The following is a 113,823-nucleotide window of genomic DNA, read 5'->3' as shown; positions in this document are numbered from 1 at the left end:
CGCGCGACACCGACAAGCGGCCCTAGCGCGTTGGTCGATTGTGCCGCTTCATTCTCGAGCTTCACGGTGCCTTGTGCCATCCCATATCCCCTTTGCGATTGCTGAATTCGGCGTTGTTCTGCGAATTGGTGAACAAATGGCCTGTTCGCATTCATCTGACAAGCCGAAGCGCCGAGTGAATTGCCCGGCTTTTCAGTTTGCGGCCCGCAATCAGGCATCGTGGTTAAGCACGGTTATCCAAATGTTCACTACTGAAAGCTATCGCGTCTGGGCTCAATACGAGGAGTCTTACGCGCAAATGGCTGGCCTGCTTTCCCGCTTCAAGAACGGTTCGGGTGAACCCGAATCCGATTCCCCCGTCCTGTCGGAGCAAAAGTTCGGCCGTGCACACCTGTTGCAGAGCCTCGAAAACTCCGATCTCGGATGGTTCTGGGCCAGTGATGCGGAAGGCCGCATTCAGTACATTTCGGAACCGGCCGTCCGCCGGATCGGCAGGCCTGCCTCGGACATCGTGGGCAGACCGATGACGGAAGTGTTCCTGCCTGTAGAGGGCAGCGAAGATTCCGGTGGCGAACGGCCTTTGAAATTCCAGCTTGCAAAGCGCAACTCGATCAAGCCCACGACTGTCAGGCTGGATCGTGGAGAAGGTGCGGGCGAGTCATGGTGGGAAATCGCCGGTGTTCCCCAAACCGACGCGGGCGGCAAATTCTCCGGCTACCACGGAATTGTCCGCGACGTTTCCGAAAGCTTCAAGCACCAGCGCGATGCAGAAAAGATGTCGCGCTATGACTCGCTTACCGGGCTTTCCAACCGGCATCGCATGTCGTCGCAACTCGAAGCGACCCTGACCGCCTTCAAAGCTTCAAAGCGGTCTTGCGCGATCATGCTGATCGACCTCGACCGGTTCAAACAGGTCAATGACACAATGGGTCATCCGGCTGGTGACGAGCTGCTCAAGCAGGTGGCTGGCCGCCTCGCACGGGTTCTTGGAGAGGGTGTCGAAATCGGACGTATCGGGGGCGACGAATTCGAAGTCATCATGCCTGACGTCGATGATCGTGGCACGCTGGGCGATCTGGCGATGCGGGTCATCCAGATGGTCTCGCAACCCTATTCGATCAACGGGATGCGTGCTGTCATCGGTTGTTCGGTTGGTGTCGCCGTCGCGCCTTTCGACGGAATCGAGTCGGATGAGCTGGTCAAGGCAGCAGACCTCGCGCTCTATTCGGCCAAGGGTGGCGGTCGCGGGCAGTTCCGTTTCTATTCCAACGAGTTGCGGGACAAGGCCAGCTATCGCCACCAGATCGAAGCCGATCTGCGCGACGCAATCAGCCGTGACGAACTGGAAATGCATTATCAGCCGATCCTCGACGTCAATCGCCATGAAGTCGTCTGTGTCGAGGCGTTGATGCGCTGGAACCACAGCGAGCGCGGGATGATCTCTCCGGCAGATTTCATCCCTGTGGCTGAAGAGGTTGGAATTATCCGCGAACTCGGCGCATGGGCGCTCTTGCGGGTTTGCGAGACGATCAGGGAATGGCCCGGCGATATCCGTGCCGCAGTCAACGTCTCGGCAGTGCAATTCTCCTCGGAAGATTTTGTTGATGTCGTGCGCCGCGCGTTGAAGACAAGCGGCGTCAACCCGGCGCGGGTCGAGCTCGAAATCACTGAAAGCGTGTTCGTTGGCGACATGGAGCGCGCTTTCCGCGTGTTCAACGAACTCAAGGAGCTTGGCGTAAAGCTGGCGCTGGACGATTTCGGCACCGGCTATTCTTCGCTCGGCTATCTTCGTGATGCGCCGTTCGACAAGATCAAGATCGATCAGAGCTTCGTGCGCGGCTGTGCATCGCCCGATAACCGAAATGATGCGATCATCTCCGCTGTCGTCAGTCTGGCATCGGCATTGGGCATGGAAACGGTTGCCGAAGGCGTTGAGACGAAGGACGAACTCAGAGCAGTAACCGATCGCGGTGTATCGCACGTCGAGGGGATGCTTTTTGCCCGAGCGCTGCCTCAGTTAGAGATCGAGGAACGGCTTGCGACGGGTGAACTGAAATTCGTGCCCAAGGGCCCGGAAAAATACCGCTCTGATCGGCGCACTGAATTCCGCAAGATCGGGCTCATCCACGGCGATGATCGATACAACGTTTTCCTGCGCAATCTCTCAAGGACTGGGGCCAAGATCGAAGGCTTGCTGGATGTTCCAGTTGGCACGGACATCGTACTTGACCTTGGAGGCGGCCAGCTTGCTGTTGCAACCGTGCGTCGTTCGGAAGGGTTCAGTCAGGGCGTTGAATTCGAAACGCCTTTGATCAGCGATGGGGCCGATGGCCTGTGCACCCGCCACCGCGTGTCGCCCTATCAGATCGAAGCGGCGGGACGCCCGCTTCGCTCGCTCAACGACGAAGCAGTTGCCGCGCTTACCGGCGCCATGCGTTCCAGCACCAAGTACTTCGTCGAAGTCGACATCACCAGCACTCGCCGAGACTGATCGAAGGGCGTGGCGCCCGGATCACGCCGCCCCAAAACGATAGTGCTCGATCATGTGCCGTTAACCGCGGTCATTAGCCAAAAAATAACCAACCGGCTTTACGCAACGTGAAGTACGTAAAAACCCTATATTTTGGGGTCTGACGGGAAGGAAGAGGCAAACGTGCCCCTCAAGGGTTTCTTGTCCAGAAGCGGATCGAAGGTTGCCGCAGCAAGCGCGACTTCTGGTTCCGGGAAGTCGGCAAGCGCGCTTTCCGATGGCGAGAAGCTTGCCATGCTCAATGAGCTTGAGCGGTCTGGCCTTGGCTGGTTCTGGGCAAGCGACAAGGACGGCAAGCTGACCTATCTCAGTGCCACGATTGCTGATCGTATCGACATTGCTCTCGATGACCTGCTGGGCAAGCCGTTGCCTTCGGTATTCGTCTCCGCTGATCGTGAAGGGCGCAGCAAATCGCTTTCGTTGATGCTCAACGCGCACCGGGCCTTTTCGGGATTCGCGGTGCGAGCGGAGAAGCGACCGCAGGGAGCGGTGCTCCGTCTTGCGGGTCAGCCGATCATTGAAGACGGCGAGTTTTGCGGCTTCCGCGGTACCGGTGCCGATATCACCGAGGAGTACTATCGGGAGGAAGAGACCGAACGTCTCGCCAAGTTCGATTCACTCACCGGATTGTCCAACAGGCACCGGATGAAACATCAGATCGAAAGCACGATCACCGCATTCAAGGCGGCCAAGCGCAACTGCGCGATCATGATGCTGGATCTCGACAAGTTCAAACACGTCAATGACACTCTAGGCCATGCCGCCGGGGACGAGCTGCTGAAGCAGGTTGCCGAAAGGCTGCGCCGCTCGATCGAGGTCGATTGCGAGATCGGACGGCTTGGCGGTGACGAATTCCAGGTCCTGATCCCGGACAAGGACGATCGCGGCGAACTGGGCGACATCGCGATGAAGGTCATCACGATGCTCAAGCAGCCATATTCGCTCGAAGAAGGTCGCTGTGTGATCGGCTGCTCCGTTGGCATTGCCATCGCCCCACACGACGGGGTGACAGCCGACGAGGTAGTCAAGTCGGCTGACCTTGCCCTTTACGCGGCCAAGAACGGGGGAAGAGGGCAATTCCGCTTCTTTTCGGGGGAACTAGAGAACGAGGCTCTATTCCGCCGCCGCCTGGAAGAGGACCTTGGGGCGGCTGTCAGAGACGAGCAATTGTTCCTCAAGTACGAGCCGATTGTTTCCGCCGACACCGAAGAAGTGCGCGCTCTCGAAGCTCACATTTGCTGGAACCATCCCCAGCGTGGTGAGATAGACGAAGAAGAATTTGCATCAATCATCGACGGTTCGAGCCAAGTGGGGGAAGTCGGCACTTGGGCCATTCGAGAAGCCTGCAAGGACGCGGTGCAATGGCCGGACTCAATCCGGGTAGCCGTCAATGTGCCGGTCGCCCTGTTTGCTGCTGACGGCTTCGTTGAAGCGGTTGGCGAGGCTCTGCAGGAAGCGGACATATCTGCAGCCCGGCTTGAACTGGAAATCAGTGAGGCAGTGTTCTTTGGCGACACGAGCGCGGTTGATCGTACCCTCGATCAACTGTTCAAGCTCGGCGTTCGGTTGACCCTCGATGAATTCGGCAGTGGTTATTCCTCGCTGGCCTACCTGCGGCGCGCGCCCTTTGATGCGATCAAGATTGACGAAAATCTCATAAGCGAAGCCGAAAAGAACGACACCTCCGACCTCGGTTTGATCACGGCAATTGTCGCGCTCGCCAACGCCCTTCGGATGGACACCATTGCCAACGGGATCGAGACGACGACAATTTTCCAGAAGCTCAAGGATTGCGGTGTCAAACGGATGGAAGGGCCGATCTTCTCGGATCCCATCAGTCGGGAGACGGTGCAGACCGAGTTGGTGGGAGGAAACTGGAAGATTGCCCCAAGCAGCGACCGGATAAAGCGTTCAAAGCGCCGCACTGTTTTCCGAAAGATCCAGGTGATCCATGACGATCATTCCTATGAGGTAACGCTCAGAAATCTCTCGCGCACGGGTGCGTTGATTCAGGGGTTGTCTGAGGTGCCTAAGGGAACGCAATTCGTTGTTGATCTGGGTGGCGGCCAATTGGCAGTCGCGACGGTGATCCGGACAAACGGTGACACGCAGGGCCTCGAATTTGAACAATCGCTGGTCGACGACGGAGCAGGGGGGCTTTGCACCCGCAACCGTGTGAGCCCTTACGCGCTGGCAGCGGCTGGTGCCCCACTCGCAGCTTTGGCCCAAGGCGCTTACGAAGCAATGCCTGGCGGCGGGTTGGGGCAAGCTGGCAGTGTCCCTCAATTCAGCTATGCTGCGCCGTCTAAGTTTGAGGGGGTTTGAGGCGGTTTTGTTTGTTGCAATTTTCGAGAATGACATGGGGAACAGTGGGCGCTAAATGCGGCGCAAATGACTGACCTTTCCAAGATCCGCAACTTCAGCATTATCGCTCACATCGACCATGGCAAGTCCACGCTGGCTGACCGGCTGATCCAGTTCACCGGCGGGCTCACCGATCGCGAGATGTCCGAGCAAGTCCTTGATAACATGGACATCGAGAAAGAGCGTGGCATCACCATCAAGGCCCAGACCGTCCGCCTCAACTACACGGCCAAGGACGGCGAGACCTATCAGCTCAACCTGATGGACACCCCCGGCCACGTCGACTTCGCCTATGAAGTCAGCCGCAGCCTCGCCGCATGCGAAGGCGCGCTGCTGGTGGTGGACGCCGCGCAAGGGGTGGAGGCGCAGACCCTCGCCAACGTCTACCAGTCGATCGAGCACGATCACGAAATCGTCTCCGTCATCAACAAGATCGACCTGCCCGCCGCAGAGCCGGACAAGGTCCGCGCCGAGATCGAGGATATCATCGGCCTCGACGCATCCGACGCCGTCCTCACCAGCGCCAAATCGGGCATCGGGATCGAAGACGTGCTCGAAGCCGTCGTCGCCCGCATCCCCCCGCCCAAGGGCGAGCGGGACAAGCCGCTCAAAGCCTCGCTCGTCGACAGCTGGTACGATCCCTATCTCGGCGTCGTCATCCTTGTCCGCGTGATCGAAGGCACCATTACCAAGGGCCTCAACATCCGCTTCATGCAGGGCGGCACGCAGCACCTGATCGACCGGGTCGGCTGCTTCACCCCCAAACGCACCGATCTGCCGGAGCTTGGCCCGGGCGAAATCGGCTTCATCACTGCCCAGATCAAAGAGGTGGAGCAGGCCCGCGTCGGTGACACCATCACCACCGTCAAGAACGGCGCGACAGAGGCGCTGCCCGGATACAAGGAAGTGCAGCCCGTGGTGTTCTGCGGCCTGTTCCCCGTGGACGCCGCCGATTTCGAAAAACTGCGCGAAAGCATCGGCAAACTGCGCCTCAACGACGCCAGCTTCTCCTATGAAATGGAATCCTCCGCGGCCCTGGGCTTCGGCTTCCGCTGCGGCTTCCTTGGCCTGTTGCACCTTGAAATCATTCAGGAACGCCTCAGCCGCGAATATGATCTGGACCTGATCACCACCGCGCCTTCCGTCGTCTACACCGTCCATCTTGGCCATACCAAGACCGAGGACGCGAAGACGATCGAGATCCACAACCCCGCCGACTGGCCCGATGTGAACCGCATCGACGCGATCGAGGAGCCTTGGATCAAGGCGGTGATCTACACTCCCGACGAATATCTCGGCAGCATCCTGAAACTGTGTCAGGACCGGCGCGGCATCCAGACCGACCTTACCTATGTCGGCGGGCGCGCGCAGGTGACATACGAATTGCCGCTGAACGAAGTGGTGTTCGATTTCTATGACCGGCTGAAATCGATCAGCCGCGGCTATGCCAGCTTTGACTACGAACAGATCGGCAGCCGCGAAGGCGACCTCGTGAAGATGAACATCCTCGTCAATAACGAGCCGGTCGACGCGCTATCGCTGATCGTCCACCGCACCGTGGCCGAAGAACGCGGACGCGGCATGTGCGAACGGCTGAAAGACCTGATCCCGCGCCACCTGTTCAAAATCCCGATCCAGGCCGCCATCGGCGGCAAGATCATCGCCCGCGAAACCATCGCCGCCCTGCGCAAGGACGTGACCGCCAAATGCTACGGCGGCGACATCACCCGCAAGAAGAAGCTGCTGGAAAAGCAGAAGAAGGGCAAGGCGCGGATGCGGGAATATGGCAACGTGAGCATCCCGCAGGAAGCGTTTATTGCTGCCCTGAGGATGGGTGAGGAGTGAAGCCCCGCGCCTAGCGCAGGCGGTTGCGCAGCAACCGGCAAGCTGGAAGCGAGAGGCTGTAACTCCGGCCAGCGGGTCCGCGAAGCGCAACCCGTCTGACGCCCCGCGGCGCATGGAGCGATTGCGCCAGCAATCGCGGAACGGCGCGGGGTGGGGGGCTGCTGATTAGGAGGGTGTAATGCGGAAAGACTTTCTTGATGTCTTGGAGAATGTCGGCGTCAAGGTCGTAACCAAGACCGATAAGGACAAAGGTGCTTATGTCCTGAATGGGTCGCAAAGAACTGTCTTGGAAGCTGCAGGTATAAGCCCAGGTGATGGCGGCGAGAACGCCATCCTGTTCGAATTGGATGTTCCGAATGACCCTGACGGGCTGAAGCTAAACGTTTCCTATTACAATTCCGTTCGGCGTGGCGCCGGGAGAACGCCAGAGGCACGAATGGGAAGGGACATTGTCCGATGGATGGAAGTAGGTGACGAAATCGTCTTGGCAAATATCGGCCAAACGGTCTTTGTCTGGAAGGAAAATGCCCCGACATTGCCGCTAGGACAAGTCGCGAGCAGTATTGCAGATCAAGCCGACCCAAATGCTTTGCTGGAGAAGGCTCGACGCGCCAAAGGTCGTCCAAGAAAGCAAGAGCGTTCGATTTCAGATTTTCAACGTAGTTCGGCGGTCGTGGCCGGGGCAATAGCCCGAGCAGGCGGTCGATGCGAAATGCCGAATTGCATCCGGGATACTGTCAATCGGCCCGACGGCACAACTTACTTGGAAGTGCATCATGTCACTCCCCTCGCAGAAGGCGGGGAAGATACAATGCTGAATGCTGCTGCACTTTGTCCTACGTGCCATCGCGAACTGCATTACGGAAATCTTCGCTTGAACCGTCGAGATATCTTGAGACGAGCGATCGCTCACAAAGAAGGAGAGAGCTAGAGACCGTCGAGTTCGATTTCATTTGAGCCTGAGCAAAGCCAAGCGCAAATGCGATCAAGTAATTCTGATGTCACATTCTCTTGGTTATATTGTAGGGCACATTCCCACACGGTTGCGTGACGAATTCCCAACTCCGACAGTCGCGTTCGGGCAATCAAATCCCGCTCCCGGTTGCGTTCAATTTTGTCCTTCCAGAATTGCGTGTTGGTCTTTGGCAAACGGAAGTGCTTGCAGTCGTGTCCGTGCCAAAAGCACCCGTTGATAAAGATTGCCGCGCTGAATTTGGCGAGAAACACATCCGGGCGCCCGGGCAAGTCCTTCCGATGCAATCGGAAGCGAAACCCCCTGCGATGCAGTTCTCGGCGCACCAGCAATTCGGGCTTCGTGTCCTTGCCTCTGATGCCGGCCATCATCTGGCTGCGCTTCTGGGGCGAGACAATGTCGGCCATTCAGGCGGCCCGGGAATCAACCCGTTCTTGAGCCAACGCCGAGAAAAGGTGCGGTTTCATTGCATTGGCTATGAACTCGACAACCGGCACGACAACAGCATTGCCGAATTGCTTGTAAGCTTGGGTGTCGGAAACTTCCGGCGGGATGATCCACTTGCGTTCGCCGTGTTCGAAACCCATCAGTCGCGCGCACTCTTGAGGGGTCAGTCTCCTTGGCCTGCCACCCTTCTGTTCAATCAGGATCTCGGAGCCGTCTTTGTAGTATCTGGCTGAAAGAGTCCGAGCCACATCGTCAGGCCCAACCAAGCCGAATCCGAACCCGTTACCCTTCGCCTCGTGCTTCCTCTTGTATCCTTGGAGATAGGCCCAAAGCTTTGGCGTCAGTGTGTACTTCGGGTCAACCAATTGGTTGGGTTCAAGAATCGCTTTCAGTTTTGGCGCGGTTTCAGGGAGCTTCAGGCTATTCAGGTCAAATGCTGTCTGCTCCTTGAAGCCGACAATGAAGATGCGCTCACGCTTTTGGGGTACCCAAGGCGCACTTGAAATGACGCGCGATTGGACCTTGTATCCAAGCTCGTTCTCCAGCACGTTCATGATTGTCGTGAACGTTTTGCCCTTGTCGTGGCGTTCGAGGTTCTTGACGTTCTCCAAGACGAAAGCGGTGGGCTTGTGATGCTGGATTATTTTCGCCGTGTCGAAGAATAGCGTCCCTTGGGTATCATCGAGGAAGCCGTGAGGCCTGCCGAGAGCGTTCTTCTTGGATACACCGGCAATGGAAAATGGCTGACACGGAAATCCGGCCAATAGAACATCGAATTCGGGGATCCTTTCCGGGGACTCCGAATACGGCTCGACATCTTCGCCCAGTTCGTGGTTGTCCCGGAAGTTGGCTTGGTAGGTTTTGCGCGCATACTTGTCGCGCTCGGAAGTGAAGACGCAATGCCCTCCGATGTTTTCAAACCCGATATGAAGGCCACCGATCCCTGCAAACAGGTCTATGAAACGAAAGTTCGCCAAGTCGCCCTCCATAAGCTTGCGGCCAAGACTGAAACATTAGCGGAACATTCGCAAGGGTGACGCTTCAAGAATGCACCGAAACGGCGCCAGTTTTCCACGCCCACCCCGCTGCGGCTAGGCAGCATGCTGGCAAGCCTCGCTCCCCTCCCGCAGGCGGGAGGGGGTAGGGCGCAACTTCAATCCCAAGTGCTATCCCGCAACCCATGCCACTTCGGGAACACCTCCGGCTCGGGCTCGGGGCGTTTGGCGCGGGGGTAGCGGGCGCGGATGTCTTCTTCGTCTTCGGGGCCTTGATCGTGGAACCGGCGGAACTCGGCATTGGCCTTCAGCCGCTCGAAGTCGGCGTCGCGCAGCTGTTTGAAGCGGTCCCATGCCGCGCGGGTTTCCTCTGACATCTGCTGCCATTCACGCGCGCGCCGGGCCTCCACCGCGCGGCGCACGCCCTCCAGCTTGGCATCTATGCGGCTGCGGACTTCGGCGGGGGAGGTCTGGCGCTGCTCGGCCTCCCATTCTTTCCGCCATTTCTTCTTGAGCCGCGCTTTCTCCATCTTGCCCACGGCGTTGAGGCCCTTGAGATCGCTGCCGTGTTTGCCAAAGCGTTCGGGCGCGCGGTTGCGCAGGAGGAACATCAGCAGCCGGTCGTTATAGCTTTTGCGCGTGCCGATCAGCGCGCCATAGGAATAGACAGGCACGTCGATGCCGTTGAGCGCGCGCTCCATCGCGACATCCTCCAGCCGCTGCACGCCCAGGTCGAGCGCGCTTTGCCATGCGGTGCGGAAGCTTTCGGCACCGGGCTGGCGGCGCAGGTAATAGGCGCCCTCGGCGCTCATGTTGACGGTGCGGCAGGCGGCGGCGACGCTGCCGGTGTCGGCCAGCGCCTCGATAAAGGCCTGCTGGCGTTCGGGCGTCCAGCCGTCATGCCGCACGCAGCGGCGCGGGACGGGGGTGAAGGCGGGAAGCTCCCGCGCGGGGACGGGGAGGCGGGTGGTGCGAGGGTCGGTGCGGCGGGTCATTTTTTCCTTTCCGCACGCCATCCGGCGCGCGATTTCCTCGCGCCTGCGGCGCTGCGGGCGGGCGGTCGCCCTTGCGGTCGCAAGCGACCGATGAGCCTAAACCACAAAAGCCCGGAGTAGGAAAATTGGCCCCGCCTTGCGGGCGGTTGCGGCTCAGAACCAGGCGCGCAGGCCGATCAGCAGCTTGATCCCGTCCGGGTCTTCGCCGGCGGCGCGGGCGATGTCGGCTGTCTCGCCCGTCTTCGCTTCGTATTCGATACCGATGTAAGGGGCGAATTCGCGCTCGATCTCATACCGCAGGCGCAGGCCGGGTTCGACCTTGGTGAACCCCGCGCCAATTCCGCGTTCGGGGATGGACTGGGCGGAGAGTTCGGCTTCGATGCGGGGTTGCAGGATCAGGCGCTGGGTGATGCGCTGGTCGTACTCGGCCTCGATCCGGGCGGTGATGTCGCCGCGGTCGGACAGGAACAGCGCGGCGTCGAGCTCGAACATGTAGGGCGCAAGGCCCTGGACGCCGATGACGGCATGGCTGCGGGTGTCGGGCTCAGGGTCGATGCGGACGCCGGCCTGCAGGTCGAAGAAGGGGCCGATGGCGCGGCTGTAGAGCGCCTGGATCTCGGCATCCTCGATCCCGCCGCCGAATTCGCCTTCACCCTCGGTCTTGATCACCAGCCGGTTGATGTCGCCGCCGTAGAAGGCTTGCGCGTCCCACAGATAGCCTTCGGAGCCGCCTTCGGTGGGGATGCGCGCTTCGAGCCGTTCGAGCATCACCATGCCTGAGCGCATGGCACCGTGACTCTCGGCAAGGGCAGTGCGGGCGGGGGCCATGGCTTCCGCTCCCCAGATCGCGTCGGCGGCATGGCGCGGCCCATCGAAAGCGCGCTGCGGGATAGCGGTTTCGGGCACGGCGCCGGGAGCGGACTTGTCCTGCGGCATGGCGTGGCCTGCGTGCTCATCCCTGGGCGGGCATTGCTCCGGCGGAAGGTGGCCCATTGCGCAGTGATCCATCGGGGCCATCGGCTCGGTCGGGATGGGGCGGCTCCTTGGAGGTTCGACGTAAGCGCGCGTCTCCTGTGCCACGATGACCTCATTCCCGTCTGCGTCCTTGCAGACCTGTCGTTCCTTAGGGCCAACGCAGTTCGTCAATTCGTCTTCTGCGACGTCCTGTGCGGCAACAGGGACCGCCACGAGAGCTGCAGCGAGAACCGGGAGCAGGCGGATCACGCACCCTCTCCTTCGGGGAACGGCCGCACCGTCACCACCTGCATCATCCCGGCGTGCATGTGGTAGAGCATGTGGCAGTGGAACGCCCAGTCCCCCGGCTCGTCCGCGGTCAGATCGAAAGTCGCGGTTCCGCCCGGCTGCACCACCACGGTGTGCTTCAGGGGCTGGTGCATATGGTCCGCGCCGTTGACCAGTTCGAAGAAATGGCCGTGCAAATGGATCGGATGCGCCATCATTGTCTGGTTGACGAGCTTCACCCGCACCCGCTCGTCATAGCCGAAGCGGATCGGATCATCGGTAACTGAAGTGAACTTCCGCCCGTCAAAGCTCCACATGTATCGTTCCATGTTGCCGGTGAGATGGATTTCCATCTCGCGCTCCACCATGCGGTGCGGGTTCATCCGCTTCGCCTTGAGATCGGTGTAGCGCAGCACCCGGTGCGGCACATCGTCGAGGCCGAGCCCGGGAAAATCCATCCGGTCCATCGGGCTGGGCGCAACCATGTCGATGCCGGGGCCAACCTCCACGTCATCGGGCAACAGCGAAGTGTCGCGCATGTTGTGCTGCATGCCGCCCATGTCGTGCGAGCCATGCCCCATCGCGGCATGATCCATCATGCCCATGTCCGTCATCGTCAGCGTCGGAATCTTGCGCAGGGGAGGCGGCGTCGCAATGTGCCCCTTGTGGCTTGTCAGGCTGGCAACGACCATGCCGCTGCGGTCCATCGCCTCCGCCACGATCGCGTGGCTGCCGTCCGAAGGCGCGACGATCACGTCATAGGTCTCGGCAACCCCGATCTGGAATTCGTCCACCTCGACTTCGGCCACATCCTGCCCGTCGGCCTGGATCACCGTCATCGGCACACCGGGGATGCGGACGTTGAAGAAGGTCATGGCTGATCCATTGATCACCCGCAGTCTCACCCGCTCGCCGGGGCGGAATTCCAGTTGCAGATTGTCGGCAGGGCCGTGCCCGTTGATCAGATAGGTGTAGGTCGCGCCGGTCACATCGGCGATGTCGCGCGGGTTCATCCGCATCTGGCCCCACATGCGCCGCTCGCTTCCGGGCATCTCGCCTTCGCGCATGGTCTGCATCTGGCGCTGGAAGTAATGTTCGCCGACCTTCAGCTTGCGCATGATTTCATGCGGGTGGATCGGCGTGAACTCGCTCAGCAGCACGACATAGTCGCGATCATATCGCGGATCTGGATCGGCGCTTTCGATGATGATCGGCCCGTAGTGCCCGGCCTGTTCCTGAAGTCCCGAATGCGAATGCCACCAATAGGTGCCGTTCTGGCGGATCGGGAATTCATAGGTGAAGGTTTCGCCCGGCTTGATTCCGGGGAAGCTGACACCGGGCACACCGTCGAACTGGAACGGCAAAAGCAGCCCGTGCCAGTGGATCGAGCTGTCTTCGTCCAAATTGTTGGTGACGTGCAGCCGGACGTTCTGCCCCTCCTTCAATCGCAGCAGCGGACCGGGCACCGTGCCGTTGACGGCAAAGGCGTGGCCGGTTTGACCGCCGGTTGCAAAATGCGCATTACCGATTGACAGGTTGATGTCCTCGCCCGAAAGTTCGCCAAATCCGTTGCGGGCATGGCCGATCGAGCCTCCGCGCGCCCATGCAGGCATGGGCAGGGTGGCAGCGGCTGCGAGCGCGGCCGTGCTGGTTATGAAACCGCGGCGGGATGGGACAAGGGGCATGGGTAGATCTGATTCGTTCGGGGGACGGGCAGCGTTACTATACCCCCAGCAGGTATGTAAACAGGGCAGTAGGCAATGAAGGCGGCAGACAAGGTAAAGCGGCTCAACCGGATTTCAGGGCAAGTGCGCGGAGTTGCCCAGATGATCGAGGATGATCGTTATTGCATGGATGTGCTGCACCAGATCCAGGCGATCAAGGCTGCGCTGGCCAAGGTAGAAAGCCAGGTGCTGAAAGACCACGCCGCCTGCTGCGTGGCCGAAGCCATCGCCAGCGGCGATGAAAAGGAACAGCGCGAAAAGTTTGAAGAACTGGTCGATCTGCTGGAACGCACACGCAAATAGCGCGCGAGCCTGTTCAGGCTGCGGCTGACGGCACGGGAAGGTCTGCGGCGCGGCGGCGCGGCTGGCCTTCGTCGATTTCCTTGATATGGCAGAAACGGTTGCGGCCGGTGTTCTTCGCTTCGTACAGTGCCCTGTCGGCATCGGTGTAAAGCCGTTGCCAGCCGTCTTCGTGGTTAAGCATGCCTTCGGCAATGCCGACGCTGATCGTCACCTGCTGCCCATGCGGCATGTCCGCTTCGCGAACTGCGGCGAGAAGCTGCAAGGCCGTTGCCGGGGGCAGATCGGCATTGCTGCCCAGCAGGGCGAATTCTTCGCCACCCAGCCGCGCGGCGCTGACATTGTTGCCGCTGAACCCGTCGATGATCTGCGCCACCCTGACCAGCACTTCATCGCCCATGTCGTGCCCGTGGGCATCGTTGATCGCCTTGAACCGATCAATGTCGATCAACAGCAGCCGGGCCGGTTCGCGATCATCGCCCAGCGCATCGGCGAAATCCTGAAGCGCGCGGCGATTGAGCAGGCCGGTGAGCGGATCGGTGAGAGCCAGAGTGCGGTTCTGCTTCTTGAGTTGCAGCAGATCGAGCACGTGGCGCTGGTGCGCGTTGATCATGCGCCACTGGAACAATCCCGCAAACAACAGGCTGCACCCTGCGGCGAAATCCAGCGTCCGCCCGCTGGTAACGAGCAAGAGCGAAATCGGCAGCAGGTCGATCACCAGATTGGCAATTGCTCCGATGCGGACATTGGCAAGGCAATAGGCCGTCGCCAGCGCGCCCATCACCAGAATGATCGGGAATTGCAGCCGGTCATCCGCCGGTGCGTAGAGCCAGCTGAGCACGCACCACGATGAACAGATCACCGCGCCGAAGCAGCTGGAGATTGCGCTGTCGACGACATAATGCGCGGCGACTTTCGGGCGCGCGGAAAAATCGATCCGGCGGCTGAGCATGACGAAGCCGAGCAGGCAGTAAGCGCCCATCGCGATCGGCATGCCCACGCGCACACATCCGGGTTGCCCGCAAACATCGCCAGCGGGGTCGTCAGGAACAGCAGGAAGAACAGCCAGCGGGCGTTCTTTTGTACTTCGCCCGCGGCGTGGATCACGAATTCATCGCGAATATCCGGAGCCACATCCGGGACCGCATGGCGTGCGACGAACTTCTTGAAACCACTCATGAAAGGGGGATTAGCGCGGGTCACCTAACAAATGGTTAGAATTCACGAAACTCGTCTGGACTTGTCCAATAAAAGTAAAATCAGCAACTTAAAGGATTGTTTACCATAAACTGCAAGTTGTCCTGCGTGTAATCACGAGGTCGGAGAATAACATGGCGCAGCAGGCACCGGTAAACCCAACAATTCCGCAAAATGATCCTGCCGGGGCGGCGGCGCGCAAGGCGTATCTGGAAACGATGCAGCAGCAGTATGAATGGACCGATGCGGTCCCATCGCTGCCGGGTGTTCCTGCGGTCAAGAACCTGCCTGAAAGCGAACAGCCGTCGCTCGAATGGTGGCTGATGCTGGTGGGTGTATTGCTGCAGATCCATCGCAACGACACTGCCGCCGAAGAGGCGTTGGCGGCCAAGGGGCTGGCCTCGCTCGATCCGCTGGTGCTTGACGCGGACAAGGCCTTTGTCGGCGCGGTCGAAAAGCTGGTGACTTCGCTCGAACAGAAGATCGCCGGAACCAAGGTGACGAAGAAGAACATCGGCACCGTTGTCGGGGAATTTCTCGAAGAGGAAGCGGCAAAGGCTGGTGTCGCCGCGCTCAAGGATTACGCGGCGAAACTGATTTCCACGATCGAGCATCGGGCCGCTTTGAAAGCGGCGAGCGGTGCGTCCGATCCGCGCTCGATCGATGATTACTGCGAAATCTTCAAGACCATCGACATTCCCGCCATCGCCTACACCTTTCAGGACGATCGCGAATTCGCGCGGCTCCGGGTGGCCGGGCCGAATGCGGTGCTAATCGAACTGGTGGAAGGCAGCGTGCCTGCCTCCTGCCCGATCACTGCCGAAGAATATGCCGCCATCGTGCCGAATGACACGCTGCAGGCGGCGCTGGCGGATGGGCGCATCTTCCAGTGCGATTACAAGGATCTGGCAACCATAGAACCGGGGATCTGGAACGGTCAGGCGAAATATCTGACCTGTCCGGTCGCGCTGTTCGCGGTGCCGCCGCAATCGGGTTCGCTGATGCCGATCGCGATCAATTGCGATCCGTCCAATCCCGCTTGCGAGGTGATCACGCCTTCGACCGATCCGGATCGGCAATGGGGCTGGGAAATGGCGAAGTTCTGTGTGCAGGCCGCCGACGGCAATTATCACGAGCTGTTCGCGCATCTGGCGCGCACCCATCTGGTGATCGAAGCGGTGGCGGTTGCTACCCATCGCCACCTGCCGGAACAGCACCCGCTGTGGGCGCTGCTGGTGCGCCATTTCGAAGGGACGCTGTTCATCAACTGGGCGGCGGCGGTGTCGCTGATCACCAAGGGCGGGCCGATCGACCACATCTTTGCCGGCACAATCGAATCGAGCCAGGCGACGGCGGCCAAGGCGCGGCTGAGCTTCAATTTTGCCGAAGGGGCCTTGCCCGGCAATCTCGCCGCGCGCGGGTTCGGCCCGGATTCGAAGCTGGCGGATTACCCCTATCGCGACGATGCGCTGCTGGTGTGGGGAGCGATAGAGGGCTGGGTGCGGTCTTATGTTTCGGTCTATTATGCGGCTGACAGCGATGTCGCGGGCGATACCGAACTAGCCGCATGGGGCAGCGCGATAGCCGGGGCGGGCAGCATCGAAGGCTTTGTCACCCCCGCCACAATTGCCGATCTGGTGCAGGTGCTGACGATGATCATCTTCACCGGCAGCGCGCAGCACGCCGCGGTCAATTTCCCGCAAAAGGCGATCATGGAATTCGCGCCCGCGGTTACCGGTGCCTTGTGGCAGCAGGCTCCGGATGTGCAGGGCGGGGCGACCAAGGCGCAATGGCTGGCGATGATGCCGCCGCAGGAAATGGCGCTGGAGCAGCTGAAGGTGCTCTATCTCCTCGGCTCGATCTATTATCGCCCGCTGGGCACCTATGTCTCGCCGCAATATCCTTATCCGCAATGGTTCCAGGACCCGGCGATCATCGGTGAAGACGGGCCGCTGGCGCGGTTCAACGCGGCGCTCGCCGGGGTTGAGCAGACCATTGTCGAGCGCAACGCCAACCGGCTGCATCCCTACACCTTCCTGTTGCCCAGCCTGATCCCGAGCAGCACCAATATCTGACGCGCCTGCAGGGCGGACGGGAAAACCCGCGCAACTTCACTTGGCGTTCAGCAGAGCCGTGGCTATACCGCGCTCCATGATCACGAACTTGCGCATTCGCCTGACCCGTGCCGCCCTGCTGGGCGCGGCTGTATCCACCCTTGCCGCATGCGGCGGCGGGGCCGCCAATGAAGACGTCGCCTATGTCGCGCGCGACGTCGAATCGCTCTATTCCGAGGCGCAGCGCCGGCTTGACCGGGGCAATGTCGTGCTGGCTGCCGCATTGTTCGACGAGGTGGAGCGCCAGCACCCCTATTCGCCCTGGGCCCGCCGCGCGCAGTTGATGAGCGCCTTCAGCTATTACACCGCGCGCGATTACAACAAGGCGATCCAGAACGCGCAGCGTTTCCTCTCGATCCACCCGGGCAACAAGGATGCGCCTTACGCCTATTACCTGATCGCGCTGTCGTATTACGAGCAGATCAGCGACGTGAACCGCGACCAGTCGATCACCAAGCAGGCGCAAACCGCGCTGCGCGAGGTGAACCGCCGCTTCCCGCAGACCGAATACGCCGCCGATGCCCGGCTGAAGCTGGACCTCGTGGCCGATCACCTTGCGGGCAAGGAAATGGAGATCGGTCGGCATTACCAGCGTTCGGGCCAATGGCTCGCAGGCGCGCTGCGGTTCCGCAACGTGGTGGAACAGTACGAAACCACCAGCCACGCACCCGAAGCGCTGTATCGCCTGACCGAAAGCAGCCTAGCGCTGGGTCTGCGCGAGGAAGCGGTGAAATACGCCGCCGTTCTCGGCGCGAACTACCCCGGCACCGAATGGTATGAAAAGGCGTTCGAACTGGTGCAGGACAACGCCGCCGGCGTCACACCCAGCTGAAGCCAGAGATCATTCAGCTGATCACTCAGCTCACGTGACCGGTTCACGGGCGGCCGCGAACACCGCATCCCTTAGCTGGCCTACCCGCGCAGCGTTGACCCCCATATCCGAATACCCGACCCGCGAGGCGGAGCGGACGTGCACCGTATCGTCGCCCTTGCGCAGTTCGAGATCGTCGACGAACCCGAAAGTGCCAGAGGTAAAGCTCGCGGCGATGTAGCCGTCCGAGGTCGAAATGATCTCCCCGCCCATGTCCTCAATCATGGCAGGCAGCGTTTCCCAGCTCTCCAGCGGAAACGGCTCGACCCGCTTGCCATCCGGCGTCCCCGCCTCGCTCGACACGCAGTTGGAGGTGTTCGTCGGACAAGGCGCCAGGGTTCCGCCCACAATTCCGGCAGCTGCGCCGCGCTGCGAGGCTTGTCCCAGCACGAACATTCCGCCTGTCACCGCCACAGTCAGGCCGATTGCGCTGAACAGGATCGTCTTAAAAGCTGCCATGGCCGTTGCGCCTCTCGATCAAAGGTAAAGGGCAGGCTGCGGCCTGCATGGCGACCTTGTATCCTTTGGCCTGACAATACGCGATGTCGCCGCAACTCTCAAATGGCGCGGATAATTTGCGTGTGGACGCGTGACGTGGCCAAAGCTTGCGGCTAGACAAAAGCTGGCATGCTGACCCGGCTTTCGATCCGCAACATCGTACTTATCGAAGCGCTCGACCTTGATTTCGGGCGCGGGCTTGGCGTGCTCACCGGTGAAACGGGGGCGGGCAAGTCGATCCTGCTCGACGCGCTCGGCCTAGTCCTGGGTGATCGCGCCGAAACTTCGCTGGTGCGCGCCGGGGAAGACAAGGCGAGCGTCACCGCCAGTTTCGAATTCGCCCAATTGCCCAAACCGATTGCCGAGGCGCTGGACGATGCCGATATCGAGATCGAGCCGGGCGAGCCGCTGATCATGCGGCGGCAGGTGAAAGCCGATGGCGGGTCAAAGGCGTTCATCAACGATTCCCCCGCCAGCGTCGCCCTGCTGCGCGAACTGGCCCCTGCGCTGGTCGAACTGCACGGCCAGCACGATGATCGTGGTCTGGTGAACCCGCGCGGCCACCGCGCGCTGCTGGATCGCTATGCCGGGATTGACCTGCCCGCGCTTGAACGGCGCTGGGCGGCATGGGCCAAGGCCGAGGCGCAGCTTTCCGAAGCGCGCAGCGAAGTCGAACAGGCCAAGGCCGATCAGGATTTGCTGATCGCGCATCTCGCCGAACTGACTGCGCTCGAACCGCAAGCGGGCGAGGAAGCACGCCTCGCCGCGACCCGCGCCGACATGCAAAAGGGCGAAAAGCTGGCCGGTGATCTCGAAGAACTGCGCCACGTCTGGGAAGGATCGGATTCGCCGCTCGCCGCGCTCAGGGTGGCGGCGCGCAAGCTTGATCGCATCGCCGATCAGCACCCGCTGCTGGCCGAAGCGCTCGCCGCGCTGGATCGCGCCGTGATCGAAGCGGGCGAGGCGGAGGAAAAGCTTGAGAAAGCGGCGGAGGCGCTTGTCCATGATCCCGCCGCGCTCGATGCCGCTGAAACGCGCCTGTTCGAACTGCGCGCGCTCGCCCGCAAGCACCGCTGCGAAGTCGATCACCTGCCCGATCTTATGCGCGAAATGCGCGGCAAGCTCGACGCGATCGAAGGCGGGGAAGCGCAGTTGGACGCGCTCGAAGCGGCGGTGAAGGAAACCCGCGCTGCCTATGTCGAAGCCGCCGAAAAGGCGCAGGAGCAGCGCATCGCCGCCGCGAAGAAGCTGGACAAGGCGGTCGCGGCGGAACTCGCCCCGCTGAAACTGGACGCGGCGCGTTTCCTCACGGCCATCGGCAAGCTGCCGGAGGAACGATGGGGCGCGCACGGCATGGACAGCGCCGAATTCCTGATCGCGACCAATCCCGGCGCGGACTTTGCCCCGCTGGGCAAGATCGCATCGGGCGGCGAGCTTTCGCGCTTCATCCTCGCGCTGAAGGTCGCGCTCGCGGAAAAGGGCGGGGCGGCGACGATCATCTTTGACGAAATCGACCGCGGCGTGGGCGGGGCGGTGGCCAGCGCTATCGGCGAACGGCTGGCGCGGCTGGCCGCTGACGAAGGGCAATTGCTGGCTGTCACTCACAGTCCGCAAGTCGCGGCCCGCGGCGGCATGCATTACATGATCGCCAAATCGTCCTCAGGCACGGTAACGAAAACCAGCGTCATGCTGCTGGATGCCGAAGGGCGGCAGGAAGAGATCGCCCGGATGCTGTCCGGTGCGGAGGTGACGCCGGAGGCACGGGCGCAGGCAGATCGGCTGCTGGAGGGGGTGTGACGCAGATCAACCTCTACCTTGCAAAACAGGACGAGGCGGAGCTGCTGCAATTCATCCGGTCGCGCGGGGGCTATCTCGCCCGCGATTACGAGCGTGAGGGCAGGACCCTTGTCGAGGAAGCGGCAACCTTTGACGCCGTGCCCGACACGCGGCTGTTCGTAATCGCCGAGGAAGCTTTCCCCCGCGAACAGCTTGCCGAGGCGAGATGGCGCAGCATCGCGGATTACGGGCCCTTGGGGCAAAGGTCGCAATTTGCCGGGCCGAAGATCCTGTACGAGCCTTTTGAAACCGTGGCGGAAGGTGTTCTGCACGCGCGTTTCTGGGCCGGGTTTTCATCGGTCACATTCTACGGCCCGCCGCCGTTTTCCGGAGGCCCGCCCGCAGGCTATCCTCACGGGTTTGAGGGCAAGGCCAAGCTGCTGACGGGTTTTTACAATGCAATCGGCCGCCATGTTCGGAAGGGCTGGCGAGTGCATGGATCCGGCCCTGGCGCGGTTCGGTGCGGGCCGAATGCGGTTTCCGCGCTAATGGCTGCGGGGTGGCTCGAGGAGGCGTGATGGGTTCTAAATGCCCTACGTCCCCGAAGTCGTCCGTCTCTTGATCAATCCCGGCCGCCGGTCGTCAGACCAGCAGCCGGGACGGATGGCCGGCGGTTATTCCCCGCCGTACCACTGGCCTGTGCCGCGCGATTGCGTGGCGGAATACCATTCCATTGTCAGCGATCCGCGACGCCCTGCGGTGTCTCCCGTCTTGCCCTGAAGGCCGCCGACGCAGCCTAGCGGAGTTTCCGGACCGGGCTGGCCCAGATAGTTGCAGCCATATAGGAGCGACGCGGTGCCGCTGCTATCCTTGGCGGTGCAGCTCATGTGGATGGCGAAAAGGCCGCTGTCGGGTTGTTGCATGCCGACACAGCGCACCGTCCCCTTTTCCACCGAGCCATCTGCGTAAGTGGTGGTGTAGGCGCCATCGACGACTCCGCCCCCGCCGCCGCGTGAGCCGTCCGGCCCTGTCATTCCACCAATTGATTCAACAGGTTGCCACACAACATCGTAAGTGAAGCTTTGAGCAAGCGCACTGCCTGCAAATAAACAGGAAATGGCGCTTGCAGCCAAAATTGTCTTGATTTTCATGATTATGCATCTCCCCCAATATGCAAATATTATAATATTTGCATCGACTCGTAAGTCATGATGCTACCCGTAATTCAATAGAACCACATATTTGGGGTGCCAACAAGGAAGGCTTTGCAAATACTTGAATTTGATATCTTCTATTTGAATAAGACGCCCCGAATTTTGAAATTGGCTTGTCATGGTGGCTTGGGGAAAGCTGGATTGGGGGTGTCGCATGGCACTTTTCCGCTTCGAGACCTTCGGGCATAGCGGGGGCAAAGAAAGTGGAATTCATGCCGCCCATGCCAAGCGCCGAAATCACCGAAGCCGAAGCCGCCAATGAACTGATGCGGCTTGCGAAACAGATTGCGCATCATGACAGGCTGTATCATGCCGAGGACGCGCCCGAGATCAGCGATCCGGAATATGACGCGCTGGTGCGGCGCAATCGCGAATTGGAGGAGGCGTTTCCGCATCTCGTCCGCGAGGATTCCCCGTCGCGCAAGGTCGGGCATGAAGTCGCTGCCTCACCGTTGAGCAAGGTCACCCACGAGGTTCGCATGATGAGCCTCGACAACGCCTTCAACCGCGAGGAGGTGGAGGAATGGGTGCAGCGCATCCGGCGCTATCTCAACCTGCCAGACGGCGATCCGGTGGCGATCACGGCAGAGGACAAGATAGACGGGCTGTCCTGTTCGCTGCGGTATGAGAACGGCGAACTGGTGCGTGCGGCGACCCGCGGGGATGGGCAGGTGGGCGAAGATGTGACCGCCAACGCCCGCCACATCGCCGATATTCCGCAAAGCCTGCCCGCCGGTGTGCCGGAAGTCTTCGAGGTGCGCGGCGAGGTTTACATGTCGAAGGCCGATTTCGCCGCGTTGAACGCCGCGCAGGAGGATGCGGGCGGCAAGCTGTTCGCCAATCCGCGCAACGCCGCCGCCGGTTCGTTCCGGCAGAAGGATGCGAGCGTAACGGCAAAGCGCCCGCTCAAATTCTGGGCCTATGGCTGGGGCGCGGCGAGCGATGTTCCCTGCGCCACGCAGCACGAAATGATGCGCATGATCGAGGGCTGGGGCTTCCCGCTGTCACCGTTCCTGACGGTGACGGGCAGCGTCGATGAAATGATCGCGCATTATCAGGAAATCGGGCGACAGCGGCCCGATCTGCCCTATGAGATCGACGGCGTGGTCTACAAGGTTGACCGGCTCGATTACCAGCAGCGGCTCGGTTTCGTGTCCAAGGCTCCGCGCTGGGCGCTGGCGCACAAATTCCCGGCAGAGCAGGCTCAGACAACACTTGAAGCCATCGACATCCAGGTCGGGCGCACGGGCAAGCTGACCCCGGTAGGCAGGCTTGCCCCGGTGCTGGTTGGCGGGGTGACGGTCACCAATGTGACACTGCACAACCGCGACGAGATCGAACGGCTGGGCGTGCGACCGGGCGACCGTGTGGTGATCCAGCGCGCGGGCGACGTGATCCCGCAGGTGGTGGAAAATCTGACGCGCGAGGAAGATCGGCCCGGTTTCGCCTTCCCCGATCACTGCCCCGAATGCGGTAGCGAAGCCGTGGCGGAAGAAGGCGAAGTCGATGTGCGCTGCACAGGCGGTCTCATCTGTCCGGCGCAACGCACGCAAAGGCTTGAACATTTCGTCAGCCGCCAGGCGCTGGACATCGATGGCTTCGGATCGAAGACCATCGCGCAATTCTTTGCGCTGGGATGGCTCGAAAGCCCGGCGGACATCTTCCGCTTGAAGCAGCGGCGCGGCGATATTCTTGCGCTCGACGGGTGGCAGGAAAAGTCGGTCGACAATCTGCTCGCCTCGGTAGAAGCGCGGCGTGAACCCGATGCGGCGCGGCTATTGTTCGGGCTGGGCATCCGCCACGTCGGCGAGACGACTTCGCGCGATTTGATGAAGCACATCCACGAACTTCCCGCGCTGCGGCAGCTTGCCGAGCGGGCGCGCGCGGGTGACAGCGAAGCGGTTGCCGAACTGACCTCGATCGACGGCATCGGCCCTTCGGTGGTCGAGGCGCTGGGCGATTTCTTCCACGAACCGCACAATGTCGCGGTTTGGGAAGACATGCTGTCCGAAGTGACCCCGCCGCCCTATGTGGTCGAAACGCTCGACAGCCCCGTCGCGGGCAAGACGGTAGTGTTCACCGGCAAGCTCGAAACCATGAGCCGCGACGAAGCCAAGGCACAGGCCGAACGGCTCGGCGCGAAGGCCGCCGGATCGGTTTCGGCCAAGACCGATCTCCTGGTCGCAGGACCCGGCGCGGGATCAAAGCTGAAAAAGGCGCAGGAATTGGGTATCGAGGTGATTGACGAGGCCGGCTGGGCGGAGATTGTCGCAGCCGCCGGATAGGAGGGAGCTATACGCGGACTTGTGTTGCTGAGCGTGGTTCTGGCTCTCGTGGCCTGCGGCGAAGGCGCGCCCGACAGTCCTGAACAGCCGCCGATTCCTCGCTTTGAACAGGTCTCCGCCGACCCGGTAGAGCATGGCGAGCGGCTGTCGCACGTGCTCGGCTGCGTTGGGTGCCACACGCCCGAACTTACCGGCGAGGATTGGACCGAGCCGGAAATGGGCGTGCTGTGGACCGCCAATCTCACCAAGAGCGCGGCGAAATATTCTCACGAGGAGCTGGCAACCATGATCACCATGGGCAAGCGCACTGATCGCGCCTTGTGGGATATGCCCGCCTTCCTCTTCAGCGGACTTCATCCCGAAGACGTTGACGCGCTGATCGCCTATCTTAAGTCGCTTGAACCGGTCGGCGAGGTGCATCCCGATCCGATCATGGGTCCGCAGCTGCAAAAGGAGATCGACAGCGGCGAATGGGTCGATTCGGCGCAAGATGTGCTCGATAAGAGCGATGACGGCCCGCCTGATCTGGGCGATGACTTTGCCTTTGGACGTTTTGTCATCCGCGCGACCTGTGTTGAGTGCCACGGAATGGATCTGCGCGGGGAAGAGGCTCCGATGGCGGGTGCCCCGGCACGCCCCGACCTGCGTATGGTCGGCTCCTATGACCGCGAGGCCTTCGCCCACTTCATGGCAACCGGCGAGGCTGCGGGCGGGCGCGAACTGGTGTTGATGAGCGCGGTTGCGCGGCGGCGTTATGCGCGCTTTACCAATGCAGAGGAGGATGCGGTGTACAACTATCTTGCTGAACTGGCACGGAGCGACCCATGATCAGGCGGATCGCGAAGATAACTGGGTTGTTCCTGTCGTTGCTCGCCGTTGCGGTATTCGCCGCATGGGCCACTTCGCCCGATCCCACGGGTAATCCCGCCAGCTTCGAAGACGCGCCGCTTGACCCCCGGCTCGCCCCTATGGACGAGGCGCTGACGCTGGCACAGTACGAACTTGAATTCGGAGAAGCGGCAACCTTGTTGGTGACGGGCTTTGACGGGGAAAGCGTAACCGGGGTCGATCTGGCTGATCTCGGAGCGGACCGGACAAGCTATCCCTTGCGCGATCTGGCGAGCCTCCCTGCCGATGCGATCACGCCCGAGGCTCTGGCCGCTCTGCCCACGATGAACCTGCCCTATGACGCATTGCTCCCCTCCGCTCCCGGCGGTGCGGCGCATATCGGCACGGGCACCAATTTCCCCGAACACGCCGAAGAAGCGAACAGCGGATCGGTGTTCCAGTTTCCCAAGTTCGGCACGGCCACGCCTGCGCGCACCACGATCAGGGCGCGCGAGGGCATATTGCTCGATTACGAAGTCGAACTGTGCATGCGGTTTGATCGTGACATCGCCAGCCTCGACGATTTCGACGCGGCGGTGAAGGGCGTGTTCCTGTGCGGCGATTTCACCAATCGCAACGTGCTGGTGCAATTGGCCGATACGGACAATCTCGATTCCGGTTTCGGCTTTTCCGATGCAAAGAGCGGCACCGGCCATTACCCGTCCGGCCCGTTCATCGTGGTGCCGCGTGACTGGAAAAGCTTCGTCGCCAATCTCCGCATGACGACCAGCGTCAACGGCGATCCGCGTCAGGGTGCGCGCGGGGGCGAGATGACGCTCGATTTCCGCGCCCTTGCCGAGAAGGCTCTGGGCGACATGGCGGAGCCGCGCTTCTTCTACGCGGGCGGGTTCCAACCGCTCGCACCCGAAGGCCGGATCACGACGGATATGACGCTTATGTCCGGCACATCCGAAGGGGTGATCTTCACCCCGCCATCGCGCGCCGACATGATCGATGGGGTGGTCGCCTATATCCTGCGCGGTGGCCCCCTGGCGCGCGCCGGGCTGGTCAACACGGTGAAGCGCGAATTCATCGCCAATGAACTGGAAAGCGGGCATTTCCTCAAACCCGGCGACACTGTGGTGCACGGATCGAACCATCTTGGCGACATCATTGTCGAAGTGACCGGGTGAATGGCTGAAGCAAACCTGCTGCGCGAACTCCACCCCCAAGCCGTACGGATCGGCGCCTTGCTGCGCGGGCGCGGGGAAAAGCTCGCGGTCGCCGATGGCGCGACCGGCGGGCTTATCGCGGCGAGCCTACTGACAGTGCCGGGCGCGCTCGATTTCTTCGTCGGAGGCGGGGTGGTCTATTCCTTTCGCGCGCGCGATGTGCTGTTCGACCTGCCGCGCGAAGCCTACAAGGGGATGCGCGGCGCGAGCGAGGATTATGCCCTGCTTCAGGCGCGCGCGATCCGCGACAATTTCCATGCCGAATGGGGATTGGCCGAAAGCGGTTCGGTCGGCGGATCGTCGCATCCCTCTGGCGCGCCAGCGGGTCGCAGCGTGGCGGCATTGGCGGGGCAAGGCGCGGAACTGACCCGGATGATCGAGACCGGCAGCGATGACCGGATCGACAACATGCTGGCCTTCACCCGCAACGCGCTCGCGCTGCTGGAAGATACGCTGTCAGAATCCCGGTAACTCGGGCACCCATTTCATCACCCCGCCGGGAAACGGTGTCCACCAACCCGTGATCGCTCCGGCACGGGCGAGCTGGTCGCTGGTCCACTGGTTGCAGGTGTTGCCGATGTGATAGGTGCCGCGCGCGCTGTAGAACACGTCATGCGCGGCGTATCCGGGATACAGCACCCGCTCTCCATTGGGCGGCAGGTGATCGATTATGGCGGCAACAAGCGCGCGATATTCCTCCGGGCGCAGGCGCAGCGGGCGGTAATCCGATGAAGGGGCAGGGCGCACGTAATGCGCGACATGCAGCACTGCATCGCCGCCCAGCATCGCGCTGACCACGGTCAGCGGGTTCACATCGGCCCAGGTCGGTGTTTCGAGGAAGAAGTCACGCTCCCCCCAGCTTACCGCGACATGGGTGTAAGGGCGGTCTGCGGCGATGATGTCGCTGGCGGGGAAGGTGGCGCGCCAGTCCATTTCGGGCGTCACCAGCGGCATGGCGATTTCGGTGTGAATGCCGTTGGAGCCGATCAGCACTTCGACATGGCGGGATTGCATGGGCAATGGCTCCTGCCAGCCGGAATTGCGCGGGATCGACGATCCGATCCATCCCGCGAGAGCAAAGACCAGAGTCGCCGCGAGAAAGCCGATCCCCAGCCAGCGCAGGGTATTCAGCGCTTTACCGAGCACGTCCGAACCGGAAACGCCGCCGCAGCCACAGGATCGCCCAATCGCCACGCTGAATCCGGGCGACCATGCGGAACCCGGCGCGCTTCATCGCCCGGCGCACCTTGGCCTCCTGTTCGCCCGCCAGCAGCCCCGCGAGCAGCAGCGAGCCGCCCGGCGACACCGCTTTGCCGAAATCAGGGGCGAGGCTGACAAGCGGCCCGGCGAGGATATTGGCGATCAGCAGATCATAGGGACCGCGCAGGCGGATCAGCGGATGGTCCATCCCGTCGGCCACCACCATCACCGCTTCGCCCGCGTGCGGGCCCATGGCGATACCGTTGAGCGCGGCATTATCCTCCACAACCGGCGCGCAGACAGCGTCGATATCGGTCAGCGTGATGCTGGCCCGCGGCCACAGCGCGAGCGCGGCAAAGCCGAGCAGGCCCGTTCCCGTGCCGATGTCCGCGACATCACGCGCCACCACGCCGCGCGCTTTCATATGGCCCAGCATTTCGAGGCACCCGGCCGTGGTACGGTGCTGCCCCGTGCCAAATGCCTGGCTGGCGGGGATCACGAAGTCGATCAGATCGGGGTCGGCAGGATAATCGGGCGTGTGGACATGAAACCGTCCGGCGCGGATCGGCGGCGCGTTCTGCTGCGACAGTGTGACCCAATCCTCGTCCGGCAGTTTCTCGACCGTGATCTTGGGCGCCTTGCCCGCGAAAAGTCCGGCCAGCGCTTGCTTTTGCGCCTTGCCGGGTTTTGCCGGATACCAGCCTTCGAGCACCCAGTCGTCGGGCTTGTCCTCGGCAACTTCGCGGCCCGCGATGACGAGGTCGAAATCCCATTCGTCAAGTTCGTCATGCGCGAGCAGGGCCGCCTGCACCACGCGCTTGGGCGCGAAGGCGGAGAGTTTCCAGCTGGTCATTGTGCCGCTTCCTTCGCCAATCGTTCATTCAGCGCCTCGGTCTTCGCATCGGCATAGTCCGCGCAGCTCATCCCGCCTTCGAATGTGCCGGTGGCGGCGCGTTCGATCATCTTGCTGTGCGATGGGTGCGGGGTGAGCAGGATGTCGCAATCGAGCGGGCGCAGGCGTTCGATGCCTGCGCGGTATTCCGCGACATATTCCGGGTGATCGGAGAATCTGTAGTCGTCGCTGCTGACCGGGCTCATGCTGTCGGCATAGACGATGGTCTTGCAAATCCCCGCGCTATCGCAGGATTGCCAGCTCCAGCTCATCGCGCCGGGTGTATGTCCGGGCGTGAGATGCGGAGTGATGCCGAAGCGGGCGAGCAATTCGGGCGCATTGGCATAGTAATAGGGCATGCCGTGGGTGATGCGCTGCATTGGTGGATGCATTCCGAATTGCGGGTCTTCGGGATGGTCGGTGCCGTTCGCCAGCACATGGATGCCGATTTCGGAGAAGATGACTTCGCCCCCGGTTGCCGCCTGCATCTTGGCCATGCCGCCGACATGGTCGAAATGTTCATGGCTGGCGAGCAGGACGCGGATGTCTGCCGGGGCAAAACCAAGCGCGCGGATATTGGCCAGCGCGACATCGGCCCCTTCCGCGGTCCCGGTGTCGATCAGGACATGGCCTTCGTCCGAGGTGATCAGGATTGCCGCGATCCCGCAGGTGCCGACGTAATATGTGCTGGCGTGGATCTGGAACGGCTTGGCGGGCTTGTTCCAGTCGTCCCACGGCTCGCACTCGGAGGCGAAGCGCGCAATATCGCTCGAATGCTGCGCATCCCCGACCCGCTCCGCAAAATCGGAAGAGGACATGCCGGTGCTGCATCCCGCCAGCAAAATGGCGGCGGCGATTGGTCTAACGAACAAAACTCGCTCCATTGGCGTCGATCACTGCCCCGGTCATGCTGGGTGGGGCATCGAGCGCGCAGAAGATGATGATGCTCGCGATTTCATCGGGCGTTGCCACACGGCCCAGCGGAATGTCCGCCAGCAGCCCAGCACCGCCGCGCGATTCCAGATAATCGCCGGCCATCGCGGTGTCGGTGAAGCCGGGGGTGACGGCAAAGCTGAGAATGCCTTCCTTGGCATAGGCGCGGGCAATGCTCTTGTGCATCGCCACCATGCCGCCCTTCGCCGCAGCATAGTGCCAGTGTGCCGGACTGTCCCCGCGATAGGCGGCGCGGCTGGCGACATGGACAAGGCGCCCGCCGGTGCCGCGTTCCTGCCAGTGGCGCACCGCGAACCGGCTGAGTTGGGCCGCGGCGGTCAAGTTGATGCGCAAGGTATCCTCCCACGCATCGAGCCATTCGATGTCCGAACGATCCAGCCGGTTGGCTTCGAACAGGCCGGCGTTGTTGACCACCGCGACGATATCGCCGCCGCTGCGCGCCATCGCCTCTTCCCACAGAATTTGCGCGGCCAGCGGATCGCGGAAATCCGCCGCGATTCGTCCCTCGTCGCCGCCGCGTGTGGCGTGACCGATGACCTTTACCCCGCGCTGTGCCAACGCATCATGCGCCGCAGCGCCAATTCCCCGGCTCGAACCGGTGACAAGAATGTAACTCATGCAAGCCTGTATCGTGATATTTGCAAGCCATGTCGAGCGCGTCGCGCTTGCCTCATGCGTCGCAATCGCTAAGTGTGCGCCGGGGCAATCAAGATAAATGGGATCATCATGACTCAAAGACCGCTTTCTCCGCACCTCCAGATATGGCGGTGGGGGCCGCACATGCTGGTTTCGATCCTGCACCGCGCGACCGGAGACGGTATGGCGCTGGTCGGGCTTGCCGTGCTGGTCTGGTGGCTGGGCGCGCTCGCTAGCGGGCCGGAAGCCTATGAGAACTTCCTGTGGTACGCAAAGCACCCGCTGGGCTACGTCGTGCTGATCGGCCTGACCTGGGCGTTCTTCACGCACATGATGAGCGGTCTGCGGCATTTCGTGCTCGACATCGGGGCAGGGTATGAACTCGACACCAACCGTTTCTGGTCGATCGCCTCTCCGGTGATCGCGATCCTGCTCACGGCCGCCTTCTGGGCGTTCATCCTGCTGCGCTGAAGGGAGAGGCGACATGGGTAACGGAACCACTATCGGAAAAGTGCGCGGCCTCGGTTCGGCGCATCACGGCGCGCATCACTGGCTGGTGCAGCGCACCACCGCGATCGGCAATCTGGTGCTGATGAGCTGGCTGCTCACCAGTTTCCTGATGCTCGGCGATCTCAGCTACGCAACCGTTTCCGGCTGGCTTGCAAAGCCGATTGCCGCAGTGCCGATGATGCTGCTGATCGTCAGCCTGTTCTGGCACGCCCGGCTGGGCCTGCAGGTCGTGATCGAGGATTACGTCCACGAAGCCGGCATGAAATTCGCGCTGCTTTCGGCGCTCAACCTCATCGCATTTGGCGCTGGCGCATTCGCTATCTTCAGCGTCGCCAGCCTCGCACTGACAGGAGCTGCCTGATGGCAACTGCACCCGCTAACGGCGCCGCTTCGCTGAAGGGCGCTTACAAGATCATTGACCACACCTATGACGTGGTGGTTGTCGGCGCCGGGGGCTCGGGCCTGCGCGCGACAACGGGCGCAGCCGAAGCCGGCCTGCGCACCGCGAACATTTCCAAGGTGTTTCCCACCCGCTCGCACACGGTTGCCGCGCAAGGCGGGATCGCCGCGAGCCTCGGCAACAACACGCCCGATCACTGGACCTGGCACATGTACGATACCGTCAAGGGGTCGGACTGGCTGGGCGATCAGGACGCGATCGAATATCTCGTGCGCGAAGCACCGCAGGCGGTTTACGAGCTGGAGCACGCAGGCGTGCCCTTCAGCCGCAACGCCGATGGCACGATCTACCAGCGTCCGTTCGGTGGCCACATGCAGAACATGGGCGACGGCCCGCCGGTGCAGCGCACCTGCGCCGCGGCTGACCGCACCGGCCACGCCATGCTTCATGCCCTGTACCAGCAGAGCCTGAAGTACGACGCCGACTTCTTCATCGAATATTTCGCGCTCGACCTGATCATGCACAATGGTGCCTGCGTCGGCGTGATGGCGATGTGCCTCGATGACGGCACGATCCACCGTTTCCGCGCGCAAAGCGTGGTGCTGGCGACCGGCGGCTATGGCCGATGCTATTACACCGCGACTTCCGCACACACCTGCACCGGCGACGGCGGCGGCATGGTGCTGCGCGCCGGCCTGCCGCTTCAGGATATGGAATTCGTGCAGTTCCACCCCACCGGCATTTACGGCGCGGGCGTGCTCATCACCGAAGGCGCGCGCGGCGAGGGCGGGTACCTCACCAACTCCGAAGGTGAACGCTTCATGGAGCGTTACGCGCCGAGCGCAAAGGACCTCGCCTCGCGCGATGTCGTCAGCCGTTCGATGGCGCTGGAAATGCGCGAAGGGCGCGGCGTGGGGCCGGAAGGCGATCATATCCACCTGCACCTCGACCATATCGATCCGAAAGTGCTGGCAGAGCGTCTGCCGGGCATCACCGAAAGCGGCAAGATTTTCGCAGGCGTCGATCTCACCCGTGAAGCGCTGCCGGTGACGCCGACGGTGCATTACAACATGGGCGGCATCCAGTGTAACTATCACGGGCAGGTCGTCACCATCGGCGCGGACGGCAATCCGGACACAATCGTCCCCGGTCTTTACGCCGTGGGCGAGGCGGCCTGCGTTTCGGTTCACGGGGCAAACCGCCTCGGCTCGAACTCGCTGATCGACCTCGTGGTGTTCGGCCGTGCGACCGGCTTGCACCTCAAGGAAAATCTGAAGCCCGGCGCATCGCAGCCCGAACTGGCCGCCGACAGCGCCGATTTCGCGCTGACCCGTCTGGATCACTTCCGTTACGCGCAGGGCGGTTCGCCCACCGCCGCGATCCGCGCGGACATGCAGAAGGCGATGCAGAAGCACTGCGCCGTGTTCCGAGATCAGGAACTGATGGACGAAGGTGTGAAGATCCTCGCCGAACAGAACAAGCGGATGGAGGACATCCACGTCACCGACAAGTCGCTGATCTGGAACAGCGACCTGATCGAGACGCTGGAGCTCGACAATCTTATGTCTCAGGCGAATGTGACGATGGCATCGGCGGCCAACCGCAAGGAAAGCCGCGGCGCGCACGCGCACGAGGATTATCCCGATCGCAACGATGCCGAATGGATGAAGCACACCGTCGCCTGGTTTGATGGCTGGGGCGGAAAGGGCGGCGATATCAAGATCGATTACCGCCCGGTGCACGAATACACGCTGACCGAGGATGTCGAGTACATCAAGCCGAAGGCCCGCGTGTATTGATGCAAGGTCCGGTCGCTGGCTGAAACCGGATGATGAGCCGCGACCGGATCCGCGAACGCCTGCGCTGGTATGGCCCGGTGGAAATGCTCAACGCCGCACTGGTGCCCGCCATTATGGCGATCTGGTGCGTGTTTGAAGAGCAGGCGATTGGCTGGCTGCTGGTACTAACCTGTATCCCGATGTGCCTGTTGCTGCTGCTTGGCGGGCAATACTGGCGCGTGAAGCTGCAACAGCTTGAAGGCAATTCGCAGCCGATGCAGCGATTTCTGCCGCTGGCTGATCGCAGCAGGCCCGTCTTGCTGGTGCTGTGCGCGGTCGCGGTGGCGGCGGCGGTTCTGGGCTGGCTCGATATCGGGTTCGGGCAAAGTCTGGGCGAACGGATCGCGGCCAGCATCGCTGCCACATTGGCGGCGCTGGAATACGTCAATTATTACCACCGCCAGCTGCAGCACTTCGATCACGCGCCCGATTTCAGGCGATTGTTGACGGGGCAGGGCTTCCGGCCTTCGCAAATGGCGGTTGATCTTGCGCGCTGGAGGGACGCTGGCGCGAAATGAGCGGTGAGGAAACCGATCATCCGGCGCACCCGCGCTTTTGGGCCGGATACGTCCTGCTGGCATTGTTTGGGGCCACAATCGTCATCATGCTAGTGCAATCGGCGAGCGACCGGTTTTACCGCACCTATCTCGAAGGGATCGGAGTTGTCGCAACCGGCGAAGTGATCGACCATCGGCTCTATCGCTGCGCCGGGCTGCGCTGCGCCAGCAAGACCTATTTCGAAGGCGAGCACGCCAGCCCCGAATTCGATCAGTTCATGCAGGACTGCCGGGGGCTGCGATACCGTTGGAAATGCCACACAGACATTCTCACACGCTTCGAATTCCGGGGTGAGGCATTCGAATTCTACGGCAAGGTCGACAGGTATGATTTCCGCCGGATTGCGCTCGGCAGCGATGTGGAAGTGCTGGTGAACCGGAAAGACCCGGCAAAATCGCTGCTGCGCGATCACGATCCGCAAGGATTCGTATTCTGGATGGCGCTCGGGTTCGTGGCCTTCGCGCTGTTCATCGTTGCGATGCTTCGCCCGCAGCGAAACCGCTGGCGCATTTATTGAAGCGGGTTCAGGCCGGTACGGGTTCGGGCGCTTCGCGGTCTTCCGACTGGCGGTGGATCCGCTGGCCGAACAGGCCGCAGGCGAGATCCTTCTTCGCTTCGTCCTGACCCGACGGTTTTTCGCGCGCGGGTGCTTGATCAGTCATGTCATAGCTCCTTCGTTGTGCGACCGTGGTTTTCGACCGGGTGAGTCGTTGGCACTGCCAATACGCCTGTCACTTACAGCGGAATTGTATGTATCGGTCAGTCCGCGCAGTTTGTCGGATTGATACAAATGCCAGCCCCGCGCCCTTGACGGGAAGAGCCAGTTTCGGAACACAGGTGCGATGCACTTGCGCCCGATCATAGGCTTGCTTGCGCTGGGCGCTTCCCTTGCGCTGCCTCATGCGGCGGGCGCGCAGGATAGTTCCGCGGCTCCGCCCGAACACACCGCGCCATTCCCCAATCTCGGCATTGGCGAAACGCGCGAGGAAGTGATCGAAAGCTTTGACCTCGCCCCGCAATTGCGCCGGGGGGAAAGCGCGCGCGATCTGCTGGATCAACGGCGCAGGCTCGATGCGGCGCTTGGCGCGCTGCAACGCCAGCGGCCCGGCACCGTCGATGCCTATGTGATCACCATCGCGCTCGACAGCGATCCGGTGTTCGCGCGGGAGGCGCGCGAGGCAGGCCGGGTGCTGCAAAGCCGCTATGACGGGGCGGGGCGCACTCTGACGCTGGCCGGGCCGGACGGGACAAGCGACGATCTGCCGCGCGGTTCGATCGACGCTTTGTTTGTCGCGCTGGCGCATGTTGCCGAGTTGATGGATCCGGAAGAGGACGTGCTGGTGCTGTACACCACCAGCCACGGGATGAAGCTGGGGCTGGCCTATCACTATGGCGATACCGGCTATGGCATCTTGTCGCCCGCACGGATGAAGGCGGTGCTGGAGGAAGTCGGGATCGAGCGGCGCATCCTGATCCTCAGCGCGTGCTATTCGGGGGTGTTCGTCCCTGCGCTGGCAAGCGATGACACCGCGATCCTGACAGCCGCCGCGTCAGAGCGCACGTCATTCGGGTGCAGGCCGGAGAACGACTGGACTTTCTATGGTGATGCCTTGATCAACCGTGCTTTGCGTCAGCCGGTCGCGCTCGATCAGGCGGCGCGGGTAGCCAGCCTTTCGGTGGCTGAATGGGAGACGAAGGCGCGGGTGCTTGCCTCACTGCCGCAGATCAGCATCGGGGCCAATGCGCGGGGGTGGCTGCCGCAACTCGAAGCGCGAATGCCGCGTGTCGCAAGCGCCCCGGTGGGGCAGCCCGCCTTTGATCCGGCGCAGTTCAACCAGCCGGTGCCCGCCGCGCGGTAACGATCTCCACCGGCTCGGCAAGGATCTGGCCGCGCATCACCCCTTCGCCCTTGTTCGGATCGGCGGGCTGGGCATGGATCGCATAGACCACGTCCATTCCGTCAATCACATAGCCGAACACGGCATAGCCATTGCGCCAGACCGCTTCGGTGGCGTTAGGGTCGGCGTCGAGACCGGTCTGGTCCTGCAGCATGATCGAGAAATCGCCATTGGCCGTGCCCGGATCGCCCATCGCCATCGACAGCGCGCCATGAGTGTGGCTGAGCCCGGTTTGGGTAGTCGGTTCGTGCGGGATGCCGGGCAGGATCAGCTTGGGATCGAATTGCGTTCCGCCCTGGATCAGCCCGTTGGGCTGGGGCTCGCGATTGAGCCGCATCGCGCGGTAGAACACCGTCCCGTCAAATCGCCCTTCGTCGACATAGCGCAGGAAATTGGCGGCGGTGATCGGCGCGCGCTCTGTCTCGATCCGCACCGTGATATCGCCCAGCGTCGTCGCCAGCACCACATCGACCGTTTCGTAATCGACCACCGGTTCCGGCGCGACGGCCTCCACCGGTTGCACGGGAGCGACCGCCGCCTTGATCTCGAACTTCAGCAGCAGCGTGCGCTGGCTGGATGAGAAATTGTTGTCTGAAACGATGTAGAGATAGGTCTTCCCGTACTGCTCGCGCACGGCGAGCCCTTCGAAATTGTCGATTGTCAGGCTCGGGTCGAACGCTGCAATGACCTTGGGCTGTTCGCCGCGCTCGACGGCGACGATTGCGGCGTGATTGCCGACACCGGGGGTGTAATCGCGCAGAAGGACATAGCAGGTGCCGTTGCTGGCGCAGGCGGCATCGGTCGGGACGGGGCTGTATTCGCCAATGGGCGCTGCGATGTTGAGATCGGAAGTCTCGCCCGCGTCGATCCGGCTGCAATTGGGGAATGCACCGCCAGGATACTCGCCGCAAAGGATCAGGCCGTCCGCTGTCGCTGCAAGCGTTTCGATCCCGTTGTTCGGCGATCCGGGTGAAACCAGCGCGGACAGATCGACGGGGTAGGGCGCAGCAGCGGAGGCGAGATCGGCGGAATAGCGCCAGATGCGATGATCCCGCTCGAAAGCGACCAGCCAAGAACCATCGGCCATGCGCGTGATCGCTTCGGCATCGGAATCCTCCTTGCCGCGCAGCCGCCGTCCACGTTCGTCCAGCAGCGGGGCGATGGTGATCGCGGTCAGATCGATCAGCCGCCCGTCGAATTCGTCGGGCGTCATCGTCATCCAGCGCCCGTCGTCGATCACGGCGAAAAGCCGGTCTTCGTGCCATTCGAGCCCGGAAATCCCGCCGATTTCCGCTTCGCCCGGTTCGATTTCGAGCCCGCCGCGAAAGATCAGTTCCCCGACTTCGGAGGCCTCGGGATTGGCCGGATCAAGCTCCACCGGCTGCGTCAGCGGGAATATGTCGTCCTGCGCGGCGGCGGGTGGGCTGAACGCGGCACCAAGGCCGATCAGCACGGCGAAAAGGGCGGTCTTCACAGGCTTCATCCATGTCATTGGTCCGTTGATATCGGCTGCCCGCAGAAGAGCAAGCACCTGAACGGCCCGTTCATCGAGCGGCAATGTTTACACCCGTAATCGTAATGACTACAGACGTAATCAAGCAAAGGGAGGCAGGCTTGAACAAGTCACCCGCCAATGGACCGGCAGAAAAGCCGGAACGCATCAGCGAGGCCGAACACGCGGTGATGGAGGTCCTGTGGGATCGCGGCACCGCCACCGCTGCCGAAGTGTGCGAGCAAGTCTGCAACCAGCGCGACTGGAGCCTCGCCACGGTCAAGACGCTGCTGTCGCGGCTCGTCCAGAAACAGGCGATCGAAACCCGCCCCGATGGCCGCCGCTATATCTATTCGCCCCTGATCGCACGCGCCGATTACGTCGGCGGGGAATCGCGCCGTCTTGTGGATCGCCTGTTCGGCGGCAAGGCCGCTTCGCTGGTCGCCCATCTGGCGGAAACGGAGGCGCTGACCCCGGATGACCTTTCGGAAATCGAGGCGCTGCTGAAGGACCTGAAGCAATGACGGGCTGGCTGCTTGAAACGCTGTTGTGGACGGCGGTGCTGATCACGCTGGTCCTGCTGCTGCGCCGCCCGGTCGCGCGCTGGTTCGGCCCGCAGGTTGCCTATGCCCTGTGGGCGCTTCCGGCGCTGCGGCTTGTCGTTCCCCCGATAGAGCTTCCGGCATGGATGCGGCCCGAACCTGCTGCGGCTCCCGTGGCGCTGCAAACGGATGCTCCACAATATCTGATCCTCGATCCTGCCACTCCAGTTGCGGCAACAGATGGACCTGCGGGATCAGAGGCGGCGGCGTCCGGTGCGCTATCGCTGATTACCCCTGTGACCGAACTTGAGCTTGGAACCCTTCTTCAGGTCGGCATTGCAGTGTGGCTCATCGGCGCCGCCATTTTCTTGGTCCAGCGGTATGCCGCCTACTTCAGCCTTCGCGCCGAATTGCTCGACGGGTCGAGTGAGGTCGGGCAGATGGACAAGGTTCGCCTGATCGAAACATCCGGCACCAATGCGCCGCTGGCCTTTGGCGTGATCGACAAGGTTGTGGCTCTGCCGCGCGGCTTCCTGGCGCAGCATGATCGCACCGCGCGCGATCTCGCGCTGGCGCATGAACTGGCGCACCATCAGGGGCGTGACCTGCTTATCAATGTTCTGGTTCAGCCGCTGTTCGCGCTGCACTGGTTCAACCCGCTTGGCCGCTATGGCTGGCTGGCGCTGCGCCGCGATCAGGAGGCGGCCTGCGATGCCCGCGTGATGGCGAGCAAGCCGGCAGAGGCGCGCGAAGCCTATGCCCAATTGATCGTCAGCTTTGCCGCCACGCCTGATCTTGTCCCTAATCACGCCCTGACCGCGCCGATGGCGTGCCCGGTGCTGGGCGAAAAATCGATAATTCACCGTTTGAGGAGCTTGAAAATGAACAACACTTCGATCCGCCGCCGCATTGCGGGCCGGGCGATGCTGGGCGCGGCAATTGTCGCCCTGCCGTTGACCGCAACCATCAGCTATGCCGCAAGCGAGGCACAGCAAGCCCCCGAAGCGCCCCCGGCACCGCCGAGCGCGCCGACCCCGCCCGAGGCTCCGACCCCGCCAGAGGCACCCGAGGGCGAGCGTGTGGAGCATGTCATCATCGAGATCGATCCGGACAGCGAGACTGACGGCGAAGTCCGGCGCGAGGAACGGGTTTTCGTCTTCCGTTCGGGCGATGCCAGCGAAGACGAGGCAGGTGAAGGCACCGAGCGACGCGTGATGCGCTGGGTCAAGCGCGACGGCGAAACCATGACCGAAGAAGACATGGAAGAAGTCCGCGTCGAAATCCGCCGCAGCCTCGCCGAAGCGGACAAGGTTCTGGAAGACCTGCCGCAGATCATGGAACGCGCGATGAAGGAAGCCGAAGAGGCCCGCGCCGCCGGGGAAGAACGCACCATCGTCAAGATGGAATGCGACCGCAATTCCGATGAAGTCGCCACCACCACCGAAAACAGCGATGGCAGCCGCGTTGTCATGGTGTGCCAGACGCGGGTGATGGCCAAGGCCCGCGAAGGCCTCCAGCAAGCGCGCGACCAAATCGCCCGTGACCGCGAACTGTCGCAGAGCATGCGCAACCGCATCCTGCGCGAGCTCGATCGCCAGATCGAAAGCTGGGACGAAGCTGCGCGCTGAGCCCCATCGAGCCTGAGGGAAGCAAGCGGGCCGGTGTCGTCATGACGCCGGCCCTTTTTCTGTGTGGAGGGGCTATTTGCCCGAAGTCATGGTCCCGCGTTCCTCGCGCGGGCGGGCGGGATAGGAACAGCCGCGCTGCAATCCCATGCCTTTCAGGAAGCCGCGCCGCACCATGCCTGCCGTGATCGCCAGATTGACTTCGCTGCGGCGCGCATTCGCGCCCGACACTTCGCGAACGATCCCGGGAAACGGAATGAAAGACCCGACCACGCTTTGCGCGATGCGCCCGCGGCTGATGCGGCGTTGTTCGTCATCGGCAATGTCGAAATCGGCACCCAATGCCCGGTCGAGCGCGGCGATCTCGGCAACGATTTCATTGCAGGTGGTGAACCCTTCGGAGGCGTAGGGATCGCCGGCGGCCTTCACCAGAATTTCCGGGATATCATCGCTGTCGATGTTGAAATCTTCCAGCGGGGTGCGCGCGACATCCATCGCGTCGGGATCATCCTTGATCACCTGCGCCTGAGCCGGGGCGGCAAGGCAAACTGCCAGCGCGAGGGCAATGCCCGCCTTAGCTGAAGTCGAAATAGACATCGCATGCCGCGTCATCGGCGCTCTCCAATCCCCGCCGCAACGCGTCCATGCGCTGCTGGCTGGTTCCGTGGGTGAAGTTTTCGGGATTGATGCGCTGTCCGGCGTTGCGCATCAGCGTGTCGTCGCCAATCGAACTGGCGGCGCGCAGCCCTTCTTCCATATCGCCGCGTTCGATCCGGCTGCGGTTCTTGCCCGCCCATACTCCGGCATAGCAATCCGCCTGCAATTCCATGCGCACCTGAAGCGCGTTGGATTGCGAAGGGTTGCGTTGCTGAAGGCTGCGCACCTGCGCGGCAAGGCCGGTCATGTTCTGGATGTGGTGGCCATATTCATGCGCGATAACGTAAAGCCGCGCGAAATCGCCGCCGGTTCCGGCCATCTGCGCGAGCTGATCGTAAAAGCCGACATCGATGTAGATGCCAAGGTCCGCCGGGCAATAGAACGGCCCCGCCGCAGACGACGCGCTGCCGCAGCCCTGCGTGTTGACGCGGCCGGTGCGATACAGATCGAGCACCGGTTCTTCGAACCGCACCCCGGCGCGGGCGAATTCGGGGGCCCATGTCTCGTTTAGGCTGGTCAGCGCATCGCAGGCCTCGCGGGCATAGGGGTTGCTGCTGCACACTTGCTGCTCGGTGAGGTCGCCCTGCGATGTCTGGGGCGAGCCTTGTTGTTCGATCCCGCCCAACACGGCAACGGTCTGTGCCGGGTCAACTCCGAATGCGAGCGCGGCGACCAGCGCGATCACCAGAGTGCCGCAACCCACGCCGCCCGCGCTGCGCATCCCGCCACCGCCACCGCCGCTGGATCGGACCTTGATCTTGTCCGTATCGAATGGATTGAGCCGCACTGAATTTTCCTCCCGACCGATCCCGGCAATGTTGCAACCGGTAAATCGCGCTTGCAAACCTCTGGACACAGCAGGCTAGCGAGGCGAAAGCATTGTCGAAGCTACAGTTGCAGGAGTTGATGGAAATGCTCAAGGGCGAAGCGCTCAAAGGCAAACGCGCATTGGTAACGGGATCGACGTCTGGGATCGGGCTGGCAATCGCTCGCGCGCTTCGTGCCGAAGGGGCCGACGTGGTGCTGAACGGCTTCGGCGATCCGGACGAGATCGAGGCGATCCGGGCGGAACTCGGGGCCGAATACAACGGCGCGAACCTGATGGATGCGGATGCCATCGCCGCGATGATGGAGCAAATCGGCACCATCGATATCCTCGTCAACAACGCCGGGATGCAGCATGTTGCCCCGGTTGAGGAATTTCCGCCGGAAAAATGGGACGCGATCATCGCGCTGAACCTGACGGCGGCGTTCCACACCACACGCTTTGCCGTTCCGGGGATGAAGGAGAAGGGCTGGGGCCGGATCATCAACACCGCCTCGGCGCACTCGCTCACCGCATCGCCGTTCAAAAGCGCCTACAATGCCAGCAAGCATGCCATTGCCGGTTTCACCAAGACGATTGCGCTCGAACTGGCGCAAACGGGTGTGACGGCCAATTGCATCAGCCCCGGCTATGTCTGGACCCCGCTGATCGAAGGGCAGATCCCCGATACGATGAAGGCGCGCGGGCTGACCCGTGAACAGGTGATCAACGATGTGCTGCTGGCCAAGCAGCCAACCAAGAAATTCGTCCAGCCCGAAGAAGTCGGCGCGCTCGCGGCCTTCCTCTGCCGTAACGAGGCGGGCAATATCACCGGCTCGAATTACAGCATCGACGGGGGATGGACGGCGGAATGATCAAGGCGGGTCGCAATTTCGTCTTGCTCGCCGTCAGCCTGGCGCTGGCGGCTTGCGCCAAGGTTCCGCTCGCCACCGCGCCGATCGAGGAACGCGCACAGATCGAAACCGCGCTGATGCGCGATATCTCGGTATTGGCGAGTGACAAGTTCGCCGGACGGCAGCCGGGGACCGAGGGCGAGGTTCTGACGGTCGAATATATCATCGGCCAGATGCAACAGGCCGGGCTGGTATCGGGTACCAATGACCCCGGCAGCGCATGGAAGGCGCCGGTAGCATTGGTGAGCAGCACCGCGCGTTCCAGCGCGATCTCGATTGCCTATGAAGGGCGCACCACCTCGCTCGCAGCAGAGGATGCCGCAGCCTTCACTTCGGCCCGGCGCCTGCTGGTCAATGGCGCGAGCATGATCTTCGTCGGGTTCGAAGGCGAAACGGTCGAGCCGGAGATGATCGCGGGCAAAGTCGTGGTGATGCTGGGCGAACCCGGTGTCAGTCCGGCCCGGCGCGCGCGCCTGTTCGAAGCCGATCCGGCGGCAATCATCACAGTGGTCGAGGATGCCGAGGCGATTACCGCTACAAACCGCGCCTTTGGGCGGGAGCGCGTGTTCCTCGCCAGCGAAGAGGAAAAGCGTCTGAGCGCCTTCGTCACGCAGGCTGCGATGCAGAAGGTGCTGGGCGAGGAATACTGGAATTCGCTGATCGAGGCGGCTGCGGGCGAGGATTTCGCACCCGGGCCGCTTGGCGCGCAGGCCACTATCGAAGCGGTTTCGGACCGGCGCGAATTCAACAGCACCAATGTCCTCGGGCTGTTGCCGGGACAGGTGCGCGGATCGGGCGCGGTGCTGCTGCTGGGCCATTGGGACCATCTGGGTGAATGTCGTCCCGAAACCAGCGAGGACCGCATCTGCAACGGCGCAATCGACAATGCCAGCGGCATTGCGGTGATGCTGGAACTGGCACGCCGTTTGTCTGCCAGCGGCCCTCTGGATCGCGACGTCTACTTCCTTGCCACCACCGCCGAGGAATCCGGATTGCTGGGGGCAAAGGCCTTTGTCGAGGAACCTCCGCTGCCGCTCGACAGCATCGTGGCCGCCTTCAATTTCGACACGGTGGCGATAGCGCCAGCAGGCAGCCCGGTGGGCTTTGTCGGGGAAGGGCGCACCGGCCTTGATCCGGTGATCCTCGAAGTGATGCTCGCGGGCAAACGCGAACTTGGCGACAAGCAACTGGCCGAAAGGTTCGTGCGGCGGCAGGATGGCTGGGCCTTGCTGGAGGCAGGGGTTCCGGCGGTGTTCCTGTCCAGCTCCTTCGGTTCGGAGATCATTCTCGATCCCTATTTGTCGAGCAATTACCACCGTCTCGGTGACGAGCTTGAGGCGCTGCAACTGGGCGGGGCGATCGACGATCTGCTGCTGCACGAGGAACTGATCCGCCGCTTTGCCAGCACCACAGCCTATCCCGCCGCCGACAAATAGGCTCACGCCCTAGCTTTCCCGCAAAACCCGCCCTACAGGGACGTGCACGATTCGATCCGCCTGAGACGGCGGCAAACAGACGAAAGCTTGCGTGCACATGGATATCCCCCTCGGTCTCACATTCGACGACGTTCTGCTCCGCCCGGCGGAAAGCAACGTCCTGCCCAGCATGGCCAACACCAAGACGATGCTGACGCGCGAAATCGCGCTCAACATCCCGGTTTTGTCGTCCGCGATGGACACGGTGACCGAAGCCGACATGGCCATTGCAATGGCGCAATTGGGCGGCATCGGCGTGCTTCACCGCAACCTTGATATCGACGAGCAATGCGCCGCCGTGCGTGCGGTGAAGCGGTATGAAAGCGGTATGGTGGTGAACCCGATCACCATCGGCCCGGACGCGGTGCTGGGCGATGCGCAGGCTTTGATGCAGCAACACCGGATCAGCGGCATTCCGGTGACCGATCGCGACGGCAAGCTGGTCGGCATCCTCACCAACCGCGACGTGCGCTTTGCCGAAAACCCGATGCAGCCGGTGCGCGAGCTGATGACGACCGAAAACCTCGCGACTGTGCCGCTCGGCACTTCGCAGGAAGACGCCCGCCGCCTGCTTCACGCCCGCCGGATCGAAAAGCTGCTGGTCGTGGACGATGCCTATCGCTGCATCGGCCTGATCACGGTGAAGGACATCGAAAAGGCCGTGACCTATCCCGATGCGACCAAGGATTCCGCCGGACGCCTGCGGGTGGCTGCGGCAAGCACGGTGGGCGACAAGGGTTTCGAACGCACCGCCGCGCTGGTCGATGCGGAAGTAGACGTGGTGGTGATCGACACCGCGCACGGTCACAACCGTGACGTGTCCAAGGCGGTTGAACGGGTCAAGGCGCTGTCCAATTCGGTTCAGGTTATCGCGGGCAATGTCGCCACGGCAGAGGCGACCCGCGCGCTGATCGATGCGGGAGCGGATGCGATCAAGGTGGGTATCGGCCCCGGCTCGATCTGCACCACCCGTGTGGTCGCAGGCGTCGGCGTGCCGCAGCTTACCGCCGTTATGGAAAGCGCCGCCGAAGCCGCCAAATCGGGCGTTCCGGTGATTGCCGATGGCGGCCTGCGGACCTCGGGTGACGCGGCCAAGGCTCTGGCAGCGGGCGCTTCCACCGTCATGGTCGGATCGATGCTGGCCGGTACCACCGAAAGCCCGGGCGAGGTGTTCCTGTACCAGGGCCGCAGCTACAAGGCCTATCGCGGCATGGGCAGCGTCGGCGCGATGGCGCGCGGCAGTGCAGACCGGTATTTCCAGCAGGATGTTTCGGCCATGAAACTCGTCCCCGAAGGGATCGAGGGACAGGTGCCATTCAAGGGCCCGGCAGCCGATGTGATCCACCAGCTGGTCGGCGGGATCAAGGCGGCAATGGGCTACACCGGATCGGCCACGATCAAGGATCTGCAATCGCGCGCCCAGTTCGTGCGGATAACCAATGCGGGCCTTTCGGAAAGCCATGTCCATGACGTGGCTATCACGCGAGAGGCACCCAACTATCCCACGCGCTGACTTGCGCGCGCCCGTATCCGCGGACGCTTCCTCGCTATACATGCTCCGCCGTGCTACGCACCCGCTGCGGGCGGACCTTCGCCCTTGCGGTCACTGCGCGACCGTTCCACTTTTGCCTTAGGTCTTTCGATGACACCCGCCGCACGCGTTCAGGCCGCGATCGAACTGCTCGACCAGATCATCGAGGCTGCCCGTGCCAAGGGCGCGCCGGCTGACAGGCTGATCGCCGACTATTTCCGCCAACGCCGCTATGCCGGGTCGAAAGACCGGCGGGCCGTCCGCGAGCTTGTCTATGCCGCGATCAGGCTGTGCGGGCCGACGCCGCACAGCGGGCGCGCCGCTATGCTGGCGCTGGCGGCCAAGGACAAGGCGATTGCCCCGCTGTTCGACGGATCGCCACATGGCCCCGCAGCGATTGGCGAGGATGAAAAACCGGCCAAGACCGGAATCGGCCCATCATGGCTTGCTTCAAGGATCACCGCTTCGGGATTGAAAGGCGCGGATGCATGGGCGCTGCTCGAACGCGCCCCGCTGGATATCCGGGTCAACGCGCTGAAGGCGGATCGCGGCTCCATCACGCTTCCCGAAGCGGGCGAGCCACTGGCTGCGCCGCAGGGCTTGCGCTTTCCCTCAGGCACTCAGGTCGAACAATGGGATGCCTTTCGCGAAGGGCTGATCGAGATACAGGACCACGGCAGCCAATGGGTCTGCGCCGCGTTGAACCCGCAGCCGGGCGAAGTGATTGTCGATCTTTGCGCCGGGGCAGGGGGCAAGACGCTGGCGTTGGCAGCGGCAACCGGTAATGCGGCCAGCCTGATCGCTTGCGATACCGACAAACGCCGCCTCGGCAATCTGGCTCCCCGCGCCGCGCGCGCCGGGGCGCAGGTGGATCACACCGTTCTGCTCGATCCCGGCCGTGAGGCAGAAGCGCTTGCCCCGTGGCTGGGCAAGGCAGACCGTGTGCTTGTCGACGCGCCCTGTTCGGGCACCGGCACCTGGCGCCGCAATCCCGAAGGACGCTGGCGGCTTGATCGCGGCGAATTGGAACGTCTCACCAAGCTGCAGGATCACGTGCTCGACATCGGCGCATCGCTGGTGCGGGCGGGCGGCGTGCTCGCTTTCATAACCTGTTCGGTGCTTGACGAAGAAGGCGCGGACAGGATTGCTGCTTTCCTTGCCCGGCATCAGGGCTGGCAGGCGGAGGCCGTGGATATCCCCTTGGGAAGGTCGCAAGGGGCGGGCATGCGCCTCACGCCGCATCACGATGGCACGGACGGGTTTTTTGTCGCCATCCTGCGTTCGGCATGATAGCCTTGACCTCATGGCAAACGCCTATCCATCCCGGCTGTCTGCATCAAAGGAGCTGTTCATGCGTTTCGCGCCCGTAGCCGCTGCACTCTCGCTATTCCTTGCCACCACGGCAAGCGTGACGAGCGCGGGGGAACGAGAGGCCGAACCGCGTGCCGCGATGCTGATTGCGGAAGGGCGCGCCGCTCTTGAAGCAGGCGATGTGCAGACCGCCATCGACTCGTTCGAAGCCGCGCTGGCCGTCGATCCGGGTTACACTCCGATTTTCCTCGATCTGGCTGAGGCTGCGCGCCGCGACGGATTGCAGGGCAAGGCGATCCGTTACTATCGCGAGGCTCTTGCGCGCGATCCCGGCAATTTCGCCGCGATCTCGGGCGAGGGTGAGGCGCTGGTGGAAAAGGGCGCGATCGAAAAGGCGCAGCGCAACCTTTCCCGGCTTGAAAGCCTGTGCGGCGAAAGCTGCCCCGAAACCGTCGCGCTCAAGGCGACGATTGCCGCCGGCCCTCCGGCGCGGCTTGCAGCGGACACGGCAGAGGGCGGGCCTGCCAGCAACTAGGCCAGCAACCGATCATCAGATCAGCGGCGCGAATTCCTTGACCAGCGCGGTGTAGACATCGCGCTTGAACGGAATGATCAGCTCGGGCAGCTGTTCGGGCGCGATCCAGCGGTATTCGTTGAATTCGGGCGGATCATGCGCCTCAAGGTTGATATCGGCATCGCTGCCGAGGAAGCGGCCGAGATACCAGAACTGTTCCTGTCCGCGATATTTGCCCTTCCACACCCGGCCCAGCAGATCGGGCGGCAGATCATACAGCATGGTGCGCGATGCGGGGGCGATCACCTCCACCAGATGCGCGCCGATCCCGGTTTCCTCTTCCAACTCGCGCAGGGCCGCTTCCTGCGGGTCTTCGCCCTTGTCGATCCCGCCCTGCGGCATCTGCCAGAAACCGTGTGCCGAGGCGTCGATGCGCTGGCCGACGAAGACTTTGCGTTCGTGGTTCACCAGCATGAAGCCGGCGCAGGGACGATAGGGAAGCTCGCTCATTGGGCCGGATTCCCGAGCATGAACTTCATCGCCGCGATCATCCGTTCCAGATCGCCCTGAGTGCTGGGAACAGCCTGCCGGATATTGGTGAAGCTGTGGGTGACACCCTGCATTTCGAGGAACACGCAGTCGCGCCCGGCATCGGCCAGCGCCTTGGCATAATCGCGCCCCGAATCCCGGATCGGATCGAGGCTGGCGGTGACGAGCACCGTCGGCGGCGCCTTGCAGTGATCGCCCAGGATCGGAAACGCGCGGTGATCGTCGCGCGGCGCGCCATAGGCCTGATCGAAGAACTCGACCGCGACCTTGCTGAGGATGAAGCCGTCGGCAAATTCCTCAAGGCTGGTTGATCCCATCGCATTGCTGGCAAGCGGGAAGATCGGCACCTGCAACACCACCGGGACATCGGCGGGATTGTCGGCCAGCAATTGCCCCACCGCCAGCGTCGCCGTGCCTCCGGCGCTGTCGCCGATGGTGACGATGCCCGTGACTTCGCGCCCTAAACCTTCAGGCGAGGAAGCGATCCAGCGCGTTGCCGCCTCGCAATCGTCAATCGCGGCGGGGAAGGGGTGCTCCGGCGCCCGCCGGTAATCGACCGCGACCAGCGGCAGGTCCATCAGCGCGGCAATCTCGGTGCAGAGATTGTGGTGCGTCTCCAGATCGCCGATCACGAAACCGCCGCCGTGGTAGAATGTGATGACCGGGCCGGGTTCGCGTGCCTCGCGTGTGTCATAGAGGCGCAGGTGGATGTCGCCATCCGGGCCGGGACAGGTCAGATCGCGCACCAGTGCCAGATCACGCGCCGGACGGTCCGCCATGCCGTGCAGCGTGACATAGGAAGCGCGCGCTTCCTCCAGCGTCATCTCGGCGATCTTAGGTCCGCCGATCGCGGCAAGCGCATCGAGAAAGGCTTTCATGTCGGGGCGGATGTATGGGGTATCAGTCATCGCGGTATTCTCTCTCCCGTGCTCTGCCGCATCGCTAGGCGAGTTGGCGGCGCATTTCCACTCGCTTTGATGCTGGCGCGGGGATAGGCAGCAAAACCATGGACAATCTTACACATAGCCTTGTCGGCGCGGTGCTGGGGCAGGCGGGGCTGAAGAAGAAAACCGGGCTCGCCATGCCTGCCCTGATCATCGGCGCGAACCTGCCCGATGTCGATGCTGCGTGCTTTTTCTGGCTGGAGGGGACCGAGCATCTGGGCTTTCGCCGCGGGATCACTCACGGCCCGCCCGCGATGGTGCTGTTGCCGCTGATACTGGCGGGGCTGCTGTGGGCGTTTGACCGGTGGCAGACGAAGCGCGGCAAGAGGCCCGAAGGACGCCTGCCGGTGCATTTCGGGTGGCTTTATGCCCTCAGCTTCATCGGCTGTCTAAGCCACCCGGCGCTCGACTGGCTCAATGTCTATGGCGTGCGGTTTCTGGAGCCGTTTTCCTCGCAGTGGTTCTATGGCGACACGCTGTTCATCATCGACGTGTGGTTGTGGGCGCTGCTGATCGCCAGCCTGTGGTGGTCGCGGCGGCAGGAAAAGAAGCGCGGGAATTGGGCCAAGCCTGCGCGGATCGGGATTGCGGCAATGCTGGCTTATATCGGGGTAAACTGGCTTTGGTCCGAAGCGATCCGTGACGGCGCGAATGGCACCCATGGCTATGGCCGCCTCGCCGAAGTCATCGTGAGCCCGCTGCCCCTCTATTTCTGGGAGCGGGAGCTGCTTCACAAGATGCCGGACGGAGTGTGGCAGGTCGGGGTCTACACGCCCGGATTTCTGGGGGAGCATCGGCCGCTTTCTGACCGGAATTGCGAATTGCCGGATTTGGACGACGAGCGATTGGAGACCTCCCAACTCGATGCCTTCCTCTTCTGGTCGCGCGCGCCCTTTGCGGTGCGGGCTGATGATGGCTCGGTGATCCTCTACGACGCCCGCTTCTATGATCCTCGTGCGCGGGGACGGTTCTCGGTCGCGCTGCCGGATGTGAAATGTGAGGAACTTGACAGCGACTGACGCGCTTTGGCCCACATGAGTGACATTCAAATCGTCTGGCTGCGGCGCGATCTGCGCATGGCCGACAATCCCGCCCTTTATCACGCGGCAAAGGCCGGCCCGGTCATCACCGTTTACGTGCTGGATGATGATCGCGCCAGCACCCATGCCTATGGCGGCGTGTCGCGCTGGTGGCTGCATCATTCGCTTCAGAGCCTTCAGGCGAGCTTTGCCAAGCGCCACGCCAGAATCGTGCTGCGCCGGGGCGATGCGGTGGAGGAACTGCTTAAGGTTGCTGAAGAAACCGGTGCGACCACCATTCACGCCAATCGCCATTACGAACCTTGGTGGCGCAATGCGGAAAAGGCGCTGGGCGAGAAGATCGAGCTGAAACGCTACGACGATGCCAATTTCCTCACCGTGATGGGTTCGATCCAGACGGGGACGGGTGGGCAGTACAAGATCTACACCCCCTTCAGCCGCGCCGTGCGCGCGCAATTCCCCCCGCGCGACGAATTGCCCGAGCCCGAGACGCTTTCATCGCCCGATAGCTTCCCCGCCAGTGACGCTCTGGAGGATTGGAACCTGCTCCCGAAAAGGCCCGACTGGGCCGGGGGGATGCGGGATTTCTGGCAGGTGGGGGAGGCCGCCGCGCACGAAAGGCTCGATTGGTGGGAGACCCACGTCGACGACTATGACGACAAGCGCAATTTGCCGAGCGTGGACAAGACATCGCGCCTGTCGCCGCATCTCCATTTCGGCGAGATTTCGCCGGTACAGATCTGGCACCGCTTCAAGCACAAGCGTTCGGACGGCTGGCGGACCTTCGAAAGCGAGCTGATCTGGCGCGATTATGCGCAGAACACCGTCGCGCAATTCCCGCTCTATGCCCGCAACAATTACCGCGAGGATTTCGACCAGATCGAATGGCGCGATCCCGCGACGGATGATCGCGCCGCGCGAGACTTGAAGGCTTGGCAGCAGGGGCGCACCGGATACCCCATCGTCGATGCCGGGATGCGCCAGCTGTGGCAGACCGGGTGGATGCACAACCGGGTGCGGATGATCACCGCCAGCTTCCTGATCAAACACCTGCTGATCGACTGGCGCGTGGGCGAACAATGGTTCTGGGATACGCTGGTGGATGCCGATTACGCCAGCAATGCGACCAACTGGCAATGGACCGCCGGAACGGGCGTGGACAGCAACATGTTCGTGCGGATCATGGCCCCGCTGTCGCAGTCGGAGAAGTTCGACGCGGCGCGATATATCCGCGAATACGTGCCGGAACTTCGCGGTCTGGACGAGCCCTATATCCACGATCCCGAGGAATTCGGCCGTCTGCCAAAGGCTTACCCGCCTAAGATCATCGGCCACAAACAGGCGCGCGAGCGTGCATTGGCTGCGTATAAGGCGATCAAGTGCGACTGATCTGGCCATACGTCACCTTGCCGTTGGGCGCATGTCGCGCCTATGGCATGGCGCATGACGTCGCAGGGGATCAGAGGCGGGGAATTGCTGAGCGCGGGTGCGCGGTTTGCGCCCGCTCCGGGCTTGCTTGCCCGTTTGATGGCCCCCGGTTTTGCAAAGATTCTGGCGCAGGTCGATGCGGGGCTGGAGCGTGGTTCGATCACAGCGTATCTGCCCGACGGCACCACGCGGGTGCTGGGCGGGCGCGCTGCGGGCTTTGATGTCGAAATCCGGCTGAAGGATTGGCGCGCGCTGCTGCGGCTCGCCACTGGCGGATCTGTGGGCTGGTTTCAGGCCTATGAGGCAGGCGAGTGGGAGGCCGACAATCACGCGCACATGTTTGCGCTGATGTCCGACAATGTCCGAACTCTGAAGAACACCGCGCGCAGTTCGGGACTGTTCCGGCTGATCGGCCTGTTCGCGCACCAGATGAACCGCAACGATCGCAGCGGATCGGTGCGCAATATCTCTGCGCATTACGATCTTGGCAATGATTTCTATGAGCAATGGCTCGATCCGAGCATGACCTATTCAAGCGCGCTTGAGGTGGGGGATGACGGGATCGAAGCTGCGCAGCAGCGCAAGCTTTCGGGCATTGTCGCACGACTGGGCGATGCGGAGACGGTGCTGGAGATCGGCTGCGGCTGGGGCGCGCTGGCTGACAGGATCGCCCGCACCGGCGCGCAAGTCACCGCGATCAGCCTGTCGGACGAGCAATTGCGCTGGGCGCGCGAACACGCATCGTCCGGTATCGAATTTCGCAAGCAGGATTATCGCGAAACAACGGGGCAATACGACGCCATCGCCAGCGTCGAGATGGTCGAGGCGCTGGGGCGCGAATACTGGCCGACTTTCATGGATTGCCTCGCGCGCAATCTGAAGCCGGGCGGGCGCGCGGCACTGCAATTCATTTCGATGGCCGATGACGTGTTCGAGGATTACGCCCGCGCCGCCGATTTCATTCAGGCCTATGTCTTTCCCGGAGGCTTGCTGATCAAGGCTTCGGAGTTCCGCGCACTGGCGGCAGAACGCGGACTTTCATGGCGGGATCAGGTCGATTTCGGGCAGGATTATGCCGCCACCTTGCGCATGTGGCGCGAACGGTTTGACGCGGCTGTGGCCGAAGGAAGGCTACCCGACGGGTTCGACGATCGCTTCGTGCGGCTGTGGCGCTATTACCTGTCCTATTGCGAAGGCGGCTTTCTGGCCGGGACAATCGATGTCCATCAGGTTACGCTGGTAAAGAATTGAGACAGGAGAGGGTCTGACATGAAATTGAAGTCACTGGCATCGGGTATCGCGCTGGCGCTGGCACTTGGCGGCTGTGCGACGACCTATACCACGGCTGACGGAGCGAGCGGCGCGGATGCGACGCAGCTTGCCGCTGTGACGATGGTGACGCCGCAGGAGCGTGATCCCTCGCAATTGCAGGTGTTGTTCTGGAGCGATGAACAGCGTTCGGCCCGGTTCCGCGAGATGGAAAACTGGTTTGCCGGGCACGAAGTCCCCGCCGCGCGCCAGCCTCGCCCCTTGCCGCAGGGGGAGGCTCTGCCTGCTGCTTTGGCGCAGAAAATCCGCGCAACCATGCTGGAAACCAACGCCGCCGGGGTGATGGTGTACAAGAACGGCACCGTCCGGTTTGAAGATTACGCGCTTGGCTTTTCGTCCGACCAACGCTGGACCAGCTTTTCGGTGGCCAAGAGCTTCACCTCGACGCTGCTTGGCGCGGCTATTCGCGACGGGTTCATCGCCAGCCTCGATGATCCTGTGACGCGCTATATCCCCGGCCTTGCCGGCTCCGCTTACGAAGGTGTGACGGTGCGCCAGCTCGCCACCATGACAAGCGGCGTAGCCTGGAACGAGGATTACACCGATCCCAACAGCGACGTGGCGCAGATGAACCGCTTCGTCGTCGAATACGGCCCCGAAGCCATCGTCGCCCAGATGCGCGAATTGAAGCGCGAGGCGCCTGCGGGTGAGAAATGGGTCTACAAGACGGGTGAGACGAATTTGATCGGCCTGCTGGTCGAAAATGCCGTCGGCCTGTCACTGGCCGAATATGCGCAGGAAAAGATTGTCGAGCCTGCGGGCTTCGAGAACGGGCTGTTCTGGATGGTCGATCCGCGCGGCGGCAATATCGGCGGGTGCTGTCTGTCGCTGTCATTGGCCGATTACACCCGCATGGGCGTGTTCGCGCTTGAAGGGGGCGGCAACGCCGTGCCTGAAGGCTGGTTTGCCGAAGCGGGCGATTCGCTCGTCGATTTCGGCGATTCGGGATACGGCTATGGCTATCAGTGGTGGACCTATCCCGGCTCTTTCGGCGCGCAGGGGATCTTTGGCCAATCGATCACGATCGTGCCGAGCGAAGAACTGGTGCTGACCGTGGTGAGCAACTGGCCGACTGCGACCAGCAGCGAAAACCGAGCGAAATGGGGCGCGATCGCGGCCGGAATCGCGGCTTCCGATTGAATGGAAGGATGGCCGGGCGACCTTGCCCGGCCTTTCTCACGCCATCGGGCGATAGACGCCGGTGTTGCTGTAACGTTGCAGGATGTTGTCGTGCACGATCGGGCTCAGCAATTCCTCGAAGGCACAGCCGACGATGCAATTGTCCCACCACACGACCTGAGCCTGAAGCGATTCGAGCCCCGGCAGTGTCAGCCAGCAAATCTGGCCTTCGTGCATGCGGTTGATCGATGCGGCAGAAAAGCCGGAAATTGAAAGATCATGGACAACGCTCTGGAACGCACGACCGCCCGATGCCCGTAGCGTGGCGGGAATGGTAAGCCGGGTCCGCGGCGAGCAGCGATCTTCCTGCGCAGCGATACGGTAGCTGTTGTTGTCGGTCGGCATTGCCTCGCAACCTTTTCCAATATGCTCTTTTGGTCTCTGTGCCGGTCTGTGGTCGGACCCTTATTCCACCTGACAGGCTTAGAGATTGATTGCACAAAAAGGTTAACAGCAATGTAAGGGGAAATGGCCGAAGCACCGCATTGGTGCGGTGCCGCGCCGATCAGTCCACGCGTTCGCGGTGCCCGGTGGTGAAATCCTGTTTGAGCAGATCGATCAGGCGGGTCGCCACCGCTTCGGGCGGCTTCACCGTATCGGGCTTTTCTCCGGGATAGGCGCGGGCGCGCATTTCCGTGCGGGTCGCGCCCGGATCGACGATGGCGACACGCAGCGGGCTGAGCTTTTCGACTTCCGCAGCGTAGGTCTGAAGCAGATTGTCGAACGCAGCCTTGGTCGAACCATAAGCCCCCCAGAACGAGCGCGGCGAAGCGCCCACGCTGCTGGTCAGGCCGATGATGCGTCCCGCTTCGGCGCGACGCAGCAGCGGGTCGAACGCCGCAAGCAGCGCCTGAGTCGCGACCACATTGGTCATGATCGCCTGGTTGAACTGTTTGGGGTCGATTTGCGAAAGCGGTGTCAACTCCGGCAGGTAAGCTGCGGAAATCACCATGATATCGAGCGCATCCCACCGCCCGGCGATGGCCGATGCAAGACGCGTCACTGCGTCCGGTTCGGTGAGGTCGATCGGAGCAATGGTGGAGGTGCCGCCAGCGGCGTGGATCTGGTCTTCCACCGCTTCGAGCGCCTTGACCTTGCGCGCGACGAGAATGACGTGCGCGCCTTGTTCGGCAAGAGCAATGGCAGTCGCTGCGCCAATGCCACGGCTCGCGCCGGTAACCAGGGCCGTACGCCCTGCAAGCGGTTTGTTCTCGGTCATGGATCAGGCAGCCTTGGGGTCTACGAAAGGAAGTTCGTCGGACTTGCGATCGCTCAGCGAAAGGTCGGTCAGCGAAGTGGGGTAATCCCCGGTGAAGCACGCGTCGCAGAATTGCGGACACGCCTTGTCCCGACCCTTGGAACCGACGGCGCGGTAAAGTCCGTCAATCGAGATGAAGGCGAGGCTGTCGGCCTTGATGAATTCGCGCATCGCCTCAAGCTCCATGCGCGCGGCCAGCAGTTTGGAGCGTTCGGGCGTATCGACGCCATAGAAGCACGAATGCGCTGTCGGCGGGCTGGCAACGCGGAAGTGCACTTCGCTTGCGCCAGCTTCGCGCATCATTTCCACGATCTTGAGGCTGGTCGTGCCGCGCACGATCGAATCGTCGATCAGAACGATGCGCTTGCCTTCGACAAGGCCGCGATTGGCGTTGTGCTTGCGCTTCACGCCCGAATGGCGCGCCGCGTCCGAAGGCTGGATGAAGGTGCGCCCGACATAGTGCGAGCGGATGATGCCAAGTTCGAACGGCACGCCCGAGCGCTGGGCATAGCCGATTGCGGCCGGAACGCCGCTGTCGGGCACGGGCACCACCAGATCGACATCGCAGGGCGATTCGATAGCCAGTTGCGTGCCGATGGCCTTGCGCGCCTCATAGACGCTTTGCCCGGCAAAGATGCTGTCGGGGCGGCTGAAATACACGTGTTCGAAAATGCACGGCCGCGCGGCAGGCTTGCCGAAGGGATGCGAGCTGGTGATGTTGCCCTCGAAATCGACTTGCAGGATTTCGCCCGGCTCGACTTCGCGGATGAATTCCGCGCCTACGACATCGAAGGCCACGGTTTCGCTGGCGAACACCACGGCATCGCCCATCTTGCCCATCACAAGCGGGCGGATGCCCAGGGGATCGCGGCATGCAATCATGCCTTCGGGCGTCATGACGATCAGCGCATAGGCCCCTTCGACGAAGCGCAACGCGTCGATCAGCCGATCGGCAATGGTGGGATAGCGCGAGGTTGCGACGAGGTGGATGATGACTTCGGTGTCGGAAGTCGACTGGAAGATCGAACCGCGCCCGACCAGATCCTTGCGCAGCGCCATGGCGTTGGAAATATTGCCGTTGTGGGCGATGGCAAAGCCGCCGCTGGCCAGTTCGGCATAGAGCGGCTGCACATTGCGTAAGCCGGCCCCGCCGGTGGTGGAATAGCGGACATGGCCCGCCGCCATCGTGCCGGGCAGTTCGGCAATCGCTTCGGCAGAGGAGAAATTCTCGGCCACATGGCCAAGACCGCGCCGCGAAATGAAGTCCTTGCCGTCGAAACTGGTTATACCGACTGCTTCCTGTCCGCGATGCTGGAGCGCATGCAGTCCCAGAGCCGTGGCTGCTGCTGCCCGTTCGGCCTTGATCGCGCCGAAAATGCCGCATTCCTCACGCAGCTTGTCCCCGTCTTCGTCGAGGAAAGGATGCGTGATATTGCCAGCCGGTGAAATAAATCCGTCGTGTGCCATCGCCGTAATGTGCCCGCTGCGCTGCCCCCGCCGTGGGCGCTCCATGGCGGTGTTACGGTTCAATTACAAGCTTTGTTCGCCGTCGGCTCCTCGCCTTTTTTGATGACCGGACCGTGACAGAGGACGGCGCTTGCCGCGCGGATTACTCACAGGCGCCGGGCACTTGTCCATTGTGCGGGACGGAGCAGCACCTTACAGGCTCGGTTCACATTTCCGCAGCCAGACAACCGGGCATCCATGCTTTCTCCTTTCGAACGAATGATCGCCAAGCGGTATCTGTGGCCGGGCAAGGGCGAGGCTTTTATCGCGCTTGTCGCAGGAATATCGGTCGGCGTTGTCATGCTCTCGGTCGCCATGCTGGTGCTGGTGATGAGCGTGATGGGCGGCTTCCGCTCCGAAATGCTGGAGAAGTTCAGCGGATTGAACGGCCATGCGGTGATCCAGGCCTATGGTGGCGAGCTCGACGGGTGGGAAAGCGTGCTGGAGCAAGTGCGCGCGACCGAAGGCGTTGTCAGCGCATCCCCGCTGATCGAACAGCCACTGCTCGCCAGCTACAACGGCCGGGCCAATGCGATCTTCGTGCGCGGACATACGCAGGAAGATATCGACGCGCTCGCTGACAAGGTGCTGATCGGCGACATGCGCACACTGCAGCCTGATGCCGGGAAAGTAGCCATCGGATCGCGGCTCGCAGCCAATATGGGCGCACGGGTCGGCGACACGATCACGATCATCAATCCGCAAGGGCGCACCACGCCGTTCGGCACTACGATCCGGCAGGTCGGCTACGAGGTCGGGGCGATTTTCGAGATCGGGCTGTACGACTTCGACGAAACCTTCGTGATCATGCCGATGTCCGATGCGCAGACGCTGTTGCTGCTGGGCGATACGGTGGGGCTGATCGAAGTGACCGTGACCGATCCCGACAAGGTCGGCCAGATCCTCGGCCCCGTGGAGCAGACGCTGACGGGCAGGGCGGTGATCGCCGATTGGAAAACGATCAATTCCTCGCTGTTCGAAGCGCTTGAGGTGGAGCGCGTCGCGATGTTCTTCGTGCTCAGCTTCATGGTGCTGGTCGCCTGTTTCAACATTCTGTCGAGCCTCGTGATGATGGTGCGCGCCAAGACGCGCGACATCGCGATCATGCGGACGATGGGCGCGACGCGGCGCAGCCTGCTCAAGATATTCGTGACCACGGGTACGACTGTCGGCGCGCTGGGGACGGTGGCCGGGCTGATCCTCGGTTTCGTGCTGCTGTATTTCCGCAACGGCATCGTTGATGGCATTGCGGCGATCACCGGGGTGCCGATCTGGGATCCGCAGGTGCGGTTCCTCACCAGCCTGCCGGTGCTGGTCGATCCGTGGGAAATCATCGGGATCACCGCGCTGGCGATCGGCATGAGCTTCCTTGCGACGCTGTATCCGGCGTTCAAGGCGTCCAACACCGATCCTGTTCAGGTGCTGCGCTATGAGTGAACCCGCAATGAGTGATCCCATTGTCTCCCTGCGCGACCTGCGGCGCACGTTCGAACAGGGCGGGCAGCGGATCGAGGTGCTGCGCGGCGTCAATCTCGACATAATGCCGGGAGAGATCGTCGCGCTGCTCGGCCCGTCGGGCTCGGGCAAATCGACCATGCTGCAGGCGGTCGGCCTGCTCGAAGGCGGGTTCGAAGGCTCGATTGCGATTGCCGGAGAACGCGCCGAAAAGCTCGCTTCGGACGCACGCACCCGCATCCGGCGCGAACATCTTGGTTTCGTGTACCAGTTCCACCACCTGCTGCCCGATTTCAACGCGACCGAGAATGTGGTGATGCCGCAAATGGTCGCCGGGGTGGACAGGGCAGCCGCGACGGTGCGGGCGGAGCAGTTGCTGACCGATCTGGGTCTTGGCCACCGCCTCACCCACCGGCCCAACCAGCTTTCGGGCGGGGAACAACAACGCGTCGCGGTCGCCCGCGCGCTCGCCAATCAACCGACGCTGGTGCTGGCGGACGAACCCACAGGGAACCTTGACGAGACAACTTCGGACACTGTGCTTGGCCAGTTTCTCGAACTGGTGCGCGGCGAAGGCAGCGCGGCACTGATCGCGACGCATAACGAGCGGCTGGCTTCGCGCATGGACCGGATTGTCCGTCTGCACGACGGCGTGCTCGATTGATTTGAGGCTTGCCACGTCAGGCGGTTCTCCTCATTTTCGCAGGCACGCATTCAGGGGATAGAAAATGACAACCATTGCCGATTTCACCGTCACCACCAATCGCGGCGAGACGCTCGACCTCGCGACCAAGCAGGGCAAGGTTCTGCTGATCGTCAACACCGCGTCCAAATGCGGTTTCACCCCGCAATATGACGGGCTGGAAGAGCTGTATCAGCAGTTCAAGGACAAGGATTTCGAGGTGCTGGGCTTCCCCTGCAACCAGTTCGGTGCGCAGGAGCCGGGCAGCGCCGATGAAATCGCCGAATTCTGCAAGGTCAATTTCGGCGTCACTTTCCCGCTGATGGCGAAAATCGACGTCAACGGCCCTGATGCCTCGCCGCTTTACGACTGGATGAAGAAGGAAAAGAAGGGCCTGATGGGTTCTACTTCGATCAAGTGGAACTTCACCAAGTTCCTGATCGACCGCGAAGGCAATGTCGTGAAGCGGTACGGCCCGCAGGACACGCCCAAGTCGATTGCGCGGGACATCGAAAAGCTGCTCTGATCCGCTCGCTGCCTGTGGAGAATTAGCCGCCTCTGGCGCTTCCGAATCTGCGGGAAATTCCTAGACTGGGGGGATGCCGTTCGCACCCTTCGTCCCCTTGCGCGTCTTGTCGTCCTATTCGATGCTCGAAGGTGCTATCGATCCCAAGGCGATTGCCAAGCTGGCGAAGGAACGCGGCTTTCCCGCCATCGCGATTTGCGACCGCAACGGGCTGTATGGCGCGGTCATGTTCGCAGGCGCGTGCAAGGATGAAGGCGTGCAGCCGATCATCGGCACGCTGCTGGGGGTCGCGCGACCAAATTCGGACGGAACATCGGACGGGCGGCAGGTCGATTACCTGCCGCTGTTCGCTCAGGACGAGGCCGGATACGACAATCTGTGCCATCTCGTCTCCAAGGCGCATCTTGACCGTCCGCTTGAACTGGAGCCGCATGTCGAGCTCGATGCGCTGGAAGGCCATACGGATGGCCTGATCGCGCTATCGGGCGCAGGCGAGGGCGCGCTCACCCGATTGCTGGCGGAATCGCAGACCCCGGCAGCAGAGGCGCTCGCGGATCGTTTGCAGGCGCTGTTCCCGGAGCGGTTGTATATCGAGCTGGCACGGCACGGTGATCCCGTCTGCACCGCAGCCGAAGCAGCCCTGATCGACATGGCCTATGCCCGCGATCTGCCGCTGGTCGCGACCAACCCTTCGAATTTTGCCGAACCGCACATGCACAAGGCGCATGACGCCATGCTGTGCATCGCCAATTCGACCTATATCGACAATGATGATCGGCCCCGCACCAATCGCGACGCTTTCGTAAAATCCGCGCCGATGATGCAGGAAATCTTTGCCGACCTGCCCGAAGCGACTGCCAACACGCTGGTTGTGGCACAGCGCTGCGCCTTTGCGCCGCCCTATCGCGCACCGATCCTGCCCAGCCTTGCAGGCGATCTGGAAGGCGAGGCCAAGATGCTCGCCGAACAATCGCGTGCCGGGCTGGAGGCGCGGCTCGAACCCTATGGCGAAATGCCGGAGGAGGAGCGCAAGGCCTATTTCGAACGGCTCGAATACGAAATCGGCATCATCGTGAAGATGGGCTTTCCCGGCTACTTCCTGATCGTTGCCGACTTCATCCAATGGGCGAAGGAACAAGGCATTCCCGTGGGGCCAGGCCGCGGATCAGGTGCTGGCTCCATCGTGGCATGGGCGCTGACGATCACCGATCTCGATCCGATCAGGCTGGGGCTGCTGTTCGAACGTTTTCTCAACCCCGAACGCGTTTCGATGCCTGACTTCGATATCGACTTCTGCGAAACGCGGCGTGGTGAAGTGATCCGCTATGTCCAGCGCAAATACGGGGCCGATCACGTCGCCCAGATCATCACTTTCGGCAAGATGAAGGCGCGCGCGGTGCTGCGTGATTGCGGGCGTATCCTGCAGATGAGCTACGGCCAGGTGGACCGGCTGTGCAAGATGGTGCCCAACCATCCTACCGACCCGTGGACGCTGCCGCGCGCCTTGAACGGGGCGGCTGATTTCAAAAAGGAATATGACAACGACAACGAGGTGAAACGCCTCGTTGATCTCGCCCTCCAGCTTGAAGGGCTGCCGCGCAATTCCTCCACCCATGCGGCGGGCGTGGTGATCGGCGACCGGCCCTTGTCGCAATTGGTGCCGCTGTACCGCGATCCGCGATCAGACATGCCGGTGACGCAATACGACATGAAGAATGTCGAAAGCTCCGGCCTCGTGAAATTCGACTTTCTGGGGCTCAAGACCCTGTCGGTGTTGCGCAAGGCTGTCGACCTGCTGGCGCTGCGCGGGATCGAGATCGACCTTGGTGAACTGCCGCTTGATGACAAGGCCGTCTATGATTTGATGCAGGACGGTAACACCGTCGGCGTGTTCCAGCTGGAATCCGACGGGATGCGGCGCACGCTGAAGGCGGTGAAGCCTTCCAATTTCGGCGACATCATCGCGCTCGTCTCGCTCTATCGCCCCGGCCCGATGGACAACATTCCGCTGTTCGGCCAGCGCAAGGCGGGCGAAGTGCCGATCGAATATCCGCATCCCAAGCTCGAAGGCATTCTGGCCGAAACCTACGGCATCTTCGTTTATCAGGAACAGGTGATGCAGGCCGCGCAGATCCTCGCCGGATACTCGCTCGGCGATGCAGACCTGTTGCGGCGCGCCATGGGCAAGAAGAACCAGGCCGAGATGGACAAGCAGCGCGCGCGCTTCATCGAAGGCTGCGCCGAGGTGTCGGACATCGAGCCGAAGAAAGCGAACGAGCTGTTCGACTTGATCGACAAGTTCGCCGGCTACGGCTTCAACAAATCGCACGCGGCGGCCTATGCGCTGCTCGCCTATCAGACCGGCTGGCTGAAGGCGCACTATCCGGAAGAATTCTACGCCGCTTCCATGTGTTTCGACCTGCACCAGTCGGACAAGCTGGGTGCCTTCGTCGATGATGCACGGCGCTATCCTGGCGGGGGGATCACCGTACTCCCGCCCTGTGTCAACGCGTCCGAAGCGCGCTTCAGCGTCGAGCAGACCGACGATGGCTATGCGGTGCGCTATGCCCTTGCCGGTATCCGCAACGTGGGTGAAAAGGCGATGGAAGCGCTGGTCGCGGAACGCCTCGCCAACGGGCCGTTCGAAAGCCTGAAAGACCTGTGCGAACGTCTGCCGCAAGGCGCGATGAACCGCCGCCAGCTCGAAGGGCTGGCCTGCGCGGGTGCGCTTGACGCCCTTGAGCCGAACCGCGCGGCGGTGTTCGCCAATGCCGACCTGCTGTTGGCGGTGGCCGACGCCGCGATCCGTGAACGATCGAGCGGGCAGGGCGGTTTGTTCGGCGGCGATCATGCCCCGCAGGAGGATTTGCGCCTGCAACCCACCGATCCGTGGCCGCGCCCCGAACAGATGGCCAAGGAACGCGAGAACTTCGGGTTCTATTTCTCCGCCCATCCGGTGCAGCAATATCGCGAGATCGCCTCGGCGCAGGGGGCGCGGACTTATCAGAGCCTGATGGAAGCGGGCGCACCTCCGGGTGGCCGTGGGCAGGCGGTGATAGCGGCAATGGTCGAAGGCGCGAGCAAGGGGCGGACAAAGCGCGGCGCCGAATTCATCCGTGCCGATTTCTCCGACCCCTCGGGCCAGTTCTCATCGGCCTGTTTCGAGGAATCGCTCGTCACCAAATTCCCCGAATGGGCGCAGAGCGGCGAATGCGTGCTGCTCAATGTCGAGCTTGATTCGCCCAATCCGGGCGAGCCGCCGCGCCTGACGATCCGCAACGCGCGCCCGCTCTCTTCGGTGAGCGGATCGGTAGCGATGCTGCTGAAAGCCGATGTGCTGTCGATCGACGCTCTGGCGGAACTGAAGCTCGAGCTTGAGCACGACCCGAAGGTTCAAGGCGAGGTGCTGATCCGGCTTGTGCTGGGCGATGACGAGTATGCGCATATGCGCCTCGGCAGCGACTTCGTGCTCAATGGCGATCTGGCAGAGCGGCTTTCCGGAGTGCCGGGGATAGAGAACGTCGCGCTCGAACCGCAGCGCGGACGAGCAAACCTCAGGCTGGTGGCCTGAACTCCGCAATTCACCCGCACTAGGCAATTGCCAAGGGCGCTCGCTCCCGCCATTGTTTCCGCCGCAATTCGGCCCGAACACGGGCACATATTCGGGAGAAACCATCACAATGCTCACACAGAACCTTGGCGCGATGCAGGATTGGACCATGCGGATCACCCATGTGATCGATCATGCCGCGCGCGAAGCCGGAGCGCGCGAGATCGTGACGCGCTGGGCCGATGGCAGCGAAACCCGCACCGATTGGGCAGGTATCCGCCGCGACGCGCTGAAAATGGCGCAGGCGCTGGTCGCGCTGGGGATCAAGCCGGGGGAGCGCGTGGCAAGCCTAGCGATGAACCACTCGCGTCACCTCGTCAGCTGGTACGGTGTCGCAGGGATGGGCGGGGTGCTTCACACGGTGAACCCGCGCCTGTTCGACGATCAGCTCGAATACATCGTCAACCACGCCGAAGACCGCGTGCTGTTCTACGATGCCGCGTTCCAGCCCATTGTCGACCGGATGCGAGATCGCTGGACCACGGTTGAGCATTACATCTGCTACGACAGCGGCGAACACTCCCCCGCTTTCGAAGACTGGATCGGCGCGCAGGACGGGAATTACGAATGGTATGCAGGCGACGAGCGCGATCCCTGCATGATCTGTTACACCAGCGGCACCACGGGCAACCCCAAGGGTGTGCAATACGAACACCGCTCCACGGTGATGCACGCTATCGCCGGGCTGCAACCGGCCGCGTTCAATTTCTCCAGTTCGTCGGTGATGCTGCCGGTGGTGCCGATGTTCCACGCGGCCAGCTGGGGTCTGCCCTATGCAGGCGCGATGGCGGGGATCAAGTTCGTCTTCTCCGCCGTCAATGATCCTGCTGTGCTGCACGATCTGATGATCCGTGAAGGCGTGACCGATTCCGCCGGCGTGCCGACCGTTTGGCTCGCGCATTTCCAGTATTGCGACAAGGAAGGGCTCGACCTGCCGCCGCTCAAGGCTGCGACCATCGGCGGCAGCGCCGCGCCCAAGTTCATGATCCGCCGCCTGCTTGAAAACGGCACCCGCGTCCAGCACGCCTGGGGCATGACCGAGACTTCCCCCATCGGCACCGTCGGTGGGCCGACCTGGGATTGGGATACGCTCAGCCTTGATGAGAAGGTCGAGAAATGCGCGATGCAGGGCCGCCCGGTGTTCGGCGTGGAACTGCGCACGGTGGACCTCGACGACATGGCGACCGAGCTGCCGCGTGATGGCGTGACTTCGGGGGCGCTGCAAATCCGGGGGCCGTGGATCATCCGCCGCTATTTCAAGGCCGATCAGGATGCGACCAACAACGAAGGCTGGTTCGACACCGGCGATGTCGGCATCCTCCACCCGGACGGGACGCTGCAACTGACCGACCGGACCAAGGACGTCATCAAGTCAGGCGGCGAATGGATCAGCTCGGTCGAGCTGGAAAACGCCGCTGTTGGCCACCCTGCCGTGGCAGAGGCCGCTTGCGTCGGCATGTTCCACCCCAAGTGGGATGAACGTCCGGTGCTGTTCGTGGTGAAGAAGGAAGGCGCGGATTGCTCGGCCGACGACATTATCGAGCATCTCAAGCCGCTGGTCGCCAAGTGGTGGCTGCCCGATGCGGTGGAGTTCGTCGACGACATCCCGCACACTGCAACCGGCAAGATTTCGAAGAAAGACCTGCGTGAACGCTTCGCCGACTACAAGCTGGAGGGTTAGGCGATGGCGCAATTCTACATCGATCCGTCGCCTGAGAACTTCAAGGCGTTCAAGGACCTGCCACGGGACGAGCCGATCCATATGCTCAACCTGCTGCGGTACCGCGATCTTGCCGAATATCCCGAGGGCCATGAGCACCACGGCAATGGCTGGACCGGGCGGCGCGCCTATCAGGAATACGGCGCCACCAGCGGCCCGATCTTCGCCCGCGTCGGTGGCAAGATTGTCTGGCGCGGTGCGTTCCAGACCATGGTGACGGGGCCGGGCGACAAGGACTGGCACGACGGCTTCGTCGCGCAATACCCGAGCTCGGCCGCGTTTTTCGAGATGATCAAGGACCCGGATTACCAACTGGCCGTGATGAACCGTACGGCGGCTCTGGTGGACAGCCGATTGATGCGGTTTGCTCCGGGGGATGTTGGCGGGGGATTTGGGTAATCGAACCTCCGCTCCCAATCGGATTTGAAGGCCGCGTTCTCGATCTTCAGGAAAGAACGCCGCATTTATCGGCTGAGGTCACGTTCTATCTCGCCGCCGAAGGCGGACGTTCGGGGCCGGTCCCGAACGGCTTTGGCTGTCCTTGTGCGCTTGAGCTGGACTCGGATTGCTATAACGATGCGCGGATTCTGTTTGATCGCGATTGGGTTGGATTGGGCCAGACGGTGACCGGGCAATTCTTCTTTGTGTTCGGAGAAGATGTGGCAGCGAAATTTCGTTCGGCGGGCCGATTTTACCTATGGGAGGGCCGGTTGATCGGCGAGGCGATAATCGTCTAGCCCGTCATCCCAGCGAAAGCTGGGATCTCAGGTGGCTGGGTACGTTGGATAGTGGCTGTAGACCCCAGCTTTCGCTGGGGTGACGGTTAGACCTCAAAACAACCGCATCTGCCCGCCCACTTCCGGCGGTGTGAAGCGCGAGCAATCCAGCTCGAACTGCGCCTTGCTCCGATCAATCCCCGCCTTCCTGCACGCCACGCGGAACCGCGTTCGGATGAGGTCTGCCCACACGCCTTGAGGCTTCATCCGGGTGAAGAAGCCGGGGTCATTGTCCCGTCCGCCGCGCATCTCGCGAACGATGTTCATCACCTTGCCTGCCCGCTCGGGGCAATGGACGTCCAGCCATTCGCGGAACAGCGGGGCGACCTCGTGCGGCAGGCGCAGCGGGATCCACCCGACGCTCTGCACGCCCAGCGTCGCGGCGCGTTCTATGATGCTTTCCATGAATTCGTCGGTGATCGCCGGAATGATCGGCGAGATAGAGCAATGCACCGGCACGCCCATTGCCGCCAGCCGCCCCAGCGCCGCAAGCCGTTTCGCCGGCGCGGCGCAGCGCGGCTCGAGCTTGGCCGAAAGCACCGGATCGAGGCTCGTCACAGAAATCGCCACCGCAACCAGCTTTTCCCGCGCCATTTCCGCAAGTAGATCGGCATCGGCCAGCACCCTGTCGGACTTGGTCGTGATCGTCACCGGATGGCGCGCCTCAAGACACACTTCCAGCACATCACGGGTGATGCGGTATCGCCGCTCTATCGGCTGATACGGATCGGTGTTGGTGCCCAGTGCAATAGGTGCAGGCTTGTACCCGCGCTTATTCAGCGTCTGCCGCAGCAATTCCCCGGCATTGGGCTTCGCAAACAACCGCGTTTCGAAATCCAGTCCGGGCGACAAATCGTACCAGGCGTGGGTAGGGCGGGCATAGCAATAGACGCAGCCATGCTCGCACCCGCGATAGGCGTTGATCGATCGATCAAACGGAATATCGGGCGACTGGTTGAAGCTGAGGATGGTTTTGGGGTGTTCTTCGGTGACGGTGGTGCGCAGCTTTACCGGCGGCCCGTCGAGAGCGGCGACATGATCGCGCCAGTCGCCGTCCAACTCGCGCCGCGGCATGCCGAAACGGGTCGAGAGCTGGCCCGAGGCCGCTCCGCGTCCGCGTTCGAAATCGGGATGTTCCGTGGTGCCCATCAGAAGAACATAATAGGAACATGGTGCGGTGAAAAGCGCTATTTCTCTTTGAGGCGCGGCATCAGCTCGACGAAATTGCAGGGGCGGTTGCGGCTGTCGAGTTGCTCGGCAAGGATGCCGTCCCACCCGTCCTTCACCGCGCCGTTCGATCCGGGCAGGGCGAAGATATAGGTGCCGCGTGCGACCACCGCGCAGGCGCGGGATTGAACGGTGCTGGTGCCGATGGTCTGGAAACTGATCCAGCGGAACAATTCGCCAAAGCCGGGAATTTCGCGCGCGCCCTCGATCCGTGAAAGCGCCTCGGGCGTCACATCGCGGCCCGTGAGCCCGGTGCCGCCGGTGGAGACGATCGCGTCAATCTGCGGATCGTCGATCCAGGCATCAAACTGGCTCGCCAGCAGTGCGGCATCATCCTTCGCGATCAGGCGCGCGGCGAGGTTGTGACCAGCGTCGGTCACTCTCTGGGCAAGGATGTCTCCGGAAGTGTCGTTTTCGGCTGTGCGCGTGTCGGAAACGGTCAGCACGGCAATGTTGATCGGGGTGAAGACCTTCGCCTCGTCAATCGCCATGCCGGGTTCCTTTCGCTATTGGCTGATGCTTGCCGTCCGTGTCCTAGCGGCCTGCGGGAATTCTGGCCAGCGGCCTTGTGCCAATGCGCGGCGACTGGGCGAGGCGACACCGGCGGCGCGTTCATACATCCAGTAATTGCGCATCACGATGGAGACGTAGCCGCGTGTCTCCCAATAGGGGATCGATTCCATCCAGAGCAGCGGATCGCCCTGATCGTTGACCTCGTAATTCCAGCGATCGACCGGGGTGAGTCCGGCGTTATAGGCGGCCATGATCTTGGGCAGCAGACCCTGCGTCGCGCCGCTATCGCGCAGCATTTCCAGATGCTGCTGGCCATAGGCGAGGTTGACGGAGGGATCGTTGAGATCGGCGTAGCTCGCGCCAAGGTTCAACCGGCGATTGTGATCGCTGGCCGTGCCGGGCATGATCTGCATCAGGCCGCGCGCATTAGCGGGGCTGACGGCGCTTGTGCGGAAGTTTGATTCCTGCAACGCATGGGCAAAGGCGAGGCTGGGATCGACCCGCCAGCCGGTTGCCGGTTGCCAGTGCGCGACCGGGAAGCGCAAAGCGGGATCGACGCGCATTCCGTAAGGCACATATTGCGCCATGAAGAGCTGGGTCGATGGCAGGCCCAGTTCGCGGGCAAGCCGGGCCATCGCGGGGTAATCCTGAGCCCGGCCGATGCGCGCTTCGTGACGCAGCACTTCGTCGGCGAGCGAGGGACGACCGATCTCGATCAGCGCGGCGGCGACACGGACATTTCGGCGATCCTGAAGCGAGCGCCAGTCTTCGGCGGAAAACCTCTGCGCCGGAGCATCGGCGGGGACTTCTATGCCCAGCTGGTCGATCGCCAGCATGCCGTAAAGCGTTTCGTCATAGCGGGCTGCGGCTGACAGGTGTTGTCCGGCGGCTTCGGGCTCGCGGCAACGCACAAGCGAACGGTGCGCCCAGTAATGCGCCGCTGCGGCTAGTTCGACATTGGTTGCCTGCTGCGCGGCGCGGGCAAATGCTTCGCCAGCGAGCGAGCAATAGCCGAGCCGCCATGCGGCCAGCCCCGCGACCCATTCGCCTTCGGCCAGCCATGCGCCCGAGCCCTGCGACACGGTTTCCGCGAGCGCGAGCGCGTTCTGATCGTCATTCTCGATGTAGAAACTCCAGGCAACGCGCTGACGCCATTCGGCTCGCGCTTCGGAGCTCATCATCGGTTCGGCTTGCTGCAGGATCGCATAGGCGCCCGAGGGATCATCGTTGCGGATCGCTTCGAGGATTGCTGCGCGGGCTTCGGCGGAGATCGTGCCGTCATCCACCGAGCGCGGGCGGATGCGCTTGCTCGGTTCGGGCTGGCGGCTGAAGCTTTGCGTTGCCGGGAATGCAGGCAGTTGCTCCACCCCGCGCCCCGAACCCAATCGGCCCAGTTGCGGCGCATGAGGCAGATCAACCCCGGCGTTGAGCCACTGGGCAATTTGCTCGCCGCTGATCCGCGGGCTGTTGGCATGGGTGAAATATTCGGCTTGCGCTACCTGATGCAGCAATCCGCCTTCGGCCCGCTTGAGCAGTGCCTCGACCACGTCCCATTGCTCGCGATCAATCGCGGCGAAGATGTCGCGGTAAAGCTGTTTTTCATTCTGGGTGAGCACGGCGGGAACAGAGGTGCTCCGGCTCTGCGCGCGATCATATTGCGCGACCATGCTCGATTGCGCGGAAGCGGCAGGGGCAATGGCGATTCCGGATACAAGTGCAATTCCGGCCAGCAGTGAGCGCATGCAGGGGGTACTCTTTACTCGACCGACCATTCGATCCATCTCCGCCAGAACCGGGCTTTGAGCCGGGGCACCGTCAGAACACTGTCCAGCCCCTCGCTTACCATCACTGGCACTGATGCGGATGTCTGGTTGATTTCACGTAAAGATGGAGCGTCTTTCGGCAATTCGTGTCCGATTAGCGGCAGGATGTTGCCGCCGAAGGCAAGAAGCCGTTTTGGAGCCGCCATGGCGATGTGATGCGCGGTGACGGCATCCATGCCGCGCGCCGCCAGCGAAGCGGTATCCGCCATCGGTGTGTGGCGCGGCAGGGCGGAAGCGATGCAGGTCTGTTCCTCGTCCACGCCCATCGCCTTGAGCATGCGCGACAGCAGCCGGCCTTGCGGCCCCGAAAGCAGGCGATCGCGGTCGCCTTCCTCCGGATCGATCACCAGCACCATCAATTCTGCATTGGCAGGGCCGCGCGATGCGATGCGGCCACGCGGGCCGATTGCATCCAGCCCCGGTGCCTCCATCCACCATTCCCGAAATTCGGCGAGCGTCTGCGGCGGCGTTTCACCCAGCAGATCGACACGTTCGACAGGATTTTTTTCCGGCAGCGGTTCGGGTGTCCGGGTGGCCTGCACGCGCGGTTCCGGTGCTTGCGGCGCCGTGGAGGCGAGGGCCAGCGCATCCGCCGGATTCGCGCTATTCAGCCAATCCGTAGCGTCATCGGCGAATTCCAGATCGACACCGGCCATCCGCCACCATTCGAAAGCGGCATGCAATTCAGCGGCAAGAGGCGATGTGGCTGCGGTCATCCTATCCAATGCAGGCCTTGACTGTCCAAATTCCAGTTAGCAAGTGCACCATCAACAAAAGTCTGCGAAGCATATCGCAACGCTAATACTGAGGTGAGAAGAGCGCATGAGCGAACGGGAATCAATGCCATGTGATGTCGTGATTGTGGGCGGCGGGCCGGCGGGCCTTTCGGCGGCAATCCGGCTCAAGCAGATTAACGAGGAACTTGAGGTTGTTGTCCTTGAAAAAGGTTCCGAGATCGGCGCGCACATTCTTTCGGGCGCGGTGGTCGATCCCAAGGCGCTGAGCGAGCTTTTCCCCGACTGGCGTGACATGGGCTGCCCGATGGCGGAAACCCCGGTGACGGATAACTGGCACTGGGTTCTGTCCAAATCCGGCAAGACATCGCTGCCGCACGCCTTCATGCCGCCGCTAATGAGCAACCACGGCTGCTACACCGGATCGCTCGGCAATCTGACCCGCTGGCTGGGCGAACAGGCCGAGGCGCTGGGCGTGATGGTGTTCCCCGGCTTCCCCGCGAACGAGGTGATGTTTGACGAAGACGGCAATGTCCGCGGCGTCATCACGCAGGACATGGGCATCGCCGCTGACGGATCGCAAAAGGGCGATCATCAGCCGGGCATGGAGATCGAGGCGAAATACACCCTCTTTGCCGAAGGTGCGCGCGGTTCGCTGACCAAACAGATGAAGGCGAAATTCGACCTTGAGGCGAATTGCCAGCCGCAGGTCTATGGCCTTGGCATCAAGGAATTGTGGGACATCGACCCCAAGAAGCACGTACCGGGCCGCGTGATCCACACGCAGGGCTGGCCGCTCACTGAAAGCGACAGCTGGGGCGGGGGCTTCCTCTACCATCAGGCGAACGGCCAGGTGGCATTGGGCTTCGTCACCGCGCTCGATTACAAGAACCCTTGGGTTTCGCCCTATCAGGAATTCCAGCGCTGGAAGCAGCACCCCGCGATCCGCGAATATCTCGAAGGCGGCACCCGTGTCGCTTACGGTGCGCGCGCGATCAACGAAGGCGGCTGGCAGTCTGTGCCCAAGCTGGCTTTCCCCGGCGGCGCGCTGATCGGCTGCGCGGCTGGCTTCGTCAACGTGCCACGGATCAAGGGCAGCCACACCGCGATGAAGAGCGGGATGCTGGCCGCTGAAAGCATCGCCGCGGCGATTGCCGCCGGTCATGAGAAGACCGAGCTTTCGGATTACGATGCCGCTGTGCGTTCAAGCTGGATCGCCGACGAGCTGAAGCTGGTGCAGAACGCGCAGCCTGCCGTGGCCAAATACGGCGGTGATATCGGCACCTTGCTTGCGGGTGTGGACATGTGGATGCGGACGCTCAAGATCGGCCTGCCGATCAGCATGAAGCACAAGCCCGACTACACCTACACCGGCCGTGCGGATCTTTATCCCAAGATCGACTATCCCAAGCCCGACGGCGTGATCAGCTTCGACCGGCTGACCAATGTCGCCTACAGCTTCACCAACCATGCCGAAGACCAGCCGGTGCATTTGCAGGTCGCCGACCTCGAATTGCAGAAGGCGAGCGAATACGACGTGTTTGGGGGGCCTTCGAGCCGCTATTGCCCGGCAGGCGTGTACGAGTGGATCGAGGAAGAGGGCAAGGAGCCGCGCTTCCAGATCAACTCGCAAAACTGCGTCCACTGCAAGACCTGCGACATCAAGGACCCGAACCAGAACATCAACTGGGTAACGCCGGAAGGCGGCGGCGGGCCTAACTATCCGAATATGTGATCGGTGCAGAATTTCGATCCATTGATGGCGGCTTTGATTGCCATGTTTGTGGTCGCACTGGATTACAACACGCGACACACGATCGACCGATTGATCGTGGAATTGATCCCTGATCGAGAGCGAACGCAATTGACGAAAGCATGGGAGCGCGTCGAGCCATTGCTTCGATACAGCGGAATGTTCGGGATGACGCTGGGCCTTTTGCTCCTCTCGCTGAAGACGAATCCCATCGTGTCGATGACGGTGTCGGTTGCTGGGGTGCTCGCATACCTCGCTGCACCGATGTGGCATCTCGTCGAGTGGAAGCGATGAAGGAAACCGCCTACGCCAAGATCAACCTCGCGCTGCACCTTCGGGCGCGGCGGGAGGACGGGTATCACGAGCTTGAGACGCTGTTCGCCTTTGTCGATGCGGGCGATGTGTTGAGCGTGACACCGGCGGAAGCGGATAGCCTGTTGACTTTGGGCGAATTCGCGCAAGGGCTGGATGATCCTTTCGACAATCTGGTGGCCAAGGCGCTTGCCGCGCTGCCACGCTCTCAGGGCCTTGCCGTGACGCTGGAAAAGAACTTGCCCGTCGCGGCGGGGCTGGGCGGTGGATCGGCGGATGCAGGGGCGGTGTTCCGCATCGTTGAGGCGCAACATAGCCTGCCTGACGACTGGCAGACCCGCGCCGCGAAGCTGGGTGCTGATGTTCCCTCCTGCGTGCGCAGTGAAATGGCGATCGGCACAGGCACCGGCACCGATCTTCACCCGATCGCAAATGACCTTGCCGGAATGCCCGTCCTGCTCGTCAACCCGCGCGTGCCGCTCTCCACCGGATCGGTGTTCAAGGCGTGGGACCGGATCGACAAGGGGCCGCTGCCACAGGGCAAGGCCAGCGAAGTGACACAGAACGGGCGCAACGATCTGGAAACCCCGGCCTTTGCGCTGTGTCCGGTCATCCGCGATGTTCTGGCCGAACTGGGCGCGGACAAGCCTTGGATTGCGCGCATGTCGGGATCGGGCGCGACCTGCTTTGCCTTGTATGAAAGCGAGGCGGAGCGTGATCGGGCGGCACAACGCATCGGCGAAGTCCGGCCCGACTGGTGGCAACTGCCGGGGAAACTGCGGTGATCGACGGACGGCCCTACGAACAGATCGGCGGGATCACCGCGAGCGGGATCGTCTGCGTTGCTGATCATGCCTCAAACTTCGTGCCGGACGATATTCCGCTGGGCGTGGCGCCGGAATTGATGGAGCAGCACGTCGCGATCGACATCGGGGTTTATGGCGTTGCCACACGCATGGCTCACAGACACGGTATTCCGGCGCATCTGGCGCAGGTGAGCCGCCTCGTGGTCGATCTCCACCGCGAGGAGGATCACCCCAATGTCGTGCCGACCAGCAGCGACGGTTACACCATCCCCGGCAATATCGGCGCGAATCTCGAATCCCGGCTCGAACGCTTTCATCGCCCCTATCACGATGCGCTGGCGCAGTGGCTGGAGGCGCAGAACCCAAAGCTGATATTGTCACTCCACAGCTTCACCCCGGCGATGGCGTCCTGCGACAAACCGCGCCCGTGGGATCTTTCGCTGCTCTACAATAAGGACGATCGCGCCGCGCGCCACGCGATCCGGCTGTTCGGCGAACTGGGCCTGAATGTCGGCGATAACGAGCCGTATAGCGGCGTCGAACTCAACGCGACGATGAACCGCCATGCCGAAGCACACGGGCGCCCCTATTGCTTTATCGAAGTGCGGCAGGATCGCATCGCCACCCGCGCGGACCAGTCGCGCTGGGCGGCAATGATCGCGGATGTTGCCGGAAGGGTTGCGCTCGCGCTCGAGTAAAGGCAGTGCCGTTTCGCGAAATCCAAGCGACGGGAAACAAAATGTCTTTCGACAAGTCCAAATTGCCAAGCCGCCACGTCTCTGTCGGGCCGGAGCGCGCGCCGCACCGCTCCTATTACTACGCCATGGGGATGACCGAGGAAGAAATCGCCCGGCCATTCGTGGGTGTGGCGAGCGCCGGAAACGACAGCGCGCCGTGCAACACCACGCTGAACGCACAGGCCGACATCTGCCGCGAAGGCGTGATTGCGGGCGGGGGGACGCCGCGCCGCTTCAACACGATCACCGTGACTGATGGGATCGCGATGGGGCATCAGGGCATGAAGAGCTCGCTCGTCAGCCGCGAAGTCATTGCCGACAGCGTGGAGTTGTCTGTGCGCGGGCACTGCTATGACGCGTTGGTTGGCTTTGCGGGTTGTGACAAGAGCCTGCCCGGCATGATGATGGCGATGCTGCGGCTGAATGTGCCAAGCATCTTCGTCTATGGCGGGTCGATCCTGCCCGGTACGCACCACGGCAAGGATGTGACCGTTGTCGACGTGTTCGAGGCGGTGGGTCAGCACGCGGCGGGCAATTGCCCTTTGCAGGAGCTGATCGCGCTCGAAAAGGTTGCCTGCCCGGGCCACGGCGCGTGCGGTGGCCAGTTCACCGCGAACACCATGGCCTGTGTGGGTGAGGCAATCGGATTATCGCTGCCAAACGGCAATATGGCGCCTGCTCCTTACACTTCGCGTGAAGAGATTGCGCGGGCGGCGGGCGCTCAGGTGATGGTGCTGCTGGAAAAGAACCTGCGCCCGCGTGACATCTGCACCCGTGCGGCGTTCGAAAATGCGGCGCGCGTCGTGGCGGCCACGGGCGGTTCGACCAACGCCGCCTTGCACCTGCCCGCAATGGCCAGCGAATGCGGCATCGATTTCGACCTTTTCGACGTTGCCGAGATATTCAAATCAACGCCTTACATCGCCGATCTGAAGCCAGGCGGCAAATATGTCGCCAAGGACATGCATGAAGCAGGCGGCGTGTACATGGGGATGAAGACGCTGCTCGAAGGGGGCTTCCTTGATCCCAACCCGATCACGGTGACGGGCAAGACGCTGGGCGAAAATATCGAGGAGATCACCTGGAACCCCGATCAGAAGGTGTTTTACGATGTGAAGACCCCGATCACGCCGACCGGCGGCGTTGTGGGGCTGAAGGGATCGCTTGCCCCCGATGGCGCGATTGTGAAGGTTGCGGGGATGGCGCGCCTGCAATTCTCCGGCCCGGCGCGGGTCTTCGATTGCGAGGAAGACGCCTTTGCTGCCGTCGAAAGCCGCGACATTGCCGAAGGCTGCGTGATCGTGATCCGTTACGAAGGGCCCAAGGGCGGGCCGGGCATGCGCGAAATGCTCTCCACCACCGCCGCGCTCTATGGTCAGGGTATGGGCGAAAAGGTCGCGCTGATCACCGACGGGCGATTCTCCGGCGCGACGCGGGGCTTCTGCATCGGCCATGTCGGTCCGGAAGCCGCCGATTGCGGCCCGATCGCGTTGGTAGAAGATGGCGACATCATCACCATCGATGCTGAGGCGGGGACGATCGACCTTGAAGTCGATGCTTCGGTGCTGGATGAACGCCGCAAGCAATGGCAGCCGCGCACCAATGATTACCAGTCGGGCGCCTTGTGGCGCTATTCGCAGAATGTCGGCTCGGCGCGCAGCGGGGCGATCACCCATCCCGGGGCAAAGGCGGAAACCCATGTCTTTGCGGACATCTAGCCTCGTTCTCCCGGCGTTTTTGCTCGCCGCTTGCGGATCGGAGACACCCGCGCCCGAAGGGCCGGAGGTGCGCTGCGCAATCGGGCCGGGAGCTGAACTTGCGGAGGTCTGCACGCTGGAGCGGACAGACCCGGTCGAATTCATCATCCACCATCCGGATGGCGGCTTTCGCCGCTTCGTCTGGGCGGATACGGGCGAGTTGACGCTGGCGGACGGGGCGGAGCCCTTGAGTGTGGCAGACAGTATCGATGATCCCGAGGTCATTGAAATGACGGTCGGTTCGGATCGTTACCGGCTCAGGCAGGCATTGGTGGCTGCAAGTTCGGATGAGTAACGCGCAGATCCTGACTGCCGCACAAATGCGCGATGCGGAACAGGCGCTGTTCGATGCAGGCACCAGCGTGTTCGAACTGATGAAGATCGCGGCCGGCGGTGCGGCGGAGTGGGTGCGCAGGGTCGCCGCCGGACGCAGCGTCACGGTGCTTTGCGGCCCCGGCAACAATGGCGGCGATGGCTATGTCATCGCCCATCGCTTGCGCGAGGCAGGCAATGCTGTGACTGTCATCGCCCCGGTCGAGCCCAAGACCGATGCGGCAAGGCAGGCGCGCGCGCTCTGGAACGGGGAAGTTCTTACGTCCGGGGGCAAGGCTGCGGGCGGTGTGTTGGTGGACAGCCTTTTCGGTTCGGGCCTCACCCGTCCCCTGTCCGGCGAGCACGCCTTGCTGCTGCGCGATCTTGCTGCGCGCCACCACCTGACGATTGCGACCGATGTGCCATCCGGCGTGGCAAGCGATACAGGTGCCTTGCTCGACGAACGGCTGCCGCGGTTCGATCTGACGCTGGCGCTGGGCGCATGGAAATTCGCGCACTGGATGACGCCGGGACGCTCGATCATGGGGAGCTTGCGGCTCGTCCCCATCGGCATTGCTCCGGTGAAAGGCGCCGCCCGATTGATCGAGAAGCCACGGCTATCGGTGCCCGCGGTGGATTCGCACAAGTACCTGCGGGGCCTTGCCTGCATCGTCTCGGGCGAGATGCCCGGTGCGGCCGTTCTTGCGGCGGAAGCGGCGATGCGGGGCGGGGCGGGCTACGTCAAACTGCTGCGTGAAGGCGAAGATCGAACGGCTGATCCGGCGCTCGTCGTCGATGGGCAGCCTTTGGCGAAAGGCTTGTCCGACGATCGGATTGCAGCAGTGCTGGTCGGGCCGGGTCTTGGCCGGTCTGCCGAAGCGACGCAGCGACTGCGCATCGCTTTGGATTCGGGCCGACCTGCCGTCATCGATGCCGACGCGCTCATCGCGCTCCGCCCCAAAATGCTCGGCAATCGCAGCGATATCCTTGCCACGCCGCATGATGGCGAGTTGGAGACGCTGTGCCGCAATTTTGGCGTCATTGCGGAAAGCCGGATCGACCGGGCAAGGGCGCTTGCCAAGACCAGCGGAATGGTGATCGCGGCCAAGGGGCCGACGACGATCATCGCCGCACCCGATGGGCAGGTGGCGATTGCGCCGCCTGCGCCCAGCTGGCTTTCGGTCGCAGGAAGCGGAGATGTCCTTGCCGGGATTGCGGTCAGCCGGATGGCGAACAGGCGTTCGCCCTTCGAAGCGGCCTGCGAAGCGGTGTGGCTGCATGGAGAGGCTGCGAGGCAGTGCGGGGCGGCTTTCACCCCGAATGAGCTGGCCCGTGCCGTACCGCCTGCGATTGAAGCCTGCCTGTGAGCCAGATGCGCGAAATTGTGCGGCTCGCAGCAAGAGGCGACGGCGTTCTGGAGGACGGGACGCATGTGCCGGGGGCCGTGCCGGGTGACAGTGTAGGTGCGGACGGCTCGATCATTCCCGGCCCGCATCATGTATCGCCGCCCTGCCGTCATTTCGGACAATGCGGCGGCTGCCAGTTGCAGCATGCTGACGAGACCGTGCTGCGCGAATTCGTCACCAATCGCGTCGTCAACGCCGCCACGGGCGAGGGGCTTGCCGTTGAGCAATTGCTCGAAACCCACCTCAGTCCGGCACACACTCGGCGCCGCGCGACATTGCATTCCGAGCGGATCAAGGGCCGGGTGGTCATCGGGTTCAAGCAGGCGCAATCGCATCGGCTGATCGATCTGGCGCAATGCCCCGTCCTGCTGCCCGAACTGGTTGATATGGCCCGTCTGCTGCGGGATTTCCTCAAGCAATTCGGGCCGAAGGGTGCAGTGGATATCAGCATGACGCGGGTCGATCAGGGGATCGATCTGGGGCTAACGAACTTCCCGCTCGATGGACTTGGCCCGACCGAGGGTGCGCTTGATTTTGCGCGCAACAACGGTCTTGCACGGCTCTCGATCGACCAGGGATTCGGTTCCGAGGCGCTGTGGGAGCCGGAGCCGGTCACGGTCACGCTTTCCGGGGTTCCGGTGGCGATGCCGCCCGCCGCATTTCTTCAAGCGACAGCCGATGCCGAAGCCCGCATGATCGCCGATGCGCGCGAATGGCTCGAAGGGGCCAATCTGGTGGCTGACCTGTTTGCGGGGCTCGGAACCTTTGCCTTTGCGCTATCCGAAGGGCGCAAGGTGCTGGCGGCGGAGGCGGAGCGTGCGGCGCATCTCGCCTGCAATGCCGCCGCGCGTCAGCATGGTGTACAGGTGCATGCGCTGCACCGCGACCTGTTCCGAAATCCACTGCAACCCGCCGAGCTTGACCGGTTCGATGCAGTTCTGCTCGATCCTCCCCGTGCCGGGGCAAAATCCCAGATCGGAGAGATCGCGCGCAGCAAGGTCGCGCGGGTTGTCTATGTCAGCTGCAACCCGTCAAGCTGGGCGAGGGATGCCGCGGCGCTGATTGAGGGCGGATACAGGCTTACCCGTCTGCGGCCCGTCGGGCAGTTCCGCTGGTCAAACCATGTCGAACTGGTGAGCCTGTTCGAGCGCGACTGATCAGGCGCGGATTACTTCGAGAATGCGGTCTTTGAGCCAGTCCTGATGGGCCGGTTCGACATAGGCATGACCCGCGCCGAGACAGCGCTGGATGCGCGGATCATCCTTGCCCCATGCGCTTTCGAACAGTTGCCCGGTCCTGTCATCGGTCGCAACGAGGTATGTCACCGAGCCGGAGAAATCCGCGATCCCGGCGCGCATTTCCTGCAACAATTGCGATGCTTGCGGAGCGGACTTGGCCGCGCCGAGCAAGCCTGCGGCCAGCTTCCTCAAATTGACGCCGCCGCGCAGCAAACGGGCGATTTCGGCAGGGTTTTTGAGCTTTTCGAGATAGCGCGAACGGATCGCCTCGGGCGTGTGCTGCGGTTCGTCCGTGTCGCCTTCGTCTTCATCGATGGTCCACGGGTTCGAAAGCACGAGGCCGTCAAATCCTTCGCCCCCCATCAGAATAAGCGCCGACGCTGCGTCGCAATTGCCAAAACCGATCACCCGATCGACCTGTGGGGCTAGAGCGCGAAAGGCATCCAGCGCAGCACGAATGTCCTTTGCGCTGTGCCGGAAACCGCGGTTTTCGCCTTCGCTGTCCCCGATCCCGCGTCGGTCAAACCGGAACACCGGAAATCCGGCCTTGGCGATGCGTGCAGCGAGGCGGGATTGCCCGGAAAACGCGCCGGATCGTAACTCATTGCCGCCTGAAACGATCAGCAGGCCGGTTGAGCCCGGAGCCGTGTCGAGCGAACCGGCAAGTTTCAGGCTGCCGCAGCCGAAGTCGAAATGCAGGCGGCTCATCCGGCTGCTCCCACACCTGACGCGAGGATCGCGGCGAGCTTTTCGGTTTGGGCTCCATCTTCACCCGGCTCGGCCCGCAACCACAGGCCCGCACCGCCGAGTTCCTGTTGCGAGATCACGGTGAGGGATTCGGAAACGGGAGGTTCGGCAATTTCGAGTTCGCGGAACATTTCCGCCCCGATCTCCCAGCCCGCGAGCGCCAGCCCGTCCTTTCGACCAATCTGCTGCAATTCTTCGGAGCTTTCTGACCGTCCTGCCTCACGCGCCGCGATGGTACGCGCGCGGATCATCGAGCGCAGCAGTTTCGCACCGGAAACGGGAGCATAGGACCATCCAGCGGCTCCTTCGGGTAACAGGAGCGCACCCCCACGGATCGCCAGAACATGGGTCGCGCCAAGACTTTGCGTCGCAGAGGCTGTTGCGGCCTGCAATGCAGATAGGCTCAGGCCGGACAGCGGCACGAGGCTTTCGTTGCATCCGGGCATGTCGGGAAGGAAGGAGTCGATTTCCAGCCGATCAAGCGCCTGCATCAGTTCGACTGTGAAACGGCGCAACTTGTTTGCCTCGTCGAACAAGGCGGGCAGGATCAGGACACGGATATTCCGGCCGCGATCGATCTGAACGAGCAGTTCCTCGCTCGTGGTGCCGTTTTGCAGCGGGGCTTGCCAGCTTTCGATCATGCGCCTTGCGCCACTGGCCGGGATCAGACCTCGGCCAGCTTGCTTTCCGCAAAGGCGAGCAGGCCGCCGTAGGTTTCCAGCATTTCGCCATCGACGTCATCGTCTTCGATGATGATGTCGAGCCGGTCTTCCATCTCCGTCAGCAGTCCCGCGACCGCCATTGAATCGAGTTCGGGCAGGTGGCCGAACAGGCCGCTGTCATCGGTCAGCTGATCGGCGAAATCGGCATCCACGCCCAGGACATCGGCGATGATCGATTTGAGTTCGGTATCAAGCGCGGCGCGGCTCATCGCGAGGCCCGGCGTGCTTGCAGCCTGATCGGGGCCTTCACCCTCTTCACCGACAACTGGTTGAGTGCTCATCACGGCTCCTCTCACAGGGACTTTCTCGCGCATCCGGGCGTTTTACGAACGGTCAGCACGGCTTGACCGGCGCCCTTAACGACGCGGAGGGAAGGGCGCAAGGGCGGGGACTTCCGCTTCGCGCAGTCGACGGGCGGTTTGGCGGGCAAGGTCGAGCCACGCGCGCGGCTGCGCCAGGTCGAGGCAATCGATACGGTAGCGCGGGCGGATGCCGTTCATCCAGTCTGCCTTGTAGGATTGATCACCCGTGCCGAAATCGACCAGCGTGACCCGGTCGGTGTCGATCACATGCCGGAAAAGCGCGGCTGAAAGCGTCGTTCCCGCCGAAAGCGAACGGGCGCTTTCAAGATAGGCGAGCTTGTGAATGAACGCGGTGCCGTGTTCGACGGTCCAGCATTGTGCGGCCACTGGCTTGCCCTCGTGCCATGCCATGCCGAACCGCAAGCGTCCGGCATCGCCTTCTTGCCGGGCGAATTGGCGCAGCATTGCCGGATGATCTTCTCGCGGTTTCCAACTCGCTTCGTAAATCGCCTCGTAATCGCTCCACAAGGCATCGTCGAAATGGCAGATGACCTGCGTTTCGACCTTCTTTGCCTTGCGCTTGTAGGTGGTGCGCAATGCGCCGGGGCGCTGGGACCAGTAGGTGTCGAAATCCATGCCACCGACATGCAGGACATGATTGATGTCGCACCGGCTAGCCTCCACGCGCCACCCGGCTTTGGCAAAGGCGGTGCACAACCTTGTGGCGGAGCCGTCTTCGTCGGGGACGGGCTCAAGCGTCACGCGATGCCCCCGCTGGCGCAATTGGCGCGCGATTTCGACCAGCAGCCGGTCGCCCTTTGCTCCGGGCGGGGCAAGCTGTCGCCAGGTGAAGCTGTACCAGTTGCGCAAGGGCGCGATGCGGCCTGCATCCTCTGTCAGGGCAAGCGCGGCGGCCCCATCGCCATCGCTGGCAAGCGCGATAAGCGGCACCAATCCGGTGTCGCTGAGCAGGGCGTACCACTCGGCGCGATCGAACGGAGTTGGGGCCGCGCATGCGGAACTCTCGGCAAAGAGCTCTTGCAAGACGTTAACCCTGTCGTGATACCGCGCTTCGATCATTAGAAATTCATCATCCGAAAACGGTCAGCAAGCCAACCCATGCCCAACAGCCCCGATCCCACGCCCTTGCCGCTGGACCACCTTGTCGAAAGGGCGGTTGCCAATGGCCATGGCGACGCACCGGCGCTGGTGCTGCGAAATCTGGTGCTTAACCACGATGGGTTAAGACAGCGTGTCGATTGGCTTGCGGGGTGGCTTGCGCGGGAAGTTGGGCAAAAGGGCCAGCGCGTCGCCTCTTGGGCTGCGAAGGGCGAGTTGACTTGCCTGCTGCCGCTGGCTGCGGCGCGGGCGGGATTGATCCATGTTCCGATCAACCCTTTGCTGAAGCATCATCAGGTCGCGCATATCCTCGGAGATAGCGGCGCGGTTATGCTGATTGGCACCGCCTCGCGGCTTAAATCGCTTGAAGCGGGTGATGTGCCAGACACATGCAGAGTGATCGAAGAGGCTGAGGCGCTGGAATTTGCCTATGATGCCGCACTCGCGCTTGGCCCGTCGATGGCCGATCCTGATGATCTGTGCGCTATCCTCTACACCAGCGGATCGACGGGCAAACCCAAGGGCGTGATGCTGAGCCACGCGAATCTGTGGCTGGGCGCGGTCAGCGTGGCGCATTACCTCAGGCTTCAGGCGGATGACGTGACGCTCGCGGTTCTGCCGCTGTCGTTCGATTACGGTCAGAACCAGCTGCTTTCGACCTGGTATGCAGGCGGCAGTGTGGTGCCGCTCGACTATCTTTTCCCGCGCGACGTCGCGAAGGCCTGTGCCGTGCACGGGATAACCACGCTCGCGGCGGTTCCGCCCTTGTGGGTGCAATTGACCGAAATCGACTGGCCAGCGGAAGCCATCGTCAGCATGCGCCGCCTGACCAACAGCGGCGGGGCATTGACCACCGAACTGGTCGGTGATCTCCGGGCACAGTTTCCGCAGGCAGACCTGTACCCGATGTACGGGCTGACAGAAGCTTTCCGTTCGACCTATCTCGATCCCGAAATGGTGGACCGGCATCCGACTTCGATGGGGCAGGCGATCCCCTTTGCCGAGATCCTTGTCGTGCGTGCTGACGGCTCGCCCGATGATCCTGAGGAGGATGGCGAACTCGTCCATTGCGGCCCGCTGGTGGCCAAGGGATACTGGCAGGACGCAAAGCGCACGGCAGAGCGGTTCAAACCTGCCCCGGAGCATTCGCGCTATGGGGGTACCGCGGTCTGGTCGGGCGACACGGTGAAGCGGGCGGCCGATGGCCTCCTCTATTTCGTCGGCCGGACGGATGCGATGATCAAGAGCGCGGGCAATCGTATCAGCCCGCAGGAGATCGAGGACGCCGCCGTGGCTAGCGATCTGGTGGCAGAGGCGGTCGCACTTGGCATTCCAGACAGTCGTCTGGGTCATGCCATCCATCTGATCGTGCGCGGGACGCAGGATCAGAGCGAACGCGACACTCTGGCAAAAATCCTTCAGAAGGAACTGCCCAATTTCATGCAGCCGCATGTGATCGAATGGCGCGATGCCATGCCTTTGAATGCCAATGGCAAGATTGACCGTGCGGCTTTGTATCGGGAACGGATCGGGGAGAAGCACGCATGAAGATCAAGCCGGTTGGCCCGATCCCTGCGGGTTATGATGTTCTGAATGGCGAGCTCGCGATTGGCGGGCAAACGGCCAGCGAACTGGTGCGCGCGGCGGGCAAGACGCCGCTGTTCGTCTATTCCCGCGCTCATATTGATCGCAGGATTGCAGAATTGCGCGCCGCGTTGCCCGCCCGCGTCGGGATCAATTACGCGGTAAAAGCCAATCCGCATCCGGATGTGATCGCCCACTTTGCCGGTCTGGTCGATGGCTTCGACATCGCTTCGTCTGGGGAACTGGCAAAGCTTCAAGCAGCAGGGATCGATCCCGCGCGCGTCAGCTTCGCCGGGCCGGGCAAGCGCGATGACGAGCTGGAAGCGGCAATCGCCGCCGGCGTGACGTTGAACTGCGAATCCGCGGGGGAAGCGGCAAGGGCGCTTTCGATCGGACAGCGGCTTGGCACACCTCCCCGCATCGCGATCCGGGTCAATCCCGATTTCGAGATCAAGGGATCGGGCATGAAGATGGGCGGCGGCGCCAAACAATTCGGCGTCGATCAGGAACTCGTCCCCGAACTCGCGCGCAAGGTGATCGACGAGGGCGCGGTTTGGCGCGGCCTGCACATCTTCACCGGTAGCCAGGCGTTGAGTGCGGATGCGATAATCGAGGCGCAGGGCAATGTTCTCAACCTTGCGGCGCAATTGACGCAGGAAATCGGCGTCCCCTTGCCGAAACTGAACATGGGTGGCGGTTTCGGAATACCCTATTTCCCCGGCGACGAAGCGCTCGACCTTGCACGTGTGGGGGAAGCCTTGCACGGCCTGATTGATGCCGCATCGCCTGTGCTGGCGGATGCCGAGTTGTGCATCGAGCTGGGCCGCTACCTGGTTGGAGAGGCAGGGGTTTATCTTTGCCGGGTAATTGATCGCAAGGTAAGCCATGGAGTGACCTTCCTCGTCACCGATGGCGGATTGCATCATCAATTGGCCGCTTCGGGCAATTTCGGCACGGTGGTTCGGCGCAATTATCCGGTTGCCATCGCCACCCGTTACGATGGCGAGGCCGACCAGGTGGTTAACGTCGTTGGCTGCCTTTGCACCCCGCTCGACAGGCTTGCGGATCAGGCGTGGATGCCGACCGCTGACGTGGGTGATATTGTCGCCGTGTTCTGCGCCGGAGCCTATGGCGCAACGGCCTCTCCCGCCGATTTTCTGGGGCACGGGGCTGCTGCGGAAGTGCTGGTTTAGAAGTCGCTAAACCGTTGTCCCATAACGGGATGGGACCGCAATTCGCCCTCTATCACTAACGTTATGTTCACCATTTTCAGCGAGAAAGTCCGGGTAATTCGCGGATCGTGGGTGTGCAGGTAGCTACTGCGCGCAAGCCCTTGGTCCGCATATTGGCCAAGGATAGGTATCGATGCCCAAGTTGCAACTGCGCGAACAGGATCTGAAAGTGATGAGCCGCCTTGTGGCCGCGCAGGCTCGGCTCGCGGATCGTATAGCCGCGGCTTAAGGCCGCCTTATCGCTCCAGCCCGTGGCCTAGCGCCATGTATTCATCGCTCTGCATTTCGTTGAGGCGGCTTGCCGTGCGTTCGAATTCGAAGGCACCGTCGCCTGATCGGTAGAGATCATCGGGCTTGGCAGCGGCAGTGGCGAACAGTTTGACCCGGCTTTCGTACAGCGCATCGATCAGCTTGGTGAAGCGGATCGCCTCATTGCGGTTTTCCGGCCCCATCCGCGGGATCCCGACGAGAATCACCGTGTGATAGGCCTGTGCAATCGCAAGATAGTCGGCCGCCCCGCGGTTCTCACCGCACAGCTTTTTGAAGCTGAACACCGCCACACCCTTCAGGCTCTTGGGTACATGGAGGCTGCGCCCGCCGCCCAGATCAAGCTCGGCGCTGGGGACATTGGCGGCATCCTCAGGCGCGAAATCGGTGAGTCGGAAGAATGCCTCGCGCACCTGGGCCGTTGCTTCATCGCCGATCGGTTCGTGCCACGTCGCAAGCCCGCCGATCCGTTCCAACCGGTAATCCGTCGGCCCGTTAAGCGAAAGCACGTCCAGCTTGCGTTCGACCAGATCGATGAAAGGCAGGAAGAGCGAGCGATTGAGCCCGTCCTTGTACAAATCGTGCGGAGGCCGGTTGGAGGTGGTGACGATGACCGTACGGCTCTCGATCAGCGCGGTGAAGAAGCGTCCCATGATCGCCGCATCGGCAGTGTTGGTGACGACCATTTCGTCAAATGCGAGGCATCGCAATTGCTCGCCCATGCGCAGTGCTACCGCGATCAACGGGTCCTTGAGGCCGGCCTTGCGCTGTTCAGCCACGAGCCGATCGACCTCCAGCATGAATTCGTGAAAGTGGACCCGCCGCTTTGCCGGGATGGCGAGCGTTTCGACAAACAGGTCCATCAGCATCGACTTGCCACGCCCGACCCCGCCCCACAGATAGACACCGCGCGGATCAGGCGGCGCGGCGCCCATGCCGGTCAGACGGGCGAACAATCCCTGCTTCGGCGGTCCTGCCTCCAGCTCCCGCTGAAGCTGGTCGAGCCGTTCTGCGGCCAGTCGCTGATCGGGATCGGCTCGTAATTCGCCATTGGCGATCAGCTGTTCGTATCGGGCTATCAGACCGGGCATCGCGAGCCGCCGTCACCCGCGCGGCAGCATCTTGCGCACGATGCCAGAGAAAGAGGCGACAACGTCTTCTTCCTGTTCCACCAGCCCGCGCACGAACACCAGCTTGCCGGTTTCCCGCACGATTTCGGTGACGGCATCCATCGGCCGGTCAGGATCGCCGCCGCCCACGAACTGGGTCGAAAGCTCCAGCGTCACCGAAGGACCGGCATTGCCCGAGCCTATGTTGTGCATTGTGGTGAACAGCGCGATGTCGATCAGCGAAAGTGTGACCGCACCGTGGATGATGCCTTGCAGGTTCTGGTGATGCCGCTGCGGGAACATCCGCAGGCGCGCTTTCCGGTCCGGGTCGACTCGGGTGATGAGCTTGCCCATCACCGCGCCGTTGAACAGGGTCTGATCCTTGAGATTCCAGTGTCGCCAGCCCGGATTTTCAGGGTCCGGGCCGTGCTCGAATACGTCGTCTTTCAGCGTCACCGGATCAGATCGCGCGCTCGGCCATCATCTTCTTGGTTTCGGCGATGGCCTTGGCCGGCGAAAGCCCCTTGGGGCAGACATTCGCGCAGTTCATGATGGTGTGGCAGCGATACAGGCGGAACGGGTCTTCCAGCGCATCCAGACGCTCACCCGTCATCTCGTCACGGCTGTCAGCCAGCCAGCGGTACGCCTGAAGCAGGATTGCCGGGCCGAGGAACTTGTCGCTGTTCCACCAGTACGACGGGCACGAAGTCGAGCAGCATGCGCACAGGATGCATTCGTATAGCCCGTCCAGCTTCTCGCGTTGTTCCGGGGTCTGCAGCCGCTCCTTGCCCGAAGGCGTGGTGCTGACGGTTTGCAGCCACGGACGGATCGAGGCGTATTGCGCGTAGAAATGGGTGAAGTCGGGTACCAGATCCTTGATCACGTCCATGTGGGGCAGGGGAGTGATCCGGATTTCGCCCTTGAGGTCTTCGATTGCGGTGGTGCAGGCGAGACCGTTCTTGCCGTTGAGGTTCATCGAGCACGACCCGCAAATCCCTTCGCGGCACGAACGGCGGAAGGTCAGCGTCGGGTCGATTTCGTTCTTGATCTTGAATAGCGCGTCCAGAACCATCGGGCCGCATTCATCAAGGTCGATTTCGAACTTGTCATAGCGCGGGTTCTGTCCGCTGTCGGGATCATAGCGATAGATCTTGAACGAGCGAACACGCTTGCCGCCGTTCGCCTTGTGCACCTTGCCGTCCTTGCGGATGGTCGAGTTCTTCGGAAGGGTGAAAGTCGCCATTGTTATCTGTGATCCCTGGTTGCCCCGCCTCTACTTAGCGCCTGTGCCGGGTGAGGCAAGCCGCCAGTGTTGCGAGGATTGTGAGGCGTTTTGCATGACATTCAATCGTTGCCCCGGGTGTGACACCGAAAGGGGTATTTTGGAAAATTGCGGAATCGCTGCAAGAATCTGATAATTAGCGAAAAAACAGAGAATATTCGAGTTGGCCTGTGAACTTTCGATCACGCGTCGTCTGATTGCCGCAGCGGGGCCGGTTTTCGGGAACTTCATGCGCATTCCTCCGCTGTAGAGCATATGGATAGAGTAGGAAATTGGCCCAATGCTTTCCCCCGCACCGCCGCAGTGTTCGGCAGCAGCGGCGGGATTGGTCTGGCCTTGTCAGAGGCGCTGGCGCAAGCCGGGTGCGAAACCGTTTACGCCGGCTCGCGGCAAGGGACTGCCCCGGCAGGCGGCCCTGTCAAACCCTTCGCATTCGACCTGAAGGATGAAAGCACCATCGCCGCAGCAGCATCGATGATGAAAGCCGATCCGCCCGAATGGGTGGTGATTGCCAGCGGCGTCCTGACCCTAGTCGACGGTAGTGGGCCAGAGCGGACTTACAAGCGGCTCGATCCCGCAGCGATGGCGGAAGTGTTCGCCATCAACACGATCGGCCCCGCACTGGTTGCCAAGCACATCCTGCCGCTGATGCCGCGCAATCGCCGTTTCGTTGTCGCGGCCCTGTCTGCGCGCGTGGGGTCGATTTCCGACAACGGCCTTGGCGGGTGGCATTCCTATCGCGCGTCGAAAGCCGCGCTCAACATGCTGATCCGCAATTTCGCGCTGGAGATGGGACGCACGCACAAGCATGGTGTGATCGTCGGCCTGCACCCGGGAACGGTGGACAGCCGCCTGTCGCAGCCATTCCAGTCGAACCTCCCCAACGGGCAGTTGACCGCGCCGGATGTGGCGGCGGCCAATCTGCTTGGCGTGCTGTCAGCACTTGGCCCCGAACAATCGGGCCGGGTGTTCGATTACAAAGGCGACGAAATCCCGGCCTGACGGCCTGAATTTAGCCCGCGATCAGGGCGTTGCGCCGCCAGCTTTCCGCCAGCAGCGTTTCCATCAGATCGGCATGGCTGAACCCGGCCTGCGCCGCCGCCTTTGCCATCACCTTTTCCGACCACAGATTGCAGTTCAGGTTGATCTCGATGAAGTTGATGTCGCCTGTCTTCAGATCGACGCGGAATTCGATCCGGCCGTAATCGAACGGCACGAATTCGCGGGCGACCTTCTTCGCCATTTCCTCGATCTTGGGCGCGAGCTCGGGGTGGTCGAAACGCTTGAGTGCTGCCTTTTCGGTGTTCGGCACCAGATCGCGCTTTTCGTAATAGGTCCAAAGCTTTTGCGTGTTTTCGCGCTCGTACCACAGCATCGGCAGAGCAGTCGGCTCACCGTGCAGGGTGATGAACGCGCATTGCACGTCGTAACCGTCCAGATACGGCTCGACGATGGCATCGTGGCCCTGTCCGTGGATGTCGGCGATGGCGTTGGTCACGCCGTTCCAGTCGAAGGCGTCGGAAATGCCCCAGCTGGCCGACGATGCATTGGGCTTGATCACCCAGCGGCCATCGGGTGAGGGCGGCAGGTCAGCTTCAAGCACAGGGGCGCCGCGGCGATAGCAGAACCACGCTGCGGTCGGCACGCCGGCATGGGTGCAAACCAGCTTGGACACGGATTTGTCATCGCCCAGACCGCGCAGGAATGGCATCGCGCCAAGGTACGGGATGCGGTGCATGTTGCACAGCACCGGGATCAGCATTTCACTGTTTACGAAACCGCCGCGGTTGAGCAGCGGGAACACGAAATCGACATCCGGGCGGGTGAACAGCACATCATAGCTGTTGGCGAACTGGATATTCAGGCCGAGGTTTTCGAGCGTCGTGCGCACTTCGTGATGATAGATCGCGTGGTTGCCATCCTCCGGATGCATCCCGCCGCCCCACAACGCGTGCTTTGCCATGAACAGCAGGCGCACGCGCTCCTTGTCTTCCTCAGGAATGCGCAGGGGTTCGATTGAAGTGGTCATATTATCCTGAAACCTCGAGATTGGAGCGTCGCGATTAACCGTTTCGCATGGCCGTTGCTAGCGAATTTGAGCAGGCAACGCGATTGGGAAACCGCTTGGCAAGCCGCAGGAATTGGGGAAAGTTGCGCGAAAGCGACAGGATGGGAAGCGCGCGATGGGGCTTGGCGCCTGGTATGATCGAAATGTGATGCCGCGACTGATCCGCTGTGCCTGTGGTACGGGTCAGGTGATGAAGCGGCGTTCCTACGTCGTGCCTAGGGCGCAAGGCGATGTATTCGAGCTGGGCTGTGGCGGCGGGATCAACCACCAGTTCTATGATGCAGCCTCGATCACATCCTATGCCGGGATCGACCCGCACGAAGGCTTGCTGGATGCGGCACGGGCTGCTGCGCGGGACAAAGGCTGGCCGGCAACGCTCAAACAGGGTGTGGGGGAGGATATTCCCTTTCCCGACCGGTCTTTCGACACGGTGGTTTGCACCTTTACCCTTTGCTCGGTCGAGGATCAGGGGCAGGTCCTGTCGGAGATGCTGCGCATACTGCGGCCCGGCGGGCAGGCGCTGTTCCTTGAACATGGCCGTGCGCCCGATGCCGATGTCGCCCGCTGGCAGGACCGGATCGAGCCGGTGTGGAAGCGGCTTGCGGGGGGATGCCACCTGACCCGTCCGATCGGCTCTGCCTTTCGCGGAGCCGGTTTCGAAGTCGAGCCATTGGGGCAGGGCTACATGCCCAAGGCGCCGCGTTTTGCGATGTGGAACGAATGGGGCGTGGCGAGGAAGCCGGGGATCTGACCCAGCGGCTAGGGCGGTAACAAGAAAGGCCGGGAACGCTTTGTTCCCGGCCTTTCTGTTGTCTGATCAATCAGCGATCACTCGCCAAAGGTGCGTTGCCACCAGCCGCCGCGCTTCTTGCCTTCGGCAGCGGTATCGCCGCCGGTTGCCTCGGATGCTTCCTCGGCGGGGGCAGGGGCTGCTTCTGCCTTGGGCTGGGCGTCAGCCTCTTCCGCCGCAGGAGCTTCTTCCTCGACCTTTTTCTTGCGCGGTGCGCGCTTGCGCTTGGGCTTCTCGGCCGGAGCTTCCTCGTCCGCAGCGGGAGCCGTATCGGGGGCTTCCTCGGCGGGAGCAGCTTCGCTCACGCTTTCGACCTCGTCGGTCTTTTTCTTGCGCGGTGCGCGCTTGCGCTTGGGCTTTTCAACCGGAGCTTCCTCGGCGGGTGCTTCCTCCGCCGAAGCATCGGCTGCCTCTGCGGGTGCCTCCTCGGCAGGTGCTTCCTCGCTTGCGGCTTCGCTATTGTCTTCCGACTGCTCTTCCGAACCGGCTTCGCCTTCGCCCTGCTTGCGGCGACGGCCACGACCGCCACGGCGGCGGCGACGCTTGGGCTTCTCTTCGCCGTCTTCGCCGTTCGCGCGTGCGTCGGCGGCGTTTTCATCCTCGTCGGATGCTCCCTCGGAGTCATCTTCAGAAGCCTCGGAATCGCCGTTTTCGCTGCCTTCATCGCCTTCGCGGCGCTTGTTGCGGCCTCGGCCGCCGCGACGACGGCGACGCTTCTTCTTGCGCGGCTGATCGTCGTCTTCTTCGGCGTAATCCTCTTCTGCCTCTTCCTCGATTTCCTCGTCGTCATCATCGTCATCGACGATCGGATCGAACTTGGGGGCCTGAGCCGGGCGCGGGCCGTGGCTCGACACGTTCATCTTCGCGCCTTCGTCCTCGCCCTCGGGCTTGACCTCGACGGTGACGCCGTAACGGGTCTCGATCTCGACGAGCTCGTGACGCTTTTCGTTGAGCAGGTAGATCGCCGCTTCGGTGCTGGCGCCCAGCTTGATGATCGTTCCCTTGCCCTTGGCAGCTTCGTCCTCGATCAGGCGCAGCGCGGAAAGACCGGCGGACGAAGCGGTGCGGACAAGGCCCGAACCGTCGCAATGCGGACATTCACGCGTGGTCGCCTCAAGCACGCCGGTGCGCAGGCGCTGGCGGCTCATTTCCATCAGGCCAAAGCCGGAAATGCGCCCGACTTGGATGCGCGCGCGATCGTTCTTGAGCGCTTCCTTCATCGCCTTTTCGACTTTGCGGATGTTGGAATTGTATTCCATGTCGATGAAGTCGATCACGACCAGTCCGGCCATGTCACGCAGACGCAGCTGCCGGGCGATTTCCTTGGCCGCTTCAAGGTTGGTGTGAAGCGCGGTCGCCTCGATCCCGTGTTCCTTGGTCGACCTGCCCGAGTTGATGTCGATCGACACCAGCGCCTCTGTCGGGTTGATGATGAGGTAGCCGCCCGATTTGAGCTGCACCATCGGATCATACATCGCCCGCAACTGGTCTTCCGCGCCATAGCGCTGGAACAGCGGCACCGGATCGGAATAGGCTTTCACCCGGCGCGCGTGGCTGGGCATCAGCATTTTCATGAAGGCCTTGGCCGATTTGTAGCCTTCCTCGCCCTCGACAACGACTTCCTCGATCTCGCGATTGTAGATGTCGCGGATCGCGCGCTTGATCAGATCGCTGTCGGAATGGATCAGCGCCGGCGCGGTGGAGGCGAGGGTGGTGGTGCGGATTTCGTCCCAAAGCCGTGCCAGATAGTCGAAATCGCGCTTGATCTCGGTCTTGGTGCGCTGAAGCCCGGCGGTGCGCACGATCAGGCCCATCGATTTGGGCAGCTTAAGGTCGGAGACGATCTGCTTCAACCGCTTGCGATCACCGGTTGAGCTGATCTTGCGGCTGATCCCGCCGCCGTGGCTGCTGTTGGGCATCAGCACGGTGTAGCGGCCTGCGAGGCTGAGATAGGTCGTCAGCGCAGCGCCCTTGTTGCCGCGCTCTTCCTTCACGACCTGGACGAGCAGGACCTGACGCCGCTGGATAACGTCCTGGATCTTGTAACGGCGGCGCAGAGCCATACGCTTGGCGCGCACTTCGTCGACTTCCTTGGCGCGGCTGCGGCCCTTGCCATTGCCCTTGTCGCCCTTGCCCTGACGGCGGCGCCCCCGGCCACGACGGCCCCGGCGCGAGCGGCCTTCATCGCCTTCCTCCCCGCCTTCTTCGCCTTCTTCGGCGTCATCGTCTTCGTCGCCATCATCATCGTCGTCGTCAGATTCGCCGTCTTCGATGGTGGAAACCTGATCCTTGTCCGAAGTGTCGATTTCTTCGAGGCCGTCTTCGGCCAGATCTTCGGCCAGAGCTTCTGCGCTTTCGTCCTCGGCGTCATATTCGTCGCCGGGGGCAATGCCCTCTTCCTCTTCCTCGGCGCGCAGGCGCGCTTCTTCCTCGGCTGCCTCGGCTTCTTCAGCCAGCAGCCTTTCGCGGTCAGCCTGCGGGATCTGGTAATAATCGGGGTGGATTTCGCTGAAGGCGAGGAACCCGTGGCGATTGCCGCCAAAGTCGACAAACGCCGCCTGAAGCGACGGTTCGACCCGTGTTACCTTTGCTAGATAGATATTGCCTTTGATCTGCTTGTGTTCAGCAGATTCGAAATCGAATTCCTCAATCCGGTTGCCTTTGAGCACCGCCACCCGGGTCTCTTCCGAGTGGCGCGCATCGATAAGCATGCGCGTTGCCATGTGGTAATCTCCAGACGCCTCTTCCTGACGCCGACGTGCGGCGGGATGGGCGTGTCATTTGTGGGTAATCGGGCCGCCTTTGCGCGAATGCGATGGTTGGCCCGTTAGTGGTGACTGCGCGATCCCCGGCTGCCGGGAAGGGCGCAATGATCGTGTCTGCTGCGACGAGATTGCGGAATGTGTCCGCGCTGCGACTCGCAATTTCGCCCGCGCCGGAAAGGCGGCGGGTGTTTCCTTGCGAGGAGAAGCGTCTCGTCACTGCATCAACCTGTTGTGTGGCGCTGGCGATCACCCGAACGGGATGTGCCTGCCTTGCGAATGAAAACGCGGGAAAGCCGCAAGTGTTGCAGCGCGCCCCGTTTCATTTGCGATGGCTAGCACCGTGGGTTACGCGCCGCAACTCTATTGCGCTTCTACAGCGCAACATTCTAAGCAATCGTAATCATGAGTGTGCGCACTCTCTTTTTGCTGATCCTTGCCGTTCCCGCCTTTGTCTTAGGCGGTGCGATGGCAACGGGCATCGCCATTCCCGTACCCGAATGGGGGCGCGATTACGTATTGCGTTTCCTGCTCGATCCCGAAGTCGAGCCGCTGGACCTGCCCGAAATCCTTGGCCCCGATGATCCGACACGCCCCTTGGTTGTGATCGACGCAGGGCATGGCGGACGCGATCCCGGCTCGATAGGGCGATCGGCCAATGGCTCCCAGGTGATGGAGAAAGAGATCGTTCTCGCGCTCGCGCTCAAGCTGCGCGACGAATTGCTGGAGGCAGGCGGCATCAGGGTGGCGATGACCCGCGACGATGATCGTATCATCGCGCTCGCCAACCGTCCCGAAATCGCGCGCCAGCTCGGTGCTGACCTGTTTCTTTCAATTCATGCCGATTCCGCCGGGGATCGCAGCGATGTCGCTGGGGCAAGCGTTTACACCCTTTCCAACGAGGCATCGAGCGAAGCCGCCGCCCGCTTTGCCGAGCGGGAGAACGCCGCAGACCGGCTCAATGGCGTCGCCATCGAAGGGCAAAGCGAACAGGTGAGCGCGATCCTTGTCGAACTGTCGCAGCAGCGCACGCAGGATGACGCGGTCGCATTCGCTTCGCTGATCACGCGCGAGGGCGAAGGACGGATCGCTTTCCATCCGCAACCGCGCCGTTCGGCGGCGCTGGCGGTGTTGCGCGCGCCTGACGTGCCCGGCGTGCTGTTCGAAAGCGGGTTCGTCACGAATGCGGCAGATCGCACCCGGCTGATGACAGAGGAAGGGCGCGCCGAATATGCCGATGTTCTGGCACGGGCGATCCGGGTCTATTTTGCGCGCCGCGCCGAACCGTGACTTGGGCAGGCCCAAGCCGCTAGCAATCCCGGTAAAACCAAGATAGATCGCGTCGCTCAATGACCGAGACCAGCACCGCCCCCTTTGTCGATTATTTCCGCTTTCGCCTGTCGCGCGATACCGCGATGGCGGTCGCGTGGTTTGGCGAGAAATGGCGTTCCAGCCTGCTGTTCAAACTGGCTACTTTCGCCTTTGCCGGATTGATCGTGGTCTGGGTGGCCGTCTGGATGTTCCTTGCCAGTGACCTGCCCGAAGCGGAAAGCCTTGCCGATTACCAGACCCCGCTGCCTACCGTTGTTCGCGGGATCGATGGCGAGATCGTCCATTCTTACGCGCGCGAACGCCGCGTGCAGTTGCAATATGCCGATTTCCCCGAGCAATTGATCGAGGCCTATCTTTCGGCAGAGGACAAGACGTTCTTCAGCCACGGCGGCGTCGATTACACCGGTACTGCCAATGCCGTGTTCGATTACGCCATAAAATTCGGCTCGGGTGAACGCGCTGTCGGCGGTTCGACCATCACGCAGCAGCTCGCCAAGATCCTGCTGCTGGGCGATGAATATTCGGTCACGCGCAAGCTCAAGGAGATGATCCTTGCCAGCCGCATCGAAGGCGTGTTGAGCAAGGAGGAAATCCTCGAACTCTACCTCAATGAAATCCCGCTGGGGCGTCGGTCGTTCGGCGTCCAGGCAGCATCGCGCGCCTATTTCGACAAGGACGTGGGCGATCTGGAACTGCATGAGGCTGCGTTCCTTGCGATCCTGCCCAAGGCACCTGAACGCTATGGTCGGCGCGGTCAGGAACAGGCCGCGATGCAGCGGCGCGACTTCGTGCTGCAGCAAATGGAAGAAAACGGTTTCATCACCGAGGCCGAACGCGCGGCAGCCGCTGCCAAGCCCTTGGGGCTCAAGAATCAGCGTGCCGAGACGAGCGCGGATGCGGGTTATTTCCTTGAAGAAGTGCGGCGACAGTTGATCGCCCAGTTTGGCGAGACGGCGGAGGACGGCGAAAACAGCGTCTACGCCGGTGGCCTTTGGGTGCGGACCTCGCTTGATGTGGAAATGCAGGAAGCCGCGCGGGATTCGCTGCGCCGAGGCTTGCTGCGCTATCACGGCGGACGCGCATGGGCAGGGCCGATCGCAACGATCGACGTGAGCGAAGGCAATTGGGCAGGACAGCTAGCCAGTTCATACCTTTCGATCAATTATGAGGACTGGCGCGTCGGAGTGGTGACGCAGCGAGCCGGTGCATCGGCGACTATCGGCTTTTCCGACGGTTCGGAAGCACCGCTGACCAACCTTCCCAATGCGCTCAAGGCGGGCGATGTCATTGCCGTCTCGCCGCAGGGCAATGGTTTCCGCGTCCGCACCATTCCAGAGGCGCAAGGCGGCTTGGTGGTGCAGCAGGCGCAAACCGGCCGGGTCATAGCGATGCAAGGCGGGTTCGATCACCGCCTTTCGGACTTCAACCGCGCGACGCAGGCCAATCGCCAGCCGGGCTCGACGATCAAGCCGTTTGTCTATTCCACCGGGCTGGACAACGGCATGACCCCCTCGACCGAGATCGATAACACCCAGTTCTGCTATTATCAGGGCCGCCAGCTTGGCCAGAAATGCATCCGCGGCGGGCGCGCCGGGCAGTTCCCGATGCGCTACGGGCTGGAGCAGTCGCAGAACATCATGACCGTCCAGATCGGTATGCAGGCGGGCATGGAAAACGTTGTCGACACGATCGAGAAGCTGGGCATCAGTGAAGACCCCGATCCGTATGCCGCGACCGCGCTGGGTTCCGAGGAAACGACCGTTTCCAAGATGGTCGCCGCCTATGCCGCGCTGGCCAATCACGGGCGGCTGAACCAGCCGACGGTGATCGATTACGTCCAGGATCGCAGCGGCAAGGTGATCTGGCGGGCGGATGAACGCGCCTGCAACGGCTGCAACATGGCCGAATATGATGGCAGCGCCATGCCGCGTTTCGGCCTGAAGGGCGAACAGGCGATGGACCCGCGCACCGCGTTCCAGGTGATGCACATGCTCGAAGGCGTGGTGACGCGCGGCACGGCGACGGTGCTGAACGATCTTGGCCTGCCGCTGTTCGGCAAGACCGGGACAACCAGCGGGCCCAAGGACGTGTGGTTCGTGGGCGGGACGCAGCAACTGGTCGCCGGCGCTTATGTCGGGTTTGATACGCCGCGCAACATGGGCGGCTATGCCTATGGCGGCACAATCGTTGCACCGATCATCAAGGAACTGATCCAGAATTCGCGCGATCACTGGTCCGATCTGCCCGCTGTCGCGCCGGACGGCATCCGCATGGTCCGCGTCGACCGTCGCACCGGCAAAAGGGTGCTGGATGGCTGGCCGACAGGCGATCCTCGCGGTGACGTCATCTGGGAAGCGTTCAAGCCGGATACCGAACCGGATCGTGCCACGCGTCAGGATGAAATCGCCGCCAAGCGTGACGAGATCCTCAACCTGATCCGCGCCTCGCGCCGCGCGGCCGGAGACGATGACCAGGGCAATGACGGCGAACCAAGCGACTTTGTCGAGGAGCAGGGCGGCATCTACTGATTGCCGCCAGCTTCGAAATTTCCCGGAAACCGCAAGCGTGCTCATAGGTTGTGATGGCATGAAGAACCGCATCCGCATCATCGCCGCTGCCATGGTCGCAGCATTCGCCTTCACCGCCCCTGCTTCGGCCGAGCTTCCGGTTGGGGCGGACGCACCGAGCTTTTCGACGAATGCCGCGCTGGCGGGTAAGGAATTCGGCTTCTCGTTGCAGGCGGCGCTGCGGCGTGGGCCGGTGGTGCTGTATTTCTACCCCAAGGCCTTCACCCAAGGGTGCACGCTGGAGGCCAACGCCTTCGCCGAAGCCATGCCCGAATTTCGCGCCGCCGGGGCCAGCGTGATCGGAATGTCGAATGACGATATCGAAACGCTCAAGCGTTTCAGCCGTGAGGAATGCCGCGATGCCTTCCCCGTCGGCGTGGCCAGCCAACGGCTGATTTCGGCCTATGACGTGGCGCTCGGCGATTCGGGTCTTTCCAGCCGCACCTCCTACGTCATCGCGCCGAATGGGCAGATCACTTTCGTGCATTCCAACAGCGATTACCGCGGCCATGTGCAACGCACCCTTGCGGCGGTTCGCGCGCTCTCCAAATAGCCTGCAAGACTGATTGCGATCGCGCGGAGCCTTCCCGCATCGCTTTACAAACGCTCGCCCTGCGCTAAGCGGGGCGGCCAACTTTGCCATTGAGGATTTCCTATGCGGGCCGAGGCCCAGGCACATATCGACCGGATCCAGGCAGCTCTTGGTCTGGTGCGGCAATCGCTTAATTGGGAGCGCGCACTGCGTCGGCTCGACGAACTGAATGCGCGTGTCCAGGATCCGACGCTGTGGGACAATCCCAAGGAAGCGCAGGCGGTCAGCCGTGAACAGAAGACGCTCGAGACCGCGGTCAACACCGTGAACGAGATTTCCGCCGAAATGGCCGATGCCATCGAATTCATCGAGATGGGAGAAGCCGAGGGCGAGGAAAGCATCGTCAATGATGGGCTTGCCAGCCTTGCCCGCCTTGCCGAACGCGCCGATGCCGACAAGGTGCAGGCACTGCTTTCGGGCGAAGCGGACAGCAACGATACCTATCTCGAAATCCACGCAGGCGCGGGCGGCACGGAATCGCAGGACTGGGCCGAAATGCTGCTGCGCATGTATGCGCGTTGGGCCGAACGCCGCGGCTTCAAGGTCGAGACGGTGGAGTATCAGGCGGGCGATCAGGCCGGGATCAAGTCGGCAACTCTGCTGATCAAGGGCGAAAACGCCTATGGCTATGCCAAGACCGAAAGCGGCGTGCACCGGCTTGTCCGGATCAGCCCCTATGACAGCGCGGCCAAGCGCCACACATCGTTTTCGAGCGTGTGGGTCTATCCGGTGATCGACGACGATATCGATATTGAAATCAATCCGGCCGACCTGAAGATCGACACCTATCGAGCGTCGGGTGCGGGCGGTCAGCACGTCAACACCACCGACTCCGCCGTTCGCATCACCCACCAGCCGACGGGTATCGTCGTTGCCAGCCAGAACGATCGCAGCCAGCACAAGAACCGCGCCACCGCGATGAACATGCTGAAAGCGCGCCTGTTCGAACGCGAAATGGCGATGCGTGAAGCGGCGGCATCGGGCGAGTATCAGGAAAAGAGCGAGATCGGGTGGGGCCACCAGATCCGTTCCTACGTTCTGCAACCGTACCAGATGGTGAAGGACCTGCGCACCGGCGTTACCTCCAGCTCGCCCGATCGCGTGCTGGATGGCGATATCGACCAGTATATCTCGGCAGCGCTGGCGCAGCGCGTGACGGGCGAAAAGGTCGAGATCGAAGACGTCGAATAGTCCTCTTTAAGGACCGGTTGCCGGACGAAACCTGTTGTAAATCAGGAGTTTTGGAATAGCCTCTCCCAAAACATGGGAGCACGGCATGGCGGGAATGCGTTTGGTGCGAGTCGGACCGGCACTCGTTTCGGCGACGCTGCTTGCTGGAACTACGGTAGCCAAGGAGAAGGAGCAGTCCCCCGGTGAGGTGACGATCCTGCTGCCCGACGATATCCGCACGCTGCCGCCCGAACCCTTCCCAAATACCGATCCCGCACTTGCGATTCCCGAAGCGGACGAAACACCAGCCTATCAGGACAGCCGGTACCGCCGGCTCGCCACGCCTGAATTCGAGACTTTCGAAAACGACGTCGAATTTCGCCGTTTCCTGCGTTCGGTCGAGCAATTGCGTCAACGTGAAAGGCGGCGGCGCTTCAGTGAAGGCGAGGGCGCGCAGATCGTAGTCGCGGCTTTGCAGGATGTGGAAGCTGCCGAAGCACCACCTGAATGCGCTGTACCGGAAGATTGCCCCGACGATAGCGCGAGCCAGACCGTTGTCGTTACCGGATCGCGGGTCGCCAGCATGCCTCAAAGCATGCCGATAGCTGTTACAACGGTCAGCAGCGAAAGCACCACCGGGACATCGGACAGCATCACCAATGTCCAGGTCGCCAGCGTCGATGAAGGGGACATAGTCAAGCTGATCGGGCAGTATCTGTTGGTGTTGCAGGATGGCCGGGTCTTTGCCGTGCACTATCCCACCATGACGCTGACCGATCGCACCGATGTCTATCGCAAGGATGAGGACGGTGATCCCATCGGCGCGGACTGGTATGACGAAATGCTGGTGCAGGGTGATCAGATCATCGTCACGGCCTATTCCTACGAAGACGATGCCAGCGAAATCACCGTGCTGCGGCTCGATCGGGAAACGGGGAAGGTCAGTGTCCGCGGGGTATTCCTGATATCCTCCGACGATTATTACGATGTCGACAATTATGCGACGCGTATCGTTGGCGACAGGCTGGTGATCTACACACCGTATGAGGCAGCCGATCTGGTCAGCCGCCGCAATCGCCCGGTGATCCGCCGCTGGACCGGGGCGGAGGATTTCTACGACAACCAAGGCACGGGCAAGGACGTGCTGGACGTGCGCGATATCTATCGCCCGGTGTTCGGCGTGAAGGAGCCCTGGGTGCACACCGTATCGGTTTGCGCTTTGAGCGATGTGATCGAACGCGGCCTCAGCTGCGAAACAACCGGTTTTGTCGGTGCCGACCCGGCCGAGTTGTATGTCACTCCTGATGCGGTCTACCTGTGGACATCGGCCGTCAGCTGGGATGAGCTGGACTGGAACGAATGTCAGATCGGCACCCCGTCTGCCGGATTTGGCGAGGTTCCCCCGGCAGCGGTGTTCCGCCTGCCCATCGGGCGCGGCGAAGTAGAGGTGCTGGGGGCGCGGGGAATGCCGATTGACCAGTTCGGCATGGATGCGACGGGCACGCGCTTCCGGGCGCTTTCCAGCTTCTACCGCCACGCGTGCTCCGATGATGACATCGCCAAGGAATTCGCGCTGATGAATGCACCACAGGGCAAGTTCCGCGATCGCTACATCGCCGCGCGCGAAAGCGAATTCGCAAGGCTTCCCAGCCTGCTGGCGAACTCGGCGGAAAACCGCTTTGTCGGCGACTGGATCGTCTATGGCGGACGCGATCGCTATTCGCGCCGCCCTCCGCGTGATGGCAAGGCGGAACGCAGCGCACAGGGCAATGTGATCCACGCGGTGCCAGTGAATGCCCCGGAGCAGGCGGAGACGATCAGCATCGGCCATTCTCTGGTGCGGCTTGAACGGATGGGCGAAGCGGCGGTGATCGCCAATGGCTATGCCGACGAGAGCGGGCTGCGCGTCAGTTACATCGGGCTGGAGCCGGGCGCGTCAGCCATCCGCAGCTCTGCGCATCTGCCGGGCCGATACGAAAGCGAAAGCCGAAGCCACGCCTTCAACGCGACTTACACCCTTTCCGGAGATGGAATGCTGGGCGTTCCTACCGTCGCGCGCAAAGAGCAATCGGGTGGCTGGTGGTGGTATTCGGACGTGTCGGACCTGTCGTTCCTCGGCTTTGATGCCGCAGGTCTGCTGGCCGATGGCGGACTGATCCGTGCGACGCCCGAGGACGAGGTCGAGACCGGCGAAGGCTATGACTGCGAGGTGTCCTGTATCGACTGGTACGGCAATGCCCGTCCGATCTTCCTAGGCGGCAAGGTTTACGGCCTTATGGCGACCGAACTGGTCGAAGCCGAAGTGGTCGAAGGACGGGTGGCGGAGCGGCGCCGGGTTGATCTGACCGGCCCGTTGCAGCGTTGAGGCAGGGCAGGGAAAAGGCGAATTTCGGTTTTGCCTAGCCCTGCGACTGCGGCTAACACGGCGCCAATCATGTTGATGCGTCCGCTGATATCTTCATTGCTGCTCACCGCCACGCTGGGGGCTTGCGACAATCTTGCCACCGATCCCGACCGCCCGGAAACGGCGCTTGAATTCCCTATGCCGGATCGGCCGGTTTCGGCGGTTGTTTCAAACCAGTTTTCGAACGAGGACGCCCGCGACGAACGTGGCGAGGCTCAGGCGGTGATGGACCTCGCCAATATCCGACCCGGCATGACGGTCGCCGATATCGGCGCGGGCGAGGGCTATTACACCGTCCGCCTTGCAGACCGGGTTGGCGAGGATGGACGGGTGCTGGCGCAGGATATCGATTCCGAGGCGCTTCAGCGGCTTGGACAGCGTGTCGAACGCGAACGGCTCGAAAACATTTCTATCAAGCTGGGCCGGGCAGACGATCCGCAGCTTCCGGCTGACAGCTTCGACCGGATATTCCTCGTCCACATGTATCACGAGGTGACGGAACCTTATGCCTTCCTCTGGCGCATGTGGCCTGCTCTGGCTGAAGGGGGGCAGATCATCGTCGTCGATGTCGATCGCCCGACCAGCCGCCACGGGATCGCGCCGGGCCTGTTGTTCTGTGAATTCGAAGCCATCGGCTTCAAGCTCACCGAATTCGTCGAGCGGCCCGATCTCAAGAGCTATTTCGCCCGGTTCGAACGTGGCGAGGCACGCACCGAACCTGCCGCGATCAAGGCTTGCAGCAACGGCTGAGCGCGCGGTCTTGCAATGCCCGCTGACTGGCGTGGGTACAATCTCCGCCGCCCCTTTCCATACCCCCGGCAGGGTGCTAGGCGCGGCGGCCAAGAGTATAAATGACTAGGGGACTTCGCAGGGGATGACTGACTTCCCAACCAGCTTTGACCGCGACGATTTGTTGAAGTGCGCAAGGGGCGAATTGTTCGGCCCCGGCAACGCGCAATTGCCCGCACCGCCGATGCTGATGATGGACCGCATTACCGAGATTTCTGGCGATGGCGGCGAACACGGCAAGGGGCACGTGGTGGCCGAATTCGACATCACGCCCGATCTTTGGTTCTTCGACTGCCATTTCCCTGGCAACCCGATCATGCCCGGCTGTCTCGGCCTTGACGGTCTGTGGCAGCTGACCGGCTTCAACCTTGGCTGGCGTGGCTGGCAGGGGCGCGGCTATGCGCTGGGCGTGGGCGAGGTAAAGCTAACCGGCATGGTGCGGCCTGATCGCAAGATGCTGCGATACTTCGTCGATTTTACCAAGGCGGTGCAGACCCGTCGGCTCACCATGGGTGTGGCTGACGGCCGCGTCGAAGCCGATGGCGAAGTCATCTATCAAGTCAAAGACATGAAGGTCGCGCTTTCAGAAGCGTGATGGGATCAGGGGCACAATACGGATCATGCGTCGCGTCGTCATAACCGGGCTGGGGATCGTATCCTCGATTGGCAACAATACAGGCGAGGTTCTGGCCTCGCTGAAGGCCGGCAAGTCCGGCATCACCTTCAACGAGGACATGGCCGAGCATGGCTTCCGCTCCCAGATTGCAGGGGCGGTGAAGCTGGATGTGGCCGAACATGTCGATAAGCGCACCTTGCGCTTCATGGGACCGGGCGCAGCCTATGCCCATATCGCGATGGGTCAGGCGATCGCGGATGCGGGGCTTGAGGAAAAGGATGTCGTCAATCCGATGACCGGCGTGATCGCCGGATCGGGCGGCCCTTCGACTTCGGCGATGCTGGCGGCTCATCAGACGGTGCTCCAGAACGGTTCGACCAAGCGGATCGGGCCGTTCGCTGTCCCCAAGACGATGTCTTCGACGGTCAGCGCCAATCTGGCGACGGCCTATCAGATCAAGGGCATGAACTTCTCGATCACCTCGGCCTGTTCCACCTCGCTGCATTGCATCGGCATGGCCGCACAGCAGATCGCGCTGGGATTGCAGGACGTGATGTTCGGCGGTGGCGGCGAAGAACTCGACTGGACGCTGTCCTGCCTGTTCGACGCGATGGGCGCGATGTCGAGCAAGTATAACGACACGCCGGAACGCGCGAGCCGCGCTTTCGATGCCGACCGCGACGGGTTCGTGATCGGCGGCGGCGGGGCGATCGTGGTGCTCGAAGCGCTCGAGCATGCACAGGCGCGCGGCGCGAAGATCTATGCCGAAGTCACCGGGTTCTGCGCCACTTCCGACGGGGCCGACATGGTCGCTCCTTCGGGTGAGGGCGGTGAACGTTCGATGCTGGGCGCGCTCAAGACCCTCGGCCCGGATCGCAAGATCAGCTACATCAATGCGCATGGCACCTCGACCCCGGTGGGTGACGTGGGCGAGATCGAAGCCGTGCGCCGCGTGTTCGGCGAAGGTTCGACGCCTCCTGTCAGCTCGACCAAGTCGATGACCGGCCACAGTCAGGGCGCAACCGGCGCGCAGGAGGCGGTCTATTGCCTGCTCGCGCTGGAGCATGACTTCATCATTCCGTCGATCAATGTCGAAACTCTCGATCCGGCACTGAAACCGGAGGAGATCGCCACCGAACTGGTGGAGAACGCCGGGCTTGATACGGTAATGACAAACTCCTTCGGGTTCGGCGGCACCAACGGGACAATGCTGCTGTCGAAATTCCACGGATGACGTCGCGGCCAGGGCGCCGCTAAGGGAGGGGAGCTTACATGGGCGTGCTTGCGGGAAAACGCGGCCTTGTAATGGGCGTTGCCAACGACCGGTCGATTGCATGGGGCATCGCCAAGGCATGCGCCGATGCAGGAGCGGAACTGGCCTTCACCTATCAGGGAGAAGGCTTCGGCAAGCGGCTAGAGCCCTTGGCACAAAGCGTCGGTTCGGATCTGATGCTCGATGTCGATGTCACCGATGACGCCTCGCTCGACGTGGCTTTTGCCGCCTTGCAGGAACGGTGGGGCACGCTCGATTTCGTGGTCCACGCGATCGCCTATTCGGACAAGTCCGAGCTGACTGGGCGCATCCTCAACACGACGCGCGCCAACTTCCGCAATTCGATGGACATTTCGGCCTACAGCCTGATCGAAGTCGCGCGCCGGGCGCATCCGATGATGGTGGAAAATGGGGGAAGCTTGCTGACCCTGAGCTATCTGGGTTCGAGCCGGGTCACCCCCAATTACAACGTAATGGGAATGGCCAAGGCCGCGCTTGAGGCGGGGGTGCGTTATCTCGCCAATGATCTGGGCCGCGACGGTATCAGGGTCAACGCGATCAGCCCCGGCCCCATGAAGACGCTCGCCGCGAGCGCCATCGGCGGGGTGCGCCGCACCTATCGCCATACCGAGGCAAACGCGCCGCTGGGCAGCAATGCCACGCTCGAAGCGGTGGGCGGAACCGCCGTCTATCTTTGCTCCGATGCGGCGGCCTGCACAACGGGCGAGATCATCCATGTCGATGGCGGCTTCCACGTACTGGGAATGCCGCAACTCGACAATCTCTAGGCTTGGCGCAAATGGAGATCCGCCGCAGCGATCTGTCGGAACCGGAAGTGGTGGAACTGATCGCGCTGCACACGCGGGAAATGTTCGAAGGGTCGCCGCCGGGGACCAATCATGCGTTGGACCTGTCCGGGCTTCAGGGAGCGGATATGGAGGTTTACGCTGCGTGGAACGGCGCAGCGCTGTTGGCGATCGGCGCGCTCAAGCGGCACGAAGGCTTTGCCGAGATCAAGTCGATGCGCGCCCATCCCGATGCGCGGCGGACCGGCGCGGGCAGGGCGATCCTGTCGCACCTGATCGAGCGGGCGCGAGAACTGGGCTTGGCCGAGATCAAGCTTGAAACAGGATCGGGCCCGCTGTTCGAGCCGGCAACCGCACTTTACCGCAGCTTCGGATTTGAACCCTGCGGTGATTTTGCCGGGTACAAGGCGGGCGAATTCAACAAGCTGTTCGCGTTACGCATCTAACCCACCAGCGCCGTCAGCACCTGATCGGGCGGGCGGTGGCCGTTGACCCAGAACTGGATATTGGCGACCACCTTTTCACCCGATGCCTCGCGGCCCTCGGTCGTGGCGCTGCCGATGTGGGGGAGGGTCATGACGTTGGGGTGTTCGATCAGGCGTTTGTCGACATTCGGTTCGTCCGGATACACGTCCAGACCCGCTCCGGCGAGGTGGCCCGATTGCAGAGCCGCTATCAGCGCTTCCTGATCGATCAATTCCCCACGCGCGGTGTTGATGATGCTCGCGCCCGGCTTCATCAACGCGATCCGGCGTGCATCGATCATCCCGCGGGTTTCCGCTGTCAGCGGGCAGTGCAGGGTGAGGATGTCCGCCTCGGCGATCAGAGTGTCGAGATCGGAAACAAACCGTGCGCCCAGCATCGATTCGACCGCCTGTGGCAATTGCTTGCGGTTGTAATAGGCGACTTGCAGGCCAAACGCGCGGGCGCGGTGGGCGACGGCCTGACCGATCCGGCCCATGCCGACAATGCCCAGAACCTTGCCACCCAGCTTGCGCCCTAGGAGCCCCGAAGGCGCCCAGCCGGTCCATTCGCCCCGCCGGACCAAGGCCGTGCCTTCTCTGATGCGGCGCGGCACGCCGATAATTCCGGCCATGGCAAGATCAGCGGTGTCATCGGTGAACACGCCCGGCGTGTTGGTAACGATGATCTTGCGTGCGGCGGCTGCGGCAAGGTCGATATGCTCCGTCCCCGCGCCAAAGCTGGCGATCAGCCGCAACCGGTCGCCAGCGCCCGCGATCATTTCCGCGTCGATCCGGTCTGTGACGGTGGGAACCAGTACGTCGCAGTCCTGCATCGCCGCGATCAGTTCTTCGCGCGTCATCGGCACGTCATCGGGATTGAGCACGACATCGAACAGTTCGCTCATCCGCTGTTCCACGCTCGGGATAAGGTGACGGGTAACCACCACCTTGGGCTTGCCTGACGGAAAATGCGGAGCGGTATCGGGATGAGCCATAATCGCTGCGCTAATGGCAAGGAGCGGGGGTGGTCAAGCTGGCTGTTCCTGAATTGGCACAATGGCTTTGTAGGGCTGCAAAGTCGCTTGAAGCGCAATCACTGGTGACGCTATCAGAAGGGTATGACTGCACTGCGTTTTCTCGCCGCTCTGGCACTCAGCATCGTTCTCACCGGTACAATCCTTGCGGGAGAGGCGCGCGCGCAGGAGCGCGAGGTTCCCTATTGGGCGACGATGCGCTTTGACGAGGTGAACATGCGCGTCGGGCCGAGCCAGGAATACAAGATCGACTGGGTCTACAAGCGGCGGGGCCTGCCGGTGAAGGTTATTCGCCTGCGCGAAGGCTGGAGGCTGATCGAGGATCACGAAGGCACGCAAGGGTGGGTTGCGGCGAGCCAGCTCAGCCCGAAACTCGGCGTTCTGGTGATCGGCAGCGGTCCGGTGGAATTGCGCGCCGAACCAGTCGCAAGCAGTGCGGTGCGCTGGCGGGCGCAGCCGGGAGTTATCGGCGAATTGCTGCGCTGCCGGGAAACCTATTGCGAGGTTGATGTCGCAGGCCGTTCGGGTTGGGCGCCGATGGATCGTTTGTGGGGCGCAGGCGAAATGGAGCCCGCGCCCTGAGGCGCTATTCTTCCAGCGGGGTCACTCGATAGCTTTCGCTGCCATCATCGCGAGTGGTCATGAAACTGCCGTCCTCATCGGGTGGAGAATTGCTCCAGCAGCGTTCCTGCTGTCCTTCCCCATCGCCCGCCGGATCGAAGCAGATGACTTCGTCAAGGCTGGACCAGCTGCCCGATCCGACAACTGCGCCTGACGGATCGAGATCCTCGTAAGTGCCGTCGGTTGCCAGCCGCGTACGGACGTAGACTTGCGAGCCGTCGCCGACCGCATAGAGGCCCGGACCCATAGTCTGGACACCCTTGTCCAGTTCCTTGCCCTCTGGCGGCAGCGGCTCATCGCTCGCGGCATTGCAAGCGACGAGCAAGAGCGCGGCCGCCAAAGGAGCAAATGAACGGATCATGCCAGCTCCACCGCGATCGCCGTGGCTTCACCCCCGCCGATGCAGAGGCTGGCGACGCCGCGCTTCTTGGCTTGCTGCTTGAGCGCGTTGAGCAGGGTCACGATGATACGCGTGCCTGATGCGCCGATCGGATGGCCCAGCGCGGTCGCGCCGCCGTTCACATTGATCTTTTCATGCGGGATGCCGATGTCGCGCATCGCGAACATGGCGACGCAGGCAAACGCCTCGTTCACTTCCCACAGATCGACATCGTCAACCGACCAGCCCGCGTTGTCGAGCACCTTCTGGATCGCGCCGACGGGGGCGACGGTGAAGTCCTTTGGCGCGCGGGCATGGGCGGCGAGAGCGACGATCCGGGCAACCGGCGTCTGGCCATTCGCGCTTGCGACACTTTCGCGGGTCAGCACCACGGCAGCCGCGCCATCGGAAATGGAGCTGGAAGTCGCAGCGGTAATCGTTCCGTCCTTGGCAAAGGCCGGGCGCAGCTGCGGGATCTTGTCCGGCTTACCCTTGCCGGGTTGTTCGTCGGTATCGACAGTGACTTCGCCAGCGCGGGTCGAGAAGGTCACCGGCACCACTTCATCGGCAAATGCACCGCTGGCGATGGCGGCGTTGGCGCGGGCAAGGGATTCGATCGAATAGGCGTCCTGTTCTTCACGGGTGAGCTGGTATTCGTTGGCGGTATCCTGCGCGAAAGTGCCCATCGCGCGGCCTTCCTCATAGGCATCCTCCAGCCCGTCGAGGAACATGTGATCATAGGCGGTATCATGCCCGATGCGCGCGCCCGAACGGTGCTTCTTGAGCAGGTAGGGAGCGTTCGTCATGCTCTCCATGCCCCCGGCCACGACATAGTCGATCGTGCCGCTGGCCAGCGCCTCCGCCCCCATGATGACGGTCTGCATGCCCGAGCCGCAGACCTTGTTCACCGTTGTTGCCTGCACCGATTCGGGCAGACCGGCCTTGATCGTCGCCTGACGGGCAGGGGCCTGGCCCAGCCCGGCGGGAAGGACGCAGCCCATATAGGTGCGGTCGAACTTGTCGCCCGGAACGCCCGAACGCTCCACCGCCGCCTTTACCGCTGCCGCTCCCAGATCAGTCGCCGGTACTTCGGCAAGCGCGCCCTGCATGCCGCCCATCGGGGTGCGAGCATAGGAAAGGATTACAATCGGATCGTTGGCTGAGAAGTGCGGCATGGGTTTGCATCCTTCAATTCGGAAACGGGAGATTGGTTGAAGTTGATCTAGGAGCGGCTCCGCCCGATGGCAACGCGCTAGCACTTGGCAATTGGTATTAACTTGCGAGCCGCCGTGCTTTCCCTCACAACGGTGGCAAATTGAAACCGGGATAAAGTGGGAGAGAAAAATGGCTGATGACCGGCGCGCAGAACTCGAGGAATTGCTGAAGCTGCAGCGGAGCGCATTCACCGCATCGCGGCCCGAAAGCATGTCTCAACGCAAGGATCGCATCCGGCGGGCGATGGCTCTTGTGAAAGACAACGCCGACGCGTTCTGCAAGGCGATGAGCGCGGATTTCGGCAACCGCTCGATGGAGCAATCGTTGCTCACCGATATCGGCGCGACCGTCGGCGCGGGCAAGCACGCGCTCAAGCACATGGACAAGTGGGCCAAGACCGAAAGGCGCCCGGTCCAATTCCCGCTGGGCCTGCTGGGGGCCAAGGCCGAGGTGCGATATGAGCCTAAGGGCGTGATCGGCATTCTCAGCCCGTGGAATTTTCCGGTCAATCTGGCCTTTGCCCCGCTGATGCAGGTTCTGGCGGCCGGCAATCGTGCAATGATCAAGCCGAGTGAATTCACCGAGCGGACAAGCGCGCTGATGGCCGAACTGGTGGAGGAATACTTCACCCGTGACGAAGTCGCGGTTGTCACAGGCGGGCCGGAAGTGGCGGCTGCATTCTCATCGCTGCCCTTCGATCATCTCGTCTTCACCGGATCGACCGCGACAGGTCGGCGGGTGATGCAGGCCGCGGCGGAGAACCTTGTTCCGGTGACGCTGGAACTGGGCGGTAAATCACCGGTCATCATGGGCCGCAGCGCGGATTTTGCCAAGGCAGGCGAACGGATCGCGCTGGGCAAGATGATGAACGCCGGGCAAATCTGCCTCGCTCCGGACTATCTTTATGTGCCCGAGGACAAGCAGGACGAAGCCGTGGCGGGTGTCGCATCGGGGGTTTCCGCGATGTATCCCACCCTGCTTGAAAATGACGACTACGCCTCGATCGTGTCCGACCGCCATTTCGAGCGGTTGCAGGGGCTTGTCGAAGATGCCCGCGAGAAGGGCGCCGAGGTGATCGAGGTCAACCCCGGCAATGAGGACTTCGGAAACGCCAACCAGCGCAAGATGCCGCTCAACATCCTGAAAAACGTCAATGACGACATGAAGGTGATGCAGGAGGAAATCTTCGGCCCGGTCCTGCCCGTGATGACCTACAAATCGGTCGATCAGGCGGTGGATTACATCAACGAACACGATCGCCCGCTCGGCCTCTATTACTTCGGAGAGGATCAGGGCGAGCAGGAGCGGGTGCTGACCCGGACGATTTCGGGTGGTGTCACCACCAATGACGTGATCTTCCACGTCTCGATGGAAGACCTGCCGTTCGGCGGGGTCGGCCCGTCAGGTATCGGCAGCTATCACGCGATCGAAGGCTTCCGCGAATTTAGCCACGCCCGCAGCACCTATCACCAGCCCAAGATCGATATTGCCAAGCTGGCAGGGATGAAGCCGCCCTATGGCAAGGCAACCGAAAAGGCGGCGGCCGGCATGATGAAGTGAGAGCGCTGGTCGCTCTATGTGCGCTTGCACTTGCCAGTCCGGGCTTGGCAGGGGATCGCGCGCCTTGGCGTGCGGTCGATGCCGAGACCGGACAGATTCGCGATATCGACGGGCTGGACCAACTCGCCCGGGATTTTCCTGATAGCGGATCTGTGCGTCTTAGACTTCTCCAGCCGTTGATCGCGGCGGGCGAAGTTGAAAAGGTTCTGGCGACGCTCGAGTGGCTTTATGATCGCGGATACGTGTTCAGCGATGCGGCTCAGGCGCAGATCCCAAAATTGCTAGAGGGGATCGATGCAGGGCGGATCGCCGAGCGTCTGATAGCCGAAGCGGAAGTGATCGAAGCGAGCGAGATAATCGCGATCCTTCCGGCGGAAGCAGGCCTGACCGAAAGCGTCGTGAAAGACCCGCGGACGGACACGTTGGCTGTCACTTCGCAGTCGGGCAATTCGATTTGGCAATACACCTCGCCCGATGAACTTGGGCAGAGCGATTTTGGCGAAGGACACAGCTTTTCAGGCATCGTTTACTTCCCGGTGCTTGATCAATTGTGGGCTTCCGTCTCCAGTGTTCCGAACCCGTTCAACGCAGAACAGACTGCTGCCGGACTGATGTCCCTGTGTCTGGAGCTTGAATGCAGCCGGCAAGTCATTGTGATCCACAGCGAGGCCAAGTCGATGAACGATCTGGTCGCGGCGACCGATGGGACGCTTTACGCGAGCGATTCGGTTGGCGGCGGGGTCTATCGGCTTGAGAATGGTGCAAAATCACTTGAGCCTGTCGTCCCACCCGGAACATTTCGATCACCGCAAGGGCTGGCTGTCAGCGCTGATGGGGTTAGGCTCTACGTCAGTGATTACCGTTATGGGATCGCGATAGTTGAACTCGCAACCGGCGAAGTTTCGCGCCTGACTTCGGATATTCCGCTGATGCTCGACGGGGTCGACGGCCTGTGGCGCCATGACAATGAGCTGATCGCGGTGCAGAACGGCACCTCACCAATGCGGATCAGCGCCTTCATGCTTTCCGAGGACGGCAATCGGGTGGTTGGCCACCGCATTCTCGAACAGGCGCATTCGGAATGGACGGAGCCCCTCAGCGGCTCGATCGACGAAGGCGCGTTGATTTATATCGGCAATGGCCAATGGGACCGGTTTGTCGACGGCCGGCTTGCAGACGGAAAGCAGGCGCTCCCGACCGAAATCAGGCGGCTTCCGCTCGGGCCAGCCCCGTATTGACATAAGCGCAAAGCTTAGTTCGATTTTCTGCAACAGATATACGCAGCTTTGCCCGAGTCGGGCCCTTGCGCAGGGGGTTCTTGGCGCGTAGGGGCTCCGCATTGGGATTAATTACGCTTGGACATCGCCGTGATCGACCTCGCTCAGTATCTGCCGATACTGCTGTTCATCGTGATCGCCTTCGGGCTTTCATGCCTTTTCGTGTTCCTGCCGATGGGCGTGTCGCGTCTGACGGGCGCCCACAATCCGGATGCGGAAAAGCTGTCCGAATATGAATGCGGCTTTCCCGCATTTGAGGATGCGCGCAGCCAGTTCGACGTGCGTTTCTACCTCGTCGCGATCAGCTTCATCATCTTCGATCTCGAAGCGGCGTTCCTGTTCCCCTGGGCGGTGAGCCTGGGCGAAACGCAATGGGTCGGATGGATCGGCATGATGGTGTTCCTCGGCATCCTTGCCATCGGCCTCGCCTATGAATGGAAGAAGGGAGCTCTGGACTGGGAATGAGCACCGTAGTCACCCCTCCAACCAGCCTGCCGGACATTGCCGCGCTTGAAACCGCCAAGTCCGGCGAAGTCCGTATGCCCGATCAGGATTATTTCAACGCGCTCCAGACCGAGGTGAACGACAAGGGTTTCCTCGTCACCAGCACCGAAGACCTGTTCCAGTGGGCGCGCACCGGCAGCCTGTGGTGGATGACTTTCGGCCTCGCGTGCTGCGCGGTCGAGATGATCCATGTGAACATGCCGCGCTATGACATGGAGCGTTTCGGCGCCGCGCCGCGCGCCAGCCCGCGCCAGTCGGACGTGATGATCGTCGCGGGGACGCTCTGCAACAAGATGGCTCCGGCGCTGCGCAAGGTTTACGACCAGATGTCTGATCCGAAATATGTGATCAGCATGGGCAGCTGCGCCAATGGCGGCGGCTATTACCACTATTCCTACAGCGTCGTGCGTGGCTGTGACCGGATCGTACCGGTCGACATCTACGTGCCCGGCTGCCCTCCGACGGCAGAGGCGCTGCTCTATGGTGTGATGCAGTTGCAGCGCAAGATTCGCCGCGTCGGCACGATCGAGCGGTAAGGACCAGTCATGGCAGTTCTCCATTCCGCCCCCAAATTCGCTTCGAACGAAGGCGTGATTGACGCGCTCGGCGAAAGCGTCAGCGTGTGGCTCCACGGCGCGCACGAACAGCATGGCGAGATCGTTCTTGTCGCCAAGCGCGAGGATATCGAAACAGTCCTGCGCACGCTACGTGACGAGCATGAATACCAGCAGCTGATGGAAATCGCCGGGGCCGACTATCCGGATCGCGCGGAGCGGTTCGAAGTCGTCTACATGCTGCTCTCGCTCACCAAAAACCACCGCGTGATGGTCAAGGTGTCGACTGACGAGAACACGCCTGTACCGACCGTCACGACGCTGTGGCCGAATTCGGGCTGGCTCGAACGTGAGGTTTTCGACCTCTACGGCGTGGTGTTTGACGGCAATCCAGATCTGCGCCGCATCCTCACCGACTATGGCTTTGAAGGGCATCCGTTCCGCAAGGACTTCCCGATGACCGGCTATATCGAGCTGCGTTATTCCGAGGATGAAAAGCGCGTCGTCTACGAACCGGTCGAACTGCCGCAGGACATGCGCACTTTCGACTTCCTTTCGCCATGGGAAGGATCGGACTACGTGCTGCCGGGTGATGAAAAGGCCGATGCGCCTGCGCCCGCTCCCGAAGAAGTCGAAGACGAGGCCGAAACCCCCGCTGATGCGGTGGAATTCGACATTGCAGAGGAGGACGACTGATGGGCGTCCACATCGAGGAATCGCCGACCACTGACGGCGATGTGATCCAGAACTACACGATCAACTTCGGCCCTCAGCACCCGGCCGCGCACGGCGTGCTGCGCATGGTGATGGAACTGGACGGCGAAGTGATCGAACGCGTCGATCCCCACGTCGGCCTGCTGCATCGCGGCACCGAAAAGCTGATCGAGCAGAAGACCTACCTTCAGGCGCTGCCGTATTTCGACCGGCTCGATTACTGCTCTCCGCTGTGTCAGGAGCATTCCTACGTTCTCGCGATCGAGAAGCTGCTCAATCTCGAAGTGCCGATCCGTGCGCAATATCTGCGCGTGCTGTTCGCCGAGCTGACCCGCATCTGCAACCACATGCTCAACATCGGCGCGCACGTGATGGACGTGGGCGCGATGACGCCGAACCTGTGGGTGTTCGAACTGCGTGAGGATTGCCTCAACTTCTTCGAGCGTGCCTCGGGCGCGCGCATGCACTCGGCTTGGTTCCGCCCGGGCGGCGTGCATCAGGATGTACCGGAAAAGCTGCTGGTCGATATTGGCGACTGGCTCGACAATCGGTTTTTCCAGCTGTTCGACGACGCGATGAGCCTCGTCATGGACAACCGCATCTTCAAGCAGCGCAATGTCGATATCGCCGTGGTGAGCCGCGACGATGCGATTGCATGGGGCTTTTCCGGCCCGATGATCCGCGCGGCGGGCATTCCGTGGGACCTGCGCAAGTCGCAGCCCTACGACGTCTATGACCGCATGGAATTCGACATTCCGGTCGGCACCAATTCGGACTGTTACGATCGCTTCATGGTGCGCGTGAAGGAAGTTCGCGAGAGCGCCAAGATCATCAAGCAGTGCCTCGCCGAAATGCCCAGCGGCCCGATTGCGAGCACCGACGGCAAGGTTTCGCCTCCGAAGCGCGGCGAGATGAAGCAGTCGATGGAAAGCCTGATCCACCACTTCAAGCTTTACACCGAAGGCTTCCACGTCCCCGCCGGCGAAGTCTATGTCGCGACCGAAAGCCCCAAGGGCGAATTCGGCGTCTATCTCGTCAGCGACGGCACCAATAAACCCTACCGCTGCAAGATTCGCCCGACCGCATTCTCGCATCTTCAGGCGATGGACATGATGAGCAAAGGCCACATGCTGGCCGACGCGACCGCCATTCTGGGCGCGATCGACGTGGTGTTCGGGGAGTGTGATCGGTGAGCGCCCTCGTTTTTTTCTTCGCCGCTTGTTTTGTGATTACGGTCTTCGGCGCATACGCATTTATGTTCGTCGCATCGTTCTTTGTTGATGGCAACGCGCCCCGAGTGGCGGGATTCTCTTACGCTATCGGCAATGCAGGCATGGCAAACTTCTTTAATGACGGTGGAATGACACAAGTCGCCGCGCTTGTTGGCGCGATTTCTGCACTCACTTTGGTCTGGTATTTGTTTTTCAAGCGAGTGAAGGCGCATGGCTGACCGTACCCCCGCTCCCGACACCCCCGAATTGCGCGCGCGCTGGGGCTCTTTTGCATGGACGAAAGAGAACAAGGCGAAGGCGGATTACCACATCGCCAAATACCCCGATGGCCGCCAGAAATCGGCAGTCATGGCGCTGCTCGATCTCGCTCAGCGTCAGGTAGGCGCGGAGACCGATACGCAAGGCTGGCTGCCGATCCCGGTGATCGAATATGTCGCCAAATATCTCGACATGCCGGTGATCCGCGTCCTCGAAGTTGCGACCTTCTATTTCATGTACAACATGAAACCCGTCGGGAAATTCCACGTGCAAGTCTGCGGCACGACGCCCTGCATGCTGCGCGGCTCGGATGACATCATTTCCGCCTGCAAGAAGCGTGGGATGGTGAAGGGCGGGGTGTCCGAAGACGGCCTCTGGACCCTCACCGAAGTCGAATGCATGGGCAATTGCGCCACCGCGCCGATGGTCCAGATCAACGACGACAATTACGAAGACCTGACGGTAGAACGCCTCGACAAGGTGCTCGACGCGCTGGCCAAGGGGGAAACGCCCAAGGCAGGCACGCAGGAGCCGGGGCGGCACACCTCCGAACCCAGCGGCGGGCCGACCACGCTCAAGGAAATGGTCACCGAGAACCACGATTACCGGGGCGAATGGTAATGGATGGCGGGGTCATCGCGCTCGCCATGGGCGGGCTAATCAACTTTGGCGTGGGCGCCTATTTCTCGGCCACGGGCGAGGTCAACATGGGCATCGTGTTCATGGCGATTGGCCTCGCACTGCAAGTGCTTTCGCTCGCGCGGATCAAGAAATTGAAGAAGAAGGGGTCGATCGATGCTGGCCGATAAGGATCGCATCTTCACCAACGTCTATGGCTTTCAGGACTGGGGCCTGAAGGCGTCGCAGGCACGCGGCGATTGGGACAACACCAAGGCGCTGATCGAGCGCGGCCAGGACGCGATCATCGAAGAGATCAAGGCGTCAGGCCTGCGCGGGCGCGGGGGGGCAGGCTTCCCAACTGGCCTCAAATGGTCGTTCATGCCCAAGGAATCGCGCGACGGACGGCCCAGCTTCCTCGTCATCAACGCCGACGAATCCGAGCCCGGTTCGTGCAAAGACCGCGAAATCATCCGCCACGATCCGCACAAGCTGGTCGAAGGCGCGCTGATCGCCGGTTTCGCCATGCGCGCGCGTGCGGCCTATATCTACATTCGCGGCGAATACATTCGCGAAGCCGAAGTGCTGCAAAAGGCCATCGACGAAGCCTATGCCGCCGGACTGATCGGCAAGAACGCATCGAAGTCGGGCTATGACTTCGATGTGTACATGCACCGCGGCGCAGGCGCGTACATCTGCGGCGAAGAAACCGCGATGATCGAAAGCCTCGAAGGCAAGAAGGGCCAGCCGCGCCTCAAGCCTCCGTTCCCGGCAGGTGCTGGCCTTTATGGCTGCCCGACCACGGTGAACAATGTTGAGAGCATCGCGGTGGTGCCGACGATCCTGCGGCGCGGCGCATCATGGTTCGCCAGCTTCGGGCGCGAGAACAACAAGGGCACCAAGCTGTTCCAGATCAGCGGCCATGTGAACAAGCCCTGCGTCGTCGAAGAAGCTCTGAGCATCCCGTTCAGCGAGCTGATCGAAAAGCATTGCGGCGGCATTCGCGGCGGCAAGGACAATCTGCTCGCGGTGATCCCCGGCGGTTCCTCGGTTCCACTGGTTCCGGCCGAGCAGATCTGGGACGCGCCGATGGATTTCGACGGGCTGAAAGAGCTCGGCTCGGGCCTAGGCACGGCGGGCGTGATCGTCATGGACAAGTCGACCGACATCGTCCGCGCGATTTCGCGCCTCAGCTACTTCTACAAGCACGAAAGCTGCGGCCAGTGCACGCCTTGCCGCGAAGGCACGGGCTGGATGTGGCGTGTGATGGAGCGCCTGCGCACGGGTGACGCGGCGATCGAGGAAATCGACATGCTTCACGAAGTGACGAAGCAGGTCGAAGGCCACACCATCTGCGCGCTGGGCGATGCGGCGGCATGGCCGATCCAGGGCCTCATCCGCCACTTCCGCCCCGAACTGGAGCGTCGCATTCACGAGCACAACGCACAATTCGCAGAGGCAGCCGAGTAATGCCTAAAGTAACCGTAGACGGTCAGGAAATCGAAGTCCCGGCGGGCGCGACTGTCCTCCAGGCTTGCGAACAGGCGGGCAAGGAAATCCCGCGTTTCTGTTACCATGAACGCTTAAGTATCGCCGGTAACTGCAGGATGTGTCTGGTCGAAGTGAAGCCGGGGCCGCCCAAGCCACAGGCGTCGTGCGCGTTGCCCGCTGCCGAAGGTCAGGAAATCCGCACCGACACGCCGATGGTCAAGAAGGCGCGCGAAGGGGTGATGGAGTTCCTGCTCATCAACCACCCGCTCGACTGCCCGATCTGCGACCAGGGCGGCGAATGCGATCTTCAGGATCAGGCGGTGGCCTATGGGCGCGGCGGCTCGCGCACCAAGGAGCACAAGCGCGCCGTCACCGAGAAATACATGGGCCCGCTGATCAAGACGATCATGACCCGCTGCATCCATTGCACCCGCTGCGTGCGCTTCTCCGAAGAGATCGCCGGCGTGGACGAAATCGGCGCGCTGTATCGCGGCGAGGACATGCAGATCACTACCTATCTCGAACAGGCGGCCAAGCACGAGCTTTCCGCGAATGTGATCGACCTTT

The 113,823-nt window shown here is 62.3% G+C and carries 109 protein-coding genes (2 of these 109 cut by a window edge); 70 read left to right on the top strand and 39 right to left on the bottom strand.

What is annotated here, in order from left to right:
• Positions 1-80: the 5' end (the start) of a PHA/PHB synthase family protein gene (locus tag L1K66_RS11385; RefSeq protein WP_252257988.1), read on the bottom strand. Its footprint begins 1,618 nt before the window's first position; only the first 80 of its 1,698 coding nucleotides appear in the window; the start codon lies at positions 78-80; its stop codon lies beyond the left edge, outside the window.
• A 161-nt stretch (positions 81-241) separates the two neighbouring features.
• On the opposite strand from L1K66_RS11385, the gene L1K66_RS11380 reads away from it, so the two are divergent.
• From L1K66_RS11380 to L1K66_RS16505, 4 genes are all read left to right on the top strand, one after another.
• Positions 242-2,491 carry a putative bifunctional diguanylate cyclase/phosphodiesterase gene (locus L1K66_RS11380; protein ID WP_252257987.1) on the top strand — a complete coding sequence of 750 codons (2,250 nt, stop codon included), beginning with the start codon at positions 242-244 and terminating at the stop codon, positions 2,489-2,491.
• 162 nt (positions 2,492-2,653) lie between these two features.
• A complete protein-coding gene (locus L1K66_RS11375; protein ID WP_252257986.1) occupies positions 2,654-4,855 on the top strand; it encodes a putative bifunctional diguanylate cyclase/phosphodiesterase in 2,202 nt (733 codons plus the stop codon).
• A 66-nt stretch (positions 4,856-4,921) separates the two neighbouring features.
• Entirely contained in the window at positions 4,922-6,739 is a 1,818-nt protein-coding gene (gene lepA, locus L1K66_RS11370; RefSeq protein ID WP_252257985.1) for a translation elongation factor 4, read from the top strand.
• 178 nt (positions 6,740-6,917) lie between these two features.
• Positions 6,918-7,670, top strand: a complete 753-nt coding sequence (locus L1K66_RS16505) for an HNH endonuclease (RefSeq protein WP_330221229.1) — start codon at positions 6,918-6,920, stop codon at positions 7,668-7,670.
• On the opposite strand, the gene L1K66_RS11360 is transcribed toward L1K66_RS16505, so the two are convergent.
• From L1K66_RS11360 to L1K66_RS11340, 5 genes are all read right to left on the bottom strand, one after another.
• Positions 7,667-8,119: a very short patch repair endonuclease gene (locus tag L1K66_RS11360; RefSeq protein WP_252257984.1), complete on the bottom strand. Its 453-nt coding sequence runs from the start codon at positions 8,117-8,119 to the stop codon at positions 7,667-7,669. The genes L1K66_RS16505 and L1K66_RS11360 overlap by 4 nt on opposite strands.
• Positions 8,120-9,136 (bottom strand): DNA (cytosine-5-)-methyltransferase, encoded by a 1,017-nt coding sequence (dcm, locus tag L1K66_RS11355; RefSeq protein ID WP_252257983.1) that lies wholly within the window; start codon positions 9,134-9,136, stop codon positions 8,120-8,122.
• A gap of 176 nt (positions 9,137-9,312) precedes the next feature.
• On the bottom strand, positions 9,313-10,149 hold the full coding sequence (locus L1K66_RS11350; RefSeq protein WP_252257982.1) for a hypothetical protein: 837 nt from the start codon (positions 10,147-10,149) through the stop codon (positions 9,313-9,315).
• 153 nt (positions 10,150-10,302) lie between these two features.
• Complete coding sequence (locus tag L1K66_RS11345) at positions 10,303-11,370, bottom strand: copper resistance protein B (protein ID WP_407931992.1); 1,068 nt, start codon at positions 11,368-11,370, stop codon at positions 10,303-10,305.
• The gene (locus L1K66_RS11340) at positions 11,370-13,076 is read right to left on the bottom strand and encodes a copper resistance system multicopper oxidase (protein ID WP_252257981.1); all 1,707 of its coding nucleotides are present in this window, start codon (positions 13,074-13,076) and stop codon (positions 11,370-11,372) included. The genes L1K66_RS11345 and L1K66_RS11340 overlap by 1 nt, the downstream gene beginning before the upstream one ends.
• Positions 13,077-13,151: 75 nt before the next feature.
• On the opposite strand from L1K66_RS11340, the gene L1K66_RS11335 reads away from it, so the two are divergent.
• On the top strand, positions 13,152-13,418 hold the full coding sequence (locus L1K66_RS11335) for a metal-sensitive transcriptional regulator (protein ID WP_034954271.1): 267 nt from the start codon (positions 13,152-13,154) through the stop codon (positions 13,416-13,418).
• Positions 13,419-13,431: 13 nt separating this feature from the next.
• On the opposite strand, the gene L1K66_RS11330 is transcribed toward L1K66_RS11335, so the two are convergent.
• Complete coding sequence (locus tag L1K66_RS11330) at positions 13,432-14,409, bottom strand: GGDEF domain-containing protein (RefSeq protein WP_252260495.1); 978 nt, start codon at positions 14,407-14,409, stop codon at positions 13,432-13,434.
• Between the two features lie 337 nt (positions 14,410-14,746).
• On the opposite strand from L1K66_RS11330, the gene L1K66_RS11325 reads away from it, so the two are divergent.
• Positions 14,747-16,687 carry a lipoxygenase family protein gene (locus L1K66_RS11325; RefSeq protein WP_252257980.1) on the top strand — a complete coding sequence of 647 codons (1,941 nt, stop codon included), beginning with the start codon at positions 14,747-14,749 and terminating at the stop codon, positions 16,685-16,687.
• A gap of 76 nt (positions 16,688-16,763) precedes the next feature.
• Complete coding sequence (locus tag L1K66_RS11320; protein WP_034954269.1) at positions 16,764-17,558, top strand: outer membrane protein assembly factor BamD; 795 nt, start codon at positions 16,764-16,766, stop codon at positions 17,556-17,558.
• 30 nt (positions 17,559-17,588) lie between these two features.
• On the opposite strand, the gene L1K66_RS11315 is transcribed toward L1K66_RS11320, so the two are convergent.
• Positions 17,589-18,056, bottom strand: a complete 468-nt coding sequence (locus L1K66_RS11315; protein ID WP_252257979.1) for a DUF1499 domain-containing protein — start codon at positions 18,054-18,056, stop codon at positions 17,589-17,591.
• A gap of 168 nt (positions 18,057-18,224) precedes the next feature.
• On the opposite strand from L1K66_RS11315, the gene recN reads away from it, so the two are divergent.
• Together recN and L1K66_RS11305 are read left to right on the top strand one after the other, a co-directional pair.
• Positions 18,225-19,892, top strand: a complete 1,668-nt coding sequence (gene recN / locus L1K66_RS11310; RefSeq protein ID WP_252257978.1) for a DNA repair protein RecN — start codon at positions 18,225-18,227, stop codon at positions 19,890-19,892.
• The gene (locus tag L1K66_RS11305) at positions 19,889-20,449 is read left to right on the top strand and encodes a hypothetical protein (RefSeq protein WP_252257977.1); all 561 of its coding nucleotides are present in this window, start codon (positions 19,889-19,891) and stop codon (positions 20,447-20,449) included. Before recN ends, L1K66_RS11305 begins: the two co-directional genes overlap by 4 nt.
• Positions 20,450-20,545: 96 nt before the next feature.
• On the opposite strand, the gene L1K66_RS11300 is transcribed toward L1K66_RS11305, so the two are convergent.
• A complete protein-coding gene (locus L1K66_RS11300) occupies positions 20,546-20,905 on the bottom strand; it encodes a hypothetical protein (protein WP_252257976.1) in 360 nt (119 codons plus the stop codon).
• Between the two features lie 401 nt (positions 20,906-21,306).
• Between L1K66_RS11300 and ligA the strand changes: the two genes are divergently transcribed.
• From ligA to L1K66_RS11280, 4 genes are read left to right on the top strand one after another with little or no spacing between them, the layout of a single operon-like run.
• Positions 21,307-23,370 (top strand): NAD-dependent DNA ligase LigA, encoded by a 2,064-nt coding sequence (gene ligA, locus L1K66_RS11295; RefSeq protein WP_252257975.1) that lies wholly within the window; start codon positions 21,307-21,309, stop codon positions 23,368-23,370.
• A 33-nt stretch (positions 23,371-23,403) separates the two neighbouring features.
• Positions 23,404-24,198 carry a c-type cytochrome gene (locus L1K66_RS11290; protein WP_252260494.1) on the top strand — a complete coding sequence of 265 codons (795 nt, stop codon included), beginning with the start codon at positions 23,404-23,406 and terminating at the stop codon, positions 24,196-24,198.
• Positions 24,195-25,391 (top strand): fumarylacetoacetate hydrolase family protein, encoded by a 1,197-nt coding sequence (locus L1K66_RS11285; protein WP_252257974.1) that lies wholly within the window; start codon positions 24,195-24,197, stop codon positions 25,389-25,391. The genes L1K66_RS11290 and L1K66_RS11285 overlap by 4 nt, the downstream gene beginning before the upstream one ends.
• Complete coding sequence (locus tag L1K66_RS11280; RefSeq protein ID WP_252257973.1) at positions 25,392-25,901, top strand: CinA family protein; 510 nt, start codon at positions 25,392-25,394, stop codon at positions 25,899-25,901. It begins immediately after the preceding gene.
• Here the strand turns inward: L1K66_RS11280 and L1K66_RS11275 are convergent.
• From L1K66_RS11275 to L1K66_RS11260, 4 genes are read right to left on the bottom strand one after another with little or no spacing between them, the layout of a single operon-like run.
• Positions 25,887-26,576, bottom strand: coding sequence for a DUF2459 domain-containing protein (locus L1K66_RS11275; RefSeq protein ID WP_252257972.1), 690 nt, complete (start codon positions 26,574-26,576; stop codon positions 25,887-25,889). The two genes, L1K66_RS11280 and L1K66_RS11275, sit on opposite strands and share 15 nt — an antisense overlap.
• Entirely contained in the window at positions 26,566-27,483 is a 918-nt protein-coding gene (locus L1K66_RS11270) for a 50S ribosomal protein L11 methyltransferase (protein WP_252257971.1), read from the bottom strand. The genes L1K66_RS11275 and L1K66_RS11270 overlap by 11 nt, the downstream gene beginning before the upstream one ends.
• On the bottom strand, positions 27,480-28,340 hold the full coding sequence (gene bla / locus L1K66_RS11265; protein ID WP_252257970.1) for a subclass B3 metallo-beta-lactamase: 861 nt from the start codon (positions 28,338-28,340) through the stop codon (positions 27,480-27,482). The genes L1K66_RS11270 and bla overlap by 4 nt, the downstream gene beginning before the upstream one ends.
• A gap of 43 nt (positions 28,341-28,383) precedes the next feature.
• Entirely contained in the window at positions 28,384-29,094 is a 711-nt protein-coding gene (locus L1K66_RS11260) for an SDR family NAD(P)-dependent oxidoreductase (RefSeq protein ID WP_252257969.1), read from the bottom strand.
• Between the two features lie 108 nt (positions 29,095-29,202).
• On the opposite strand from L1K66_RS11260, the gene sdhC reads away from it, so the two are divergent.
• Genes sdhC through L1K66_RS11235 form a run of 5 tightly spaced genes read left to right on the top strand, consistent with a single transcriptional unit; the run spans position 29,203 to position 32,935 of the window.
• The gene (gene sdhC / locus L1K66_RS11255) at positions 29,203-29,583 is read left to right on the top strand and encodes a succinate dehydrogenase, cytochrome b556 subunit (RefSeq protein ID WP_034954840.1); all 381 of its coding nucleotides are present in this window, start codon (positions 29,203-29,205) and stop codon (positions 29,581-29,583) included.
• A 13-nt stretch (positions 29,584-29,596) separates the two neighbouring features.
• Positions 29,597-29,983 carry a succinate dehydrogenase, hydrophobic membrane anchor protein gene (sdhD, locus tag L1K66_RS11250; protein ID WP_252257968.1) on the top strand — a complete coding sequence of 129 codons (387 nt, stop codon included), beginning with the start codon at positions 29,597-29,599 and terminating at the stop codon, positions 29,981-29,983.
• Positions 29,983-31,821: a succinate dehydrogenase flavoprotein subunit gene (gene sdhA / locus L1K66_RS11245; RefSeq protein ID WP_252257967.1), complete on the top strand. Its 1,839-nt coding sequence runs from the start codon at positions 29,983-29,985 to the stop codon at positions 31,819-31,821. Before sdhD ends, sdhA begins: the two co-directional genes overlap by 1 nt.
• A gap of 29 nt (positions 31,822-31,850) precedes the next feature.
• The gene (locus L1K66_RS11240; RefSeq protein WP_252257966.1) at positions 31,851-32,378 is read left to right on the top strand and encodes a hypothetical protein; all 528 of its coding nucleotides are present in this window, start codon (positions 31,851-31,853) and stop codon (positions 32,376-32,378) included.
• Positions 32,375-32,935 carry a DUF3592 domain-containing protein gene (locus L1K66_RS11235; RefSeq protein WP_252257965.1) on the top strand — a complete coding sequence of 187 codons (561 nt, stop codon included), beginning with the start codon at positions 32,375-32,377 and terminating at the stop codon, positions 32,933-32,935. The genes L1K66_RS11240 and L1K66_RS11235 overlap by 4 nt, the downstream gene beginning before the upstream one ends.
• 7 nt (positions 32,936-32,942) lie before the next feature.
• Here L1K66_RS11235 and L1K66_RS11230 read toward each other — a convergent pair whose 3' ends face one another.
• Complete coding sequence (locus tag L1K66_RS11230; RefSeq protein WP_252257964.1) at positions 32,943-33,080, bottom strand: hypothetical protein; 138 nt, start codon at positions 33,078-33,080, stop codon at positions 32,943-32,945.
• Positions 33,081-33,260: 180 nt separating this feature from the next.
• On the opposite strand from L1K66_RS11230, the gene L1K66_RS11225 reads away from it, so the two are divergent.
• Complete coding sequence (locus L1K66_RS11225) at positions 33,261-34,277, top strand: C13 family peptidase (RefSeq protein WP_252257963.1); 1,017 nt, start codon at positions 33,261-33,263, stop codon at positions 34,275-34,277.
• Here the strand turns inward: L1K66_RS11225 and L1K66_RS11220 are convergent.
• Positions 34,249-35,808, bottom strand: a complete 1,560-nt coding sequence (locus tag L1K66_RS11220) for an esterase-like activity of phytase family protein (protein ID WP_252257962.1) — start codon at positions 35,806-35,808, stop codon at positions 34,249-34,251. The two genes, L1K66_RS11225 and L1K66_RS11220, sit on opposite strands and share 29 nt — an antisense overlap.
• A 122-nt stretch (positions 35,809-35,930) precedes the next feature.
• On the opposite strand from L1K66_RS11220, the gene L1K66_RS11215 reads away from it, so the two are divergent.
• Positions 35,931-36,332, top strand: a complete 402-nt coding sequence (locus L1K66_RS11215; RefSeq protein WP_256471450.1) for a BlaI/MecI/CopY family transcriptional regulator — start codon at positions 35,931-35,933, stop codon at positions 36,330-36,332.
• A complete protein-coding gene (locus tag L1K66_RS11210) occupies positions 36,329-37,978 on the top strand; it encodes a M56 family metallopeptidase (RefSeq protein ID WP_252257961.1) in 1,650 nt (549 codons plus the stop codon). Before L1K66_RS11215 ends, L1K66_RS11210 begins: the two co-directional genes overlap by 4 nt.
• A gap of 72 nt (positions 37,979-38,050) precedes the next feature.
• Here the strand turns inward: L1K66_RS11210 and L1K66_RS11205 are convergent, their stop codons facing one another.
• Both L1K66_RS11205 and ypfJ read right to left on the bottom strand, forming a co-directional pair.
• The gene (locus tag L1K66_RS11205; protein ID WP_252257960.1) at positions 38,051-38,572 is read right to left on the bottom strand and encodes a hypothetical protein; all 522 of its coding nucleotides are present in this window, start codon (positions 38,570-38,572) and stop codon (positions 38,051-38,053) included.
• A complete protein-coding gene (ypfJ, locus tag L1K66_RS11200) occupies positions 38,550-39,419 on the bottom strand; it encodes a KPN_02809 family neutral zinc metallopeptidase (protein WP_252257959.1) in 870 nt (289 codons plus the stop codon). Before ypfJ ends, L1K66_RS11205 begins: the two co-directional genes overlap by 23 nt.
• A gap of 125 nt (positions 39,420-39,544) precedes the next feature.
• Between ypfJ and L1K66_RS11195 the strand changes: the two genes are divergently transcribed.
• The 5 genes from L1K66_RS11195 (at position 39,545) to L1K66_RS11175 (ending at position 45,203) form a co-directional block, all read left to right on the top strand.
• Entirely contained in the window at positions 39,545-40,312 is a 768-nt protein-coding gene (locus L1K66_RS11195; RefSeq protein ID WP_252260492.1) for a 3-hydroxybutyrate dehydrogenase, read from the top strand.
• Positions 40,309-41,787, top strand: a complete 1,479-nt coding sequence (locus L1K66_RS11190; RefSeq protein WP_252257958.1) for a M20/M25/M40 family metallo-hydrolase — start codon at positions 40,309-40,311, stop codon at positions 41,785-41,787. The genes L1K66_RS11195 and L1K66_RS11190 overlap by 4 nt, the downstream gene beginning before the upstream one ends.
• A gap of 97 nt (positions 41,788-41,884) precedes the next feature.
• A complete protein-coding gene (guaB, locus tag L1K66_RS11185) occupies positions 41,885-43,339 on the top strand; it encodes an IMP dehydrogenase (RefSeq protein WP_034954251.1) in 1,455 nt (484 codons plus the stop codon).
• A 129-nt stretch (positions 43,340-43,468) separates the two neighbouring features.
• Positions 43,469-44,647 carry an RsmB/NOP family class I SAM-dependent RNA methyltransferase gene (locus L1K66_RS11180; protein ID WP_252257957.1) on the top strand — a complete coding sequence of 393 codons (1,179 nt, stop codon included), beginning with the start codon at positions 43,469-43,471 and terminating at the stop codon, positions 44,645-44,647.
• Positions 44,648-44,708: 61 nt separating this feature from the next.
• Positions 44,709-45,203 (top strand): tetratricopeptide repeat protein, encoded by a 495-nt coding sequence (locus L1K66_RS11175; protein ID WP_252257956.1) that lies wholly within the window; start codon positions 44,709-44,711, stop codon positions 45,201-45,203.
• Positions 45,204-45,218: 15 nt separating this feature from the next.
• On the opposite strand, the gene L1K66_RS11170 is transcribed toward L1K66_RS11175, so the two are convergent.
• Positions 45,219-45,692, bottom strand: coding sequence for an RNA pyrophosphohydrolase (locus tag L1K66_RS11170; protein ID WP_252257955.1), 474 nt, complete (start codon positions 45,690-45,692; stop codon positions 45,219-45,221).
• A complete protein-coding gene (locus L1K66_RS11165; RefSeq protein ID WP_252257954.1) occupies positions 45,689-46,639 on the bottom strand; it encodes an alpha/beta hydrolase in 951 nt (316 codons plus the stop codon). The genes L1K66_RS11170 and L1K66_RS11165 overlap by 4 nt, the downstream gene beginning before the upstream one ends.
• 98 nt (positions 46,640-46,737) lie before the next feature.
• Here L1K66_RS11165 and L1K66_RS11160 point away from each other — a divergent pair, with 98 nt between their 5' ends.
• The 4 genes from L1K66_RS11160 to L1K66_RS11145 are packed head-to-tail and all read left to right on the top strand — an operon-like array spanning position 46,738 to position 51,612.
• Positions 46,738-47,694: a metal-dependent hydrolase gene (locus L1K66_RS11160; protein WP_252257953.1), complete on the top strand. Its 957-nt coding sequence runs from the start codon at positions 46,738-46,740 to the stop codon at positions 47,692-47,694.
• Positions 47,695-47,709: 15 nt separating this feature from the next.
• On the top strand, positions 47,710-49,104 hold the full coding sequence (locus tag L1K66_RS11155; RefSeq protein WP_252257952.1) for a cryptochrome/photolyase family protein: 1,395 nt from the start codon (positions 47,710-47,712) through the stop codon (positions 49,102-49,104).
• 54 nt (positions 49,105-49,158) lie between these two features.
• Positions 49,159-50,394 (top strand): SAM-dependent methyltransferase, encoded by a 1,236-nt coding sequence (locus L1K66_RS11150; protein WP_252257951.1) that lies wholly within the window; start codon positions 49,159-49,161, stop codon positions 50,392-50,394.
• A gap of 18 nt (positions 50,395-50,412) precedes the next feature.
• On the top strand, positions 50,413-51,612 hold the full coding sequence (locus tag L1K66_RS11145; protein ID WP_252257950.1) for a serine hydrolase domain-containing protein: 1,200 nt from the start codon (positions 50,413-50,415) through the stop codon (positions 51,610-51,612).
• Positions 51,613-51,648: 36 nt separating this feature from the next.
• On the opposite strand, the gene L1K66_RS11140 is transcribed toward L1K66_RS11145, so the two are convergent.
• From L1K66_RS11140 to purF, 3 genes are all read right to left on the bottom strand, one after another.
• Complete coding sequence (locus L1K66_RS11140) at positions 51,649-51,996, bottom strand: PilZ domain-containing protein (RefSeq protein ID WP_252257949.1); 348 nt, start codon at positions 51,994-51,996, stop codon at positions 51,649-51,651.
• A gap of 160 nt (positions 51,997-52,156) precedes the next feature.
• A complete protein-coding gene (locus L1K66_RS11135; protein WP_252257948.1) occupies positions 52,157-52,870 on the bottom strand; it encodes an SDR family NAD(P)-dependent oxidoreductase in 714 nt (237 codons plus the stop codon).
• 3 nt (positions 52,871-52,873) lie between these two features.
• Positions 52,874-54,376, bottom strand: a complete 1,503-nt coding sequence (purF, locus tag L1K66_RS11130; protein WP_034954829.1) for an amidophosphoribosyltransferase — start codon at positions 54,374-54,376, stop codon at positions 52,874-52,876.
• A gap of 237 nt (positions 54,377-54,613) precedes the next feature.
• Here purF and L1K66_RS11125 point away from each other — a divergent pair, with 237 nt between their 5' ends.
• The 6 genes from L1K66_RS11125 (at position 54,614) to L1K66_RS11100 (ending at position 62,807) form a co-directional block, all read left to right on the top strand.
• The gene (locus L1K66_RS11125) at positions 54,614-55,852 is read left to right on the top strand and encodes a lipoprotein-releasing ABC transporter permease subunit (protein WP_034954230.1); all 1,239 of its coding nucleotides are present in this window, start codon (positions 54,614-54,616) and stop codon (positions 55,850-55,852) included.
• Between the two features lie 7 nt (positions 55,853-55,859).
• Positions 55,860-56,534, top strand: coding sequence for an ABC transporter ATP-binding protein (locus L1K66_RS11120; RefSeq protein WP_252257947.1), 675 nt, complete (start codon positions 55,860-55,862; stop codon positions 56,532-56,534).
• Positions 56,535-56,598: 64 nt separating this feature from the next.
• Positions 56,599-57,078 carry a glutathione peroxidase gene (locus L1K66_RS11115; RefSeq protein WP_252257946.1) on the top strand — a complete coding sequence of 160 codons (480 nt, stop codon included), beginning with the start codon at positions 56,599-56,601 and terminating at the stop codon, positions 57,076-57,078.
• Between the two features lie 73 nt (positions 57,079-57,151).
• On the top strand, positions 57,152-60,649 hold the full coding sequence (gene dnaE / locus L1K66_RS11110) for a DNA polymerase III subunit alpha (RefSeq protein ID WP_252257945.1): 3,498 nt from the start codon (positions 57,152-57,154) through the stop codon (positions 60,647-60,649).
• Positions 60,650-60,758: 109 nt separating this feature from the next.
• Positions 60,759-62,369 (top strand): long-chain fatty acid--CoA ligase, encoded by a 1,611-nt coding sequence (locus L1K66_RS11105; RefSeq protein ID WP_252257944.1) that lies wholly within the window; start codon positions 60,759-60,761, stop codon positions 62,367-62,369.
• Positions 62,370-62,372: 3 nt separating this feature from the next.
• Positions 62,373-62,807: a DUF1330 domain-containing protein gene (locus tag L1K66_RS11100; protein WP_252257943.1), complete on the top strand. Its 435-nt coding sequence runs from the start codon at positions 62,373-62,375 to the stop codon at positions 62,805-62,807.
• 431 nt (positions 62,808-63,238) lie between these two features.
• On the opposite strand, the gene L1K66_RS11095 is transcribed toward L1K66_RS11100, so the two are convergent.
• The 4 genes from L1K66_RS11095 to L1K66_RS11080 are packed head-to-tail and all read right to left on the bottom strand — an operon-like array spanning position 63,239 to position 67,463.
• A complete protein-coding gene (locus tag L1K66_RS11095; protein ID WP_252257942.1) occupies positions 63,239-64,333 on the bottom strand; it encodes a PA0069 family radical SAM protein in 1,095 nt (364 codons plus the stop codon).
• Positions 64,334-64,371: 38 nt separating this feature from the next.
• The gene (gene moaB / locus L1K66_RS11090; protein WP_252257941.1) at positions 64,372-64,902 is read right to left on the bottom strand and encodes a molybdenum cofactor biosynthesis protein B; all 531 of its coding nucleotides are present in this window, start codon (positions 64,900-64,902) and stop codon (positions 64,372-64,374) included.
• Positions 64,903-64,917: 15 nt separating this feature from the next.
• Positions 64,918-66,666, bottom strand: a complete 1,749-nt coding sequence (locus L1K66_RS11085) for a lytic transglycosylase domain-containing protein (RefSeq protein ID WP_252257940.1) — start codon at positions 66,664-66,666, stop codon at positions 64,918-64,920.
• 14 nt (positions 66,667-66,680) lie between these two features.
• A complete protein-coding gene (locus L1K66_RS11080) occupies positions 66,681-67,463 on the bottom strand; it encodes a uracil-DNA glycosylase family protein (RefSeq protein ID WP_252257939.1) in 783 nt (260 codons plus the stop codon).
• A 106-nt stretch (positions 67,464-67,569) separates the two neighbouring features.
• On the opposite strand from L1K66_RS11080, the gene L1K66_RS11075 reads away from it, so the two are divergent.
• Genes L1K66_RS11075 through L1K66_RS11040 form a run of 8 tightly spaced genes read left to right on the top strand, consistent with a single transcriptional unit; the run spans position 67,570 to position 75,721 of the window.
• Positions 67,570-69,216, top strand: coding sequence for an electron transfer flavoprotein-ubiquinone oxidoreductase (locus L1K66_RS11075; protein ID WP_252257938.1), 1,647 nt, complete (start codon positions 67,570-67,572; stop codon positions 69,214-69,216).
• A 3-nt stretch (positions 69,217-69,219) separates the two neighbouring features.
• Positions 69,220-69,528, top strand: coding sequence for a hypothetical protein (locus L1K66_RS11070; RefSeq protein ID WP_252257937.1), 309 nt, complete (start codon positions 69,220-69,222; stop codon positions 69,526-69,528).
• On the top strand, positions 69,525-70,331 hold the full coding sequence (locus L1K66_RS11065; protein WP_252260491.1) for a 4-(cytidine 5'-diphospho)-2-C-methyl-D-erythritol kinase: 807 nt from the start codon (positions 69,525-69,527) through the stop codon (positions 70,329-70,331). Before L1K66_RS11070 ends, L1K66_RS11065 begins: the two co-directional genes overlap by 4 nt.
• A complete protein-coding gene (locus L1K66_RS11060; protein WP_330221228.1) occupies positions 70,304-71,050 on the top strand; it encodes an N-formylglutamate amidohydrolase in 747 nt (248 codons plus the stop codon). Before L1K66_RS11065 ends, L1K66_RS11060 begins: the two co-directional genes overlap by 28 nt.
• Positions 71,051-71,091: 41 nt before the next feature.
• Positions 71,092-72,807, top strand: a complete 1,716-nt coding sequence (gene ilvD / locus L1K66_RS11055) for a dihydroxy-acid dehydratase (RefSeq protein WP_252257936.1) — start codon at positions 71,092-71,094, stop codon at positions 72,805-72,807.
• Positions 72,788-73,141 carry a hypothetical protein gene (locus L1K66_RS11050; RefSeq protein WP_252257935.1) on the top strand — a complete coding sequence of 118 codons (354 nt, stop codon included), beginning with the start codon at positions 72,788-72,790 and terminating at the stop codon, positions 73,139-73,141. The genes ilvD and L1K66_RS11050 overlap by 20 nt, the downstream gene beginning before the upstream one ends.
• Entirely contained in the window at positions 73,134-74,525 is a 1,392-nt protein-coding gene (locus L1K66_RS11045) for an NAD(P)H-hydrate dehydratase (protein WP_252257934.1), read from the top strand. Before L1K66_RS11050 ends, L1K66_RS11045 begins: the two co-directional genes overlap by 8 nt.
• Entirely contained in the window at positions 74,522-75,721 is a 1,200-nt protein-coding gene (locus L1K66_RS11040; RefSeq protein ID WP_252257933.1) for a class I SAM-dependent RNA methyltransferase, read from the top strand. The genes L1K66_RS11045 and L1K66_RS11040 overlap by 4 nt, the downstream gene beginning before the upstream one ends.
• Here L1K66_RS11040 and L1K66_RS11035 read toward each other — a convergent pair whose 3' ends face one another.
• From L1K66_RS11035 to L1K66_RS11020, 4 genes are all read right to left on the bottom strand, one after another.
• Positions 75,722-76,510 (bottom strand): hydrolase 1, exosortase A system-associated, encoded by a 789-nt coding sequence (locus L1K66_RS11035; RefSeq protein WP_252257932.1) that lies wholly within the window; start codon positions 76,508-76,510, stop codon positions 75,722-75,724.
• Positions 76,507-77,190, bottom strand: coding sequence for an alpha/beta hydrolase family protein (locus L1K66_RS11030; protein WP_252257931.1), 684 nt, complete (start codon positions 77,188-77,190; stop codon positions 76,507-76,509). Before L1K66_RS11030 ends, L1K66_RS11035 begins: the two co-directional genes overlap by 4 nt.
• A gap of 23 nt (positions 77,191-77,213) precedes the next feature.
• Positions 77,214-77,480: a phosphopantetheine-binding protein gene (locus L1K66_RS11025; protein WP_034954823.1), complete on the bottom strand. Its 267-nt coding sequence runs from the start codon at positions 77,478-77,480 to the stop codon at positions 77,214-77,216.
• Between the two features lie 147 nt (positions 77,481-77,627).
• Positions 77,628-78,653, bottom strand: a complete 1,026-nt coding sequence (locus tag L1K66_RS11020) for a GNAT family N-acetyltransferase (RefSeq protein WP_252257930.1) — start codon at positions 78,651-78,653, stop codon at positions 77,628-77,630.
• Between the two features lie 39 nt (positions 78,654-78,692).
• Between L1K66_RS11020 and L1K66_RS11015 the strand changes: the two genes are divergently transcribed.
• Together L1K66_RS11015 and L1K66_RS11010 are read left to right on the top strand one after the other, a co-directional pair.
• Positions 78,693-80,240 carry an acyl-CoA ligase (AMP-forming), exosortase A system-associated gene (locus tag L1K66_RS11015; protein ID WP_252257929.1) on the top strand — a complete coding sequence of 516 codons (1,548 nt, stop codon included), beginning with the start codon at positions 78,693-78,695 and terminating at the stop codon, positions 80,238-80,240.
• Positions 80,237-81,469 (top strand): pyridoxal-dependent decarboxylase, exosortase A system-associated, encoded by a 1,233-nt coding sequence (locus L1K66_RS11010; RefSeq protein ID WP_252257928.1) that lies wholly within the window; start codon positions 80,237-80,239, stop codon positions 81,467-81,469. The genes L1K66_RS11015 and L1K66_RS11010 overlap by 4 nt, the downstream gene beginning before the upstream one ends.
• 275 nt (positions 81,470-81,744) lie before the next feature.
• Here the strand turns inward: L1K66_RS11010 and zapE are convergent, their stop codons facing one another.
• The 4 genes from zapE to L1K66_RS10990 are packed head-to-tail and all read right to left on the bottom strand — an operon-like array spanning position 81,745 to position 84,397.
• A complete protein-coding gene (gene zapE, locus L1K66_RS11005; RefSeq protein WP_252257927.1) occupies positions 81,745-82,866 on the bottom strand; it encodes a cell division protein ZapE in 1,122 nt (373 codons plus the stop codon).
• A 12-nt stretch (positions 82,867-82,878) separates the two neighbouring features.
• Positions 82,879-83,340, bottom strand: a complete 462-nt coding sequence (locus L1K66_RS11000; RefSeq protein ID WP_252257926.1) for a PaaI family thioesterase — start codon at positions 83,338-83,340, stop codon at positions 82,879-82,881.
• A gap of 4 nt (positions 83,341-83,344) precedes the next feature.
• Positions 83,345-84,127: a succinate dehydrogenase iron-sulfur subunit gene (locus L1K66_RS10995; RefSeq protein ID WP_034954191.1), complete on the bottom strand. Its 783-nt coding sequence runs from the start codon at positions 84,125-84,127 to the stop codon at positions 83,345-83,347.
• Positions 84,128-84,157: 30 nt separating this feature from the next.
• On the bottom strand, positions 84,158-84,397 hold the full coding sequence (locus L1K66_RS10990) for a hypothetical protein (RefSeq protein WP_252257925.1): 240 nt from the start codon (positions 84,395-84,397) through the stop codon (positions 84,158-84,160).
• 24 nt (positions 84,398-84,421) lie between these two features.
• On the opposite strand from L1K66_RS10990, the gene L1K66_RS10985 reads away from it, so the two are divergent.
• Entirely contained in the window at positions 84,422-85,168 is a 747-nt protein-coding gene (locus L1K66_RS10985) for an SDR family NAD(P)-dependent oxidoreductase (RefSeq protein WP_252257924.1), read from the top strand.
• Positions 85,169-85,178: 10 nt separating this feature from the next.
• Here the strand turns inward: L1K66_RS10985 and L1K66_RS10980 are convergent, their stop codons facing one another.
• Positions 85,179-86,195: a D-alanine--D-alanine ligase family protein gene (locus L1K66_RS10980; protein ID WP_252257923.1), complete on the bottom strand. Its 1,017-nt coding sequence runs from the start codon at positions 86,193-86,195 to the stop codon at positions 85,179-85,181.
• Positions 86,196-86,382: 187 nt separating this feature from the next.
• Here L1K66_RS10980 and L1K66_RS10975 point away from each other — a divergent pair, with 187 nt between their 5' ends.
• Positions 86,383-86,985, top strand: a complete 603-nt coding sequence (locus L1K66_RS10975) for a class I SAM-dependent methyltransferase (protein WP_252257922.1) — start codon at positions 86,383-86,385, stop codon at positions 86,983-86,985.
• A gap of 77 nt (positions 86,986-87,062) precedes the next feature.
• On the opposite strand, the gene L1K66_RS10970 is transcribed toward L1K66_RS10975, so the two are convergent.
• Positions 87,063-89,747 (bottom strand): Rne/Rng family ribonuclease, encoded by a 2,685-nt coding sequence (locus L1K66_RS10970; protein WP_252257921.1) that lies wholly within the window; start codon positions 89,745-89,747, stop codon positions 87,063-87,065.
• Positions 89,748-90,191: 444 nt separating this feature from the next.
• Between L1K66_RS10970 and L1K66_RS10965 the strand changes: the two genes are divergently transcribed.
• The 10 genes from L1K66_RS10965 to L1K66_RS10920 all read left to right on the top strand — a co-directional run bounded on the left by L1K66_RS10965 (position 90,192) and on the right by L1K66_RS10920 (position 101,781).
• Positions 90,192-91,076: an N-acetylmuramoyl-L-alanine amidase family protein gene (locus L1K66_RS10965; RefSeq protein ID WP_252257920.1), complete on the top strand. Its 885-nt coding sequence runs from the start codon at positions 90,192-90,194 to the stop codon at positions 91,074-91,076.
• Between the two features lie 59 nt (positions 91,077-91,135).
• A complete protein-coding gene (locus L1K66_RS10960) occupies positions 91,136-93,646 on the top strand; it encodes a penicillin-binding protein 1A (RefSeq protein ID WP_252257919.1) in 2,511 nt (836 codons plus the stop codon).
• 58 nt (positions 93,647-93,704) lie between these two features.
• Entirely contained in the window at positions 93,705-94,238 is a 534-nt protein-coding gene (locus L1K66_RS10955; protein WP_252257918.1) for a peroxiredoxin, read from the top strand.
• A gap of 102 nt (positions 94,239-94,340) precedes the next feature.
• Positions 94,341-95,468: a peptide chain release factor 2 gene (gene prfB, locus L1K66_RS10950; protein ID WP_252257917.1), complete on the top strand. Its 1,128-nt coding sequence runs from the start codon at positions 94,341-94,343 to the stop codon at positions 95,466-95,468.
• A gap of 85 nt (positions 95,469-95,553) precedes the next feature.
• The gene (locus L1K66_RS10945; RefSeq protein ID WP_252257916.1) at positions 95,554-97,812 is read left to right on the top strand and encodes a beta-propeller domain-containing protein; all 2,259 of its coding nucleotides are present in this window, start codon (positions 95,554-95,556) and stop codon (positions 97,810-97,812) included.
• A 69-nt stretch (positions 97,813-97,881) separates the two neighbouring features.
• Positions 97,882-98,601, top strand: a complete 720-nt coding sequence (locus tag L1K66_RS10940; RefSeq protein WP_252257915.1) for a class I SAM-dependent methyltransferase — start codon at positions 97,882-97,884, stop codon at positions 98,599-98,601.
• A 124-nt stretch (positions 98,602-98,725) separates the two neighbouring features.
• Positions 98,726-99,235, top strand: coding sequence for a bifunctional 3-hydroxydecanoyl-ACP dehydratase/trans-2-decenoyl-ACP isomerase (fabA, locus tag L1K66_RS10935; RefSeq protein WP_034954177.1), 510 nt, complete (start codon positions 98,726-98,728; stop codon positions 99,233-99,235).
• A gap of 25 nt (positions 99,236-99,260) precedes the next feature.
• Positions 99,261-100,490, top strand: a complete 1,230-nt coding sequence (locus L1K66_RS10930; RefSeq protein WP_252257914.1) for a beta-ketoacyl synthase N-terminal-like domain-containing protein — start codon at positions 99,261-99,263, stop codon at positions 100,488-100,490.
• Positions 100,491-100,528: 38 nt separating this feature from the next.
• Positions 100,529-101,317: an enoyl-ACP reductase FabI gene (locus tag L1K66_RS10925; protein ID WP_252257913.1), complete on the top strand. Its 789-nt coding sequence runs from the start codon at positions 100,529-100,531 to the stop codon at positions 101,315-101,317.
• Between the two features lie 11 nt (positions 101,318-101,328).
• Entirely contained in the window at positions 101,329-101,781 is a 453-nt protein-coding gene (locus L1K66_RS10920; RefSeq protein WP_252257912.1) for a GNAT family N-acetyltransferase, read from the top strand.
• Here the strand turns inward: L1K66_RS10920 and L1K66_RS10915 are convergent.
• On the bottom strand, positions 101,778-102,794 hold the full coding sequence (locus tag L1K66_RS10915) for a 2-hydroxyacid dehydrogenase (RefSeq protein ID WP_252257911.1): 1,017 nt from the start codon (positions 102,792-102,794) through the stop codon (positions 101,778-101,780). The genes L1K66_RS10920 and L1K66_RS10915 overlap by 4 nt on opposite strands.
• A 123-nt stretch (positions 102,795-102,917) precedes the next feature.
• Between L1K66_RS10915 and L1K66_RS10910 the strand changes: the two genes are divergently transcribed.
• Entirely contained in the window at positions 102,918-103,415 is a 498-nt protein-coding gene (locus L1K66_RS10910) for an SH3 domain-containing protein (RefSeq protein WP_252257910.1), read from the top strand.
• A 4-nt stretch (positions 103,416-103,419) separates the two neighbouring features.
• Here L1K66_RS10910 and L1K66_RS10905 read toward each other — a convergent pair whose 3' ends face one another.
• Both L1K66_RS10905 and L1K66_RS10900 read right to left on the bottom strand, forming a co-directional pair.
• Positions 103,420-103,815 carry a hypothetical protein gene (locus tag L1K66_RS10905; protein WP_252257909.1) on the bottom strand — a complete coding sequence of 132 codons (396 nt, stop codon included), beginning with the start codon at positions 103,813-103,815 and terminating at the stop codon, positions 103,420-103,422.
• Positions 103,812-105,008, bottom strand: coding sequence for a thiolase family protein (locus tag L1K66_RS10900; RefSeq protein WP_252257908.1), 1,197 nt, complete (start codon positions 105,006-105,008; stop codon positions 103,812-103,814). Before L1K66_RS10900 ends, L1K66_RS10905 begins: the two co-directional genes overlap by 4 nt.
• A 169-nt stretch (positions 105,009-105,177) precedes the next feature.
• Here L1K66_RS10900 and L1K66_RS10895 point away from each other — a divergent pair, with 169 nt between their 5' ends.
• From L1K66_RS10895 to nuoG, 11 genes are all read left to right on the top strand, one after another.
• Entirely contained in the window at positions 105,178-106,608 is a 1,431-nt protein-coding gene (locus L1K66_RS10895; RefSeq protein WP_252257907.1) for a coniferyl aldehyde dehydrogenase, read from the top strand.
• The gene (locus L1K66_RS10890; protein ID WP_252257906.1) at positions 106,605-107,846 is read left to right on the top strand and encodes an SMP-30/gluconolactonase/LRE family protein; all 1,242 of its coding nucleotides are present in this window, start codon (positions 106,605-106,607) and stop codon (positions 107,844-107,846) included. Before L1K66_RS10895 ends, L1K66_RS10890 begins: the two co-directional genes overlap by 4 nt.
• A 129-nt stretch (positions 107,847-107,975) precedes the next feature.
• Positions 107,976-108,350: an NADH-quinone oxidoreductase subunit A gene (locus L1K66_RS10885; protein ID WP_034954816.1), complete on the top strand. Its 375-nt coding sequence runs from the start codon at positions 107,976-107,978 to the stop codon at positions 108,348-108,350.
• Positions 108,351-108,424: 74 nt separating this feature from the next.
• On the top strand, positions 108,425-108,925 hold the full coding sequence (locus L1K66_RS10880) for a NuoB/complex I 20 kDa subunit family protein (RefSeq protein WP_034954815.1): 501 nt from the start codon (positions 108,425-108,427) through the stop codon (positions 108,923-108,925).
• A 9-nt stretch (positions 108,926-108,934) separates the two neighbouring features.
• Positions 108,935-109,639: an NADH-quinone oxidoreductase subunit C gene (locus L1K66_RS10875; RefSeq protein ID WP_252257905.1), complete on the top strand. Its 705-nt coding sequence runs from the start codon at positions 108,935-108,937 to the stop codon at positions 109,637-109,639.
• The gene (locus L1K66_RS10870) at positions 109,639-110,850 is read left to right on the top strand and encodes an NADH-quinone oxidoreductase subunit D (RefSeq protein ID WP_252257904.1); all 1,212 of its coding nucleotides are present in this window, start codon (positions 109,639-109,641) and stop codon (positions 110,848-110,850) included. The genes L1K66_RS10875 and L1K66_RS10870 overlap by 1 nt, the downstream gene beginning before the upstream one ends.
• A complete protein-coding gene (locus L1K66_RS10865; RefSeq protein WP_252257903.1) occupies positions 110,847-111,107 on the top strand; it encodes a hypothetical protein in 261 nt (86 codons plus the stop codon). The genes L1K66_RS10870 and L1K66_RS10865 overlap by 4 nt, the downstream gene beginning before the upstream one ends.
• Positions 111,100-111,768 (top strand): NADH-quinone oxidoreductase subunit NuoE, encoded by a 669-nt coding sequence (nuoE, locus tag L1K66_RS10860; protein WP_252257902.1) that lies wholly within the window; start codon positions 111,100-111,102, stop codon positions 111,766-111,768. Before L1K66_RS10865 ends, nuoE begins: the two co-directional genes overlap by 8 nt.
• Positions 111,762-111,956 carry a hypothetical protein gene (locus L1K66_RS10855; RefSeq protein WP_252257901.1) on the top strand — a complete coding sequence of 65 codons (195 nt, stop codon included), beginning with the start codon at positions 111,762-111,764 and terminating at the stop codon, positions 111,954-111,956. The genes nuoE and L1K66_RS10855 overlap by 7 nt, the downstream gene beginning before the upstream one ends.
• Complete coding sequence (gene nuoF, locus L1K66_RS10850) at positions 111,943-113,235, top strand: NADH-quinone oxidoreductase subunit NuoF (RefSeq protein ID WP_252257900.1); 1,293 nt, start codon at positions 111,943-111,945, stop codon at positions 113,233-113,235. The genes L1K66_RS10855 and nuoF overlap by 14 nt, the downstream gene beginning before the upstream one ends.
• Positions 113,235-113,823: the beginning of an NADH-quinone oxidoreductase subunit NuoG gene (nuoG, locus tag L1K66_RS10845; RefSeq protein ID WP_252257899.1), read on the top strand. Its footprint extends 1,427 nt past the window's final position; 589 of the gene's 2,016 nt are visible here — the first part of the coding sequence; its start codon is at positions 113,235-113,237; the stop codon falls past the right edge of the window. The genes nuoF and nuoG overlap by 1 nt, the downstream gene beginning before the upstream one ends.

Source organism: Erythrobacter aurantius (assembly GCF_023823125.1).
Lineage (GTDB): Bacteria > Pseudomonadota > Alphaproteobacteria > Sphingomonadales > Sphingomonadaceae > Erythrobacter > Erythrobacter aurantius.
This window is presented reverse-complemented; position numbering and strand designations above follow the sequence as displayed.

Bases quoted from the DNA above. Each gene is read 5' to 3' on its own strand.
- L1K66_RS11380 (WP_252257987.1), top strand. From the start codon at position 242: ATGTTCACTACTGAAAGCTATCGCGTCTGGGCTCAATACGAGGAGTCT.
- lepA (WP_252257985.1), top strand. From the start codon at position 4,922: ATGACTGACCTTTCCAAGATCCGCAACTTCAGCATTATCGCTCACATC.
- L1K66_RS16505 (WP_330221229.1), top strand. From the start codon at position 6,918: ATGCGGAAAGACTTTCTTGATGTCTTGGAGAATGTCGGCGTCAAGGTC.
- L1K66_RS11360 (WP_252257984.1), bottom strand. From the start codon at position 8,119: ATGGCCGACATTGTCTCGCCCCAGAAGCGCAGCCAGATGATGGCCGGC.
- L1K66_RS11350 (WP_252257982.1), bottom strand. From the start codon at position 10,149: ATGACCCGCCGCACCGACCCTCGCACCACCCGCCTCCCCGTCCCCGCG.
- L1K66_RS11340 (WP_252257981.1), bottom strand. From the start codon at position 13,076: ATGCCCCTTGTCCCATCCCGCCGCGGTTTCATAACCAGCACGGCCGCG.
- L1K66_RS11335 (WP_034954271.1), top strand. From the start codon at position 13,152: ATGAAGGCGGCAGACAAGGTAAAGCGGCTCAACCGGATTTCAGGGCAA.
- L1K66_RS11330 (WP_252260495.1), bottom strand. From the start codon at position 14,409: ATGCCGATCGCGATGGGCGCTTACTGCCTGCTCGGCTTCGTCATGCTC.
- L1K66_RS11325 (WP_252257980.1), top strand. From the start codon at position 14,747: ATGGCGCAGCAGGCACCGGTAAACCCAACAATTCCGCAAAATGATCCT.
- L1K66_RS11320 (WP_034954269.1), top strand. From the start codon at position 16,764: ATGATCACGAACTTGCGCATTCGCCTGACCCGTGCCGCCCTGCTGGGC.
- L1K66_RS11315 (WP_252257979.1), bottom strand. From the start codon at position 18,056: ATGGCAGCTTTTAAGACGATCCTGTTCAGCGCAATCGGCCTGACTGTG.
- recN (WP_252257978.1), top strand. From the start codon at position 18,225: ATGCTGACCCGGCTTTCGATCCGCAACATCGTACTTATCGAAGCGCTC.
- L1K66_RS11300 (WP_252257976.1), bottom strand. From the start codon at position 20,905: ATGACAGGGCCGGACGGCTCACGCGGCGGCGGGGGCGGAGTCGTCGAT.
- ligA (WP_252257975.1), top strand. From the start codon at position 21,307: ATGCCAAGCGCCGAAATCACCGAAGCCGAAGCCGCCAATGAACTGATG.
- L1K66_RS11285 (WP_252257974.1), top strand. From the start codon at position 24,195: ATGATCAGGCGGATCGCGAAGATAACTGGGTTGTTCCTGTCGTTGCTC.
- L1K66_RS11280 (WP_252257973.1), top strand. From the start codon at position 25,392: ATGGCTGAAGCAAACCTGCTGCGCGAACTCCACCCCCAAGCCGTACGG.
- L1K66_RS11270 (WP_252257971.1), bottom strand. From the start codon at position 27,483: ATGACCAGCTGGAAACTCTCCGCCTTCGCGCCCAAGCGCGTGGTGCAG.
- bla (WP_252257970.1), bottom strand. From the start codon at position 28,340: ATGTCCTCTTCCGATTTTGCGGAGCGGGTCGGGGATGCGCAGCATTCG.
- L1K66_RS11260 (WP_252257969.1), bottom strand. From the start codon at position 29,094: ATGAGTTACATTCTTGTCACCGGTTCGAGCCGGGGAATTGGCGCTGCG.
- sdhC (WP_034954840.1), top strand. From the start codon at position 29,203: ATGACTCAAAGACCGCTTTCTCCGCACCTCCAGATATGGCGGTGGGGG.
- sdhD (WP_252257968.1), top strand. From the start codon at position 29,597: ATGGGTAACGGAACCACTATCGGAAAAGTGCGCGGCCTCGGTTCGGCG.
- sdhA (WP_252257967.1), top strand. From the start codon at position 29,983: ATGGCAACTGCACCCGCTAACGGCGCCGCTTCGCTGAAGGGCGCTTAC.
- L1K66_RS11240 (WP_252257966.1), top strand. From the start codon at position 31,851: ATGATGAGCCGCGACCGGATCCGCGAACGCCTGCGCTGGTATGGCCCG.
- L1K66_RS11235 (WP_252257965.1), top strand. From the start codon at position 32,375: ATGAGCGGTGAGGAAACCGATCATCCGGCGCACCCGCGCTTTTGGGCC.
- L1K66_RS11230 (WP_252257964.1), bottom strand. From the start codon at position 33,080: ATGACTGATCAAGCACCCGCGCGCGAAAAACCGTCGGGTCAGGACGAA.
- L1K66_RS11225 (WP_252257963.1), top strand. From the start codon at position 33,261: ATGCACTTGCGCCCGATCATAGGCTTGCTTGCGCTGGGCGCTTCCCTT.
- L1K66_RS11220 (WP_252257962.1), bottom strand. From the start codon at position 35,808: ATGACATGGATGAAGCCTGTGAAGACCGCCCTTTTCGCCGTGCTGATC.
- L1K66_RS11210 (WP_252257961.1), top strand. From the start codon at position 36,329: ATGACGGGCTGGCTGCTTGAAACGCTGTTGTGGACGGCGGTGCTGATC.
- L1K66_RS11205 (WP_252257960.1), bottom strand. From the start codon at position 38,572: ATGTCTATTTCGACTTCAGCTAAGGCGGGCATTGCCCTCGCGCTGGCA.
- L1K66_RS11195 (WP_252260492.1), top strand. From the start codon at position 39,545: ATGCTCAAGGGCGAAGCGCTCAAAGGCAAACGCGCATTGGTAACGGGA.
- L1K66_RS11190 (WP_252257958.1), top strand. From the start codon at position 40,309: ATGATCAAGGCGGGTCGCAATTTCGTCTTGCTCGCCGTCAGCCTGGCG.
- guaB (WP_034954251.1), top strand. From the start codon at position 41,885: ATGGATATCCCCCTCGGTCTCACATTCGACGACGTTCTGCTCCGCCCG.
- L1K66_RS11180 (WP_252257957.1), top strand. From the start codon at position 43,469: ATGACACCCGCCGCACGCGTTCAGGCCGCGATCGAACTGCTCGACCAG.
- L1K66_RS11175 (WP_252257956.1), top strand. From the start codon at position 44,709: ATGCGTTTCGCGCCCGTAGCCGCTGCACTCTCGCTATTCCTTGCCACC.
- L1K66_RS11170 (WP_252257955.1), bottom strand. From the start codon at position 45,692: ATGAGCGAGCTTCCCTATCGTCCCTGCGCCGGCTTCATGCTGGTGAAC.
- L1K66_RS11165 (WP_252257954.1), bottom strand. From the start codon at position 46,639: ATGACTGATACCCCATACATCCGCCCCGACATGAAAGCCTTTCTCGAT.
- L1K66_RS11160 (WP_252257953.1), top strand. From the start codon at position 46,738: ATGGACAATCTTACACATAGCCTTGTCGGCGCGGTGCTGGGGCAGGCG.
- L1K66_RS11155 (WP_252257952.1), top strand. From the start codon at position 47,710: ATGAGTGACATTCAAATCGTCTGGCTGCGGCGCGATCTGCGCATGGCC.
- L1K66_RS11150 (WP_252257951.1), top strand. From the start codon at position 49,159: ATGACGTCGCAGGGGATCAGAGGCGGGGAATTGCTGAGCGCGGGTGCG.
- L1K66_RS11145 (WP_252257950.1), top strand. From the start codon at position 50,413: ATGAAATTGAAGTCACTGGCATCGGGTATCGCGCTGGCGCTGGCACTT.
- L1K66_RS11140 (WP_252257949.1), bottom strand. From the start codon at position 51,996: ATGCCGACCGACAACAACAGCTACCGTATCGCTGCGCAGGAAGATCGC.
- L1K66_RS11135 (WP_252257948.1), bottom strand. From the start codon at position 52,870: ATGACCGAGAACAAACCGCTTGCAGGGCGTACGGCCCTGGTTACCGGC.
- purF (WP_034954829.1), bottom strand. From the start codon at position 54,376: ATGGCACACGACGGATTTATTTCACCGGCTGGCAATATCACGCATCCT.
- L1K66_RS11125 (WP_034954230.1), top strand. From the start codon at position 54,614: ATGCTTTCTCCTTTCGAACGAATGATCGCCAAGCGGTATCTGTGGCCG.
- L1K66_RS11120 (WP_252257947.1), top strand. From the start codon at position 55,860: ATGAGTGATCCCATTGTCTCCCTGCGCGACCTGCGGCGCACGTTCGAA.
- L1K66_RS11115 (WP_252257946.1), top strand. From the start codon at position 56,599: ATGACAACCATTGCCGATTTCACCGTCACCACCAATCGCGGCGAGACG.
- dnaE (WP_252257945.1), top strand. From the start codon at position 57,152: ATGCCGTTCGCACCCTTCGTCCCCTTGCGCGTCTTGTCGTCCTATTCG.
- L1K66_RS11105 (WP_252257944.1), top strand. From the start codon at position 60,759: ATGCTCACACAGAACCTTGGCGCGATGCAGGATTGGACCATGCGGATC.
- L1K66_RS11100 (WP_252257943.1), top strand. From the start codon at position 62,373: ATGGCGCAATTCTACATCGATCCGTCGCCTGAGAACTTCAAGGCGTTC.
- L1K66_RS11095 (WP_252257942.1), bottom strand. From the start codon at position 64,333: ATGGGCACCACGGAACATCCCGATTTCGAACGCGGACGCGGAGCGGCC.
- moaB (WP_252257941.1), bottom strand. From the start codon at position 64,902: ATGGCGATTGACGAGGCGAAGGTCTTCACCCCGATCAACATTGCCGTG.
- L1K66_RS11085 (WP_252257940.1), bottom strand. From the start codon at position 66,666: ATGCGCTCACTGCTGGCCGGAATTGCACTTGTATCCGGAATCGCCATT.
- L1K66_RS11080 (WP_252257939.1), bottom strand. From the start codon at position 67,463: ATGACCGCAGCCACATCGCCTCTTGCCGCTGAATTGCATGCCGCTTTC.
- L1K66_RS11075 (WP_252257938.1), top strand. From the start codon at position 67,570: ATGAGCGAACGGGAATCAATGCCATGTGATGTCGTGATTGTGGGCGGC.
- L1K66_RS11065 (WP_252260491.1), top strand. From the start codon at position 69,525: ATGAAGGAAACCGCCTACGCCAAGATCAACCTCGCGCTGCACCTTCGG.
- ilvD (WP_252257936.1), top strand. From the start codon at position 71,092: ATGTCTTTCGACAAGTCCAAATTGCCAAGCCGCCACGTCTCTGTCGGG.
- L1K66_RS11050 (WP_252257935.1), top strand. From the start codon at position 72,788: ATGTCTTTGCGGACATCTAGCCTCGTTCTCCCGGCGTTTTTGCTCGCC.
- L1K66_RS11045 (WP_252257934.1), top strand. From the start codon at position 73,134: ATGAGTAACGCGCAGATCCTGACTGCCGCACAAATGCGCGATGCGGAA.
- L1K66_RS11035 (WP_252257932.1), bottom strand. From the start codon at position 76,510: ATGAGCCGCCTGCATTTCGACTTCGGCTGCGGCAGCCTGAAACTTGCC.
- L1K66_RS11030 (WP_252257931.1), bottom strand. From the start codon at position 77,190: ATGATCGAAAGCTGGCAAGCCCCGCTGCAAAACGGCACCACGAGCGAG.
- L1K66_RS11025 (WP_034954823.1), bottom strand. From the start codon at position 77,480: ATGAGCCGCGCCGCGCTTGATACCGAACTCAAATCGATCATCGCCGAT.
- L1K66_RS11020 (WP_252257930.1), bottom strand. From the start codon at position 78,653: ATGATCGAAGCGCGGTATCACGACAGGGTTAACGTCTTGCAAGAGCTC.
- L1K66_RS11015 (WP_252257929.1), top strand. From the start codon at position 78,693: ATGCCCAACAGCCCCGATCCCACGCCCTTGCCGCTGGACCACCTTGTC.
- L1K66_RS11010 (WP_252257928.1), top strand. From the start codon at position 80,237: ATGAAGATCAAGCCGGTTGGCCCGATCCCTGCGGGTTATGATGTTCTG.
- zapE (WP_252257927.1), bottom strand. From the start codon at position 82,866: ATGCCCGGTCTGATAGCCCGATACGAACAGCTGATCGCCAATGGCGAA.
- L1K66_RS10995 (WP_034954191.1), bottom strand. From the start codon at position 84,127: ATGGCGACTTTCACCCTTCCGAAGAACTCGACCATCCGCAAGGACGGC.
- L1K66_RS10990 (WP_252257925.1), bottom strand. From the start codon at position 84,397: ATGAAGTTCCCGAAAACCGGCCCCGCTGCGGCAATCAGACGACGCGTG.
- L1K66_RS10985 (WP_252257924.1), top strand. From the start codon at position 84,422: ATGGATAGAGTAGGAAATTGGCCCAATGCTTTCCCCCGCACCGCCGCA.
- L1K66_RS10980 (WP_252257923.1), bottom strand. From the start codon at position 86,195: ATGACCACTTCAATCGAACCCCTGCGCATTCCTGAGGAAGACAAGGAG.
- L1K66_RS10975 (WP_252257922.1), top strand. From the start codon at position 86,383: ATGCCGCGACTGATCCGCTGTGCCTGTGGTACGGGTCAGGTGATGAAG.
- L1K66_RS10970 (WP_252257921.1), bottom strand. From the start codon at position 89,747: ATGGCAACGCGCATGCTTATCGATGCGCGCCACTCGGAAGAGACCCGG.
- L1K66_RS10965 (WP_252257920.1), top strand. From the start codon at position 90,192: ATGAGTGTGCGCACTCTCTTTTTGCTGATCCTTGCCGTTCCCGCCTTT.
- L1K66_RS10960 (WP_252257919.1), top strand. From the start codon at position 91,136: ATGACCGAGACCAGCACCGCCCCCTTTGTCGATTATTTCCGCTTTCGC.
- L1K66_RS10955 (WP_252257918.1), top strand. From the start codon at position 93,705: ATGAAGAACCGCATCCGCATCATCGCCGCTGCCATGGTCGCAGCATTC.
- prfB (WP_252257917.1), top strand. From the start codon at position 94,341: ATGCGGGCCGAGGCCCAGGCACATATCGACCGGATCCAGGCAGCTCTT.
- L1K66_RS10945 (WP_252257916.1), top strand. From the start codon at position 95,554: ATGGCGGGAATGCGTTTGGTGCGAGTCGGACCGGCACTCGTTTCGGCG.
- L1K66_RS10940 (WP_252257915.1), top strand. From the start codon at position 97,882: ATGTTGATGCGTCCGCTGATATCTTCATTGCTGCTCACCGCCACGCTG.
- fabA (WP_034954177.1), top strand. From the start codon at position 98,726: ATGACTGACTTCCCAACCAGCTTTGACCGCGACGATTTGTTGAAGTGC.
- L1K66_RS10930 (WP_252257914.1), top strand. From the start codon at position 99,261: ATGCGTCGCGTCGTCATAACCGGGCTGGGGATCGTATCCTCGATTGGC.
- L1K66_RS10925 (WP_252257913.1), top strand. From the start codon at position 100,529: ATGGGCGTGCTTGCGGGAAAACGCGGCCTTGTAATGGGCGTTGCCAAC.
- L1K66_RS10920 (WP_252257912.1), top strand. From the start codon at position 101,329: ATGGAGATCCGCCGCAGCGATCTGTCGGAACCGGAAGTGGTGGAACTG.
- L1K66_RS10915 (WP_252257911.1), bottom strand. From the start codon at position 102,794: ATGGCTCATCCCGATACCGCTCCGCATTTTCCGTCAGGCAAGCCCAAG.
- L1K66_RS10910 (WP_252257910.1), top strand. From the start codon at position 102,918: ATGACTGCACTGCGTTTTCTCGCCGCTCTGGCACTCAGCATCGTTCTC.
- L1K66_RS10905 (WP_252257909.1), bottom strand. From the start codon at position 103,815: ATGATCCGTTCATTTGCTCCTTTGGCGGCCGCGCTCTTGCTCGTCGCT.
- L1K66_RS10900 (WP_252257908.1), bottom strand. From the start codon at position 105,008: ATGCCGCACTTCTCAGCCAACGATCCGATTGTAATCCTTTCCTATGCT.
- L1K66_RS10895 (WP_252257907.1), top strand. From the start codon at position 105,178: ATGGCTGATGACCGGCGCGCAGAACTCGAGGAATTGCTGAAGCTGCAG.
- L1K66_RS10880 (WP_034954815.1), top strand. From the start codon at position 108,425: ATGCCCGATCAGGATTATTTCAACGCGCTCCAGACCGAGGTGAACGAC.
- L1K66_RS10875 (WP_252257905.1), top strand. From the start codon at position 108,935: ATGGCAGTTCTCCATTCCGCCCCCAAATTCGCTTCGAACGAAGGCGTG.
- L1K66_RS10870 (WP_252257904.1), top strand. From the start codon at position 109,639: ATGGGCGTCCACATCGAGGAATCGCCGACCACTGACGGCGATGTGATC.
- nuoE (WP_252257902.1), top strand. From the start codon at position 111,100: ATGGCTGACCGTACCCCCGCTCCCGACACCCCCGAATTGCGCGCGCGC.
- L1K66_RS10855 (WP_252257901.1), top strand. From the start codon at position 111,762: ATGGTAATGGATGGCGGGGTCATCGCGCTCGCCATGGGCGGGCTAATC.
- nuoF (WP_252257900.1), top strand. From the start codon at position 111,943: ATGCTGGCCGATAAGGATCGCATCTTCACCAACGTCTATGGCTTTCAG.